This is a genomic window from Streptomyces sp. NPDC034037 (assembly GCF_055575715.1).
Window position 1 is genome coordinate 56,372 of record NZ_JBVISC010000005.1, and the last position, 112,987, is coordinate 169,358.

96 protein-coding genes, 2 tRNA genes and 3 pseudogenes (2 of these 101 cut by a window edge) are annotated in these 112,987 nt (G+C 71.9%); 38 read left to right on the forward strand and 63 right to left on the reverse strand.

Annotated elements, in window-relative coordinates:
- Positions 1–536, forward strand: the 3' portion of a protein-coding gene (locus ACZ516_RS18450) for a PH domain-containing protein (protein ID WP_467466449.1). 847 nt of this gene lie to the left of the window's left edge; the window shows 536 of its 1,383 coding nt (coding positions 848–1,383); the start codon falls outside the window, past its left edge; its stop codon occupies positions 534–536.
- Between the two features lie 118 nt (positions 537–654).
- On the opposite strand, the gene ACZ516_RS18455 is transcribed toward ACZ516_RS18450, so the two are convergent.
- The 4 genes from ACZ516_RS18455 to ACZ516_RS18470 form a co-directional block, all read right to left on the reverse strand.
- Complete coding sequence (locus tag ACZ516_RS18455; RefSeq protein WP_469011078.1) at positions 655–1,752, reverse strand: hypothetical protein; 1,098 nt, start codon at positions 1,750–1,752, stop codon at positions 655–657.
- 199 nt (positions 1,753–1,951) lie between these two features.
- The gene (locus tag ACZ516_RS18460; RefSeq protein WP_469011079.1) at positions 1,952–2,929 is read right to left on the reverse strand and encodes an ABC transporter substrate-binding protein; all 978 of its coding nucleotides are present in this window, start codon (positions 2,927–2,929) and stop codon (positions 1,952–1,954) included.
- 83 nt (positions 2,930–3,012) lie between these two features.
- Entirely contained in the window at positions 3,013–3,693 is a 681-nt protein-coding gene (locus tag ACZ516_RS18465; protein WP_469011080.1) for an ABC transporter permease, read from the reverse strand.
- A complete protein-coding gene (locus ACZ516_RS18470; RefSeq protein ID WP_358582912.1) occupies positions 3,690–4,418 on the reverse strand; it encodes an ABC transporter permease in 729 nt (242 codons plus the stop codon). Before ACZ516_RS18470 ends, ACZ516_RS18465 begins: the two co-directional genes overlap by 4 nt.
- Before the next feature lie 159 nt (positions 4,419–4,577).
- On the opposite strand from ACZ516_RS18470, the gene ACZ516_RS18475 reads away from it, so the two are divergent.
- Complete coding sequence (locus ACZ516_RS18475) at positions 4,578–5,735, forward strand: ABC transporter ATP-binding protein (protein WP_358698213.1); 1,158 nt, start codon at positions 4,578–4,580, stop codon at positions 5,733–5,735.
- A 28-nt stretch (positions 5,736–5,763) separates the two neighbouring features.
- Here the strand turns inward: ACZ516_RS18475 and ACZ516_RS18480 are convergent, their stop codons facing one another.
- On the reverse strand, positions 5,764–6,885 hold the full coding sequence (locus tag ACZ516_RS18480) for an alpha/beta hydrolase (protein ID WP_358698214.1): 1,122 nt from the start codon (positions 6,883–6,885) through the stop codon (positions 5,764–5,766).
- Positions 6,886–7,210: 325 nt separating this feature from the next.
- Here ACZ516_RS18480 and ACZ516_RS18485 point away from each other — a divergent pair, with 325 nt between their 5' ends.
- The 6 genes from ACZ516_RS18485 (at position 7,211) to ACZ516_RS18510 (ending at position 12,168) form a co-directional block, all read left to right on the forward strand.
- Entirely contained in the window at positions 7,211–9,055 is a 1,845-nt protein-coding gene (locus ACZ516_RS18485) for a phosphatidylglycerol lysyltransferase domain-containing protein (protein ID WP_361080131.1), read from the forward strand.
- Between the two features lie 30 nt (positions 9,056–9,085).
- Positions 9,086–9,955, forward strand: a complete 870-nt coding sequence (gene folP / locus ACZ516_RS18490; RefSeq protein ID WP_358582922.1) for a dihydropteroate synthase — start codon at positions 9,086–9,088, stop codon at positions 9,953–9,955.
- Positions 9,952–10,485 carry a nuclear transport factor 2 family protein gene (locus ACZ516_RS18495; RefSeq protein WP_361080128.1) on the forward strand — a complete coding sequence of 178 codons (534 nt, stop codon included), beginning with the start codon at positions 9,952–9,954 and terminating at the stop codon, positions 10,483–10,485. The genes folP and ACZ516_RS18495 overlap by 4 nt, the downstream gene beginning before the upstream one ends.
- Positions 10,486–10,650: 165 nt before the next feature.
- Entirely contained in the window at positions 10,651–11,010 is a 360-nt protein-coding gene (gene folB / locus ACZ516_RS18500; protein ID WP_469011084.1) for a dihydroneopterin aldolase, read from the forward strand.
- Positions 11,007–11,615 (forward strand): 2-amino-4-hydroxy-6-hydroxymethyldihydropteridine diphosphokinase, encoded by a 609-nt coding sequence (gene folK / locus ACZ516_RS18505; RefSeq protein ID WP_469011086.1) that lies wholly within the window; start codon positions 11,007–11,009, stop codon positions 11,613–11,615. Before folB ends, folK begins: the two co-directional genes overlap by 4 nt.
- 61 nt (positions 11,616–11,676) lie before the next feature.
- On the forward strand, positions 11,677–12,168 hold the full coding sequence (locus ACZ516_RS18510) for a DUF3180 domain-containing protein (RefSeq protein WP_358582932.1): 492 nt from the start codon (positions 11,677–11,679) through the stop codon (positions 12,166–12,168).
- Between the two features lie 37 nt (positions 12,169–12,205).
- On the opposite strand, the gene ACZ516_RS18515 is transcribed toward ACZ516_RS18510, so the two are convergent.
- From ACZ516_RS18515 to dacB, 7 genes are all read right to left on the reverse strand, one after another.
- The gene (locus tag ACZ516_RS18515) at positions 12,206–13,228 is read right to left on the reverse strand and encodes an aldo/keto reductase (RefSeq protein ID WP_361080124.1); all 1,023 of its coding nucleotides are present in this window, start codon (positions 13,226–13,228) and stop codon (positions 12,206–12,208) included.
- A gap of 101 nt (positions 13,229–13,329) precedes the next feature.
- Positions 13,330–13,935, reverse strand: coding sequence for a GTP cyclohydrolase I FolE (gene folE / locus ACZ516_RS18520; protein WP_358582934.1), 606 nt, complete (start codon positions 13,933–13,935; stop codon positions 13,330–13,332).
- A gap of 110 nt (positions 13,936–14,045) precedes the next feature.
- Positions 14,046–16,070: an ATP-dependent zinc metalloprotease FtsH gene (gene ftsH / locus ACZ516_RS18525; protein WP_358582936.1), complete on the reverse strand. Its 2,025-nt coding sequence runs from the start codon at positions 16,068–16,070 to the stop codon at positions 14,046–14,048.
- A 198-nt stretch (positions 16,071–16,268) separates the two neighbouring features.
- A complete protein-coding gene (hpt, locus tag ACZ516_RS18530; RefSeq protein ID WP_358698566.1) occupies positions 16,269–16,829 on the reverse strand; it encodes a hypoxanthine phosphoribosyltransferase in 561 nt (186 codons plus the stop codon).
- A 53-nt stretch (positions 16,830–16,882) separates the two neighbouring features.
- Positions 16,883–17,920 carry a tRNA lysidine(34) synthetase TilS gene (tilS, locus tag ACZ516_RS18535; protein ID WP_469011087.1) on the reverse strand — a complete coding sequence of 346 codons (1,038 nt, stop codon included), beginning with the start codon at positions 17,918–17,920 and terminating at the stop codon, positions 16,883–16,885.
- A gap of 237 nt (positions 17,921–18,157) precedes the next feature.
- Positions 18,158–19,288: a zinc-dependent metalloprotease gene (locus ACZ516_RS18540; RefSeq protein WP_469011089.1), complete on the reverse strand. Its 1,131-nt coding sequence runs from the start codon at positions 19,286–19,288 to the stop codon at positions 18,158–18,160.
- Positions 19,289–19,373: 85 nt separating this feature from the next.
- Complete coding sequence (gene dacB, locus ACZ516_RS18545) at positions 19,374–20,900, reverse strand: D-alanyl-D-alanine carboxypeptidase/D-alanyl-D-alanine endopeptidase (protein WP_358909354.1); 1,527 nt, start codon at positions 20,898–20,900, stop codon at positions 19,374–19,376.
- 85 nt (positions 20,901–20,985) lie between these two features.
- On the opposite strand from dacB, the gene ACZ516_RS18550 reads away from it, so the two are divergent.
- Together ACZ516_RS18550 and ACZ516_RS18555 are read left to right on the forward strand one after the other, a co-directional pair.
- The gene (locus ACZ516_RS18550) at positions 20,986–21,477 is read left to right on the forward strand and encodes an inorganic diphosphatase (protein ID WP_030785786.1); all 492 of its coding nucleotides are present in this window, start codon (positions 20,986–20,988) and stop codon (positions 21,475–21,477) included.
- A 122-nt stretch (positions 21,478–21,599) separates the two neighbouring features.
- Positions 21,600–23,285, forward strand: coding sequence for a threonine/serine exporter family protein (locus tag ACZ516_RS18555; protein WP_358697729.1), 1,686 nt, complete (start codon positions 21,600–21,602; stop codon positions 23,283–23,285).
- A gap of 21 nt (positions 23,286–23,306) precedes the next feature.
- On the opposite strand, the gene ACZ516_RS18560 is transcribed toward ACZ516_RS18555, so the two are convergent.
- The 6 genes from ACZ516_RS18560 to ACZ516_RS18585 form a co-directional block, all read right to left on the reverse strand.
- Positions 23,307–23,987 (reverse strand): DedA family protein, encoded by a 681-nt coding sequence (locus ACZ516_RS18560; protein WP_358582947.1) that lies wholly within the window; start codon positions 23,985–23,987, stop codon positions 23,307–23,309.
- Positions 23,988–24,136: 149 nt separating this feature from the next.
- A complete protein-coding gene (locus tag ACZ516_RS18565) occupies positions 24,137–24,895 on the reverse strand; it encodes a MerR family transcriptional regulator (protein WP_361080117.1) in 759 nt (252 codons plus the stop codon).
- 94 nt (positions 24,896–24,989) lie between these two features.
- Positions 24,990–25,631 (reverse strand): PadR family transcriptional regulator, encoded by a 642-nt coding sequence (locus ACZ516_RS18570; protein ID WP_358582952.1) that lies wholly within the window; start codon positions 25,629–25,631, stop codon positions 24,990–24,992.
- Positions 25,632–25,661: 30 nt separating this feature from the next.
- On the reverse strand, positions 25,662–26,213 hold the full coding sequence (locus ACZ516_RS18575) for a DinB family protein (RefSeq protein ID WP_469011091.1): 552 nt from the start codon (positions 26,211–26,213) through the stop codon (positions 25,662–25,664).
- Between the two features lie 144 nt (positions 26,214–26,357).
- Positions 26,358–27,815 (reverse strand): aldehyde dehydrogenase family protein, encoded by a 1,458-nt coding sequence (locus ACZ516_RS18580; RefSeq protein WP_469011093.1) that lies wholly within the window; start codon positions 27,813–27,815, stop codon positions 26,358–26,360.
- A gap of 84 nt (positions 27,816–27,899) precedes the next feature.
- Positions 27,900–28,763 (reverse strand): helix-turn-helix domain-containing protein, encoded by an 864-nt coding sequence (locus ACZ516_RS18585; RefSeq protein ID WP_469011095.1) that lies wholly within the window; start codon positions 28,761–28,763, stop codon positions 27,900–27,902.
- A 313-nt stretch (positions 28,764–29,076) separates the two neighbouring features.
- Between ACZ516_RS18585 and ACZ516_RS18590 the strand changes: the two genes are divergently transcribed.
- A complete protein-coding gene (locus ACZ516_RS18590) occupies positions 29,077–29,565 on the forward strand; it encodes an ATP-binding protein (RefSeq protein ID WP_358582961.1) in 489 nt (162 codons plus the stop codon).
- 48 nt (positions 29,566–29,613) lie between these two features.
- Here the strand turns inward: ACZ516_RS18590 and ACZ516_RS18595 are convergent, their stop codons facing one another.
- The 5 genes from ACZ516_RS18595 to rpmG form a co-directional block, all read right to left on the reverse strand.
- Positions 29,614–29,853 (reverse strand): DUF397 domain-containing protein, encoded by a 240-nt coding sequence (locus ACZ516_RS18595; protein ID WP_358582964.1) that lies wholly within the window; start codon positions 29,851–29,853, stop codon positions 29,614–29,616.
- A gap of 296 nt (positions 29,854–30,149) precedes the next feature.
- Positions 30,150–30,389, reverse strand: a complete 240-nt coding sequence (gene rpsR / locus ACZ516_RS18600; protein ID WP_469011097.1) for a 30S ribosomal protein S18 — start codon at positions 30,387–30,389, stop codon at positions 30,150–30,152.
- A 3-nt stretch (positions 30,390–30,392) separates the two neighbouring features.
- Entirely contained in the window at positions 30,393–31,631 is a 1,239-nt protein-coding gene (locus ACZ516_RS18605; protein ID WP_469011098.1) for a CobW family GTP-binding protein, read from the reverse strand.
- Positions 31,631–31,876, reverse strand: a complete 246-nt coding sequence (locus tag ACZ516_RS18610; RefSeq protein ID WP_358582972.1) for a type B 50S ribosomal protein L31 — start codon at positions 31,874–31,876, stop codon at positions 31,631–31,633. The genes ACZ516_RS18605 and ACZ516_RS18610 overlap by 1 nt, the downstream gene beginning before the upstream one ends.
- Positions 31,877–31,881: 5 nt before the next feature.
- Positions 31,882–32,046, reverse strand: a complete 165-nt coding sequence (gene rpmG / locus ACZ516_RS18615) for a 50S ribosomal protein L33 (protein WP_030785829.1) — start codon at positions 32,044–32,046, stop codon at positions 31,882–31,884.
- Positions 32,047–32,117: 71 nt separating this feature from the next.
- Between rpmG and rpmB the strand changes: the two genes are divergently transcribed.
- Both rpmB and rpsN read left to right on the forward strand, forming a co-directional pair.
- Positions 32,118–32,354 (forward strand): 50S ribosomal protein L28, encoded by a 237-nt coding sequence (rpmB, locus tag ACZ516_RS18620; RefSeq protein ID WP_361080105.1) that lies wholly within the window; start codon positions 32,118–32,120, stop codon positions 32,352–32,354.
- A 3-nt stretch (positions 32,355–32,357) separates the two neighbouring features.
- Positions 32,358–32,663, forward strand: a complete 306-nt coding sequence (rpsN, locus tag ACZ516_RS18625; protein WP_361080104.1) for a 30S ribosomal protein S14 — start codon at positions 32,358–32,360, stop codon at positions 32,661–32,663.
- A gap of 688 nt (positions 32,664–33,351) precedes the next feature.
- Here the strand turns inward: rpsN and ACZ516_RS18630 are convergent.
- Positions 33,352–35,577, reverse strand: a pseudogene (locus tag ACZ516_RS18630) (FUSC family protein); the annotation flags it as partial.
- Between the two features lie 275 nt (positions 35,578–35,852).
- A complete protein-coding gene (locus ACZ516_RS18635; RefSeq protein WP_469011100.1) occupies positions 35,853–37,010 on the reverse strand; it encodes a DUF2786 domain-containing protein in 1,158 nt (385 codons plus the stop codon).
- A gap of 265 nt (positions 37,011–37,275) precedes the next feature.
- Here ACZ516_RS18635 and ACZ516_RS18640 point away from each other — a divergent pair, with 265 nt between their 5' ends.
- The 3 genes from ACZ516_RS18640 to ACZ516_RS18650 all read left to right on the forward strand — a co-directional run bounded on the left by ACZ516_RS18640 (position 37,276) and on the right by ACZ516_RS18650 (position 40,061).
- Positions 37,276–37,902: an RNA polymerase sigma factor gene (locus ACZ516_RS18640; RefSeq protein ID WP_358700948.1), complete on the forward strand. Its 627-nt coding sequence runs from the start codon at positions 37,276–37,278 to the stop codon at positions 37,900–37,902.
- Complete coding sequence (locus ACZ516_RS18645; RefSeq protein WP_361080098.1) at positions 37,895–38,191, forward strand: hypothetical protein; 297 nt, start codon at positions 37,895–37,897, stop codon at positions 38,189–38,191. The genes ACZ516_RS18640 and ACZ516_RS18645 overlap by 8 nt, the downstream gene beginning before the upstream one ends.
- Before the next feature lie 160 nt (positions 38,192–38,351).
- Positions 38,352–40,061, forward strand: a complete 1,710-nt coding sequence (locus tag ACZ516_RS18650; RefSeq protein ID WP_361080096.1) for a bifunctional 3'-5' exonuclease/DNA polymerase — start codon at positions 38,352–38,354, stop codon at positions 40,059–40,061.
- 186 nt (positions 40,062–40,247) lie between these two features.
- On the opposite strand, the gene ACZ516_RS18655 is transcribed toward ACZ516_RS18650, so the two are convergent.
- Together ACZ516_RS18655 and ACZ516_RS18660 are read right to left on the reverse strand one after the other, a co-directional pair.
- Positions 40,248–44,102 (reverse strand): AfsR/SARP family transcriptional regulator, encoded by a 3,855-nt coding sequence (locus ACZ516_RS18655; RefSeq protein WP_469011102.1) that lies wholly within the window; start codon positions 44,100–44,102, stop codon positions 40,248–40,250.
- Between the two features lie 225 nt (positions 44,103–44,327).
- Positions 44,328–45,428 (reverse strand): sigma-70 family RNA polymerase sigma factor, encoded by a 1,101-nt coding sequence (locus ACZ516_RS18660; protein WP_469011103.1) that lies wholly within the window; start codon positions 45,426–45,428, stop codon positions 44,328–44,330.
- A 292-nt stretch (positions 45,429–45,720) separates the two neighbouring features.
- Between ACZ516_RS18660 and ACZ516_RS18665 the strand changes: the two genes are divergently transcribed.
- Positions 45,721–46,194, forward strand: a complete 474-nt coding sequence (locus ACZ516_RS18665; protein ID WP_358589581.1) for a carboxymuconolactone decarboxylase family protein — start codon at positions 45,721–45,723, stop codon at positions 46,192–46,194.
- A 115-nt stretch (positions 46,195–46,309) separates the two neighbouring features.
- On the opposite strand, the gene ACZ516_RS18670 is transcribed toward ACZ516_RS18665, so the two are convergent.
- On the reverse strand, positions 46,310–47,713 hold the full coding sequence (locus ACZ516_RS18670; RefSeq protein WP_469011104.1) for an aminotransferase-like domain-containing protein: 1,404 nt from the start codon (positions 47,711–47,713) through the stop codon (positions 46,310–46,312).
- A 91-nt stretch (positions 47,714–47,804) separates the two neighbouring features.
- On the opposite strand from ACZ516_RS18670, the gene ACZ516_RS18675 reads away from it, so the two are divergent.
- Positions 47,805–48,623: an alpha/beta fold hydrolase gene (locus ACZ516_RS18675; RefSeq protein WP_469011106.1), complete on the forward strand. Its 819-nt coding sequence runs from the start codon at positions 47,805–47,807 to the stop codon at positions 48,621–48,623.
- A 210-nt stretch (positions 48,624–48,833) separates the two neighbouring features.
- Here the strand turns inward: ACZ516_RS18675 and ACZ516_RS18680 are convergent, their stop codons facing one another.
- Genes ACZ516_RS18680 through ACZ516_RS18690 form a run of 3 tightly spaced genes read right to left on the reverse strand, consistent with a single transcriptional unit; the run spans position 48,834 to position 50,822 of the window.
- Positions 48,834–49,619: an SDR family NAD(P)-dependent oxidoreductase gene (locus ACZ516_RS18680; RefSeq protein WP_469011107.1), complete on the reverse strand. Its 786-nt coding sequence runs from the start codon at positions 49,617–49,619 to the stop codon at positions 48,834–48,836.
- A 9-nt stretch (positions 49,620–49,628) separates the two neighbouring features.
- Positions 49,629–50,168: a cupin domain-containing protein gene (locus ACZ516_RS18685; RefSeq protein WP_469011108.1), complete on the reverse strand. Its 540-nt coding sequence runs from the start codon at positions 50,166–50,168 to the stop codon at positions 49,629–49,631.
- 60 nt (positions 50,169–50,228) lie between these two features.
- The gene (locus tag ACZ516_RS18690) at positions 50,229–50,822 is read right to left on the reverse strand and encodes a TetR/AcrR family transcriptional regulator (protein ID WP_469011110.1); all 594 of its coding nucleotides are present in this window, start codon (positions 50,820–50,822) and stop codon (positions 50,229–50,231) included.
- Positions 50,823–51,021: 199 nt separating this feature from the next.
- Here ACZ516_RS18690 and ACZ516_RS18695 point away from each other — a divergent pair, with 199 nt between their 5' ends.
- Entirely contained in the window at positions 51,022–52,917 is a 1,896-nt protein-coding gene (locus ACZ516_RS18695; RefSeq protein ID WP_469011111.1) for a serine/threonine-protein kinase, read from the forward strand.
- 13 nt (positions 52,918–52,930) lie between these two features.
- Here the strand turns inward: ACZ516_RS18695 and ACZ516_RS18700 are convergent, their stop codons facing one another.
- Positions 52,931–53,578 carry a histone deacetylase gene (locus tag ACZ516_RS18700; protein WP_469011112.1) on the reverse strand — a complete coding sequence of 216 codons (648 nt, stop codon included), beginning with the start codon at positions 53,576–53,578 and terminating at the stop codon, positions 52,931–52,933.
- A 353-nt stretch (positions 53,579–53,931) separates the two neighbouring features.
- Between ACZ516_RS18700 and ACZ516_RS18705 the strand changes: the two genes are divergently transcribed.
- Positions 53,932–56,067: an AIPR family protein gene (locus ACZ516_RS18705; RefSeq protein WP_469011113.1), complete on the forward strand. Its 2,136-nt coding sequence runs from the start codon at positions 53,932–53,934 to the stop codon at positions 56,065–56,067.
- A 403-nt stretch (positions 56,068–56,470) separates the two neighbouring features.
- Positions 56,471–56,608, forward strand: a pseudogene (locus tag ACZ516_RS18710) (tyrosine-type recombinase/integrase); the annotation flags it as partial.
- 81 nt (positions 56,609–56,689) lie between these two features.
- Here ACZ516_RS18710 and ACZ516_RS18715 read toward each other — a convergent pair.
- From ACZ516_RS18715 to bldG, 11 genes are all read right to left on the reverse strand, one after another.
- Positions 56,690–56,763, reverse strand: a tRNA-Thr gene (locus ACZ516_RS18715).
- A gap of 89 nt (positions 56,764–56,852) precedes the next feature.
- Positions 56,853–58,442, reverse strand: a complete 1,590-nt coding sequence (locus tag ACZ516_RS18720) for an alpha/beta hydrolase (RefSeq protein WP_469011115.1) — start codon at positions 58,440–58,442, stop codon at positions 56,853–56,855.
- Between the two features lie 108 nt (positions 58,443–58,550).
- Complete coding sequence (locus tag ACZ516_RS18725; protein ID WP_358586135.1) at positions 58,551–59,756, reverse strand: DNA polymerase III subunit delta'; 1,206 nt, start codon at positions 59,754–59,756, stop codon at positions 58,551–58,553.
- A gap of 218 nt (positions 59,757–59,974) precedes the next feature.
- On the reverse strand, positions 59,975–63,259 hold the full coding sequence (tmk, locus tag ACZ516_RS18730; protein ID WP_469011116.1) for a dTMP kinase: 3,285 nt from the start codon (positions 63,257–63,259) through the stop codon (positions 59,975–59,977).
- 143 nt (positions 63,260–63,402) lie between these two features.
- A complete protein-coding gene (gene topA / locus ACZ516_RS18735) occupies positions 63,403–66,285 on the reverse strand; it encodes a type I DNA topoisomerase (RefSeq protein WP_469011118.1) in 2,883 nt (960 codons plus the stop codon).
- A 414-nt stretch (positions 66,286–66,699) separates the two neighbouring features.
- The gene (locus ACZ516_RS18740) at positions 66,700–66,897 is read right to left on the reverse strand and encodes a hypothetical protein (protein WP_361080068.1); all 198 of its coding nucleotides are present in this window, start codon (positions 66,895–66,897) and stop codon (positions 66,700–66,702) included.
- Between the two features lie 144 nt (positions 66,898–67,041).
- Positions 67,042–68,556 carry a DUF7059 domain-containing protein gene (locus tag ACZ516_RS18745; protein ID WP_469011119.1) on the reverse strand — a complete coding sequence of 505 codons (1,515 nt, stop codon included), beginning with the start codon at positions 68,554–68,556 and terminating at the stop codon, positions 67,042–67,044.
- 90 nt (positions 68,557–68,646) lie between these two features.
- Positions 68,647–69,219 (reverse strand): small secreted protein, encoded by a 573-nt coding sequence (locus ACZ516_RS18750; protein ID WP_358586145.1) that lies wholly within the window; start codon positions 69,217–69,219, stop codon positions 68,647–68,649.
- 270 nt (positions 69,220–69,489) lie between these two features.
- Positions 69,490–71,892: a sodium-translocating pyrophosphatase gene (locus ACZ516_RS18755; protein WP_469011120.1), complete on the reverse strand. Its 2,403-nt coding sequence runs from the start codon at positions 71,890–71,892 to the stop codon at positions 69,490–69,492.
- Positions 71,893–72,373: 481 nt separating this feature from the next.
- Positions 72,374–72,814 (reverse strand): ATP-binding protein, encoded by a 441-nt coding sequence (locus ACZ516_RS18760; protein ID WP_361080064.1) that lies wholly within the window; start codon positions 72,812–72,814, stop codon positions 72,374–72,376.
- 81 nt (positions 72,815–72,895) lie between these two features.
- Positions 72,896–73,237, reverse strand: a complete 342-nt coding sequence (bldG, locus tag ACZ516_RS18765; RefSeq protein WP_358586151.1) for an anti-sigma factor antagonist BldG — start codon at positions 73,235–73,237, stop codon at positions 72,896–72,898.
- 80 nt (positions 73,238–73,317) lie between these two features.
- On the opposite strand from bldG, the gene ACZ516_RS18770 reads away from it, so the two are divergent.
- Positions 73,318–75,780, forward strand: a complete 2,463-nt coding sequence (locus tag ACZ516_RS18770) for a DEAD/DEAH box helicase (RefSeq protein ID WP_469011122.1) — start codon at positions 73,318–73,320, stop codon at positions 75,778–75,780.
- Between the two features lie 99 nt (positions 75,781–75,879).
- Here ACZ516_RS18770 and ACZ516_RS18775 read toward each other — a convergent pair whose 3' ends face one another.
- The 7 genes from ACZ516_RS18775 to ssd all read right to left on the reverse strand — a co-directional run bounded on the left by ACZ516_RS18775 (position 75,880) and on the right by ssd (position 81,124).
- Positions 75,880–76,185, reverse strand: a complete 306-nt coding sequence (locus ACZ516_RS18775) for an Rv3654c family TadE-like protein (protein ID WP_358696836.1) — start codon at positions 76,183–76,185, stop codon at positions 75,880–75,882.
- Between the two features lie 248 nt (positions 76,186–76,433).
- The gene (locus ACZ516_RS18780) at positions 76,434–76,820 is read right to left on the reverse strand and encodes a TadE family type IV pilus minor pilin (protein WP_469011124.1); all 387 of its coding nucleotides are present in this window, start codon (positions 76,818–76,820) and stop codon (positions 76,434–76,436) included.
- Complete coding sequence (locus ACZ516_RS18785; protein ID WP_358696840.1) at positions 76,807–77,010, reverse strand: DUF4244 domain-containing protein; 204 nt, start codon at positions 77,008–77,010, stop codon at positions 76,807–76,809. Before ACZ516_RS18785 ends, ACZ516_RS18780 begins: the two co-directional genes overlap by 14 nt.
- A 127-nt stretch (positions 77,011–77,137) precedes the next feature.
- Positions 77,138–77,923: a type II secretion system F family protein gene (locus tag ACZ516_RS18790; protein WP_469011125.1), complete on the reverse strand. Its 786-nt coding sequence runs from the start codon at positions 77,921–77,923 to the stop codon at positions 77,138–77,140.
- Positions 77,923–78,798 (reverse strand): type II secretion system F family protein, encoded by an 876-nt coding sequence (locus tag ACZ516_RS18795; RefSeq protein ID WP_469011356.1) that lies wholly within the window; start codon positions 78,796–78,798, stop codon positions 77,923–77,925. The genes ACZ516_RS18790 and ACZ516_RS18795 overlap by 1 nt, the downstream gene beginning before the upstream one ends.
- 8 nt (positions 78,799–78,806) lie before the next feature.
- Positions 78,807–79,982 carry a TadA family conjugal transfer-associated ATPase gene (locus ACZ516_RS18800; RefSeq protein ID WP_469011127.1) on the reverse strand — a complete coding sequence of 392 codons (1,176 nt, stop codon included), beginning with the start codon at positions 79,980–79,982 and terminating at the stop codon, positions 78,807–78,809.
- Positions 79,979–81,124 carry a septum site-determining protein Ssd gene (ssd, locus tag ACZ516_RS18805; RefSeq protein ID WP_469011129.1) on the reverse strand — a complete coding sequence of 382 codons (1,146 nt, stop codon included), beginning with the start codon at positions 81,122–81,124 and terminating at the stop codon, positions 79,979–79,981. The genes ACZ516_RS18800 and ssd overlap by 4 nt, the downstream gene beginning before the upstream one ends.
- A gap of 638 nt (positions 81,125–81,762) precedes the next feature.
- Between ssd and ACZ516_RS18810 the strand changes: the two genes are divergently transcribed.
- Entirely contained in the window at positions 81,763–82,587 is an 825-nt protein-coding gene (locus tag ACZ516_RS18810) for an HAD family hydrolase (protein ID WP_358699987.1), read from the forward strand.
- A gap of 439 nt (positions 82,588–83,026) precedes the next feature.
- Here the strand turns inward: ACZ516_RS18810 and ACZ516_RS18815 are convergent, their stop codons facing one another.
- Positions 83,027–83,842 (reverse strand): Fic family protein, encoded by an 816-nt coding sequence (locus ACZ516_RS18815; protein ID WP_361080006.1) that lies wholly within the window; start codon positions 83,840–83,842, stop codon positions 83,027–83,029.
- A 101-nt stretch (positions 83,843–83,943) separates the two neighbouring features.
- Here ACZ516_RS18815 and ACZ516_RS18820 point away from each other — a divergent pair, with 101 nt between their 5' ends.
- Positions 83,944–84,924 carry an ATP-binding protein gene (locus tag ACZ516_RS18820; protein ID WP_361080004.1) on the forward strand — a complete coding sequence of 327 codons (981 nt, stop codon included), beginning with the start codon at positions 83,944–83,946 and terminating at the stop codon, positions 84,922–84,924.
- Between the two features lie 20 nt (positions 84,925–84,944).
- Here the strand turns inward: ACZ516_RS18820 and ACZ516_RS18825 are convergent, their stop codons facing one another.
- A complete protein-coding gene (locus tag ACZ516_RS18825) occupies positions 84,945–86,246 on the reverse strand; it encodes a polysaccharide deacetylase family protein (protein ID WP_358700062.1) in 1,302 nt (433 codons plus the stop codon).
- Positions 86,247–86,544: 298 nt separating this feature from the next.
- Here ACZ516_RS18825 and ACZ516_RS18830 point away from each other — a divergent pair, with 298 nt between their 5' ends.
- The 7 genes from ACZ516_RS18830 to ACZ516_RS18860 all read left to right on the forward strand — a co-directional run bounded on the left by ACZ516_RS18830 (position 86,545) and on the right by ACZ516_RS18860 (position 95,374).
- On the forward strand, positions 86,545–88,902 hold the full coding sequence (locus tag ACZ516_RS18830; protein ID WP_469011132.1) for a bifunctional SulP family inorganic anion transporter/carbonic anhydrase: 2,358 nt from the start codon (positions 86,545–86,547) through the stop codon (positions 88,900–88,902).
- 177 nt (positions 88,903–89,079) lie between these two features.
- Positions 89,080–89,664, forward strand: a complete 585-nt coding sequence (locus tag ACZ516_RS18835; RefSeq protein ID WP_469011134.1) for a DUF1707 SHOCT-like domain-containing protein — start codon at positions 89,080–89,082, stop codon at positions 89,662–89,664.
- A 181-nt stretch (positions 89,665–89,845) separates the two neighbouring features.
- Complete coding sequence (acs, locus tag ACZ516_RS18840; protein WP_361079998.1) at positions 89,846–91,807, forward strand: acetate--CoA ligase; 1,962 nt, start codon at positions 89,846–89,848, stop codon at positions 91,805–91,807.
- 281 nt (positions 91,808–92,088) lie between these two features.
- Positions 92,089–93,489, forward strand: a complete 1,401-nt coding sequence (gene nhaA, locus ACZ516_RS18845; protein ID WP_469011136.1) for a Na+/H+ antiporter NhaA — start codon at positions 92,089–92,091, stop codon at positions 93,487–93,489.
- A gap of 84 nt (positions 93,490–93,573) precedes the next feature.
- On the forward strand, positions 93,574–94,071 hold the full coding sequence (locus ACZ516_RS18850; protein WP_358581334.1) for a phage holin family protein: 498 nt from the start codon (positions 93,574–93,576) through the stop codon (positions 94,069–94,071).
- A complete protein-coding gene (locus ACZ516_RS18855) occupies positions 94,068–95,063 on the forward strand; it encodes an alpha/beta fold hydrolase (RefSeq protein WP_469011139.1) in 996 nt (331 codons plus the stop codon). The genes ACZ516_RS18850 and ACZ516_RS18855 overlap by 4 nt, the downstream gene beginning before the upstream one ends.
- Before the next feature lie 122 nt (positions 95,064–95,185).
- Complete coding sequence (locus ACZ516_RS18860) at positions 95,186–95,374, forward strand: hypothetical protein (protein WP_358581329.1); 189 nt, start codon at positions 95,186–95,188, stop codon at positions 95,372–95,374.
- A gap of 152 nt (positions 95,375–95,526) precedes the next feature.
- On the opposite strand, the gene ACZ516_RS18865 is transcribed toward ACZ516_RS18860, so the two are convergent.
- The 3 genes from ACZ516_RS18865 to nth are packed head-to-tail and all read right to left on the reverse strand — an operon-like array spanning position 95,527 to position 98,700.
- Entirely contained in the window at positions 95,527–96,732 is a 1,206-nt protein-coding gene (locus tag ACZ516_RS18865; protein ID WP_469011141.1) for a MarP family serine protease, read from the reverse strand.
- Between the two features lie 49 nt (positions 96,733–96,781).
- Positions 96,782–97,606, reverse strand: coding sequence for an NUDIX hydrolase (locus ACZ516_RS18870; protein ID WP_469011142.1), 825 nt, complete (start codon positions 97,604–97,606; stop codon positions 96,782–96,784).
- Positions 97,607–97,665: 59 nt separating this feature from the next.
- Positions 97,666–98,700, reverse strand: a complete 1,035-nt coding sequence (gene nth / locus ACZ516_RS18875; RefSeq protein ID WP_469011144.1) for an endonuclease III — start codon at positions 98,698–98,700, stop codon at positions 97,666–97,668.
- Between the two features lie 470 nt (positions 98,701–99,170).
- Here nth and ACZ516_RS18880 point away from each other — a divergent pair, with 470 nt between their 5' ends.
- Positions 99,171–99,845: a Crp/Fnr family transcriptional regulator gene (locus ACZ516_RS18880; protein ID WP_016642758.1), complete on the forward strand. Its 675-nt coding sequence runs from the start codon at positions 99,171–99,173 to the stop codon at positions 99,843–99,845.
- A gap of 80 nt (positions 99,846–99,925) precedes the next feature.
- On the opposite strand, the gene ACZ516_RS18885 is transcribed toward ACZ516_RS18880, so the two are convergent.
- The 4 genes from ACZ516_RS18885 to ACZ516_RS18900 form a co-directional block, all read right to left on the reverse strand.
- Positions 99,926–100,756: an MBL fold metallo-hydrolase gene (locus tag ACZ516_RS18885; RefSeq protein ID WP_358581322.1), complete on the reverse strand. Its 831-nt coding sequence runs from the start codon at positions 100,754–100,756 to the stop codon at positions 99,926–99,928.
- A gap of 88 nt (positions 100,757–100,844) precedes the next feature.
- Complete coding sequence (locus tag ACZ516_RS18890) at positions 100,845–101,729, reverse strand: NUDIX hydrolase (RefSeq protein ID WP_361079985.1); 885 nt, start codon at positions 101,727–101,729, stop codon at positions 100,845–100,847.
- Between the two features lie 72 nt (positions 101,730–101,801).
- On the reverse strand, positions 101,802–102,290 hold the full coding sequence (locus ACZ516_RS18895) for a RidA family protein (protein WP_358581318.1): 489 nt from the start codon (positions 102,288–102,290) through the stop codon (positions 101,802–101,804).
- Positions 102,287–102,448 (reverse strand): DUF4177 domain-containing protein, encoded by a 162-nt coding sequence (locus ACZ516_RS18900; protein WP_003975360.1) that lies wholly within the window; start codon positions 102,446–102,448, stop codon positions 102,287–102,289. The genes ACZ516_RS18895 and ACZ516_RS18900 overlap by 4 nt, the downstream gene beginning before the upstream one ends.
- Positions 102,449–102,576: 128 nt before the next feature.
- Here ACZ516_RS18900 and bagA point away from each other — a divergent pair, with 128 nt between their 5' ends.
- Together bagA and bagB are read left to right on the forward strand one after the other, a co-directional pair.
- On the forward strand, positions 102,577–103,557 hold the full coding sequence (gene bagA, locus ACZ516_RS18905; protein WP_358581316.1) for an ATPase BagA: 981 nt from the start codon (positions 102,577–102,579) through the stop codon (positions 103,555–103,557).
- Complete coding sequence (bagB, locus tag ACZ516_RS18910; protein WP_469011146.1) at positions 103,554–104,933, forward strand: ATPase BagB; 1,380 nt, start codon at positions 103,554–103,556, stop codon at positions 104,931–104,933. Before bagA ends, bagB begins: the two co-directional genes overlap by 4 nt.
- 195 nt (positions 104,934–105,128) lie before the next feature.
- On the opposite strand, the gene ACZ516_RS18915 is transcribed toward bagB, so the two are convergent.
- Positions 105,129–105,473 carry a WhiB family transcriptional regulator gene (locus tag ACZ516_RS18915; RefSeq protein ID WP_030782081.1) on the reverse strand — a complete coding sequence of 115 codons (345 nt, stop codon included), beginning with the start codon at positions 105,471–105,473 and terminating at the stop codon, positions 105,129–105,131.
- 551 nt (positions 105,474–106,024) lie between these two features.
- On the opposite strand from ACZ516_RS18915, the gene ACZ516_RS18920 reads away from it, so the two are divergent.
- Positions 106,025–108,361, forward strand: a complete 2,337-nt coding sequence (locus ACZ516_RS18920) for a transglycosylase domain-containing protein (protein WP_469011147.1) — start codon at positions 106,025–106,027, stop codon at positions 108,359–108,361.
- 487 nt (positions 108,362–108,848) lie between these two features.
- Here the strand turns inward: ACZ516_RS18920 and ACZ516_RS18925 are convergent, their stop codons facing one another.
- Positions 108,849–109,313 carry a GatB/YqeY domain-containing protein gene (locus ACZ516_RS18925; protein WP_358581308.1) on the reverse strand — a complete coding sequence of 155 codons (465 nt, stop codon included), beginning with the start codon at positions 109,311–109,313 and terminating at the stop codon, positions 108,849–108,851.
- Positions 109,314–109,430: 117 nt separating this feature from the next.
- Here ACZ516_RS18925 and ACZ516_RS18930 point away from each other — a divergent pair, with 117 nt between their 5' ends.
- From ACZ516_RS18930 to ACZ516_RS18940, 3 genes are all read left to right on the forward strand, one after another.
- Entirely contained in the window at positions 109,431–110,360 is a 930-nt protein-coding gene (locus ACZ516_RS18930) for a metallophosphoesterase (RefSeq protein ID WP_358581306.1), read from the forward strand.
- Between the two features lie 333 nt (positions 110,361–110,693).
- A complete protein-coding gene (locus tag ACZ516_RS18935; RefSeq protein WP_469011149.1) occupies positions 110,694–111,515 on the forward strand; it encodes a Pr6Pr family membrane protein in 822 nt (273 codons plus the stop codon).
- Positions 111,516–111,565: 50 nt separating this feature from the next.
- A tRNA-Pro gene (locus ACZ516_RS18940) sits at positions 111,566–111,639 on the forward strand.
- Between the two features lie 183 nt (positions 111,640–111,822).
- On the opposite strand, the pseudogene ACZ516_RS18945 reads toward ACZ516_RS18940, so the two are convergent.
- Both ACZ516_RS18945 and ACZ516_RS18950 read right to left on the reverse strand, forming a co-directional pair.
- Positions 111,823–112,284 (reverse strand): annotated as a pseudogene (locus ACZ516_RS18945) (site-specific integrase); the annotation flags it as partial.
- Positions 112,285–112,522: 238 nt separating this feature from the next.
- On the reverse strand, positions 112,523–112,987 hold the 3' portion of the coding sequence (locus tag ACZ516_RS18950) for a GntR family transcriptional regulator (protein ID WP_469011150.1). It continues 324 nt past the right edge of the window; only the last 465 of its 789 coding nucleotides appear in the window; its start codon lies off the right edge, out of view; the stop codon is at positions 112,523–112,525.

Below are 112,987 nucleotides of genomic sequence, written 5' to 3' on the forward strand. Positions count from 1 at the left end.
AGACGGTGCCGCCGGGCCGCGTGCAGACCGTGCACATCGTGCAGCCGCTGCTGTGGCGGCGGCGCGGCTGGGTGCGGGTGGAGCTGGACGTGGCGGGTTCGGCGGGCGGCGTGCTGGTGCCGGTGGCGCCGCGGGAGCACGCCGAGGCGGTCATCGGGCGGATCCTGCCGGGCACGCGCGTGCCGGACCCCGCGGAGCTGTCCCGGCCTCCCGCGCGGGCGGCGTGGTGCGTGCCGCTGTGGTGGAAGGGCTACGGCCTCGCGGTGACGGACACGGTGTTCGCGGCGCGGCACGGTCTGTTCAAGCGCCGTCTGTCGCTGGTGCCGCACGCCAAGGTACAGAGCGTACGGCTGTCCCAGGGGCCCTGGGAGCGGTTCAGGGGCGTGGCCGACGTACGCGTCGACACCGGGGCCGACAAGACGGTGACGGCCCGTCTGCGGCCCTTCGCCGAGGCGGCCGAGCTCCTCCACTCCCAGGCGGACCGCTCCCGCACGGGCCGCAAGGAGGCCCGCCCGGACCGCTGGATGACCCCCTAAGGGGCGCCTGCCTCGTGTGAAGGCCGGGCCCCGCAAGACCGACGAGGCCGGTACCCCCGACGCTGCTCGACGGATCCCTGCCCCGCCGCGAGGCGCCCCCGCACGATCAGCGAAGCGCCTACGCGCGGAGCGCCGTCCGCAGGCCCGCGACGTCGATCTGTTCCGTCTCGTCGTGCGCGGTCAGGTCGATGACCTGGCCGACGCCCCGCGCCGCGTCATCCTCGGGCGCGTCCTTGAACTCCGCCTCGGTCTGCGCCTTGTGGACCGCGAGGGCCTCCTCGCCCACCACATCGGCGAGGTCCTCGTTCTGCACCGACTCCAGCGCGGCCGGGGCCGCGCCCTTCGTGCCGAAAAAGTCGAACTCTCCCTGGGGCGCCGTGCGCCGCGCCGGTACGGGCGGCGCGACGGCGACCGCGCGCTCGTGCCCGCCGAATCCATCGGCCGCCCCGGACTTCCCCCGCGACTCGTCCTCCGCTTCCCGCCGCACCTCGGGCACCGGCGCCGCCTTGGGCGCCAGCCGGTCGAGGGCCGCGTTGGCCCGCAGGAAGAGCGACGCCGTCGGACGCGCGTCCGCCCCGGCGGCGGACGGCCCTGCGGCACGACCACTGTCATCCCGCGAGGCCGACCTGCCGGCGGCACTCGTGGCGCGCCCCGCCGGCACCGGCGCTCCCGCCCGTACGGCGGGCACCAGTTCGGACGCTCCCGTACCGCCGCCCGCTGCGGAACCCTCGTCGGACGCCGACAGTTCGGGCGTGGCCGAGGTCGCCTCGATGGCGAGCAGCCGCCGCCCCTCCAGGGCGCTGGCCCGCTCGGTCTCGGCGGTCGCGTACCGCCGCAGCAGCGCGGCGTGTTCGTTGCGCAGCGCGGCCAGCTCGGCCCGCTTGGCGCGCAGCTTGGTCTCCAGCCTGCCCCGCAGCTCGCGGGACTCCTCGAGGTCGGACTCGGCCTCGGCCAGCCGCTCCTCGTAGCGCCACTCGTCGCTCGCTCGCGCGCGCGTGAGTTCGGCGACGCGCCGTCCTGCCGCCTGGTCCCAGCGACGCATGACGACCGAACCGACGACGGCGGCGGCCGCCGCGGCCGCGACGAGCCCGCGGAGCACGACCGGTTCCGCGAACATCCAGGCGCCGCCGGCGCACAGAACGGAGACGCCTGCGACCGTCGAGGGGGGAAGCAGCCTGTGCAGGGGTGGGGAATGGCGGTGACGTCCACGTGGCATGGCCAGAAACTTACCGCGCGTAGGCGAAGTATGGTGCCCCGCCCGCCAAAAAGCAGGTCTCTCATCGGTGACTCGCCGCAACTCCCCGCCCCTTCCCCGCTTTACCGCCGTCTGATCGACTTCCTGATCCAGATCCTGATCGGGTCGCTGACCGGGTTCCTGTCCGGGTGCCTGATCAGGATCTCGACCGGGTTCCTCGTCAGCCTTCGATCAGACCCTTGGACTTCAGGTACTCCTGGGCGACATCCGCTTCCTTCTGCCGCTCCTCGTCGACCTTCCGGTTGAGTTCGACGAGGTCTTCCGTCGTGAGCGTCTTCGTCAGCTTCGCGAGCGCGGCGGCTATCTCCTTGCCGCCCGCCTCCTCGGCGTTGACCACGGGAAGGATGTTGTCCGCGTTCTGCAGCTTCTTGTCGTCCTCGAGGATCACGAGGTCGTAGTTCTTCAGCGTCGCGTCGGTCGTCGTGGTCAGCACCAGCTGGTCCGTGCCGTTCTTGACGGCCTGCTTGGACTGCGTCGTGCCGACGCCCTTGGGGTCGATTCCGGCGACATCGATCCCGTACTTCTTCTTCAGGCCGGGCGCGCAGAACGGCCGCGACTCGCATTCGTCGCCCGCCGCGATCTTGACCTTCTCGCCCGACCTGCCGAGATCCGAGAGCGTCTTGAGCTTGTGCTTGTCGGCGTATTCCTTGGAGACCGCGAACGCGTTCTGGTCGACCGCCTCGCCCGCCGGCAGGACCTTCAGCCCCTGCGGCTTCGCGAGCTTCTCCAGGGCGCTCACCGTGGCGTCGAGATCACTGGAGGCGACGGCCTCGGCCTTCGGGCCGTTCTTCTCCAGGTTGAGGAATTCCGCGAGGGTCGCCGCGTATTCGGGCGCGACGTCGATCGAGCCCTTCTTCAGTTCGGGCTTGTAGATCTCGCGGTTCTGCACGGTCTTGACCTGCGTGTCATATCCGGCGTCCGCGAGAACGCCCGCGTACAGCTCGGCGAGCACCTTCTGCTCGGTGAACCGCGCCGAACCCACCACCAGCGAGCCCTTCTTGCCCCCGCCCACCTTGTCCGCGCCCTTGCCGTCGTCCTCCAGGCGGTCCCCGCCACACGCGGCGAGCCCCGCGGTCAGCGCCACGACGACCGCGGCCGCCCCTGCCATCCGTCGCGCGCGACGCGTTGTGCTGTTCATCGGTGAACCACCATTTCGAAAAGGAGAGAAGTCGGTACTCGGGCAGTCGGAACTCGGGTAGTCGGAACTCAGGCGGACGGCACTCAGCGGGTCGCCCCGCCCGACCGCCGCATGGGGTCGAAGACGCGTCCCACCAGTGCGAGGACGCCCTCCACCAGGAGCGCGAGCAGCGCCACCAGGAAGGCACCCGCGACCACTTGCGGGGTGTCCTGGAGGTTGAACCCGGCGGTGATGATCCGGCCGAGGCCGCCCTCGCCCGCCATCGCGGCGAGCGTGGCCGTCGCGACGACCTGCACCCCCGCGGACCGCACCCCCGTCATGATCAGCGGATACGCGAGCGGCAGCTCTACCCCCACGAACAGCTGCCGGCCGCTCATGCCCATCCCGCGCGCGGCCTCCACCACCGCCCGGTCCACCTCGCGCATGCCGAGGTAGGCGTTGGTCAGCAGCGGCGGCACCGCGAAGAGGACCAGCGCGATCAGCGTCGGGGCGTCGCCGTGCTCACCGAGCGGGGTGAGCGTGAGCAGGATCAGCAGGGCCAGCGTCGGGACCGCGCGGCCGACGTTGGAGATGTTGACCGCGAGGGCACCGCCCTTGCCGATGTGCCCGAGCCACAGCGCGAGGGGCAGCGCGATCAGGCAGGCGACGGCGAGGCAGACCCCGCTGAAATAGAGGTGCTCGGCGAGGCGGTGCCACACGCCCTTCTCGCCCTGCCAGTTGGCGCCCGTGGTCAGCCAGTCGTACGCACCGGTGATCGCGTTCATGCGGGTTCAGCCACCTTGGCCGCGCCCGCGTCGCGCGCGGGGCGGTTCGTCCGTATGCGAGGGACCCGCGTCCATGGCGTCAGCCAACGCTGGAGTCCGAGCAGCAGCAGATCGGCGACGACGGCGAGGAGCACGCACAGCACGGAGGCCGTGAGCACCTGGGCCTTGAAGGTCGTGTCCAGGCCGTCGAGGATGAGGGTGCCGAGCCCGCCGTAGTCCACGATGGCGCCGACCGTGGTCAGCGCGACCGTGGAGACCGTGGTGATGCGGACGCCGGCCAGCAGCGCGGGCAGCGCGAGCGGCAGTTCCACCTCCCACAGCAGGCGCAGCGGGCCGTACCCCATCCCCCTGGCGGCGTCACGCGCCTCGTCGGGGACGGCCTCCAGGCCGGCCAGGATGTTGCGCACGAGGACCGTGAGGGAGTACAGCACCAGGCCCGTGACGACCAGCGAGGCGGAGAGGCCGAAGAACGGCAGGAGCAGCGAGAACATCGCGAGCGAGGGGACCGAGTACAGCACGGTCGTCACGCCGAGGATCGGGCCCGTCAGGAAGCGCCAGCGCCGGGCGAGCAGCGCCAGCGGCAGCGACACGGCGAGGCCGATCGCCACCGAGGCGAGCGTGATGCCCACGTGCTGCAGGGTCGCGTCGGTCAGCTCCTGGCTGCGGGTGCGCAGGTACTCCCCGCAGATCCAGTCGTTCGTCACGAGACAGTTCCGCTCGGCCACGCGCCCACACCTCCCCCGAATCCGCGAACGTATGCCGCACACACGTCCCCCCGTGTCTGGCGACCCTAACGCGCGGCACCGACAATCGCCGAGAGTCGTCGTACGGCCGCAACACCGCCGTCACGCGCAGCCCGCCGCTGCCCGCCACAATGGGGAAACATGATCCGGTTCGAGCACGTCACCAAGCGCTATGCGGACGGCACCACCGCCGTCGACGATCTGTCCTTCGAGGTCGCCGAGGGCGAACTGGTCACCCTCGTCGGCCCTTCGGGCTGCGGCAAGACGACCACCATGAAGATGGTGAACCGGCTCATCGAGCCGAGCGAGGGCCGGATATCCGTCGACGGCGACGACATATCCGCGATCGACCCCGTGCGGCTCAGGCGCCGCATCGGCTATGTCATCCAGCAGGTGGGCCTCTTCCCGCACAAGACCGTCCTGGAGAACACGGCGACCGTCCCGCACCTCCTCGGCGTCAAGCGCGGCAAGGCCCGCGAGCGCGCCGCCGAACTCCTCGACCTCGTCGGCCTCGACCCCGCCGTCTTCGGCGACCGCTACCCCGAGCAGCTCTCCGGCGGCCAGCGCCAGCGCGTCGGGGTGGCCCGCGCCCTGGCGGCCGATCCGCCGGTGCTGCTGATGGACGAGCCGTTCGGCGCGGTCGACCCGGTGGTGCGCGAGCACCTGCAGAACGAGTTCCTGCGGCTCCAGCAGGCCGTGCGCAAGACCGTGCTCTTCGTCACGCACGACATCGAGGAGGCGGTCCGCCTCGGTGACCGCATCGCCGTCTACGGCCAGGGCCGCATCGAGCAGTTCGACACCCCCTCGACGGTCCTCGGCGCCCCGGCCAACGCGTACGTGGCCGACTTCGTCGGCGCGGACCGGGGCCTGAAGCGGCTCTCCGTGACGCCCATCGAGGAGGGCGACCTGGAACAGCCCCCCGTCGTGCACCTGGACGACGCGCTGCCCAGGGAGCTCGACGCCCGCTGGGCGGTCGTCCTGGACGGTGCCGACAACCTGCACGGCTGGATCTCCGCCGAACACGCGCGTGCGGGCAAGGGCACGGTCCGCGAACACGCCCGCCGCATGGAGGCGTGGCTGCCGGTGGGCGCGAGCCTGAAGCAGGCGTTCGCGACGATGCTCCAGCACGACGCGGGCTGGATCGCGGTCATCGACAAGGACAGCGAGGGCCGCTTCCTCGGCGTGCTCACCCCGGCCCGGCTGCACGAGGCGCTGCGCCGCTCGACGGCGGCGGACGCGCGGGACATCGCGCGGGCGGAGGTGGAACTGGAGACGATCGCGGCCATCGCCGCCGACTGACCGCCGCTCACCTCGGCCGCCCGGTGCGTCAGTTGTCGTTCAGGCGCCCGCTCAGCCACTGCAGGGTGGCGGGGATCTCCCTGCGCCAGGTGTTGAAGTTGTGCCCGCCGCTGTTGAGCGTGATCGACGACACGCGCGTGGGCGCCTTCACCTTGTCGATGAACCTCAGGGTGTCGCGGTAGTTGTCCTCGCCCTTCTTGCTGCTGGTCACCAGGAGGGACGTCTTGGGCGCCGGCTTGTGGTCGAGGTACCACATGAGGTCGGCGTCGCGCTCCAACTGCTCGTCGCCGTGGAAGAGATCACCGGTGGTGACGTCGATGGGCGCCTTGTAGTACGCGGACAGGCCCGCGGCGGCGCCGTACCGGTCGGGGTGGTGGACGGCGAGCTTCAGGGCGCAGTAGCCGCCCGTGGAGTCACCGATGACGCCCCAGTTCTGGGCCTTGGTGCCCACCCTGTAGTGCTGCGAGATCGCGTCGGGCAGGTCCTTGGCGAAGAACGTCTCGGTCTGCGGGCCGCCGGGGATGTCCACGCACTCCGTGTCGCGCGGCGGTGCCACGGTGGGCCGCATCATGATCAGGATCATCGGCTGCATCCTGCCCTCGCCGGCCAGCCGGTGGGCGGTCTGGGGGTAGTGCAGCCCTTTGATGAGCGCCTCTGCGGTGCCCGGGTAGCCGGTCAGGGCCACGGTCGCGGGGAACGTGCGGTTGCGGTACTGCGGCTGGAAGTACTCGGGGGGCAGGTAGACGTAGGCGGGGCTGCCTATCTTCGACTCCCGGCCGCCCACCTCGATCTTCTGGATCTGGCCCCCGGTGACGGGCCGGTTGCCCCCGGGCACGTTCACCGTCTGGGTGTCGACGACCTTCACGGGGCCCGAACCCCCTTTGGCCGGATCGTGGTCCACCACTATCCCCGGACTCGTCTCCTGCCCGAAGAGATCGGCCCAGGTGGCGTAGAAGCCGAAGGCCTGGTTGGCCGCCAGGCCCACCGCGGCGAAGACCATGACCTGGGTGGCCAGGAGCAGGCCGACCCGACCCGTGACCGCCTTCCAGGTACGGCCGGCGAGCCGCGGCCAGAGCCAGATGGTGCCGACGAAGAGCACTACGGCCAGCAAGACCGCAAGGGCGAGGACCTTGTTGCTCGTGAGACCCATGGGGTGTTCCTGCCTGCGCTTTCTACGTGCCGTCGCCCCGGGCGGACCGCGGCGTCACTTACCGTCGCCACGGACGTGCCGCGGCGTCACCTATCATTGCCCCGGGCCTGCCGCGGCTTCTCCTCACGTTGCCCCGGGCCTGCCGTGGCGCGACCGACCGGAGCCGAGGCCTCGTCGGCACCCGCCGAAGGCCGTGCCCTACTTTTCCAGCGGTTTCCGGTCGGGAATGAACCCGTTCCCCTGAAGGACCGTCCTAGAGGGCGCAATGGTGCCGGATGCCGCTTTGGCACCGGATTCAAGCTCTCTCGCACAACTACGGGATGCGATGTCTGTCAGGATAGATGGGGAAAAGTCGGGTGGGGTTCCGGGCGGTGACACCCGCCACCGCGACGGCCGCCTCCACCGGATCACGCGCGGCCCGCGCCCCGAGGCCGTGCCGACCCTCGTCGCCAGAGCCTGCACGCTCGTAGGGCTGCTGAACGTCGCGGCGGGTGTCTTCCCGCGCTTCAGGTACAGCCGCATGCACGCCCTCGCCGAGGTGCTCCCCGGCGCGCTCGGCCCCTTCGCGGCCGCGCTCGCGCTCAGCTCCGGCATCCTGCTGCTGCTGCTCGCGCACGGCCTGCGCCGCCACAAGCGCCGCGCCTGGCGGGCCGCCGTAGTGCTGCTGCCCGCGGGCGCCGTGGCGCAGTTCGCCTACCGCCACTCGGTGATCGGTGTGGTGATCTCACTGGCGCTCCTCGCCCTGCTGCTGCGCCACCGGAGTGAGTTCACGGCCCTGCCCGACCCGCGCAGCCGCTGGCGGGCGCTCGCCAACTTCGTGCTCCTCGGCGCCGGGTCGATCCTGCTCGGCCTGGTGATCGTGAGCGCCCACCCCGGCAAGGTCATCGGGGACCCCAGCATCACGGAGCGCCTGGAGCACGTCCTGTACGGGCTCTTCGGCTTCGAGGGCCCGGTCGGCTACTACGGCAACACGTCCTGGACCGTCGGCTTCTCGCTGGGCGCCCTCGGCATGCTCACCGCCCTCACCACCATCTACCTGGCCTTCCGCCCGGAACACCCGGCCGCACGCCTCACCGAGGACGACGAGACGAAGCTGCGCGCGCTGCTCGACAAGCACGGCGCGCGCGACTCGCTCGGCCACTTCGCGCTCCGCCGCGACAAGGGCGTCGTCTTCTCCCCCAGCGGCAAGGCCGCCGTCACCTACCGCGTCGTCTCCGGGGTGATGCTCGCCAGCGGTGACCCCATCGGCGACGTCGAGGCCTGGCCCGGCGCCATCGAGCGCTTCATGGACGAGGCCAAGGCCCACTCCTGGACGCCCGCCGTCATGGGCTGCTCCGAGACGGGCGGCGAGGTCTGGACCCGCGAGACCGGACTGGACGCCCTCGAACTGGGCGACGAGGCGGTGGTGGACGTCGCGGATTTCTCCCTGTCCGGGCGTGCGATGCGCAACGTACGCCAGATGGTCAAGCGGATCGAGCGCAATGGCTACGAGACGCGCGTACGGCGCATCCGTGACCTCGGTGAGCGGGAACTCGCCAAGATCCAGCGGGCCGCCGACGACTGGCGCGGCACCGACACCGAGCGCGGCTTCTCCATGGCGCTCGGCCGCATCGGCGACCCGAACGACGGCGACTGTCTGATCGCCACCGCCCACAAGGCCGACGAGGCACCGGGGCCCTATGGAGACCTCAAGGCCGTCCTCCACTTCGTCCCCTGGGGCAAGGACGGCGTCTCCCTGGACCTCATGCGCCGCGACCGCTCCGCCGACCCCGGCATGAACGAACTGCTCATCGTGGCCGCCCTCCAGGCCGCCCCGAAACTGGGCATCACGCGCGTGTCCCTCAACTTCGCGATGTTCCGCGCGGCCCTGGCCCGCGGCGAGAAGATCGGCGCGGGGCCGGTGCTGCGCGCCTGGCGCGGCCTGCTCGTCTTCCTCTCCCGCTGGTTCCAGATCGAGTCCCTGTACAAGTTCAACGCGAAGTTCCGGCCCCGCTGGGAGCCCCGCTTCGTCGTCTACCGCTCCAGCAAGGACCTGCCCCGCATCGGCTTCGCCGCCATGCAGGCCGAGGGCTTCGTGACCCTCGCGCTGCCCCGCTTCCTGCGCCGGGGCACCCCGCAGCGCCGCCCCTGCCCGCACCAGAGCGCGGAACGCGAGATGCAGGCGGCGTAACCCGCCGCCGTACGGGCCTACGCTGGAGGCATGAGTACGTTGAGCGGGCGGGGAACGGTCCAGGGGCTTCCGGAGTGGGACCGCTGTGCGGTGATGGGCGTCGTGAACGTCACGCCCGACTCCTTCTCCGACGGCGGCCGCTGGTTCGACACCACGGCCGCCGTCAAGCACGGGGTCGACCTCGTCGCCCAGGGCGCCGACCTGGTCGACGTCGGCGGCGAGTCGACCCGCCCCGGCGCCACCCGCGTCGACGAGGACGAGGAGCTCAAGCGCGTCGTCCCCGTGGTGCGGGGCCTGGCCGCCGAGGGCGTCACCGTCTCCGTGGACACCATGCGCGCCACGGTCGCCGAGCAGGCGCTCGCCGCGGGCGCCGTGCTCGTCAACGACGTCAGCGGCGGCCTCGCCGACCCCCGCATGGTCCCCGCGGTCGCCGCCGCCGGCGCCCCCTTCGTCGTCATGCACTGGCGCGGCTTCCTCACCGACATCCACGCCGAGCCGGTGTACGAGGACGTGGTCCGCGAAGTCGTCGACGAGCTGCACGCGCGCGTGGCGGCGGCCATCGAGGGCGGCATCGCCCCCGAGCGCATCGTGGTGGACCCCGGCCTCGGCTTCTCCAAGGAGGCCGAGCACGACCTCGCGCTCCTGGCCGGCCTGGACCGGCTGCGCGGACTCGGCCACCCCGTCCTGGTCGCCGCCTCCCGCAAGAGGTTCCTCGGCCGTGTCCTCGCGGGCCCCGAGGGCGCCCCGCCACCGGCCCGCGAACGGGACGCCGCCACCGCCGCCGTCTCGGCCATCGCCGCCCACCAGGGCGCCTGGGCGGTCCGCGTGCACGAGGTGCGGGCCACGGCGGACGCCGTGCGCGTCGCCCAGGCCGTGACGGACGCCGGCGGCCACCGGTGACCGGGACGGCGCGCACCGACGTCGAGCAGGTCGAGCTGGCCAACACCGCCTTCTACGAAGCACTGGAGCGCGGTGACTTCGACAAGGTCTCCGAGCTGTGGCTGGACTCCGCGCCGGACCCCGGGAGCGAGACCCCCTCGGCCGACGACATCGCCGACGAGAGCGCGGACGACGGCGACGGGGACGCGGTCTCCTGCGTCCACCCCGGCTGGCCGGTGCTCACCGGCCGCGGCGAGGTCCTCAGGTCGTACGCGCTGATCATGGCGAACACCGAGTACATCCAGTTCTTCCTCACCGACCTCAGGGTCGGCGTGTTCGGGGACACCGCCCTGGTGACCTGCACCGAGAACATCCTGAGCGGCGGTCCGCCCCCGGCGGGCGGCGGCGAGCTGGGCCCGCTCGTGGGGCAGCTCGTGGTCGCCACGAACGTGTTCCGGCGCACCCCCGACGGCTGGAAACTGTGGTCGCACCACGCCTCGCCCGTCCTGGCCGAAACCGACGACGAGGAGAGTGACGAGACTCCCTCCTGAATGGGTAGGGGCGAGGGGAGAGCGGGGACGAGGGGGCCGGCGGGCCCCTCGCGAGGCCCCGCGGGCGGGCGCTGTCAGTGCCCGCAGGTAGATTCCATCGAGGCCGGTGTGCCGACCGCACTCGGCGCAGGCCTGCCGATACCGACGATTGCAGGAGTGATTCGCGTGGATCGTGTCGCGCTGCGCGGCCTCAAGGCCCGCGGGCACCACGGTGTCTATCCGCGGGAGCGCGAAGAGGGTCAGACCTTCATCGTGGACCTGGTTCTCGGCCTGGACACGCGAGCGGCCGCGGCCGACGACGACCTGGCGAAGACCGTGCACTACGGCATCGTGGCCGAGGAGGTCGTGGCCGTCGTCGAGGGCGAGCCCGTCGACCTCATCGAGACCCTCGCCGAGCGCATCGCCCAGACGTGTCTGAAGCACGACGGTGTCCTGGAGGTCGAGGTGTGCGTGCACAAGCCGGACGCCCCGATCACCGTGCCCTTCGACGATGTGACCGTCACCATCACCCGGAGCCGAGTATGACCGCGCCATTCACGGGTCAGAGCGACCCGACCGTCCAGCCGGTGCCCACCTCCGTGGTCGAGCAGGTGGACGCCGCGGACAGCACCCTGTCCAACCCCAAACGCGCCGTGATCGCCCTCGGCAGCAACCTCGGCAACCGCCTGGAGACCCTCCAGGGAGCCGTCGACGCCCTGGAGGACACCCCCGGCCTGCGGGTCAAGGCGGTCTCCCCGGTGTACGAGACCGAGCCGTGGGGCGTCGACCCCGGCACCCAGCCCTCGTACTTCAACGCCGTCGTCGTGGTGAAGACGACCCTGCCGCCCGCCTCCCTCCTGGAGCGCGCGCAGGCCGTCGAGGAGGCCTTCCACCGCGTCCGCGACGAGCGCTGGGGCCCGCGCACGCTCGACGTGGACATCGTGGCGTACGCCGACGTCGTCTCCGACGACCCGGCGCTCACGCTCCCCCACCCCCGCGCGCACGAGCGCGCCTTCGTCCTCGCCCCCTGGCACGACGTCGAGCCCGAGGCCCGGCTGGCCGGCCGCGGCCCGGTGGCCGAGCTGCTCGCCGCGGTCACGCGCGAGGGCGTCGCGCCGCGCGCCGACCTGGAACTCCGGCTGCCCGAATAGTCGTTAGGGTCTACAAGATCCGTACGACGATGAAGGCGCCGAAGGCAATGAAGGGTCACCCGTGAAGCAACTGCGCATCAGGACACTGGCCGGCCTCTTCGTCGTGGCCGCGGTGCTGTCCTGGTCGGGCGCCCGGCTGTGGGACTCCGTCGGCACCCTGCCCCGGGTCCCGCTGGCCGCGCCCGTCGTGCTCGCGGTGATCGCCGCGGTGCTCCTGGCGACGGCGCTCTCGCTGCGCTCGCGCCTGCGCGCCCAGCGTGAGCGCCGCCCCGGCGCGAAGGGCGTGGAGCCGCTGATGGCGGCCCGCGCCGTCGTCTTCGGCCAGGCCAGCGCCCTGGTCGCGGCGCTCGTCGCGGGGATGTACGGCGGCGTGGGGGCGTTCCTGCTGGAGTTCCTCGACCTGCCGCCCCGCCGCGACCAGGCGATCTACGCCGGGCTCTCGGTCCTGACCGGCATCGCGGTGATAGCGGCGGCCCTGTTCCTGGAGCGGGTCTGCCGACTCCCCGAGGACGACGACGAGAGCGGCGGCGGCCAGGCGGCCCCGGCGGCGTAGAGCCACCGAGGACCGCCCTGGGGGCCGTGGGCGCGGGTCAGAGCAGCGTTCCGCCCTCGACCTCGGTCTCCGAGAGGATCGCGTCCAGGCGCGCGAGGACATCGGCGTCCAGCTTCACGTGCGCCGCCGCGAGGTTCTCCTCGATGTGCTGGGGCGTACGGCTGCCCGGGATCGGCACCACGTGCGGGTCCTGGTGCAGCAGCCAGGCCAGGGCCAGCTGCGCCGGGGTGATGCCCAGCTCCTCGGCCACGCCCCGCACCGGCGCGAAGCGGTCGTTGTTCGCCTTCAGATTCGCCGCGTCGAAACGCGGCGCGTTCTGCCGGAAGTCGCCCTCCTCGACCTTGCCGACCGTGCCGGTCAGGAAGCCGGCGCCCAGCGGAGACCACGGCACGAGCCCGACGCCCAGCTCACGCGCCGCGGCGAGCAGCTGTGGCTCGGCGGGCTTCCACATCGACCACTCGATCTGCACGGCCGCCACCGGATGCACGGCGTGCGCGGCCCGCAGCTGGTCCGCCGTCACGTTGGAGAGCCCGAGGTGGCGCACAAGCCCCGCCTCGATCAGCTCGGCGACCGCGCCCACGGTGTCCTCGAAGGGCACCTGCGGGTCCGGGAAGTGCGGGTAGTACAGGTCCAGGTAATCCGTCTCCAGGCCCCGCAGGCTCGCCTCGGCGTAGCCGCGGATGTGCCGGGGGTCGCCGTTGACGGCCAGCTCCCCGAAGGCGTATCCGATCGGGAAGGGGTGCGGCTCCACGCCCTCCGGGAGCCGGAAACCGAACTTGGTGGCTATCGCGACCTGCTCCCGGCGGCCCCGCAGGGCCCTGCCGATGAGCCGTTCGTTGTGTCCGTCCGCGCCGTAGCCGTCGGAGGTGTCGATGATCGTGGCGCCCGCGTCGACCGCCGCGCGCAGCGCCCGCTCGCCCCGCTCGTCGTCGACCTCGCCGTACACGCCCGGGGAGAGCACCATCGCGCCGTAGCCGAGCGCGGAGACCTCCAGGCCGCCGAGCATGCGGGTGGGCAGCGGACGCTCGCCGGCGGGCGACTGTGTGTTCGCATTCGTCATGCGCACAGTCTTTCGGCAGGAGCCGACGGGCGTCCGGGAATTCCGCGACAACGTCCGATCACGCGGGGGAAGTTGAGAGGATCAACCGAATCCGGGGCCGTTCAGCGGGCCATGATCAGACTCATCGCCTCATTGCGGGTGGCGAGGTCCCTGAGCTGGCCGCGCACCGCCGAGGTGATCGTCTTCGCGCCGGGCTTGCGCACCCCGCGCATCGTCATGCACATGTGCTCGCACTCGACGACCACGATCACTCCGCGCGGCTCCAGTATCCGCATCAGGGAGTCCGCGATCTGCGTGGTCAGCCGCTCCTGGACCTGCGGGCGACGGGCGTAGACGTCCACGAGCCTGGCCAGCTTCGACAGGCCGGTGATCTTGCCGTCGGTGGACGGGATGTACCCGACGTGGGCGACGCCGACGAAGGGGACCAGGTGGTGCTCGCAGGAGCTCATGACCTCGATGTCCTTCACCAGGACCATCTCGTCGTGCCCCAGGTCGAAGGTCGTCGTCAGCACCTCCTCCGCCGTCTGCCGCAGCCCGGAGAATATTTCGCGGTACGCCCGCGCGACGCGTGCCGGGGTCTCCACCAGGCCTTCCCGGTCGGGGTCCTCCCCCACGGCGATCAGCAGCTCGCGCACGGCGTTCTCGGCCCGCTTCTCGTCGAACTCGCCGATCGAGTGCCCGCCGTCCAACGTCACCGGGTCGGTCATGTTGTGCCTCGTTCCTGTGCGTCCCACGCGGGAGTACGAAAGTGCCGCGCCCCCCAAGGCTAAAACCTGGGGGGCGCGGCATTCATTCCGGGCCTGACGAGGCTCGCGGATCAGCTCTCGGGGCGGTCCTCCGGGGCCACCTCGAGGGACTTCTCCGGGCCACTCGACGTCACCGAGGGGGTGGCGCCGTTCGCACCGTTCGTCAGTGACAGCTCCTTGGGGGAGAGCACCGGCGGGCGGGTCGAGGGCGTGCGCCGCGAGGAGCCGGTCCACGCCGGGCGGGCCGGGCGCTTCACGATCCCCGCGAAGACCTCGGCGATCTGCTCCTTGCCGAGGGTCTCCTTCTCCAGGAGCTGGAGCACCAGGTTGTCGAGGATGTCGCGGTTCTCGACGAGGATCTCCCACGCTTCGTTGTGCGCGGTCTCGATGAGCTTCTTGACCTCTTCGTCGACCAGCGCGGCGACCTCTTCCGAGTAGTCCCGCTGGTGCGCCATCTCGCGCCCGAGGAACGGCTCGGTGTTGTCCCCGCCGAACTTGATCGCGCCGAGCCGCTCGGTCATGCCGTACTGCGTGACCATCGCGCGAGCGGTGGCCGTGGCCTTCTCGATGTCGTTCGCCGCGCCCGTCGTCGGGTCGTGGAAGACGAGCTCCTCGGCCGCGCGCCCGCCCAGCATGTACGCCAGCTGGTCGAGCATCTCGTTGCGCGTGGTGGAGTACTTGTCCTCCTCGGGCAGGACCATGGTGTAACCCAGGGCCCGGCCGCGGGACAGGATCGTGATCTTGTGGACCGGGTCCGAGTTCGGCAAGGCCGCCGCGACCAGGGCGTGTCCGCCCTCGTGGTACGCGGTGATCTTCTTCTCCTTGTCGGACATGATCCGGGTCCGCTTCTGCGGGCCCGCCACGACGCGGTCGATCGCCTCGTCCAGCGCGTGGTTGTCGATGAGCTTCTTGTCGCCGCGCGCCGTCAGGAGCGCCGCTTCGTTCAGCACGTTCGACAGGTCGGCGCCGGTGAAGCCCGGCGTGCGACGGGCCACCGCGCCGAGGTCCACGTCCGGGGCGACCGGCTTGCCCTTCTGGTGGACCTTGAGGATCTCCAGACGGCCCTGCATGTCCGGGCGGTCGACGGCGATCTGCCGGTCGAAGCGGCCGGGGCGCAGGAGCGCGGGGTCGAGGATGTCCGGGCGGTTCGTGGCGGCGATCAGGATGACGCCGCCCTTCACGTCGAAGCCGTCCATCTCGACGAGCAGCTGGTTCAGCGTCTGCTCGCGCTCGTCGTGGCCGCCGCCGAGGCCGGCGCCGCGGTGGCGGCCGACCGCGTCGATCTCGTCCACGAAGACGATCGCCGGGGCGTTCGCCTTGGCCTGCTCGAAGAGGTCACGCACCCGGGAGGCGCCGACACCGACGAACATCTCGACGAAGTCGGAGCCGGAGATCGAGTAGAACGGCACCCCGGCCTCGCCGGCGACGGCGCGGGCCAGGAGGGTCTTGCCCGTACCGGGCGGGCCGTACAGGAGCACGCCCTTGGGGATCTTGGCGCCGACGGCCTGGAACTTCGCCGGCTCCTGGAGGAACTCCTTGATCTCGTGGAGCTCCTCGACGGCCTCGTCCGAACCGGCCACATCGGAGAACGTCGTCTTCGGGGTGTCCTTGGTGATGAGCTTGGCCTTGGACTTGCCGAAGTTCATGACCCGGGAGCCGCCGCCCTGCATCTGATTCATCAGGAACAGGAAGACGACGACGATGAGGACGAAGGGGAGGAGGGAGAGCAGGATGCCGACGAAGGGATTCTGCTTCGACGGGGAGACGGTGTACCCGTCCTTGATCTGCTTGTTCTCGAACTTGGCCTGCAACAGCTTGGCGAGGTCGACGCCCTGGTCGCCGATGTAGCTCGCCTGGATCTTGCTGCTGTCCTTGACCTTCTGGCCGTCCTTGAGCTCCACCTTGACGATCTGCTCGTCACCGGTGGTGAGCTTGGCCGATTCGACCTTGTTGTCGTTGATCGCCTGGACGACCTCGCTGGTGTCCACCGTCTTGTAGCCACCGGACGAGCCGACGACCTGCATCAACACGACCACGGCAAGGACGGCCAGCACGATCCACATGACTGGCCCACGGAAGTATCGCTTCACGTCCATCCATACGGAGCGAAGACGCCCCGTCCCTCCTGCCATAGTGAGTTTGATAAAGACTGTTCTTCGGACGGTACCCCAGCATTGTGACCCGAAGCCGCACGGGACGGCTGGCAAACCCGCCTTCGCAGTGTTCAACGCCGGGAAACGGGTGAGGGTTCCCCGGCGCCGTACGCACTCCCGCGGCCCGTGTCCCCGGCGGGGTCAGCCGCCGTAGACGTGCGGGGCCAGCGTGCCGACGAAGGGGAGGTTGCGGTACTTCTCCGCGAAGTCCAGGCCATAGCCCACGACGAACTCGTTGGGGATGTCGAAACCGATCCACTTCACGTCGATCGCGACCTTCGCCGCCTCCGGTTTGCGCAGCAGCGTGCACACCTCCAGGGAGGCGGGCTCGCGCGAGCCGAGGTTGGACAGCAGCCAGGACAGCGTCAGACCGGAGTCGATGATGTCCTCGACGATCAGGACGTGCTTGCCCTTGATGTCCGTGTCCAGGTCCTTGAGGATCCGCACCACGCCGGAGGACTGGGTGCCCGCGCCGTACGACGAGACCGCCATCCAGTCCATCGTGACGGGGGTGGACAGCGCACGCGCCAGGTCCGCCATGACCATCACGGCGCCCTTGAGCACACCGACGATCAACAGGTCCTTGCCCGCGTACTCCGTGTCGATCTTCGCGGCCAGCTCGGCCAGCTTCGCGTCGATCTCTTCCTTGGTGATGAGCACCGACTTGAGGTCGGTGCCCATGTCTTTCGCGTCCACCCGCATCACTTTCGGTCGTCCCACCGGCCGACCGGCCCGCGACGAGCACGGGCCTCCGGTCAGCCTTGCCGGATCACCAGTCTGCCACCCTGGCGCCGGGCCACGACTTTGCCCGGGAGATTGATGGCTCCCTGGCCCCGCCACCCGGTGATCAGACGGTCGACCTCTTCGATGTGCCGGGCGAAGAGCGAACCGGCGGGTGCCCCCGCCTCGATGGCGGCTCTGCGCACGACGCGGCGGCGCACGGCGGGCGGCAGGGCGTAGAGCTTGGCGCACTCCAGGCCGCCGGTCTCGTCCCGTACGGACGCCTCGGCCCGGGCTGCCCAGGCGTCCAGGGCGTCGGCGTCGTCCCGCGAGAGCTGGGCCGTGCGGGCGAGGGCTTCGACGACGCCCTTGCCCAGCGCCTTCTCCAGGGCGGGCAGCCCTTCGTGGCGCAGCCGGGAGCGGGTGTACGCCGGGTCGGCGTTGTGCGGGTCGTCCCACACGGGCAGCGACTGGACCATGCACGCCTTGCGGGCGGTCTGGCGGTCGATGTGCAGGAAGGGGCGGCGGTAACGGCCCGCGACCCCCGAGGTCGCGGCCATTCCGGACAGGGAGCGGATGCCCGAGCCGCGGGCGAGGCCCAGCAGGACGGTCTCCGCCTGGTCGTCGCGGGTGTGCCCGAGCAGGACGGCGGCCGCCGCGTGCCGTTCGGCGGCGGCGTCCAGGGCCGCGTAGCGGGCGTCACGGGCGGCGGCCTCGGGGCCTCCGTCACGGCCCACGTGCACGGTGACGGCCTCGACCGGTTCGAGGCCGAGGGCCGTCATGCGCACGGCGACCTCGGCGGCGCGCAGGTCGGAGCCGGGCTGCAGGCCGTGGTCGACGGTGACGCCGCCGGCGCGGATGCCGAGCTTGGGGGCTTCGAAGGCGAGGGCGGAGGCGAGCGCCATGGAGTCGGCGCCGCCGGAGCAGGCGACGAGCACGAGCGGCGCCGGGGGGTGCTCGCTCGCGGCACGTGGGGGGACGTGCTCGGAGCTGCGCTGTACGTCGGTCAGTACGTCATGGAGTACGCGGCGGACCGCCAGGCGTATCGCCGCGACCGCAGGATGGGGACCCATGTCCGGTTCCCTTCGTGAAATTCGGGGGGTGAGCCTCGGACCAATCACTCAGGACCCACTCCGGAGACCGGGTCCGGTCACCCGGACCCCGGAAACCCGAGCGTTCAGTCACTCAGAGTGTGTCGATGGTGACAGAGCCGAGCCGTTCCCCGAGCATTGCACGCCTACCCCTCGCCCACGGTCCCTCGGACGGGTGATTACGGGGGCGTCCTCCTGCCATCGGCCGCATCCGGACCCTCAGTCTCCCTTACGGTGCACCCTCGCGACCCAGTCCGCCGGTTTGGCGATCTCCGCCTTCGTGGGCAGGGTGTTCGGCGAAGTCCACACCCGGTTGAAGCCGTCCATCCCGACCTCCCGCACGACCGCCCGCACGAAGCGCTCGCCGTCGCGGTATTGGCGCAATTTCGCGTCGAGGCCCAGGAGCTTGCGCAGGGCCTGGTCGAGGCGGCCCGCGCCGCGCGCCCTGCGCTCGGCGAACTTCTCCCGGATCTCCGCGACGGAGGGCACCACGTCGGGGCCGACGCCGTCCATCACGAAGTCCGCGTGGCCCTCCAGGAGGGACATCACGGCCGTCAGGCGGGCGAGGATCTCGCGCTGGGCGGGCGTCTGCACCAGCTCCACGAGGGAGCGGCCCCCCTCGGCGGCCTCCTCGTCCTGCGCCTCGGAACGACCGCCGGCGAACGTCTGGGCGGCCTCCCTGACGCGCTCCAGGACCGTCATCGGATCGACCTCGGTCTCACCGAGGAACGACTGGATCTCGCCTTCGAGGTGGTCGCGCAGCCAGGGCACGGCGGTGAACTGGGTGCGGTGGGTCTCCTCGTGCAGGCAGACCCAGAGCCGGAAGTCGTGGGGGTCCACTTCCAGTTCGCGCTCGACGTGCACGATGTTCGGCGCGACGAGCAGGAGCCTGCCGCCGCCGTTCTCCCCGGCGGGCAGGTCGCGGGTGGCCGGGGCGAAGGTCTCGTACTGCCCGAGGACGCGGGAGGCGAGGAAGGACAGAAGCATCCCCAGCTCCACGCCCGTCACCTTGCCGCCGACCGCGCCGAGGACGGCGGCGCCGGGGCCGGAGCCCCGCTTGTCCTGCATCTTCTCCAGGAGGGGCTTGAGGATCTCGCGGAAGCCCGCGACGTTCGCCTTGATCCAGCCCGCTCTGTCCACGACGAGCACAGGGGTGTCGTGGGTCTGCTCCGTGCCCATCCCCGTGAAGGAACGGACGTGCTCCTGCGAGGACTTGGCATGCCGCCGCAGCTCGGCGACGACGGCGCGCGCCTCGTCCCGGCTCACCTCCGGGCCCGGCCGCACGAGCCGGGTCGCGGTCGCCACCGCGAGATTCCAGTCGACCATCTCCGCACCACCGAGGCTCGTCATGCGTCAACGGTACGTGCTCCCCCTCCCGTGCGGAGGGTGTTGACCCCCCAGATTGCCCCGGTCCGGGCCCCTAGGGGGCCGGGAGTCAGCGGCAGCCGCAGTTCGCCACCGTCGAGGCCATCTGGTCCAGGGCCTTCTGGGCCCCCTGGGCGTCCGTGGTGCCGGTGGTCATGAAGGCGAAGAGCAACAGGCGGCCGTCCGCGTCGACGACCGTGCCGGCGAGGGTGTTCACGCCGGTGAGGGTGCCCGTCTTGGCGCGTACGAGGCCGGTGCCCGGGGAGTCCTTGGGGTAGCGGTCCACGAGCGTGCCGGTGAAGCCCGCGACGGGCAGGCCCGTCACCACGGAGCGCAGCTCGGGGTGGGAGGGGTCCGCGGCGCGCTCCAGGAGGGCGGCGAGGAGTCCGGCGGAGACGCGGTCGGCGCGGTCCAGGCCGCTGCCGTCGGCGAAGCGGGTCCCCGAAAGCGGCAGTTTCAGCTTGCCGAGCCGGGCGGCGACGGCCCGTCCGGCGCCGTCGAAGCTGGCCGGCTCCTTCGCGGCGAGGGCCGTCTGGCGGGCCAGGGCCTCGGCGATGTCGTTGTCGCTGTGCGTCAGCATCCGCTCGACCAGGGCGGACAGGGGCGGCGATTCGACCTGGGCGAGGGTCCGGGCGCGCGGGGAGGCCTTGGTGGGGCCGGGGTCGGCCGCCGTGGTGATGCCGTGGTCCTTCAGGAGGTCCGCGAACTTCCTCGCCGCGTCGCCCGCCGGGTCCCCCGCGCGCGGGGCGGGGCCGCTGGTGGAGTCGTCGAGGCGGCCCTCGTCGATCATCAGGGCGCTGACCTGGGTGATGTTCTCGTTCGGGCCGATGGGGTGCTGCGGCGGCCCGGAGTACAGCGAGGTGTCGTAGGAGAGCGTCACCTTGTCGATGTCGCGGGCCTTGAGGGCCCGCGCGGTGTCGGCGGCCAGCGCGCGCAGGCCGGCGGCGGTGTCGGTGTAGCGGCCGTCCTTGCGGGCGGTCAGGGTCGGGTCGCCGCCGCCGACCAGGACGACGTCCTCGGAGTCCGGCTCGACGACCGCCCGGGTGGCGATGCGGTGGTCGGGGCCGAGCGCCGACAGCGCGGCGACGGCAGTGGCGATCTTGATCGTGGACGCCGGCGTCAGGCCGTCGCCCGCGGCCTTGCCGTAGACCCGCTCGCCGGAGGTCGCGTCGAGGACGACGGCGGAGCGCTGCGGGCCGAGGGCCGGGTCCGCGAGGAGCGGATCGAGTACGTCGGCCAGGGCGCGGTCCGTCGGTCTCGGGGCCGTCCCGGCGGGCGCGCCGAGTCCGGCGAGCACGGAAGGGGCGCTCGGGGCGGCCTCGGGGCCCTGTCCGGACGTGCGGCCGCCGTGATCTGCGCCACCTGCGGCCTCCTGGGCGGCGGCCCGGTCCCGCTCCGCCGTACGCTGACCGGAGGAGTCCCAAGGGCCGGCCGCGGCCACCGCCCCGGCCGAGATCACCAGGCCGATGGCGGCGGCACCCGCCGTGAGCTGCCAGGTCGTGAGCTTCCCCGACATCCGGGGGAGCTTGCCGGCGGAGGGCTTGGGCAGCTGTTCCCACAGCTGCCGAGGCCGCCGCCAAGGCTTGAGCTCCGGCATGACGACCAGCCCCTTTCGCGATCACACATGTGCGTGAGGGACACTTAATCACCCGAAGTATGTGCTGATCATGGAGGAGCCACCCGTGGAGTTCGACGTCACCATCGAGATTCCGAAGGGTTCGCGGAACAAGTACGAGGTGGACCACGAGACCGGTCGGATCCGTCTGGACCGTCGCCTCTTCACGTCGACCAGCTACCCCGCGGACTACGGCTTCGTCGAGAACACCCTCGGCGAGGACGGTGACCCGCTGGACGCCCTGGTCATCCTGGACGAGCCGACCTTCCCCGGCTGCCTCATCAAGTGCCGCGCGATCGGCATGTTCCGGATGACCGACGAGGCGGGCGGCGACGACAAGCTGCTGTGCGTCCCGGCGTCGGACCCGCGGGTGGAGCACCTGCGTGACATCCACCACGTCTCCGAGTTCGACCGCCTGGAGATCCAGCACTTCTTCGAGGTCTACAAGGACCTGGAGCCCGGCAAGTCCGTGGAGGGCGCCGACTGGGTCGGGCGCGCGGACGCCGAGGCCGAGATCGAGAAGTCGTACAAGCGTTTCGAGGCGCAGGGCGGCCACTGACCCTGCCGCCTTATCCGGGCCGCGCGATCCGATCACCGGGCCGCGCGGCCCGTTCGTGTATCTGTGCCCATACTGGCCATACGGGAGGGTGCGTCAGAGTCGTATGAGAAGTGAGGGCAGTAGTGGCCGAGCACGAGGCCGAGGACCAAAAGCCTCAGTCGGACGAGGCCCGCAGCGCGTTCGTGCAGCCCAGCGGGGTGGCGACGCAGCCGGTGGCGTCCGAGGAGGAGTCCCAGACCACCTCTGAGTTCGCCCTCCCGACCGGTCTGGCCGCCCCCTCGCCCTCGACGACGCAGGAGGCGGAGAGGTCGGCGAAGTCGGCCTTCACGACCCCGAACACCTACAGCGCCCGCAACGCGCCGCCGGCCTTCACGCCCGCCCAGGGCATCCCCCTGGTGAAGCTCACCAAGGAAGCGCCCTGGCAGGACCAGATGCGCACGATGCTGCGGATGCCGGTCACGGAGCGGCCCGCTCCGGAGCCCGCGCAGAAGCAGGAGGACGAGAGCGGGCCCGCCGTGCCGCGCGTCCTGGACCTGACGCTGCGTATCGGGGAGCTGCTGCTGGCCGGCGGGGAGGGCGCCGAGGACGTGGAGGCGGCGATGTTCGCCGTCTGCCGCTCCTACGGCCTCGACCGCTGCGAGCCGAACGTGACGTTCACGCTGCTGTCGATCTCCCACCAGCCCTCGCTGGTGGATGACCCGGTGACGGCCTCGCGCACCGTGCGCCGCCGGGGCACCGACTACACCCGCCTCGCGGCGGTCTTCCATCTGGTGGACGACATCAGCGACCCGGAGCTGGAGGTCTCCCTGGAGGAGGCCTACCGCCGCCTCGCGGGCATCCGGCGCAACCGCCACCCCTACCCGGGCTGGGCCCTGACGGCGGCCAGCGGGCTGCTGGCGGGCTCCGCGTCCGTCCTGGTGGGCGGCGGGGCCCTGGTCTTCGTGGTGGCCGCGGTGGGCGCGATGCTCGGCGACCGCCTGGCGTGGCTGTGCGCGGGGCGCGGGCTGCCGGAGTTCTACCAGTTCGTGGGGGCCGCGATGCCGCCGGCCGCGATGGGCGTCGCGCTGAGCTTCGCGCACACGGAGGCGACGATGGCCTCCGCGGTCATCACCGGTGGGCTCTTCGCGCTGATTCCCGGTAGAGCCCTGGTGGCGGGCGTGCAGGACGGGCTGACCGGTTACTACATCACCGCGGCCGCCCGCCTGCTGGAGGTCATGTACCTGATCGTGGGGATCGTCTGCGGTGTGCTGTTCGTGCTCTCGCTCGGCGTGATGCTGGACGCGACGAACCTGACGCCGGAGACGGCCTTCGGGGTCTCGTCCTCGCGCCCGGTCATCCAGATCCTGGCGTCGATGGCGCTCAGTCTCGCCTTCGCGATACTGCTCCAGCAGGAGCGCAACACCGTCCTGATCGTGACGCTCAACGGCGGCATCGCCTGGGTGATGTTCGGGGCCCTGGCGCACACTCCGCTGGAGCTGTCGCCGGTCGCGGCGACCGCCGTCGCCGCCGGTCTGGTCGGCCTGTTCGGGCAGCTCTTCTCGCGCTACCGCTTCGCGTCCTCGCTGCCGTACGTGACGGCCGCGATCGGGCCGCTGCTGCCCGGCAGCGCGACGTACTTCGGGCTGCTCGCGCTCGCGCAGAACGACCTGAACACCGGCATCAACTCGCTCACCAAGGCCGTCGCGACGGCGCTGGCCATCGCGATCGGCGTGAACCTGGGGAGCGAGGTGTCCCGGCTGTTCCTGAAGGTGCCCGGGGCCGCCAGCGCGGCCAACCGCCGTGCGGCGAAGCGGACCAGGGGGTTCTGACCCCGGGTCCGGCCGGTCCCGTCAGCGCTTCGCGTGCCTGCCGCGCTGAGCCGGGGGGGCGCCTTGTGCCGACGCCGCCTTCTTGGACTTGCCGCGCGCCCGCAGGAACTCGATGGCGATCGGGATCACCGAGATGAGGACGATCAGGATCAGGATCGCCTCGATGTTCTTGTGGACGACGTCGATGTTGCCCAGCCAGGCGCCGAGCAGCGTGACGCCGGCGCCCCACAGGACGCCGCCGATGATGTTGAACGTGATGAACGAGCGGTACCGCATGCCGGAGACGCCGGCGATGATCGGCGTGAACGTCCGGACGATCGGCACGAAGCGGGCCAGGACCAGGGACTTCGGGCCGTACTTCTCGAAGAAGTCGTGCGCCTTGACCACGTTCTCCTGCTTGAAGAGCTTGGAGTCCGGGCGGTTGAAGAGCGAGGGGCCGACCTTCTTGCCGAAGAGATAGCCCGCCTGGTCGCCGAGGATGGCCGCGAGGCAGATGAGCAGGCAGGCCAGCCACAGCGGGGTGTCCAGCTTGTGGGTGGTGATCAGCAGGCCCGTGGTGAACAGCAGCGAGTCGCCCGGCAGGAAGAAGCCGATGAGCAGGCCCGACTCGGCGAAGACGATCACCAGCAGGCCCCAGAGGCCGAACTGGTTGAGCAGGTGGTCCGGATCCAGCCAGCTTGGTCCGAGCGCAAGCGTCGTCACGGTTCCGGGCTCCTGAGGGTGAGGGGGGGCGGTGCGGCGGCGGGGTGCAGCCGCCCAAAGTTATCAACGCCAGGCGGCCCGGCCGGGTTCCACCGTGCGCGAAGGCACCGCGGCAAGGGGCGCTTCCCCCCGAAAGCGCCCCTTACCGGTCAGCTGTTCCGCGCCGTGTTCGCCAGGATCGCGTCCCGCATGTACACCGCGAGCCCCGGCCGGATGGCCTCGTAGAACGCCGTGAACCGCTCGTCGTCCACGTACATCCGCCCGAGGCAGGCGTGCATCTCGTGCGGGCACTCGTAGTGGTGCCGGCAGATGTGGCGGCGGTGCTCCTCGGCGCCGTCCATGGCCGCCGCGGAGTCCGCCGCGACGCCTTGGGCCAGCAGGTCCGCCAGGTGGGCGTGGACCGCCGCCAGCTCGTCGTTGATCCGCTTCCAGTCGTCCTTGGTGTACGAGGCGGACCTGCGCCGCGACTCGCGGTAGGCGTCGGTGTCGCCCCAGCGCTCCTCGACCTCCTGCGCGTACTGGTCGGGGTCGTGGTCCCCGAAGACCTCGAACTTCTCCTCGGGCGTGAGGTTGATGCCCATCTTCTTCGCCTCCATGGCGCTCTCGACGGCGGCGGCCATCTTCTGGAGCCTCTCGATGCGGGAGGTCAGCAGTTCGTGCTGACGGCGCAGGTGCGCGCGCGGGTCCGCATCCGGGTCGTCCAGGAGGGCCGCCACCTCGTCGAGGGGGAAGCCGAGCTCGCGGTAGAACAGGATCTGCTGCAACCGGTCCAGGTCCGCGTCGCCGTAGCGCCGGTGGCCCGCGTGGCTGCGCTCGCCGGGCACGAGCAGGCCGATCTCGTCGTAGTGGTGCAGCGTGCGCACCGTCACCTTGGCGAAACCGGCGACCTGTCCCACGGAGTAGCTCATGGCTGCCGCCCCTCTCTGCTCGGTACGCGGATCAGCCTGGGCCCTCACGTCGCGTGAGGTGCAAGCCCGGCTCGCCGGGAGCGCCCGCTCCCCCTCAGTCGCGGTCCCCCGCGTGCCGCTCGCCGGTCGCGTACGGGTTCTGTTCGCCGTCCGCGAGCACCGCGACGAACGGCTCGCCCTCACCGGCGAAGGTGTACGCGCCGCCCCGGATCCGCTCGATCAGGCCGCGCGTCCACTGGGCGCCGCCGTCGGCCTGGTGCACCCAGAGGTTCATGATCTCGCCGATGTGCCCGAGCTGCCCGGGGCCTCCCTCGGGCGTGTAGTACTCCGTGACGGACGCGCGCCACGCCTCGATGCGCTCCACCCGCTCCGTCAGGAGGGCGAGCGCCTCCTCGCGCGGCAGGTCGACGATGAAGCCGAGGGCGGCCGTGAGCATGTCCGGCTTCTGGCCGTGCTCGACGAGGGCGCCGCGCAGCAGCGTCAGATACTCCTCGGTGCCCTGGTCCGTCACCTCGTACTCGGTGCGGGGCGGGCCGCCCGCCGTGGACGGGGCGATCTCGTGGGCCAGCAGGAGGCCTTGCTTGGCGAGCTGCTTCAGCGCGTGGTAGATCGAGCCGGGCTTGGCGTTGGACCACTCGTGGGCGCCCCAGTACTCCAGGTCGTTGCGGACCTGGTAGCCGTGGGCGCGGCCGTGCTGGCGCACGGCCCCGAGAACCAGTAGCCGGATCGCTGACATGTACCGCGCCCTTCGCCAGTCCCCCAGTCATCAATTTTGACTAGGGTAGCCCCGTTCCTGCGCCACCAGCTCGAAAGCCGTCTTTCCGTCCAGGGACTCGCGGATGATGTCGGCGTGGCCCGCGTGCCGGGCGATCTCCTCGACCAGGTGCAGCATCAGCCAGCGCATGGACACCTCGCCGTCCTTGGGGAACCACGGCGCCTCGGGCAGCGGGAAGGTGTCGTCCAGGCTCGGCACCGCGCGCAGGAACTCCTCGGTCTCGTGGGCGACCCGGTCCCAGAAGGCCAGGGTCTCGGCGAGCGTCTCGCCCTCCACCAGCCGGAAGCTCTCCCCCCAGGTCTCCTGGGTGCGGGCCTTCTCGTTGGGCTTGCGCTGGGCCATGCGCAGCCAGTTCAGCTCCGTCTCGGCGACGTGCTTCACCAGGCCGGACAGGGACAGTTCGCTGGCGCTCGGCCGCCGGCCGGCCTGCTCGTCGGTGAGCCCGAGCACCGAACGGCGGACGCCGCCGCGCTGGGCCTCGACGAAGGCGAGGAGGGCGCCGCGCTCGTCGTCGCGGGCCTCCGAACTGACGTGGGTGACCATGTGTTCCGCCTCTCTTGGGCCTGCCGCTCGCAGGCTGCCCTCGCGGGCTCTTCCCCCGACACCTCACACGCTACGGACCCTTGCGGTCAGGTTCTGTCCGCAAGGGTCCGGGGAAGCACCGTGGAATGCGAGAGGGGCGGCGGTTCAGAACGGGAAGCGGGTGCGCCCGTGCTGCACCGAGATCCACTTCTGGGTGGTGAAGGCGTCCACCGTCGCCTCGCCGTTCAGCCGGCCGACGCCGGAGCTCTTCTCGCCGCCGAACGGCACGATCGCCTCGTCGTGCACCGTGCCGTCGTTCACGTGGATCATGCCGGTCCTGATGCGCTTGGCGATCCGCACACCGCGCTCGATGTCGCCCGTGTGCACGGCGCCGCTCAGGCCGTACGGGGTGTCGTTGGCGATGCGCACCGCCTCGTCCTCGCCGTCGAAGGGCAGCAGGAGGGCCACGGGGCCGAAGATCTCCTGGGCGAGGACCGGGGAGTCGGCCGGCAGGCCGGTCAGGACGGAGGGGGCGACGACGTTGCCCTCGGTGCGGCCGTGCAGGAGCGCCGTGGCGCCCGCGGCGACGGCCTGTTCGACGACGGCCGTCACGGCGTCCGCCTGCGAGGAGTTGATGAGCGGGCCGATGTGCGTGCCGGGCTCGGCCGGGTCGCCGACCTTGAGCGAGGCGGCCTTGGCGACGAACTTCTCGGTGAACTCCGCCTCCACCGACCGGTCGACGAGGATGCGGTTGGCGGCCATGCAGACCTGGCCCTGGTGCACGAAGCGGCTGAAGACCGCCGCGTCCACCGCGTAGTCGAGGTCGGCGTCGTCCAGGACGATCAGCGCGCTGTTGCCGCCCAGTTCCAGGATCGAGCGCTTGAAGTGCGAGGCGCAGACGGTGGCGACGTGCCGTCCGACGCGGTCCGAGCCGGTGAAGGAGATCAGGCTCGGCACCGGGTGTTCGAGCAGCGCGTCGCCGATCTCGGCTATGTCGGTGATGACGACGTTCAGCAGGCCGGCCGGGAGTCCGGCGTCCTCGAAGACCTTGGCCACCAGGCTGCCGCCGAGCACCGGCGCGTTCTGGTGGGGCTTGAGGACGACCGCGTTGCCGAGGGCGAGCGCCGGGGCGACGGACTTGATCGACAGCAGGAACGGGAAGTTGAAGGGGCTGATGACGCCGACCACGCCCACCGGGACGCGGTAGAGGCGGTTCTCCTTGCCGTCGTCCGGGGAGGGCAGGATGCGGCCCTCGGCCCGCAGCGCGAGGTGCACGGCCTCGCGCAGGAACTCCTTGGTGAGGTGCAGCTCGAAGGCCGCCTTCAGCCGGGTGCCGCCCAGTTCGGCGACGATCGCGTCGGCGATCTCCTCCTCGCGGTCCTCGATGATCCGCAGGGCGCGCTCGAAGACGGTGCGCCGGGCGTAGGGGTTGGTGTCGGCCCATTCCCGCTGGGCGCGCTCGGCGGCGCGGTAGGCCTGGTCGACCTCGTCGGCCGTGGCGACGGTGATGGACGCCAGCTTCTCGCCGTTGTACGGGTTGAAGTCGATGATGTCCCAGGAGCCCGATCCGGCCTTCCACTCCCCGTCGATGTACTGGTGAGCCAGATCAGTGAAGAAGGACATCGGACGGACCCCTTGCCGGCAGCGGACGGAAGCAGATATCCGAACGGCGTCAGACACCTGAGGTCACGTCATAGTACTTATGTTTCAGGTGAGTTGCAGGAGTCCGCGCAGCAGGTCCCGGCTGTCCGCCGGGTCCGGGCTGTCCTGGTGCAGCTGCGCGGCCACGCGCTCGTACTGCGCGACCTCCTCGGCCTTGTCGAGGTAGAGGGCGCCGGTGAGCTGCTCCACGTACACGACGTCGGAGAGGTCCGACTCCGGGAAGCTCAGCATGGTGAAGGCGCCGCTCTCGCCCGCGTGGCCGCCGAAGCTGAACGGCATGATCTGAAGCGTGACGTTGGGCCGCTCGGAGATGTCGATGAGGTGCTGGATCTGCCCGCGCATCACCTCGCGGTCGCCGTACGGGCGGCGCAGCGCGGCCTCGTCCAGGACGCAGTGGAAGCGGGGCGCGTGTTCGGAGGCGAGCAGTTTCTGGCGTTCCAGGCGCAGGGCGACGCGGCGGTCGATCTCGGCCTTGCTCGCGCCCTTCATGCCGCGCGCGACGACCGCGTGGGCGTAGTCCTCGGTCTGCAACAGGCCGTTGACGAACTGCACTTCGTAGACCCGGATGAGCGAGGCCGCGCCCTCCAGGCCGATGTAGGTCTGGAACCAGCCCGGCAGGACGTCGGAGTAACTGTGCCACCAGCCGGTGAGGTTGGCCTCCTTGGCGAGCGAGAGGAGAGCGCCGCGCTCGGCCTCGTCCGTGACGCCGTACAGCGTCAGAAGGTCCTCGATGTCCCTGGACTTGAAGCTCACCCGTCCCAACTCCATGCGGCTGATCTTCGATTCGGAGGCGCGGATCGAGTAGCCGGCCGCTTCGCGGGTGATGCCCCGGGATTCTCTGAGGCGCCTCAGCTGCGAGCCCAGCAGGATGCGCCGTACCACCGAGCCACTCGACTCCCCTGCGGTCACTTCGCTCAATCCTCCCCATCGACTGGAAGCCAGCAGTCTGCCATTAAACGCTTCGGCCCGTACACGCCCGGTTACAGAAACGGAAAGCCTCCGAAAGCTCCTCACAAGAAGTCCGGGGAAGAAATGGGCGGGAAGTGGCACGGGAAGCAACAAGTCGGTCGCGTGCACGTGCATCTGCCCTTGCATCTGCTGTGCGCATTCGGAACCATGGTCCGCGCGCCACCGCTGTACCGACCGCGTACCACCGCACCATCGGCGACCGACCGCGCCACCGCTCCATCGCTATGTACCGCGAAACCGGGGAGTGCCTCGCATGGGGACGAATGGATCGACCATGCTCGAGCCGTTGAGGCAGGGCCTTCCTCCACTCGACCCCTCGGCGGTCTCCAGCGCGGCCTCCTGCGCGCTGCCCGCCCGCTACGAAGCGGTCGGCAGCGCCCGGCAGTTCACCCGCAAGACCCTTGGGCAGTGGGATCTGGACGAGCGCTTCGACGACATCGCCCTCGTCGTCTCCGAACTCGTCACCAACGCCCTGCGGCACGCACTGCCCGCCGACACCCCGCGCGAGCGGCTCGACCCGCCCGTGCGGCTCCATCTGATGCGGTGGGCCTCGCGTCTGGTGTGCGCGGTGCGCGACCCCAGCGACGACAGTCCCGTGACGCGTGACGCCGACGACGACTTCTCCGCCGAGTCGGGCCGGGGCCTGTTCCTGGTGGAGTCCTTCAGCGACGGCTGGGGCTGGCACCCGCTGGCCGGCGCGGTGCGCGGCAAGGTGGTCTGGGCGCTGTTCCAGCTGCGCTGAGCCGGGGGCTCCGCCCGGGGCGCGGACGCGGACGGTGTGTTCGCGTACTCAACCGGCTATCAGGTGGTCGAACTCCCCGTCCTTCATCCCGAGGAGCATCGCCTCTATCTCCGCGCGGGTGTAGACGAGCGCGGGACCGTCCGGGAAACGCGAATTGCGCACGGCGACATCGCCGCCCGGAAGTTTCGCGAACTCCACGCAGTTGCCCTGCGAGTTGCTGTGTCTGCTCTTCTGCCAGACCACCCCGTGAAGCTCCGTGGCCGCCATGCCGTTAAACGCGTGGTGCACAGATCGCTCCCCGGTGGTGCAGTGCCTGTAGTGGCCCTAGAGGCGGTCGCTCTAGATGCAGTGGTCAACTGTCCCGGATCATAGCTGTGTTCACATGCAGATGCATGGGCAGATGCACGTGCACGCGCGGTGGTGCCTTGATTACAGCTCTGCCGGTCCGCCGTGTGCCAGGTCGTGCTCTTAGAACAGACGCGCACCGCGCCGGATGTGTTCCGTCCGAAAGGCGGAAAACAACCGGCGCGGTGCGGTCCGGGGAGAGGGGAGGGAGAAGTGGTGCGGTTGCGGAAGAAGAGGTTTCAGCGTCCGGCGCCGTAGGGCAGGAGCGCCATTTCGCGCGCATTCTTGATCGCCGCGGCGATCTGCCGCTGTTGCCGTGCGGTCACCCACGTGACCCGCCGGGCGCGGATCTTTCCGCGGTCCGAGAGGAATTTCCGGAGCAGATCCGTGTCCTTGTAGTCGATGTACGTGACGCCGCTTCGCTCCAGCGGGTTGGGGCGCGGTTTCGGCGCACGGGGCGGGGGCTTGCGCGGGGACAAGGGTCAGACCTCCAGGAGGGTGTCGAAGGCGGGCGGCAGATCGCGCCAGGCGGCGCGCCCGGCGGCGTACTCCTCGTCGGTCAGCAGGCAGGACTCCAGGAGCCGGCGGAGGTTCTCGCGGTCCAGGCCGGGCGAGGTGAACACCAGGTGGTTGCGGCGGTCGCCGTGCTCCGGGTGCCAGTCGAGGGCGGCGGCCGCGCGGCGCGCCGGCGGGACCAGCTCCCACGCGGCGTCCGGCAGCGCGGCGAGCCAGGGCCCGGCGCTCTCCACGCACAGCGCGCCGCCCGCCGCGTCCCAACCGAGCAGCGTGTCCGGGTGGTCGGCCAGCCAGAACCGGCCCCGGCTGCGGGCGGCCGCGCAGGTCAGGTCCTCCAGCGCGGCATGCAGCCGCTCCGGGTGGAACGGCCGCTCCCGGCGCCATACGAGGGTGGAGACACCGCACGCCTCGGCCTCCACCGGGAGCAGTGCGCAGGACGGGTGCTGGGCCGCGGCGGCGGCCTCGACGTCGAAACCGGCGAGGGCGGCGACGGCGAGGGCGCCGCCGCCCCCGGGCCTCACGGGGGTGGTGGGGTCGGTGGGATTGACGGGGCTGATGGGGCTGATGGGGCTGATGGGGCTGATGGGGATATGGCGGGCCGTCGGGTGGAGCTGGGCTAGCAGCGCGCGGTCCTCGTCGTCGGCCTCGGCGGACTCCATGACGGCGAGGACGGGCGCGTACTCCAGTTGGCGCGCCCAGGTGTCGGCGACGGTGCGCTGGTCCGTGGGGGCCGCGGCGAGGCCGGCCTCGATGAGGTCGTCGCCGTTGCCGAGGCAGGGCAGGACCAGGGCGGGGTCGACCGCCGTCACCACGCCGCCGAGTCTGACGCCCTCGCCGGCGTGCGCGACGATCACCTCGGCCATCGCCTTCGGCTCGACGGAGTCCCACAGCTCGACGACCGCGAGCCGGGTCAGGCCGGCGTCCGCGAGCCGCCGCAGCTCGGGCACCAGGTCCTCGCGGAGCGCGCAGCACGCGCAGTCGTCGACCAGGGGTGCCTCGTCCACGCAGAGCACGCCGGTGCCGTCACGCAGGATGCGTACGACCGTGCCCCGCTCGGCGCTTGACAGGTCGTGGTGGAGGGCGACGCTGCCGGGGACGGCGGCCAGGAGGTGGGCGACGGCCGCTCGGCGGGCGTCCGCGTGGAGGCCGCCGACGATCACGGTGTCCATCGGGCGGGCGGTGTGCCCGCCGTGCCGGTCGTCCATCAGCGCTTGCCGAAGCGTCGTTCGAAGCGCTCGACGCGGCCGGCGGTGTCCATGACGCGGGCGGTCCCCGTGTAGAAGGGGTGGCTCGCGGAGGAGACCTCGACGTCGATGACGGGGTACGTGCGCCCGTCCTCCCACTCGACCGTCTTCCCGCCGGTCGCGGTGGACCGGGTGAGGAAGGCGAAGCCGGCGGCCTTGTCGCGGAAGACGACGGGGGCGTACGGGGGGTGGATGTCCTTGCGCATGGGGGTCAGCGCTCCTCTCGGAAGTCGACGTGGCGGCCGGCCATCGGGTCGTACTTGCGCAGCGTCAGGCGGTCGGGGTCGTTGCGGCGGTTCTTGCGGGTCACGTACGTGTAGCCCGTTCCGGCTGTGGAGCGGAGCTTGATGATCGGGCGGAGTTCGTTGCGGGCCATGTGGGTAGTATATGAAAACGACTCCCGTTTTCAATAGGGGTCCCCCTCCGTCGACCGAGAGGTGCGTCACGATGTCCGCCCACTGCCAGCTGACCGGGGCCGTTCCCCGCTTCGGCAACCACGTCTCCCACTCCCACCGGCGGACCTCGCGCCGCTTCGACCCCAACGTCCAGCGCAAGCGGTACTGGCTGCCGAGCGAGGGGCGGTACGTCCGGCTGCGGCTCGCCGCGAAGGGGATCAAGACCGTGGACGCGCTCGGGATCGAGGCGGCCGTCGCGAGGATCCGGGCGCGCGGCGGGAAGGTCTGACCGATGGCGAAGAAGAGCAGGATCGCGAAGAACGAGCAGCGGCGCGAGATCGTCGCGCGGTACGCCGAGCGGCGGGCCGAGCTGACGCGGATCGTACGCGGGCCCGGCACCGGCGCCGCCGAACGGGCCGCCGCCCAGCGGGAGTTGGCGCGGCAGCCGCGTGACGCGAGTGCCACGCGGGTGCGGAACCGGGACAGCGTCGACGGGCGCCCGCGCGGCTATGTCGGGGCGTTCGGCCTGTCACGGGTGAAGTTGCGGGAGCAAGCGCATGCCGGATTTCTTCCCGGGGTGCGCAAGTCGTCCTGGTAGCTCGGCGCGGCTTGGCGGGAGCCCTTGGCTGTCCGGGGGGGGCGCGGTATTGGCAGCCGGCGTCGGGCCGCTCCCGCGGTTGTCAGCGGGTCGGGGGGTCTTCTTGGTCGTTCGGGGTGCTCTTGCCGTTCGGGGCGCTCTGGCCGCTCGGGGCGTGCGGGGCGCTCTGGCCACCCGGGGCGCTCGGGCCGTTCGGTCGGCTCTGGTCGCTCGGGGTGCTCGGGGTGCTCGGGGTGCTCGGGGTGCTCGGGTCAGTCGGGTCGCTCGGGGCGTTCGAGCCGCTCGGGGCGTGCGGGGCCTTCGGGTCGCTCGGGGTGCTCGGGCCAGTCGGGGCGCTCGGGCCGTGCGGGGCCTTCGGGCTGTACGGGGCCTCCAGGGCGCTCGGGCCGTTCGGGCCGTGCGGGGCCCTCGGGCTGTGCGGGGTCTCCGGGGCGCTCGGGCCGTTCGGGCCGTTCGGGCCGTTCGGGCCGTTCGGGCCGCTCGGGCCGCTCGGGCCGCTCGGGCCGCTCGGGCCGCTCGGGCCGCTCGGGCCGCTCGGGCCGCTCGGGCCGCTCGGGCCGCTCGGGCCGTGCGGGGCCCTCGGGCTGTGCGGGGCCCTCGGGCTGTGCGGGGTCTCCGGGGCGCTTGGACCGTTCGGGCCGTTCGGGGTTTGTGAGCCGTCCACGAGCATCGGGGGCGGGGTCGTGTCGAGGGCGTCGGAGAGTTCTTCGAGGGTGTCGAGGAGCAGGCCCGCGCCCCTGCGGACGACGCGGTCGGGGACGCCCTCGCCGTCCCACTCCTCCAGGGCCTCGCGGACCGCGTCCCAGCGCGGGACGCGGCGTTCGCGCATCGCCTTCGCGCCCTGTTCCGTCGACTTGCGCAGCGCCTCTGCCAGGCGGGCCGCCGCCGGGACGGGCGTTGCGTCGCGCTCCGGCAGATGCGCCTCCATCAGCATGGCGACGCGGCCCAGCTGGGCCAGGGCGTCCTCCGCGTCGGCGGCCACGGCGCGGGACAGGCCCCGGTGGCGCACCGGCTCGTTCTTCGCGCGGGCCGTCGCCTCCTGCCAGGCGACGCGCGCGTCCCGGGCCGCGAGCAGCGCCTCGCGCACGTCGGGGCAGGCCTTGCCGGCCGGATGCGCGTAATGGTCGACGACGGCGGCCGCGTACCGGCCGTCCTCGATCAGCCAGTCCGCGAGGCGGGTGCGCAGGCGCGGGGTCTCCCAGGCCGGGTACACCGCGTACGCGATCATCGCGAGGACGCCGCCGATGAGCGTCAGGACGACGCGCTCGGGGACCGTCTGCGTCCACTGCTGGCCGCCCATGCCGAGCAGGAACACGACGTACGCCGCCACGCAGGCCTGCGCGACCACGTGGCCGGTGCGCATCAGCAGGTACATCATCCCGGCGCAGAGCACGGCGAGGGCGGCGGACAGGCCGGTGCGGGGATGCACCACCTGCACCAGGCCGGTGGCGAGCGCGACACCGACGAGGGTGCCGCCGAAGCGGGCGACCGCGCGGGAGTACGTCTGGGAGAAGTCCGGGCGCATCACCATGACCGCGGCCATGGGCGCCCAGTAGCCGTGGCCGAACGGCAGCCAGGTCCCGAGCAGATAGCCGGCGGCCGCCACGCAGGTGACCCGGATCGCGTGCCGCGTGATGGGGGACTCATGCCGCAGGGCGGCGCGCATGGCACGCAGGCCGGCGGGGACGAGGGCGGGGAAGGTGGGGCGGAGGCGGGGGTTGTGGGCCGGCGCGGGTTTCCGGGACGGCTGGGGGGTTTGGGCGTCCTGGGAGTCCTGGGGGCTGCGGGAGTCCCGGGGGCTGCGGGAGTCCCGGGGGCTCTGGGAGTCCCGGGGGCTCTGGGCGTCCTGGGGGCTCTGGGCGTCCTGGGGGCTCTGGGCGTCCTGGGGGCTCTGGGAGTCGTGGGGGCTTTCGGAGTCCTGGGGGCTTTGGGGGCCGCCCGCTGTTTCCAGGACGTCTTTGAGGAGGGCGCCGAGGCGGGTGGCCGCGCGGTGGGCGGGGCCCGTCAGGATCGCGCCGGTGTCCGGGGAGCCGAGGGCCGCGAGGGCCGCCGAGGGGATCCGCACCGGCTCCCCGTGGCGGATCGCCCGCGCCGCCGCGTCGAGCACCGCGCCCGCCGCGGCGAGCAGCTCGCGCACCCGGTCGCGTTCCTCGCCCTCCGGCGGGACGCCGACCGCCGGGTCGGCCAGGGAGGCGAGGACCGGGCGGATGCGTTCGGCGATGCCCCGCGCGCCGTGCAGTTCTGCCGGACGGCGGCGGGCCTGGCGCGGAGTGATCGCCGCCGCGTCGCGGGCCGCCATCAGGGGTGAGGGGTCGAAGGGGGCGACGGGGTCGTGCCGGAGCCTGCGGGCGTAGTCCGCCTCGGCGGCCAGCGCGTCGGCGAGCGCGTCCCGGTGCGCGCCCCATCTGCGTACCGGGAGCAGGATCACCAGGCCCGCCTGGACGCAGCCGCCGACGACCATCATCGCCGCGTGGCCGGCGGCCGCGGCGACCGAACCCGGGATGGTGACCGTCACCAGCATGATCGCGACGTTCGAGGAGGCGATGATGCCGACGGTGGGGCCGGCGGCCCAGCTCAGGCCCGCCAGGAAGGTCCACAGGCACAGGAGGGCGAGGAAGAGGAGGAGATGTGAGCCGGTGAGGTAGCCGAGGAAGGTGGAGACGGCGAGGCTCGTGCCGGAGGCGAGGGCGAGCTCGGGGCGGGGGCGCCAGCTGCGCTGGAACGTGGCGATGGCCGCCTGGAAGGCGCCGAACGCGGAACTCGCGGCGACCGCGGGGCCGAAGAGGGTGAGGCTGAGACCGATCACGAGGGCCAGACCCACGGCGCCGCGGGCGGCCACCAGGGGTTCGAGGCGCTTGCGCTCGACGGTCAGGCCTGAGCGGGCTGTCTCTCTCAGCGCGCGAAGCCAGGTCACTCTGTGATGATACGGGGCATATGGGACGCCCTGGCCTCGGGGGCGGGTCGTCGGGGGGGGTACGTCCGCCGGCTCCCCGGGGGTGGACAGCGGCACGGGGCTGCCCGGCGCCCGGCGCGGGGCGTGGGGCCGTCGTACGGGGCATCGGACCAGGGCCGGACTGTCGCGGGGCGCGTCCGCCAGATCCCCCAGGGCGGACCGCGGCGGAGGTTCCGCCCGGCGGCAGGGGCGGGGCGGTCTTGGGGGGGGCGCGGGGCCGTGCGTGCGTACGTGCGTCAGGGCAGTGCCGGGCCTTGGGGGCGGGGTGGCAGGTGGGCGCGGTCGGCCGCTGCCGTGCCGTGGGTCCAGCCCTCGCCGTCCGTCGCGCCGCGCACGCGGGTCGTGGTCGTCTCCGGGAACATCCGCTCCGCCCGCTCGCCGACGGCGACCTCGCGTGCCGCGAGGACGGGGAGCAGCGAGTCCCTCGCCGCCACGCCCTGCGCCGCCGCCACGCTCACCGCGTGCTCCCCCGCCTCCGCCAGCCGCGCGCCGATCCGGTGCGCGTACGCCAGCAGGAACGTCTGCCGGAACGTCTTCGTGCGCTTGCGGCCCGCCGCCCGCTGCCCCGCCTCCGCCTTCGTCATCGCCGCCGTGCCCTGCACGAGCAGCGAGGTGTACAGCAGTTCCACGGCCTCCAGGTCGGCTGGGAAACCGACGACCGTCGAGAACCCGTACGCCTCGTTCCACACCGCGCGGCAGCGGTTCGCGGCGGCCACGGAGTCCAGCAGGATCGCCTTCGCCGTCTCGTACGGGGCGTCGACGCCGACGCGGCACGCCCCCGGGGTGTCCCGCGCGTGCGTGCGGGCGGCCAGCAGCGCCTCGTCGAGCGAGTGCCGCGCCATCAGCTCCTGCGCCTTCGCGGTGAGCGCCTCCGCCTCCTCGGGGTAGCCGGTCGCCTCGGCCTTGGCCAGCAGGGCCCTGATGCGGGTGAGCGCGCGGGGCTCGCCCTCGACCGGGCCCGGCACGGTGTCGCCGGGCGGCGGGCCCACCGGCTCGATCCGGGGCAGGCGCAGGAGCAGGCGGTACAGCTCCAGGTGGATGGTGGCGTCCGAGAAACGGTCCCGGGGACGGGGCGCGGCCGCGCCGGCCGGGGCGAGCTCGGCCAGCTGGGCCGTCCAGCGGGGCGGCAGGTGGGCGTAGCCGGCGGTCTCGGCGCGGATCAGGGAGACGGCCAGGTGGACGTGCGGCTCGTCCAGGTCGCGGCGGACAAGCCGTACGACGTCGGCGGGCTGCCAGCCGTCGCGCCAGGCCCGGCGCAGGAACTCCTCGCCCCTGCGGCGCAGCTCGGGGTCCGCGCCGGGGGCGGCCGCGAGGAGGGAGGCGCCGGTGTCCAGGCCCTCGTGGCCGTCGCCGTACAGCGCCGCCGCGAACGCCTTGTCGATCACCGAATCCATGGGGAAAGGGTATGTGCGTCGCCGAGCGGGCGGTCGGCGGGACCGCGGCACGGGTGCCCCCGGACACCCCCGGCCCACCCAGGCGAAAGCTTCCTGATCTTCGGCCGAATCCTTTGGGGCGGCCCGATCCTCTTATGTACGTGCCGTCGGACGTCGCCGGCACGGAATCTGGAGGTAGTCGTGGTCATCGGAATCGCCGGCGCGGTCGTCGTCCTGGTGCTGCTCTGCACCTGCCTGCTCCTCGTGAAGCGCAGGCGGGCCGGACGTGGCTGACTTCGCCTGGCCGGACGAGCGACTGGTCACCGCCGCGCGCGGCGGTGACCTCGACTCGATCACCGCGTTGGTGTCGGGCTCGCACCCGAACGTGCAGCGGTTCGCCCACTCCCTGTGCGCCACCCCGCAGGACGCGGAGGACGCGGCCCAGGAGGCGCTGATCATCCTGTACCGGAAGATCGGGATGCTGCGGGCCTCCGGCGCCCTGGCGTCGTGGATGTTCCGCGTCGTGCGCAACGAGTGCGTGCGGCGCGCGCGGGCCCGGCTGCGGGACCACGCCGCGCCGTTGCCGCAGGACACCCCCGTCGCCTCGGCCGAGGACGAGGTCATCCAGCGCCTGGAGGCGGGCAGGGTGGCGGCCGCGATCGCGGCGCTGCCGCCCGACCAGCGTCGCGTGCTGATCATGCGGGACATCCAGGGCCTCAGCGGCCGGATGGTCGCCGACGCGCTGGGCGTCAGTACGGCGGCGATGAAGTCCCGCCTGCACCGGGCCCGCGCCTCGGTCCAACGGGCCCTGCGGGAGGGCCCCGTACCAACCCCTGAATCAACCCCTGCATCAGCCCCTGAATCAGCCCCTGTGTCAGTTCCTGTGTCAGTTCCTGGAGGCAACGATGAGTGAGACAGGACCCCGCGCCGGCACCGCTCCCGGCGGCCCCGACTTCGCGAGCAAGTCCTTGCCCGAGCACATCGCGCGCGGGGTCGTGGGGTTCGCCTCGCTGGTCGCCTCGGTCGCCCTCATCCCGGTGGTCGGCCTGGTCAGCCTGGCGCTGCTGCCGCTCGGCCTGCTCGCCCTGCGCGGCTGCCCGACGTGCTGGGCGGTCGGCCTGACGCAGACCATCTCGCGGGGCCGCCTGCGACGCTCCTGCGAGGACGGCCGGTGCAGTCTGACCGTGGGGCCGGGCACCTGACGGCTGCTCCTCCGCGCTCGAGACGGCTGCTCCTCCGCGCTCGATACGGGTGCTCGTACGGGTGCTCGTACGGGTGAGCCGGGCAGCGCCCCCGGCCCTCGGGGCAAGGCCCCCATGGCGCCCCCGCCCGATTGTCGGTGCCGGATGCGAGACTCCCCGCATGACCGAGCGCTGGGCCATCGCCGCGGCCGAGGGGGGCGGGGCCGACCTCGTGCCCCTCGGGGGCGACGGGCTGCCCGCGGGGCCCGTCGTCCACGAGGCGGACCTGGCCGGGGCCGTGCGCCGGCGGGGGCACGTCGACCGCTGGGTGTGGCGCTCCACCCCCGACCTGTACCCCCGCCTGCTCGCCGCCGGCGCCCGCGTGGAGCGGTGCTACGACGTCGAGGCCGCCGAGCTGCTCCTCCTCGGTCACGAGGGGCGCCTCGGCGAGCCCCGCTCGGCGGCCGCCGCCCTGGCCCGGCTCCGCGACGCCCCCGTACCCCCCGATCCGCCGCCCCGCGCCGCCGAGCCCGGCTCGCAGGACTCACTCTTCGAGCCGCGTCCGGGCGGCGCCCCGGTCACGCTCGAAGAGCTGGCCGAGGTGTACGCGCGGCAGCAGCGCAGGCACGACGCCACCGCCCACCCCGGCCGCATGCGCCTTCTCACCGCGTCGGAGTCGGCGGGCATGCTGGTGGCCGCCGAGATGAACGCGGCGGGCCTGCCCTGGCGCGCCGACGTGCACCGCGCGCTCCTGACGGAGCTGCTCGGCGAGCGGTACGCGGGCGGCGGCGAGCCCCGCCGCCTGGCCGAGCTGGCCGACGAGGTGTCGGCGGCGTTCGGCCGCCGCGTCCGCCCGGACCTGGCCGCCGACGTGGTGAAGGCCTTCGCGCAGGCCGGCATCAGGGTGAAGTCGACGCGGCGCTGGGCGCTGGAGGAGATCGACCATCCGGCGGTGCGGCCCCTCATCGAGTACAAGAAGCTGTACCGGATCTGGACGGCGCACGGCTGGAGCTGGCTCCAGGCCTGGGTCCGCGACGGCCGCTTCCGGCCCGAGTACACCCCGGGCGGTTCGGTCAGCGGCCGCTGGACGACCAACGGGGGCGGGGCGCTGCAAATCCCCAAGGTGATCCGCCGGGCGGTGGTCGCCGATCCGGGGTGGCGGCTGGTGGTGGCGGACGCCGACCAGATGGAGCCGAGGGTGCTGGCCGCGATCTCCCGCGACCCGGGGCTGATGGAGGTGGCGGGCAGCGAGGAGGACCTCTACACGCGGCTTTCGGACCGCGCGTTCTCCGGCGACCGCGACCACGCCAAGCTCGCGCTGCTCGGCGCGGTGTACGGCCAGACGTCCGGCGACGGCCTGAAGAACCTGGCCGCGCTGCGGCGCCGCTTCCCGCTGGCCGTCGCCTACGTGGACGACGCGGCGAAGGCGGGCGAGGAGGGACGGCTCGTACGGACCTGGCTGGGGCGGACGAGTCCGCCGGCGGCGGGCGCCGGGGAGGACGACGAGGCGGGCATTCCCCAGGAAGACCCGGCCGCGCCGTCCGGACCGGCCGCGCCGGGCGCGGAGTTCACTCCGGGGTACGCCTCGTCGGACGCGCGGGCCCGCGGCCGCTTCACGCGGAACTTCGTGGTGCAGGGCAGCGCGGCGGACTGGGCGCTGCTGATGCTGGCCGCGCTGCGCCGCACGCTCTCCGAGGCCGGGATGCGGGCCGAGCTGGTCTTCTTCCAGCACGACGAGGTCATCGTGCACTGCCCCGCCGAGGAGGCGGAGACCGTGGCACGGGCGGTGCGCGCGGCGGGTGACCTGGCGGGGCGGCTCGCCTTCGGGGAGACGCCGGTCAGGTTCCCGTTCACGACGGCCGTGGTGGAGTGCTACGCGGACGCGAAATAGGGGAGGTCCTGAGGGTGTACCGAGGGCTGTAACGGGGCCGGGGCAAGGTCCGGGGCCGGGGCCAGGGCCAGGGCCGGGGCCAGGCCAGGGCCGGGGCCAGGCCAGGGCCGGGGCCAGGTCGGGGCCGGGGCCAGGGCCGGGGTTAGGGCCGGGGCCGGGGTTAGGGCCGGGGCCAGGTCGGGGCTTTCAGCCTGTCGGGAGCAGGGTGCGCAGTTCGTCGGCCACCTTGCTGTCGGTGCCGTCCAGGGCGTCCAGCGCCGCCCGCCACTGCTCGTACGCCTCCTCCTCGCGCCCCTCGTCGCGCAGGAGCAGCCCCCGCTGGTGACGGGCCAGGCCCGTCGTATGGGTGTCGCCGCGGTGTTCGGCGCGCTCCAGGAGGCCGGCGCACTCGCGGGTCGCGTCCTGCGCGCGGGCGAGGCCGCGCAGCGCCCGGACCAGGCCGAGGCGCGCCTGGGACTCGCCGTGCCAGTCCTCGTACTCGCCGTGGATGCGCAGGCTCTCCTCGAAGTGCGCGAGGGCAGCGGCCGGTTCGCCGAGGGTGAGGTGGGCGTAGCCGATGTTGCAGTGGGCGGACTGGCGGACGATGGCGTGCCCGAGGGCCTCGCCGATCGCGAGGCTGCGTTCGTGGTGGTCGATGGCGGCGCGGGCGTCCGTGTGTTCGTAGAGGTTGCCGAGGTGGCTGAGGGTGATGGCCTCGCTGAGCGGGTCGGCGAGGTCCTCGGCCAGCGCGAGGCTCTGCCGCAGGGTCTCGGCGGACTCCTCGTGGTGGCCGAGCCCTTCGAGGAGGAGGCCGCGGTTGTTGAGGCCGCGCCGCACGCAGGACACGAGGCCGAGGTCGCGCCAGAGGGCGAGGGCCCGGTCGTTGAGGGCGAGCGCCTCGCGGCTGCGGCCCGACATGAAGTGCATGCCGGCGAGGTCGTTGAGGGCCTGCGCCTCGGCGGCGCTGTCGCCCTCGTGGCGGGCGGCGTCCAGGGCGAGGGCGCCGAGGACGGCCAGTTCGGTGAGGCGGCCCCGGCGCTGGAGGTAGGGGAAGAGGCAGCGGACCAGTACGGGCAGCAGCTCGTGGGCGCCGCCGTGCCGCTCGGCGAGGGCGACGACGTTCGCCAACTCGGCGTCCCCCCAGGCGAAAGCGGCGTCCAGGGAGAAGGCGGTGTCCGGTGAGGGGGGCGGGGTGTGCCGGTGGGCCCGGGTAGTTCCGCGCCTGCCCGGGCGGGTCAGGCGGGACTCCACTCCCCGGAGGCGGTCCGCCCTGTCGAGGCCCTCCGGAAGGATCGCCAGCAGGGTGCGGCGGGCGGACTCCGCGTACCAGAGCAGGGCCTCTTCCACGACGTCCATGTCGTCCTCGTCCTCCGCCATGCCGTCCGTGTCGTCCGCGTCGTCCGCGTCGTCCGCATCGGCGGCAGCTGTTTCGCGGGCGAAGTCGCGTACGAGGTCGTGGGGGGTGTAGCGGCCGTAGGCCGTCTCGTCGAGGAGGGCGACGTCGACCAGGCGGTCGAGGGCCGCACCGGCGCGCAGTTCGTCGACGCCCAACAGGCGGGCCAGGAGCGGCACTCCGTACGTGGGGAGGTCGAGCGCGCCGATCCTGGCGAGGGCGCGGGCGGCGTCGCGGTCGGCGCGGCGCTCCGAGGTGCGCAGGGCCTCCAGGGCGACGGCGAGGGAGCGGCGCACGCTCAGATCGTCGTACTCCAGGTGGTGCAGCCGGCCGCCGCTGACGGTGAGGAGTTCGGCGAGGGCATCCGGGGTGAGGGCGCGGCGCGCGGCGAGGCGGGCCGCGATGATGCGCAGCGCCAGCGGGAGGCGGCCCGCCAGTTCGACCAGGGGGTGCCCGGCGTCGAGCCCGTCCCGCCCGGAGACGGCCCGCAGGAGCGCGGCGCTGTCCCCGTCGGAGAGGGGCTCCAGCGGGAAGCGGGCCGCGCCGTCGAGGGTCGTCAGCGGCGAACGGCTGGTGACGACGACCGCGCAGCCGGGGCCCGCGGGCAGCAACGGGCGCACCTGCGCGGCGGTGGCGGCGTCGTCCAGGACCATGAGGGTGCGGGTGGGCGCGAGCAGGGTGCGCAGCAGGGCGGCGGCCGCCGAGGGGTCCTCGCGGGTCCCGGGGGCGGGGCACGGTTCGGCGCCGAGGTCGCGCAGGAGCGAGGTGAGGGCCTGGCCGGGAGTGAGCGGGGTCATGCCCGGCGTGGCGCCGTGCAGGTTGACGTGCAGCTGGCCGTCCGGGAACTGCTCGCGCAGGTCGTGCGCCACGTGCAGCGCGAGGGCGCTCTTTCCGACGCCGGCCATCCCGGAGACGACGGCGACGCGGGGTCCCGCGTGCAGGGCGTCCCGCAGGGCCCGCACGGTTGCCTCCCGGCCGGTGAAGTGGGCGGGGGCGGGGGGCAATTGGGCGGGCGGGACGCCTCGCGGTCCCTTCACGGGGGCATCGTGTCCCGGGTCTCCGCAGCCACGGTCGGGGTCGGCGCCGCGGTGCCGATCCTGGGCGCCGGTCCCCTCGCTGCCATCGCCCTCGCGGCGCCGATCCCGGCCGCCGGCCCCCTCGCTGCCATCGCCCTCGCGGCGCCGATCCCGGCCGCCGGCCCCCTCGCTGCCATCGCCCTCGCGGCGCCGATCCCGGCCGCCGCTCCCCTCGCTGCCGTCACCCTCGCGGCGCCGATCCCGGCCGCCGCTCCCCTCGCTGCCGTCACCCTCGCGGCGCCGATCCCGGCCGCCGCTCCCCTCACTGCCGACGCCCTCGCGGCGCCGATCCCGGCCGCCGCTCCCCTCACTGCCGTCACCCTCGCGGCGCCGACCCTGGGCGCCGGCCCCCTCGCTGCCGACGCCCTCGCGGCGCCGATCCCGGCCGCCGGCCCCCTCGCTGCCGTCACCCTCGCGGTGCCGATCCCGGGCGCCGGCCCCCTCGCTGCCATCGCCCTCGCGGCGCCGATCCCGGCCGCCGCTCCCCTCACTGCCGACGCCCTCGCGGTGCCGATCCCGGCCGCCGGCCCCCTCGCTGCCATCGCCCTCGCGGCGCCGATCCCGGCCGCCGCTCCCCTCACTGCCGACGCCCTCGCCGTGCCGATCCTGGGCGCCGGCCACCTCGCTGCCGACGCCCTCACCGGCGCCGTACCCGTTCCGGTCCACGTCCCCGTCCCGGGCGCCGGTCCCCTCGCTGACCGGGTTTCCCCCGCTGACCCGGCGTACGTCATCGCGCCCGGAGGCCCCCGTGCCGTGAGGCTTCCGTATGGCCCCGGGACGGGCCTCGGGGCGGGCCTCGGCCTCCGGAGCCCGGAGTACTTCCTGGTGCGCATGCCGGATGGCCGTCCCCGGTTCCACGCCCAGTTCCTCGACCAGCCTGCGCCGCAGTTCCCGGTGGAGGGCGAGGGCCTCCGCCTGACGGCCCGTGCGGTGGAGCACGAGCATCAGCTGCCGGTGGAACGCCTCGCGCAGCGGATGCTCGGCGACCAGCGCCGCCAGTTCGGGGGCGAGCGCGGCGAGATCGGTGCCGAGTTCCAGTTCGGCGTCGTACCGCCACTCCAGGGCGAGCAGCCGGGCCTCTTCCAGGCGCGGTACGAGGAAATGGTCCGCCAGCGGCTCCGGAAGGCCGCTCAACGGCCTCCCGCGCCACAGCGCGAGCGCCTGTGAGGCGCAGTGGACGACCCGCGGCCAGTCCCGCTCGGCGTGCGCCGCCCGCGCCCGCGCCACCCGGCGTTCGAAGACACGGACGTCCACCTCGTCCTCGCGGGCCCGCAGCCGGTACCCCGGCGGCACCGCCCGCAGCCGCTCGGGGTCGTCGAGCAGCCGGCGCAACCGGGTCACATGGTTCTGGAGGGACGCCTGCGCCGACGGGGGCGCGGTGTCACCCCACAGCGCGTCCTTGAGGGCGTCGAGCGAGACGACCCCGTCCGGTTCCAGGAGGAGCGCGGCCAGCAGCGCACGCCCCTTGGCGCCGCGCACGGGACGCGGCTCGCCCGTGGCGTCGTACAGCGCGGGCGCCCCCAACAGCCCGAACCGCAGGCCGCCGCACGTCTCGGACCGCGGCCCCGTTCGCCGCTCGTCCCGCTCACTCAACGCCGTCTCCCCGTGCCGACCGTCGCTTATCAGCCGACCGTTGGCCATATGTTAGCGATCTGTTGGCAACGCCTGATGTGATCACTACATCGGACCTGACCCGCCGGTACTCGCGCACAGCGCGTAGCTCGGGGGAGTGTCGCCGCCGCGGTCGGGTCCGGGGGCAAAGAGAGAGCCCCGGTCGGCCGAGGTGACCGACCGGGGCTTTTGTCCTGCCCGCGCCCCTCATGCCGCAGGCAGGCCTTGCCACAGGGCCAGCTTCTCGGGGTTCCGTACCGCCCAGAGGCGGGTGATCCGGCCGCCGACGACGTGGAACGCCAGCACGGTCTGGATGACGCCACCCTGCCGCACCACCAGCCCCGGCCGGCCGTTGACCGTACGCTCCAGGATCGTCATGCCGGCCACCCTGCTCGCGACGGCGACCAGGTGGCGCGCGATCTCCTCGCTCCCGCCGGTCGGCGGACCGGCGTTGACCAGGCCGCCACCGTCGGCGAGCCCCCTGGCGTCCGGGTCGAGGATGCCCACCAGGGCGTCGATGTCCATGGCCTCCCACGCCTGCTTGAAGTCCCGGACGGCCTCGGCCCGTTGCGCGGCGGCCGATCCGTCCGTCGTACGCGTGTCCGCGCTCGTCCCCCGTCCCGCCCCCGGCCCGGGAACGTGCGACGCCCGGACCCGACGGCGGCCCGAGGAGGCGAGCTGGCGGCACGCCCCCTGGCTGCGGCCGACGACCTCGGCCACTTCCGCGAAGGAGTACCGGAAGACGTCGTGCAGGATGAACGCGACGCGCTCGGCCGGGGTCATCGACTCCAGGACGACGAGGAAGGCCATGTCGACCGACTCGTCCAGCGTGATCTGGTCGGCCGGGTCGGCCGCCTCGCCGCCCGTCCGCCCGCTCACCCACTCCGTGCGGTCGGGCAGCGGCTCCGGGAGCCACTGACCCACGTAACTCTCCCTGCGGGCCCGCGCCGAGCGGAGCAGGTCGAGGCAGATGCGGCCGGCGACGGTCGTCAGCCAGGCGCCGGGTGACGCGACGGCCCGCCGCCGCTGCGGGGACATGGCGTACCAGCGCGTGTACGTCTCCTGCACGACGTCCTCGGCGTCGGTGAGGGAGCCCATGAGCCGGTAGGCGACATTGATCAGTTGCCGCCGCTCACGCGTGATCGCGCCCGGTTCCGACCCGGCGTCCGGCCCCCGCCCCGGCCCCCGCCCCGGCCCCGACTCCGGCCCCGACTCCGGCTCCGGCTCCGGCTCCGGCTCAAGCTCCGACTCAAGCTCCGGCTCCGGTCGCCCGTCCTCCTCCGCCGCCGCCGCGCAGTGGGTGTTCATGGATTCGCTGCTCCCCCTTGGCCGTCGGCCGTCGGCCGTGTTCGACGTCACCCGTACGACGAGACGGGCCGGCCGGGATGTGACATGAGCGGCGCCGCCCCTCCGGTGCCGGGCCCTCCCCAGGCCCTTCCCAGGCCCTCCCCCGGTCCCTTCGCCGCCCGGAGTCCGGCCGCCGCCTGACATTCCGGCGGCCCGTCTCGTCGTACAGCTGAGAGGGACGCACTCGCTCTCCCACTCGAACACCGTCTGACCCAACGCTCGGACATCCGCTGATCCAACGAAGGGGATCGCCATGGAAACCCGTCTCGACTTCCACACCAACCCCGTCACCGCGAAGGTCGTGAAGGTCCTCGCCTCGGCGGCGAAGCCGATCGTGGAGTCGTCCCTCCCGGCGAAGACACGGGAGTTGGTGCTGCTCCGCTCGAGCCAGATCAACGGCTGCGGCTACTGCGTCGACATGCACACCAAAGAGGCCGTCCACGCGGGCGAGGACCAGGTCCGCCTCAACCTGGTGGCGGCCTGGCGCGAGGCCACCGTGTACACCGACGCCGAGCGGGCCGCCCTGGAGCTGGCGGAGCAGGGCGCCCGCATCGCCGACGCGGCCGGCGGCGTCCCCGACGACGTCTGGGCCAACGCGGCCAAGCACTTCGACGAGGACCAACTCGGCGCCCTGGTGGCCCTCATCGCCCTGATCAACGCCATGAACCGGCTGAACGTCATCACCCAGCGCCCGGCCGGCGACTACCAGCCCGGCCAGTTCGGGTGACGGCGTACGCGTCCCGCCACGGACATCTCCGTGGACCTCGCCACGAGAGCGCCGCGCCAGGTGCCCGCCCTGAGTGACCCGTCTCGGTGACCTCCTGCGGAGGGGCCGCCACGGGTCAGGCGCCCCGAGGCGGCCCCTCCGCCGCGATCGCGGCGAGCGTGTCCAGCGCCGCCGCGAGGACGTCCGGCGGCGGGGACGCGAGGCCGATCCGCACCGCGTCGGCCGCGCGGTACCCGCCGACGGCGAAGGCCGGGCCCGGCGTCACGGCGATGCCCCGGGCGGCGGCCGCCGCGACGAAGGTCTCGGCGCGCCAGGGCGGCGGCAGCTCCCACCAGCAGTAATAGGACCGGGGGTCGGTACGGATGCGCCCCTTGACCCCCGCCGAGGCGAGGCGCTCCCGCAGGGCCCGGACGAGCGCGTGCCGCGCGGCCGCGTCGGCCCGTTTGGCGGCGACCAGCGTCTCCACGGTCCCGTCGCCCGCCCACCGCACGGCCGCCTCCAGGCCGAAAGCCCCCGCCGCCCAGCCTCCCGACCGCAGGGCACGCGCGAGGGCGTTCCGGTGCGCGGGCGGCACGGTGAGCATGCCGAGGGTCAGCCCCGGCGCGAGACGCTTGGAGAGGCTGTCGATGAAGACGACGCGCTCGGGCAGCAGGGCGGCGAGCGGCGCGGGAGCGCCGTCGGCGAGAAACCCCCAGATGCCGTCCTCCACGGCCCAGCACCCCACTTCCCGTACGGCGTGCGCGAGTTGGGCCAGCCGCTCCGGGCCGGCTGTGACGGAGAGCGGGTTCTGCAGGGTCGGCTGTACGTAGACGGCGGCGAGGGAGGCGCGGCGGTGGGCGTCCGCCAGCGCGCCGGGCAGCATGCCCTCCTCGTCCATGGCGATCGGCACGAGCCGGATGCCGAGCTGCTCGGCGATGGCTCCCACCAGGGGGTACGTGACTTCCTCGACGCCGACGCGACCGCCCGGGCGCACCAGCGAGGAGAGCGCGGCGGCGATGGCCTGCCGGCCGTTCCCGGCGAAGAGCAACCGGTCCGGGTCCGGGCGCCAGCCACCGCGGGCGACGACCGAGGCGGCGGCTTCCCGCGCCGCGGCGGTACCGTCCGGTGCGGCCGCCCGGGTGGCCTCCAGCAACACGTCGGCCCGCGACAACGGCCCGAGCGCCCGCGCCATCAGCTCTGCCTGGCCGTCCACCACGGGGTAGTTGAGCTCAAGGTTGACGGCGGGCGGCCGGGGGACGTCGTACCCCTCCTGCGCTCCCGCCTCTCGCCGCTCCGTCAGCGCCGCGCCGCCGGCGTGCGGCGGGGCCGCCCTGACGAAGGTGCCGCGCCCGACCTCGCCGACGACCAGACCCCGTCGCGCCAGCTCCCCGTACACGCGGATGGCCGTGGAGTTGGCGATGCCCCGGCGCCGGGCGAAGGCGCGCTGGGTGGGCAGCCGTTCGCCGCCCCGCAGGGTCCCCGCCTCGATCTCCCGGGCCACCGCGTCGGCCACCCGCCGATAGTCGGTCCGTTCCACCACGCCCCACCACCCCCGCCGTCCACTCCTCGGCATTGCACCGAGAGCAAAGATCTTATTGCACCGGGGAGTTGGCCCGGCCTAGCCTCCCCTCATGGCAACCGCACAGCTCAACGGCGTCACCATCGGCTACGACGACGACACGGGCGCGGCCGACACCTCGTCCGGGTCCCGCCCCGTCCTCGTCCTGCTCCACGGCCACCCCTTCGACCGTTCCATGTGGGCCCCGCAGCGGGAGGCGTTCGCCGCGACGCACCGCGTCGTCACGCCCGACCTGCGCGGATACGGTGCTTCGAGCGTCGTCCCCGGGACCACGGACTTCGCCACGTTCGCCGAGGATCTGGCAGCGCTCATGGACCACTTGGGCGTGGGGCGATTCGCGCTGGGCGGCCTCTCCATGGGCGGGCAGATCGTGATGGAGTGCTACCGCCTCTTCCCCGAACGCCTCACGGGGCTCCTCCTCGCGGACACCTTCCCCGCGGCCGAGACCCCCGAGGGCAAGGCAGGGCGCAACGCCCTCGCGGACCGGCTCCTGGCCGAGGGCATGCAGGGGTACGCGGACGAGGTACGGGACAAGATGGTCGCCCCGTACAACAAGGAGGCGTCCGCCCAGGTGCACCGGATGATGCTCGCCGCCCCGCCCGAGGGCGCCGCGGCGGCACTACGGGGGCGGGCCGAACGGCCCGACTACCGCGCCCTGTTGACCCGGGTCTCCGTGCCGGCCCTCGTCGTCGTGGGCCGCGACGACACGTACACGCCGGTCGCCGACGCGCAGGCCATGCACGCCGCGCTCCCCGACTCCACGCTGAGCGTCATCGAAGCGGCGGCGCACCTGCCGAACGTGGAACGCCCGGCCGAGTTCAACGCGGCGCTCCGGAACTGGCTGACCCGGGTGGGCGCGGGAGGGGCGTGAACGGCGCGCCGGCGCTTCTGCGCCCGGGGAAGGCAGTTCGGGCCCCGTCGGCGCTGCCGCTTCTGCGCCCGGGGGAAGCCGTGCAGGCCACGCCCCCGCCGACGCCGGCACTCCTGCACCCGGGGAAGCCGTGCGAGCCACACCCCCGCCCCTCGGGGCCAACCGGCCACGCCCCGGCCCAGGCTGCTACCCCTACCCCTGCCCCTGCCCCTACCAAGCCGGCCCCGCTCCCACCCCGCCGTCCACCACCAGATCGGTGCCGGTGATCCAGGACGCCGCGTCGGAGGCGAGGAACACGCAGGCGTCGCCGATGTCCTCGGGCCGGCCGAGCCGGCCGAGCGGCGCCGCGCCCTGCCACCGCGCCACGCCCTCGGGCCACTCCTCGGCCAACCCCGGCCGGTCGACGAGGCCGGGCGAGACGCTGTTGACGCGGATGCCGCGCGGCCCGTACTCCAGGGCGGCCGAGCGGGCGAACATGATCAGGGCGGCCTTGGACGCGCTGTAGTGGGCGTGACCGGCGGCGGGACGCGAGCCCTCGATGGACGCGATCTGCGTGATCGTGCCACCGCCCTCCTGCCGCGCCATGAGCGTCGCGGCGGCCTGCGTACAGCTGAACGCGCTCGTGACGTTCGCCTCGGAGAGCCGCCGCCAGTCGGCGGCCGTCATCTCCGCGAGGTCCTGCACCGGCTGGATCCCGGCGCTGTTGACGAGCGCGTCCAGGCGCCCCTTCCAGTCGTACGCGGCTTCGACCAGCCGATGGCACTGCTCCTCCCGGGACAGGTCCGCCGACAGGGCGACGGCCTCGCCGCCCGCCTCCTCGATCCCCGCGACCAGCTCCCGGGCCCGCGCCTCGCCCCGCCGGAAGTGCACGACGACCGCCGCACCGGCCCGCGCGAACCGCCGCACGATCCCGGCCCCGATCCCCCCGCTCCCCCCGGCCACCAGAACCACCCGTCCCCGCAGGGACAGCACGTCCGTCCTGTTCCCGTCACTCACATCCGTCCCTCACTCCCGTCCCTCACTCCCGTCGCCCTCGGCCGGCATCCGCACCGGCTCGCCCGGCCTGCACAGCCGGCGGATGAGCCGCGCTCGTGCCGGGTGGCGCGCGGCCAGTGCGTTCGGGTCGGCGCCCTCGTAGTCCTCGGGCAGGAAACCCGGCGCCATCGTCGTGCCGAACAGCGACCACCCGTACCGGCCGCCGCTCACGACCCGCGCGCCCATCCACGTCCCGGCGGGCACGACGAATTGGACGCACCCGGCCCGCCCGAGCGCGACCAGGCGGTCCGTGCCGTCGGGGGCGAGGAGGAGCAGGTCCAGGGCGTCACCCTCGTAGAAATGCCAGACCTCGTCCGTGGGCAGCCGGTGCAGGGCGGAGAAGTCCCCGGGGGCATCCGTGAGCAGCACGATGATCGCCGATCCGGCGGGGCGGCCGTCCGCGCCCGGCGGCCCCACCCACGTCCGCCGGAACAGTCCGCCCTCCACCGGCAGCGGCCGCAGCCCGTACCGCGCGGCCACGTCCTGCGCTGTCCCGCCCGTCTCGACCATGGTTCCAACGCTCCCCGGCAAAGCCGCGTCGTAACCGCGCCGCCCGCCATCCCACCCCCGTCAGGGCGTGAGCGACCGCCAGATCCGCTCCGGCAGCACGCGTGCCGCCCGGTCGAGGTCGACGTCGTCGATGCCGGACAGGCGGCGGCGCGCGGTCGCGACGATCGGACCCATGACCAGCGCCTCGACCAGGGGCGCGTCCAGATCGGCGATCTCCCCGGACGTCACGTGCAGCCGCACCCAGGCGGTCAGCGGCGACAGCCTGGCCTCCTGCGTGTCACGCAGCTGCCTGCCGCGCGCCATGCCGAGGCGGTCGGCGTAGGAGGAGTGCAGGAGCCGGGAGGCGTCCGGGTGCTCCTGGATGAACGTGAGGTACGTCCGTACGAGCGCGCGGACCCCGCCGCGCGCGGTGCGGGAGCGCTCCACGGCGGCGGCCAGCTCGCCCAGGAGGCGGTCGAGCCAGCGCAGCAGCAGCGCGCCCATGAGGCCGTCGACGCTGCCGAAGTGGTGGTAGAGACTGCCGAGACTGACGCCGCTGCTCCTGGTGAGGGCGCTGACGGTGACGCCCTGCTCGCCGGACTCGGCGTACACCTGGAGGGCGGCGTCAAGAAGGCGCTCGACGGTTTCCGCGCCGCGTTGTTGCTTGGGGCTCATGGTGCCCACCAGCGTAAACCCACATCCGGAACCCGGGATTTCTGAAGAATGGAACGCTTTTCTAGAAAGATCTTCCAACCGGAAGGACCGATGGTCCACACTGGTCACCGGCCCGGCCGGGGCCGGTGACCGTCCGCGCGGACGGGGGTGCGCACGGAGCGGCACAGGTCCGGCCGGGAGGCCGGTGAACGGGGAGACGGTGAACGGGGCAGGCGGGCAGGGCGCGTTCGACCTCACGGGCAGCGGCGCCGAGCCGCTGCGCGAGCGGGACCCGCGGTGGATCGGGACGATCCCGCTGGTGGGCCGGCTCGGGGCGGGCGGCATGGGACGGGTGTACCTCGGAGTCGTCGAGGGACGGTACGCCGCCGTCAAGCAGATGCTGGCGTCCGTCGTCGCCGAGGACGAGGGGTTTCTGCTCCGCTTCGGCCAGGAGATGGACAACCTCGCGCGGCTGCCGGCCGAGGCGACCGCACCGCTGCTGGCCAGCGACCGGGACGCCGAACCACCGTGGTTCGCCACGGCGTACGTCCCCGGCATCACGCTCGCCGAGGCCGTCGAGCCGCACGGCGGCCCGTTGCCCGCCGACGCCCTCTGGCGGCTCCTGCGGGGAGTTGCGGGCGGGCTCGTCCCGGTCCACGCCCTCGGCATGGTGCACCGGGACCTCAAACCGTCGAACGTCATGCTGACCCTCGACGGCGTCACCCTCATCGACTTCGGCATCGCGCGCGCCGCCGAGCAGAGCCACCTGACCCAGACCGGCCTGATCGTCGGCACGCCCGCGTACATGTCGCCCGAACAGGCCTCGGGCAAACGGCGGTTGGGCAGCGCCTCCGACGTGTTCACGCTGGGGCTGCTGGTCGCCTACGGGGCGAGCGGCCGCTGGCCGTTCAAGGACGGCGCGGAGGGCAGCCCGCTCTACCGCATCGTCCACGACTTCCCCGACCTCGGCCCGCTGCGGGCCCTGGACCCGCGCCTCGCCGAGACCGTCACCGCCTGCCTGGACAAGGACCCCGAGGGCCGCCCGACGGCCGCGGAACTCTTCGACGCGGCGGCGGAGCACGCCCCCGCGCCGCCGGCCGGCCGGCAAGGCGCGGGCTGGCCGCCCCACATCACGGACCGCCTGGCGGGCCGCGCGGCCTTCGCGGCGAAGACGCCCCCGACGTTCACCCCACCCGCACCGAACCAGGCACCGACCGCGCCCGCGCCGGCGCCCGTACCGGCCACCCCCGTACCGGCCACCCCCGAGACCAGCCCCGACGCGACGTCGCGCCACCCGGAACGCCACCGCCGCACGCGCGTCCTGATGGCGGTGGTCCCGGTCGTCGTCATCGCCGCCGGAACGACGCTGGCCCTGCAGAACCTCCCGTACATCACCGACGCGGACCGCGCGACGGACACACCCCCCTCCGCCTCGGCCCCGCTCGACCCCGCCGCGTCACCGGACGCGAAAGGCACGGCGGAGGCATCGGACAAGGCGAAGAAGAAGCGGAAGAAGCAGAACGACAAAGACGACGCGAAGCCGAACAAGGACGACGACGCCCGGGACGACGCCAAGAACGGCTCCGGAACCAACGACGGCAAAGCAGACGGGAATTCATCCGGTTCCGACACCGACACCGAGGCCGATTCCGGCAAAGGCACCGGCACGGGTACGGGTACGGGCTCCGGCTCATCCGGCGACAAGGACGACGCCGGTCACGGCAACGGCGGTGACGACGACTCCCCGACGACCCCCACCACCGGCCCGTTCCGCCTGAAGAACGCCGACAACGGCTCCTGCCTGATCCAGGTCTACGGCTCCGCGGACGACGGCTCGTGCGGCGACCCCAGCGCCTCCTGGAAGACGGTGAGCGCCGAGAACAACAGCTTCAAGGTCGTCAACAAGCAGTCCGGCTCCTGCCTGGTCGCCAACATGCTCGGCCAGGCGGTCTTCGTGGGCGACTGCACCCAGGGCGCCGCCCGCCTCTGGCGCTGGGGCCCGAACGCCACCCTGAAGAGCACGTCGAACGGCGGCTGCCTGGACCTGGCCTACGGCGGAGGAGTGGCCGCCGCCACCTGCCAGCCCGGCAAGGCCTCCCAGAAGTGGACCCGATGAAAGGCTCGCCGCCTCACCCCGTGACGTCGCCCAGCAATGCGGCGATGTCTCGCGCCGACCAGTGGCCATCGGCCCCCGGACACGCGGCGACGTAGGACGAGACCGCTTGGGCATCCCACACCCCGGCGGAAAGCAGCCCGTTGGCCAGGAAGCGTACGTAGGCCGGGGACGGCGGAACCCAACGCACCTCGTGCATTCCCCAAGGGGCCGTGAAGGTGAGTACGGGCAAACCTTCGACGCGGCCGGCACAGATCAACGTCTCGTAGCGCCCTCTCCCCAGCACGGCCCGCCCGTACGTGAGCACCTCGCTCAGGTCGAGGTCGGCGCCCGGCTCCTTGTACATCTCCTGAGCCGCGATGTCCGCGAACTGCTGCGCGGTCACCAGATGCGCCCTGGCCATGACGCGCCCCGGCGCCAGCGGATCGTAGAAGGCCCGCCCTCCTCCCCACACCGGCGACTCAGTCGCGAAGTACATCGCCCCCGCGAGCTCCACCGGAATGGACCGAGCAGGCATAGCGGTATCGCGACACCCCGGATACACCTTCGCCGCACCGGACGGACACCCACCCCGGATATACGCGGCGAGCCGCTCCACATGCATGTTCGACCCGTACGACGTATACCAAACCCGCTCGGGACGCATCTCATCCGGCAGAGACATGACGATCTCCCGCCACCAAGGCCGTATCCGACAAGAACAAAAGCCCCAGGTACGCATTACGAGGGCTTACAACGTAGTGACGGGTCAGGACGGAGGATGCCACCAAGGCCCCTTCCCCAGGTCGGACGAGCGCGTTCAAGTCCTTCGTGCTGCCGAGTCCCCTCCTGTACCAGCCTGTCAGCGCACGCATCGCTCACGCGTCAGCAACGGTATCTGCGACGGCAACCAGCGGAAGGATCCTGTGTCAAACAACCGGAGCTCAGGACGCACCATGGGGACGATCAGCCCCCAACTTCCCAACTCTGTCCCTAGACTGTGCCAGGTAGACGCAACGCGGGTCACTGGGGGAAGACGTGGGAGAGACAGAGCTCAGGGCTGCAACGACCCCCATCCGTAGGCATCAAATCCGCACTGCGCTTCTGCAGCAGTACCAGGGCCTGATCTACGACGAAGACCTCAAAGGGTATGACCAGCAAGGCTACGAACAGCGTTTCCTGTCCCGCGCGTTGACTGCTGCTGCAGTACGCGTAGTGACGGGCTGTGATCACAAGGCAGCCGGCGCGTCCGTCATCGATGGTGAGGATGACCAAGGCATCGACGGCGTCGCCGTCACCGAGGGCACACAAGAGGTCTGGCTCGTCCAAGCCAAGTGGAGTGATGACGGCAAGGGCAAGCTCGACACCAATGGGGCGCACAAACTCATCGCTGGTCTCCGACTCATCGAGCAACGGAGTTTCGACCGCTTCAACGACCGCTTGGAGCCAATCGCTGCTCGAGTCAACGCCGCGATGCACGATGCCCGGCTGAAAGTGACCCTCGTAATCGCTCTCATGGGTGTGGGGAACCTCAGCAAGGAGACCACGACCATCCTCGAGGATGCCCGGAACGAGTTCAACGGCCTCGGTCCGGTGCTCGAGCACAGGGTGGTCCACGCTGCCGACATCCTGCAGCAGATCCAGGAAGATCTGACTCCCGAACCTGTGCGGGTGACCGTTCGAATGACGAACTGGCTCAGGCGGAACACTCCACTCACCGCTTACCAGGGCACCGTTCCGGCCAGCAACATCGCCGAGTGGTACCAGGAGCACGAAAACCGGCTCTACGAGCAGAACCTACGTCAGTCCCTCGGTACCACCCGAGTCAATTCCGGCATGCTCGGCACCCTGGTGGACGAGCCGGAGAACTTCTGGCTCTTCAACAACGGAGTGACCGTCCTGTGCGATGAGTTAGAGGAGGATTGGCCGGGGCGTCGACGTCCGGACGAGCCCGTGCACCTGCGCCTCACAGGGGTCAGTGTCGTTAACGGCGCGCAGACCGTCGCAGCGGCCCATCGCGCCACGAAGGCCGCCCCGGAGGCGGTCGAGGACGCCGAGGTCACGGTCAAGGTGATTGTCGTCGACAAGGACATGCCGGACCTCGCGCAACGCATCACTGAGACAACCAATACGCAGAACCATGTGGAGCAGCGCGACTTCATCGCCCTCGATGAGGTGCAGGCGATGATCCGCGAGGACTTCATGCTGTCCCTGCAGAAGTCCTACGTGTTCAAGCGTGGCGAGCCCGATCCAGCGCCAGACGAGGGGTGCTCTGTGGTGCACGCCGCTATTGCCTTGGCTTGTGCGCACCGCAGTACCGAACTCGCCGTGCGTGCCAAGCGGGACACGGACCTTCTCTGGGAGCGTGGCAGCGGAGGCGCCTACCCTCGTCTTTTCGGGGAGCGTCCGGGGGCCTTCCAAATCTGGCGCTCCGTACTCGTGCACCGCGCTGTCGGTACCGCCCTGAACGAGGAACGCAAGCAGTTTCAAAAGCGTGCCGCAGACGTGAGCCAGCGAGGTGACCTGCTCGTCACTCACCTCGTATTTCAGCTTCTCGATCAGGACCGTATCGACGATCCCGAGTACGACTGGAACACTGTGCTGCGCGAAGTTCCCGCACTCACCAATCGCGTTCTTTCCTGGTTGATCCACCACATTGACGCCGAGTACGGACAGACCTCGTTCCTCAGTGGAACACTCACTGACGCCGGACGGTGTAAGCGGCTCGCAGAGCTTGTGCTGCGTGACGCCGAGCGGGAAGGAGTCATTCCAGACCTGCCGGCCATCTACAAGGCTGCAAAGGATGGCAAGCGCAGGCCACGCCGACCCAACGCCGTTCCCACCCTCGTAGACCACGGAAAGATCAAGAACGGGACACCCGTCCACTTGCGCCTGTGGAACAAACCCGAGATCGATGCACTCACCCCGTGGCTCGCCGAAGACCCACGGCGAGGTGAGGCAACCTGGGTCAACGAGAGGACGCGATGCCTCGTTTGGGCGGTCGACGGGCACGCCTACTCGCCGACGCGCCTCGTCCTGAACCTGTACGAACTTGCAGGCTGGGAGGAAGCCCCCGTAGCAGTCCAGGGTCCTGCGCGGTGGGCACTGGACAGTGGCGAAACCCTCTCGGATCTAGCGAGGACATTGCTTGACGACCAGTCCGAGCGGGAATAGGGACTATTAATATCCTGGCCTACCAGCCGGTTGACCACTAAAGGACCCTCTCCCGTAGGCCGCGGAGTTACTTAAGACGCACGGAGCATCTCAAGGCCATCACGCCAGTCGTACACCTTTACTCCAGGTCTGTCTCCTGCAGCTTGGATCGGAGCCAACCGCTTCACCACTGCGGCAATTTGCCGCTGTTTCTCGATGTCAGGCTTCCCTCAGAATCAACCGGTACCTCGACGGTTATCTGGGCCACACGCTTCGTGTTCCAGTCCATGCCCCCGTCGCGCGTCGTGAAGGTGCACCGCATCCTCTCGCGCCCTGAAGATCACCGACCGCCGCCGCATGATCAGCGAGAGCGTCGACACCCTCGTGGACCCGCCCAGCGTCGTATGTCGACCTGGAAGCAGAGCTTGCCGAGGCCGGGATCGAAGACCGCCGCCTCTACGACGGAAGCCGTCACACCGCCGGCACGGTCCTGAACGAGCTGGGCGTCGACATGCCCACCATCATGGAGATCTTGCGGCACACCCAGATCAGCCAGACCCGCGGCCCGCTCACGTCGCCGACGCCGTATTCGGTAAAAGCAAAAGCCCCAGGTCACGGCGAGTGAGTCCTGAGGCTTCGGCAGAGCCGCCTTCGGGATTCGAACCCGAGACCTACGCATTACGAGTGCGTTGCTCTGGCCATCTGAGCTAAGGCGGCGCGCTGTCCGCACCATCGTGCGATCAGCAACGCGGCCAAGTCTACACAGGTTCCGGGGGTGCTCCGCACACCCCTCCGGAGGCGGGGGCTCAGCCCTGCGAGCAGCGCTTTCCGTTCGGTGGCGCCTTGCCCTCCAGGAGGTACGCGTTGATCGTCGCGTCGACGCAGCCGCTGCCCCTGCCATACGCCGTGTGCCCGTCGCCCTCGTAGGTGAGGAGGCGACCGGAGGAGAGCTGGGAGGCCAGGGCCCGCGCCCAGCGGTAGGGGGTGGCGGGGTCGCGGGTCGTGCCCACGACCACGATGGGCGCCGCGCCCCTCGCCTCGATGCGGTGCGGCTTCCCCGTGGCCTTCACCGGCCAGTACGCGCAGTTCAGCGAGGACCAGGCGAGGCCCTCGCCGAAGACGGGGGACGCCTTCTCGAAGTCCGGGACGGCCTTCTCGACCTCCGCCGGGGACGTGAAGGCGGGCGGCAGGTCCAGGCAGTTCACGGCGGCGTTGGCGAACATCAGATTCGCGTACGAGCCGTCGGAGTCCCGCTCGTAGTAACTGTCGGAGAGCGCGAGCAGCGCCGAGCCGTCCTTGTTCCTCATCGCCGAGGTCAGCGCGTCCCGCAGCTGGGCCCAGGCCCCCTCGTCGTACATCGCGGCGATCACGCCGGTCGTCGCGAGGGCCTCGCCGAGTCTGCGGCCGGAGGTGTCGCCGGCCGGCAGCGGCGTGCGGTCCAGCTCCTCGAAGAACGCCTTCAGGCGCCTGCCCGCCGCGGCGGGGGTCCCGGAGCCGAGCGGGCACTCCGCCCCGAGCGCCACGCAGTCCTTCGCGAACGACTGGAACGCCGTCTCGAAGCCCGCCGTCTGGTCGCGGTTCATGCGACGCGCCGGCAAGGAGGGGTCCATCGCACCGTCCAGCACCAGGCGCCCCACGCGCTTCGGGTAGAGGTCGGCGTACGTCGCGCCGAGGAACGTCCCATACGACGCGCCCACGTACGACAGCTTGTCGTCGCCCAGCGTGGCCCGCACGACGTCCATGTCGCGCGCCGCCTCCACGGTCGAGACATGCGGCAGGACGGCCGCCGACCGCTTCTCGCAGCCGGCCGCGAACTCCTCGAAGGAGGTGCGCAGCCGCTCGGTCTCCCGCCTGTCGTCGGGGGTGACGTCGGTCTGCGTGTATGCGTCCATGCTCTTGCCGTCGAGGCAGGTGACGGGCTCGCTGCGGGCCACGCCGCGCGGGTCGACGGCGACCATGTCGTAGTGGGCGCGGACCTCCTCGGGGTAGCCGAGTGCCGCGTACGACTGGAGATAGCCGATCGCCGAGCCGCCGGGCCCGCCCGGGTTCACCAGGAGGGAGCCGAGCCGTCCGCTCCTCTTGGTCGCCTTCTTGCGGGCCACCGCCAGCTTGATGTCGCCCGCCGCGGGCTTGTCGTAGTCGAGCGGGACCTTCAGCGAGGCGCACTCGAAGCCGGCGACACCGCACTCGCGCCAGCCGAGCTTCTGGTCGTAGTAGGGGGCCAGCCCCGCGGGCGTCGAACTGGCCAGCGCGGCCATGGAGGTGTCCGCCGTCGAACTTCCCGACGAGCACCCGGAGACGAGCAGCCCGGTGATCACGAGCAGCGTGCCGCACGTACGGAAGGGGAGCGGGCGGCCGCGGCTGGGTCCGGGGCGGCCGTGACGGCTGATGTCCATCACGCGAGCCTAACTCTCCGAGAGCGGACGATCACATGCCGTACTCGGCCCTTACTCGTACGGGTGACACCGCCCCTCGGCCGACAGCTCGCTGGGCTCCCGTCGCCGTCAGCCCGCCCGGAGCGCCACCGTCATCGCCTCGACCGCGAGCAGCGGCGCCACATTGCGGTCGAGGGCCGTGCGGCAGGCGCCGATCGCCTCGATGCGGCGCAGCGTGGACTCGGGCGAGGACGCCAGGGCCAGGCGCTCCAGCATGTCCTGCACCTCGGTGTTGGCGATGGCCACGCGGGAGCCCAGCTGCAGGGCGAGGACATCGCGGTAGACCCCTATGAGGTCGATGAGCGCGAGGTCCAGGCTGTCGCGCTGCGTACGTGTCTTGCGGCGCTTCTGCCGGTCCTCCAGCTCCTTCATCACGCCCGCGGTGCCGCGCGGCATCCGGCCGCCCTGCGACGCGCCGAGCGCGTTCTTCAGGTCCTCGGTCTCCTTGGTGTCGACGTCCTCCGCGACCTGCTTCGCGTCGTCGGACGCGGTGTCGATCAACTCCTGCGCCGCCTTGAGGCAGCCGCCGATGTCCTGCACCCGCAGCGGCAGCTTCAGGACCGCGGCCCTGCGCTCACGCGCGCGTGGATCGGTGGCGAGCCGCCGGGCGCGGCCGATGTGCCCCTGCGTGGCGCGCGCGACCGCCGCCGCGACGTCCGGCGCGATGCCGTCCCGTCGTACGAGCACGTCGGCGACGGCCTCCACCGGCGGTGTACGCAAGGTCAGGTGCCGGCAGCGGGAACGGATCGTCGGCAGCACGTCCTCCAGGGAGGGCGCGCAGAGCAGCCACACGGTCCGGGGGGCGGGCTCCTCCACGGCCTTCAGCAGGACGTTGCCCGCGCCTTCGGTGAGGCGGTCGGCGTCCTCCAGGACGATCACCTGCCAGCGGCCCACGGCGGGCGACAACTGCGCCCGGCGCACCAGCTCGCGGGTCTCCTTCACGCCGATGGACAGCAGGTCCGTACGGACCACTTCCACGTCCGCGTGCGTGCCGATGAGGCTGGTGTGGCAGCCGTCGCAGAACCCGCACCCGGGGACCCCGCCGAGGGCGCGGTCCGGACTGGTGCACTGCAGGGCGGCGGCGAAGGCCCGCGCCGCGGTGGACCGCCCGGAGCCCGGCGGGCCCGTGAACAGCCAGGCATGCGTCATCTTCGACGAGTCCGGCACGGGGGTGTGGTCGGCGACCGCGGTCACCTGCGCGTCGGCGTCCCGGGCGGCGGCGCTCAGCTGCTCGCCCACCTTCTCCTGGCCCACCAGGTCGTCCCAGACGCTCACGAGGCCACCACCGAGTCGTCCCACACACTCATGGGGTCCACCGCCTTACGCCGCGCGCTGCTCCGCGCCGCTCTGTTCCGCTCTGCCTGCTCTTGCCGGATCGTCTGATCCCCGGATTGCCCATTGTGGGACACGCCACTGACAATCCGGGCCGGCCGCCTTCCGGACCGCCCGCTTCCGGGCGGTCCTCGTCGTGCTCCTCGCGGCTGCCTGCGCGATCAACGCCGACGGCCGCCGCGACGCCCGCGCCCGCCTTCGCCACCGGCGCCACCGGCGTCTCCCGGGTGGCCCTCGGCGTCCTCGGCGTCCTCGTGCGAGCCGAGCAGTTCGTCGGCCAGGGTCGGCAGGTCGTCCGGCGTCTCCTCGGGCCAGTGGGACCCCGAGCGCCGCGGCGTGCCCCGCTCGTCGATCTGGGGCAGCTCACGGGTGCGTTCGTTGTCCCCCTCGGGAGCGGGGGCCGGGGCGGGGGCCGCCGGACGCTCGTCCCTGAAGTAGCCCGGCGGCACCTTGTCCTCGGTGATGGCGGGCAGCACGGCCGTCTCGTCGGCGGCACCCGGGCCCGGAGGACACTGCGGCAGCACCGCGGTGTCCTCCGGGCCCGGCCCGTCGGGCCGCACCTGCGGCAGTACGGCGGTCTCGTCGGCCGCCCCTGGAGGCGTCACGACGGGAGTCGGCACGGTCGTCTCGTTGTCCGGCACGGACGGGGTGGACGGGGCGGAACGCTTCGCCGACCCGGCGCCCCCAGAAGGCCCGGCACCCCCAGAAGGCCTGGCACCCCCAGAAGGCCTGGCCGCCCCGGAGGACTTGGCCGCCCCGGACGACTTGGCCGCCCCCGCGGACTTCGCGGGCGCGGAGGGCCTTACCTGCGCAGACGTAGAGGCCGACGTGGACGCCGCCTCCGCCGCAGCCGCCGCCGCGGAAGCCGCCGACGCCGCCGCGAGCCGCCGCGCCTCCTCGGCCCGCAGCAACGCCTCCTCGGCCTTGCGCTGCTTCTCCCGCCGCCGCTCCTCCGCCTCGGCGCGCAGCCTGGCCTCTTCCTCGGCCTCCCGGCGGCGCCGGGCCTCCTCGGCGGCCCTGAGCTGCTCCTCGGCGAGCAGCCTGGCCTTCTCCTCCTCGGCCTTGCGGCGCGCCTCCTCGGCGCGCTTGCGGGCTTCCTCGGCCTGCCGCTCGGCCTCGCGGCGCTGGGCCTCCTCCAGCTCGCGCCGCTTGCGCTCCTCCTCCTCGGCCCGGAGCTTGGCGAGCTGCGCCTGGCGCTCGCGCTCCAGGCGCTCCTCCTCGGCCTTGCGCGCGGCCTCTTCCTCGGCCTTGCGCCGCGCCTCCTCCTCGGCGGCCTTGCGGGCCTCCTCCTGCGCCTTCACCTCGGCCTCGGAGAGCGGCAGGACCACGTCGAGCCGGTGCCGGATCACGGTCGTGACGGCCTCGGGCTCCTGGGAGGCGTCGACGACGAGGTAGCGGCCGGGGTCGGCCGCGGCGAGCGTGAGGAAACCGGACCGCACGCGCGCGTGGAACTCGGCGGGCTCCGACTCGAGCCGGTCGGGCGCCTCCGTGAACCGCTCGCGGGCGGCCTCGGGCGCCAGGTCGAGCAGGCACGTCAGGTTCGGTACGAGGCCACCGGTGGCCCAGCGGTTGATGCGGGCGACCTCGGTCGGCGACAGGTCGCGGCCCGCGCCCTGGTAGGCGACGGACGAGTCGATGTACCGGTCGGAGATGACGACGGCGCCGCGCTCCAGGGCGGGCCGTACGACGGTGTCGACGTGCTCCGCGCGGTCGGCGGCGTACAGCAGGGCCTCGGCGCGGTGCGAGAGACCGGCCGACGACACGTCGAGCAGGATCGACCGCAGCCGCTTGCCGACGGGCGTCGCGCCCGGCTCGCGGGTGACGACGACCTCGTGCCCCTTGGCGCGGATCCACTCGGCGAGCGCCTCGGCCTGGGTGGACTTGCCGGCGCCGTCGCCGCCCTCCAGGGCGATGAAGAAGCCGGTGGCGCAGGGCGCCTGCGCGGGGTCGTCGCCGCCGCGCAGGGCGTCCCGCAGGTCGTGCCGCAGGGGGACGCCCTGCCGGTCGTCGGCCTTGGCGAGGACCAGCGCGGCCACGGGCAGGAGCAGCGCGCCGACGAGCATCAGGGTGAAGGCGGCGCCTCCGTGGTCGAAGACGAACTTGCCGTTGACCATGCGGTGCGGGCCGATGACGGCGGCGAGCGCGGGGGCCGCCAGCGCGCCCAGCGCGACGCTCAGCCGGGCGACGGCCTGGAGGTGCTCCGCGGTGCGCGTCCTGCGGTAGTCCTCGACCTCCTGGTCGAGCAGGGCGTGCCCGATGTTCGCGGCGACGCCCGCGCCGACCCCGGCGAGGGCCAGGAGCAGCAGCACGGTCGTCACGTCCGGCACGAGGCCCGCGGCGAGCAGCGCGACGCCGGTGAGGGCGATCGCCAGGGCGAGCAGCCGGCGGCGCGAGAGCGACGTCAGCAGGGAGGGCGCGGTACGGATGCCGGCCACGGAGCCGCCGGTCAGCGCGAGGACGATCAGGCCGTACGTGGCGGGCCCGCCGCCCAGGTCCTTGGCGTGCAGCAGGGCGACGGCGACGGCCGCGGCGATGGCGGCCGCGACGGCGGCGCAGGCGGCGACGAACAGCGGGATCGCGCCCGTGCGGCCCTTGTCGGCGCCGCTGCCGGTGCGCGGCCTGCGCAGCCCTTCGAGCGGGCTCCGCGCGCGGGGCGTCTGCGCGGCGGGCAGTTCGAGGAGGTAGACGATGGAGAGCGACGCGGCGAACAGCCCGGCCGCGAGGAACGAGGCGAGCCCCGCCTGGTGGAACTGGAACCAGTCGAGGCCGGCGCCCAGAAGGTTGCTGACGAGCGTGATGCCGACGAGCGCGGCGGCCGCGAGGGGCAGCGCCACGAATCCCGTACGGAGCGACAGGCGCCGCAGCGCGTCCATGTGGTCCGGCAGCGGCCGTACGGTCGCCCCCTCCAGGGGCGGCGCGGGCAGCAGCGCGGGCGCCGCGCTCTCCCGGGCGACCGTCCAGAACCGCTCGGCGACGCCGACCACGAAGGACGTCACCAGGATCACCGCGAGGGCGTTGTCCGGGGTCCAGTCGATCCACAACGGGGCGACGATCAGCAGCGCGGCGCGCACGCCGTCGGCGCCGACCATGGTCCAGCGCCGGTCGAGCGGTCCGCCCGGTGAGGTGAGGGAGGTGAGGGGGCCCAGGAGCACCGCTCCGAAGAGCAGCGTCGCGAGGACGCGTGCTCCGAAGACCGCGGTGATGGCGAAGGCCACGCCGCGGTAGCCGCCTCCGAAGGCGCCTTCCGCGATGGCCGACTGGAGCGCGAGAATCACCAGCACGAGAAGGGCGAGCGCGTCGCCGACACTGCCGACGAGTTGCGCGCTCCACAACCGCTTCAGCTGCGGTACGCGCAGCAGAGCGCGGACCGCACGCTCTCGGGAATCTGCGACCAGGGCGTCGTCGGGGGCCGGAATTCCGGCCGTTGGCTGCTCGGCACGCGTCATCCGTCCAGCCTATCTGGACGCGCCGCTTCCCCGTATGCCCACCCGAACATGCGCGCGGCCCGCCCCTGCCCGGGACCAAAAGCCCGCTCAGGACGTGCCGGTGCCGGGTGCCTCGTCATGGGGCACCCGGCGCGGGCGGGAGGTCACTCCTCCGAGGAAGCCGCCTTGCTGGAAGCCGCCGTCTTCTTGGCGGCGGTCTTCGTAGCAGTGCTCTTCGTAGCAGTGCTCTTCGTAGCAGTGGTCTTCGTGGCGGCCGTCTTCTTGGCCGTGGTCTTCTTGGCCGTCGTTTTCTTAACGGTCGTCTTCTTGGCGGCGGTCTTCTTTGCGGGCGCCTTCTTGGCGGGGGCCTTCTTCGCCGTCTTCTTGGCCGGCCCCTTCGCCCGCTTCTCCGCGAGCAGCTCGTAGCCCCGCTCGGGGGTGATGTCCTCGACGGAGTCGGCCGCCCGCAGCGTCGCGTTGGTCTCGCCGTCGGTCACGTACGCCCCGAAGCGGCCGTCCTTGACGACGACCGGCTTTCCGCTGACCGGGTCCTCGCCCAGCTCCTTGAGCGGCGGCTTCGCGGCCGCACGGCCCCGCTGCTTGGGCTGGGAGTAGATCGCCAGGGCCTCTTCGAGCGTGATCGTGAAGAGCTGCTCCTCGCTCTCGATGGAGCGCGAGTCGGTGCCCTTCTTCAGATACGGGCCGTACCGGCCGTTCTGGGCGGTGATCTCGACGCCCTCGGCGTCCGTGCCGACCACGCGCGGCAGCGACATCAGCTTCAGCGCGTCCTGGAGGGTGACCGTGTCCAGCGACATGGACTTGAAGAGCGAGGCGGTGCGCGGCTTGACCGCGTTCTTGCCGGTCTTCGGGGTGCCTTCGGGCAATACCTCGGTGACGTAGGGGCCGTAGCGCCCGTCCTTGGCGATGATCTGGCGGCCGGTCTCCGGGTCCGCGCCCAGCTCGAAGTCGCCGCTCGGCTTGGCGAGCAGTTCCTCCGCGTACTCGACGGTCAGCTCGTCGGGCGCCAGGTCGTCGGGGACGTCCGCGCGCTGGTGGTTCTCGGAGTCGCGCTCGCCGCGCTCGATGTAGGGGCCGTAGCGCCCCACGCGCAGCATGATGCCGTCGCCGACCGGGAAGGACGACACCTCGCGGGCGTCGATCGCGCCGAGGTCGGTGACGAGTTCCTTGAGGCCGCCGAGGTGGTCGCCGTCGCCGTTGCCCGCGTCGGCCGCGGCGCCGGCGGCCTCGCCCCCGCCCTCGCCGAAGTAGAAGCGCCGCAGCCACGGCACGGCCTGCGCCTCACCGCGCGCGATGCGGTCGAGGTCGTCCTCCATCCTGGCGGTGAAGTCGTAGTCGACGAGTCGCCCGAAGTGCTTCTCCAGGAGATTGACGACGGCGAACGACAGGAAGGAGGGGACGAGCGCCGTCCCCTTCTTGAAGACGTATCCGCGGTCGAGGATCGTGCCGAGGATCGACGCGTACGTCGACGGGCGGCCGATCTCGCGCTCTTCGAGCTCCTTGACCAGCGAGGCCTCGGTGTAGCGGGCCGGGGGCTTGGTGGCGTGGCCGTCGACCGACAGCTCGTCGGCGGTCAGCGCGTCGCCCTCGGCGACCTGCGGGAGCCTGCGCTCACGGTCGTCCAGCTCGGCGTTGGGGTCGTCGGCGCCTTCGACGTACGCCTTGAGGAAGCCGTGGAAGGTGATGGTCTTGCCGGACGCGCTGAACTCGGCGTCGCGGCCGTCGGCGGCACGGCCACCGATCTTGACCGTGACGGAGTTGCCGGTCGCGTCCTTCATCTGGGAGGCGACGGTCCGCTTCCAGATCAGCTCGTAGAGCCGGAACTGATCACCGGTCAGGCCGGTCTCGGCGGGCGTGCGGAAACGATCACCCGAGGGACGGATCGCCTCGTGCGCCTCCTGCGCGTTCTTGACCTTCCCGGCGTACGTGCGCGGCTTGTCCGGCAGGTAGTCGCCGCCGTAGAGCTGGGTGACCTGGGCACGGGCGGCGGTGACCGCCGTGTCGGACAGGGTCGTGGAGTCCGTACGCATGTAGGTGATGAAGCCGTTCTCGTACAGCTTCTGGGCCACCTGCATGGTCGCCTTCGCGCCGAAGCCGAGCTTGCGCGAGGCCTCCTGCTGCAGCGTCGTCGTACGGAACGGGGCGTAGGGAGAGCGGCGGTAGGGCTTGGACTCGACCGACCGTACGGAGAAGGCCGTCTCCTGGAGGGCGGCGGCAAGCGCGCGGGCGCCCGCCTCGTCCAGGTGCAGGGTGTCGGACTTGAGCCGGCCGACGGAGTTGAAGTCACGGCCCTGTGCGACGCGCTTGCCGTCGACCGCGGCGAGCCGGGCGACCAGCTGCGAGGGGTCGGAGGCGTCACCGGCGCGGCCGGTGCCGAACGTGCCGGTCAGGTCCCAGTACTCGGCGGAGCGGAAGGCGATGCGCTCGCGCTCCCGCTCGACGACGAGGCGGGTGGCCACCGACTGGACGCGGCCGGCCGACAGGCGCGGCATGACCTTCTTCCACAGGACCGGCGAGACCTCGTAGCCGTAGAGGCGGTCGAGGATGCGGCGGGTCTCCTGGGCGTCGACCATGCGCTTGTTGAGCTCGCGCGGGTTGGCGACGGCGCTGCGGATCGCGTCCTTGGTGATCTCGTGGAAGACCATCCGGTGGACGGGGACCTTGGGCTTGAGGACTTCGAGGAGGTGCCACGCGATGGCTTCGCCCTCGCGGTCCTCATCGGTGGCGAGGAAGAGTTCGTCGGAGTCCTTCAGCAGGTCCTTGAGCTTCTTGACCTGGGCCTTCTTGTCGGCGTTGACGACATAGATGGGCGCGAAGTCATGCTCGACGTCCACGCCGAGGCGGCGCACCTCGCCGGTGTACTGGTCGGGTACCTCCGCGGCACCGTTGGGGAGGTCGCGGATGTGCCCGACGCTGGCCTCGACTACGTAGCCGGGGCCGAGGTAGCTCTTGATCGTCTTCGCCTTGGCAGGCGACTCGACGATGACGAGTCGGCGGCCGCCCTGTGCGGTCTCGCTGGTCGGGGACAACTTCGCTCTTCTCTCCGGTCGACGCTCGGTGGCAGTGCGCGGTGGCACCGCTCGGTCGCGGTGCTCGTGACGGTGCGGTGGCAGTGCCCGCATGGCTTGCGTTGCGCTGTCGCTGCGGAGTGTGACGGTACATCCCGCCCCCGTGTCAAACGGGAAAAGCCCGCAACGGCCACTCGAACGGTAACCCGACTACCGCCATTCCTGCCGCCCGGAGTGGCGACCCGCTGTTTCGGTGCCCGGCGCGGCCGTGGCGCGGGACGCGGCACGGCGCCGTCCCCGCGATCACCGGAGCGATCCCTTCCGGTCCACCGGATCACGACCGTCCGGCCGCCCCGGCGCGGCGCCCCGGCCCTGCTGGAACCCGAGGTTCCGGCCCACCGGAAGGAAGGGGTCCGCGGCTGCGGTCCGGCGGTTTCACAGCCGCGTGAAACACCACACGCCGAGCAACAGGGCGACGAGGCCCACGAGCGCGGCGAGCGTCGCCGATGCGACGGGGCTCACACCCTGGGCGACCGGCGCGCGGTGCGCGACCCGCGCCCCGGTCCACAGCAGCAGTCCGGTGCCGAACAGCGCGAACACCGTCCCCGCGAAGATCGCTGGTGCGCTCTCCATAGTCTTTGCCTCCCCGTACAGCCTCGCCCGGCGCTTGTGGTGCGGCCGTGCGCGTGCTGGTGCGCGGCCGTGGCCTGGAGGCTGGCACGCGCGGGAATCGGGAGCGCGAAATCGGGGTGAACGACGGAGGGCCGCCGCGCGCCCCTACCCCTGGACCGGCAGCAGGAAGCCCTGCTCCACCAGGAGCCTGATCTGCGCGGGCGTGCGGTCGCGCAGCAACACCGGGTCCTCGCCGACCAGTTGGGCGATGGCATCCAGGATCCGGCCGGCGCTCAGCGATCCGTCGCACACGCCGGCGAACCCGGCGCCGACCGTGTCCACCTTGGTGGCCCGGCGCATGCCCCGGTGCTGGCGCAGCACGACGTGCTCGGGGTCCTCGGCGCCCGGCAGCCCGACCTGCTCCTGCACGACCTCGTCGGCGAGCTTGAAGTGCGCGGCGAGCAGGGCGGCGTCGTCGTGGGCGCGCAGGTAGTCCTGGCGGTCGAAGAACTCCCGCACCGTCTCGCCGAGCGGCTGCTCGACGGGGTGCGGCCACTCCTCGATGGTCACGCTCGGCTCGGCCGCCCCGGTCTTGCGCAGCGTGATCCAGCCGAACCCGACGGCCCGCGTCCGGCGCGCCTCGAACTCGCCCAGCCACGCCTCGTACCGCCGCGCGTACGACGTGGGGTCCTGGCGGTGGTCCCCCGCGTCCCGCAGCCACAGCTCGGCGTACTGCGTGATGTCCTGCACCTCGCGCTGCACGATCCAGGCGTCGCAGTCGCGCGGCACCCAGGAGCGCAGCCGGTCCTGCCACTCCTCGCCGTCCACGTGCTGCCAGTTGGCCAGGAAGTGCGCGTACCCCCCTTCGTTCAGCCGCTCCCCCGCCTCCTGAACGAGCGACCGGCACAGATCGTCCCCGCCCATCCCGCCGTCCCGGTAGGTGAGCCGGGCGCCGGGCGAGATCACGAAGGGCGGGTTCGACACGATCAGGTCGTACGTCTCCTCGCCCACCGGCTCGAAGAGCGAGCCCTCCCGCAGATCTGCCTCCGGGGCGGCGGAGAGCGCCAGCGTGAGCCGGGTGAACCGCAGGGCCCGGGGATTGAGGTCGGTCGCCGTCACGCGCGTGGCGTGCTGCGCGGCGTGCAGCGCCTGGATGCCGGAGCCGGTGCCGAGGTCGAGCGCGCTGTCGACCGGTGTCCGCACGGTGATCCCGGCGAGCGTGGTGGAGGCGCCGCCGACGCCGAGGACGACGCCCTCGTCGTGGTTGCCGATGCCGCCGGCGCCGCCGACCGCGCAGCCCAGGTCGGAGACGATGAACCAGTCCTCGCCGCCGGGCCCGCCATAGGGCCGTACGTCCACCGTCGCCCGCAGCCCCGCGTCCTGCCCGGCCAGCCAACCGCTGTCCAGGAGGACGTCGACGGGCAGAACGTCGGCCACGCGCGCGTGCGGGACGGTTTCCTGGAGCAGGAACAGGCGTACGAGAGCGGCGAGGGCGCCGTCCGCGCGCGTGGCCCGCAGGGCGGGCACGGTCTCGCCGCGGGCCAGCGCGGTGTAGGCGGGCGCGCCGAGTAGTTCGAGCAGCCCGTCGGCGGTGAAGTCGGCGGCGAGCAGGGCCTTCCGCAGGGAGGCGGCTGCGTCGGCGCGGTCGGGCGAGGGCAGGGGGAGGCTGGCGTTACTCACTCCCCCATTGTGGCCCGCGGGGGGACACCGGCGCCCTCGGCGCCGCCATGGACACCGAGGGCGTGGCGAAGAACGTACGGCCGGCAGGGGTCAGTTCTTGGCCGACGGCGTGGCGGACGCGCTCTTGCAGCTGTCCTGCTTGCCCATCGCCTCGCCGACCTCCCCCTCCTGGAGCTTCTCCAGTGCTTCGTTGCCGCTCTTGCTGAGCTTGTCCAGCTCGCCCGCGACGTCCTTGAGGCCGTCGGCGAAGTCCGCCTGGTTCTTGGTGTCCAGGCCGTCGACCTGCTTCTTCAGGCCGTCGTACGACTTGGAGATGGCGTTGAGCTCCTTGACGGCGTCGTCCGTCTTCTTCTTGCCGTCGTCGACCGGCGGGGCGCCCGCGCCCTTCACGGAGTCGCCCATCGCCTTGTAGGCGTCGGACATGTCCTGGAACGCCTTGGAGTCGGTCTTCTGGACGGCGGACGGGGAGCTGTTGTCGGAGGTCTCCTTCTGGATCGCGGCGTTGGCGGCCGCGATCTTCTTCGACTGCGGCTGGACGCCGTCACAGACCTTCTTGGCCCAGCCGTCCAGTTCCTCGTTGCCGTCGTCGCTGCTGCTGCACCCTGAGATCGCGAGTACCAGTACCGCACCGCCGGACAGTGCGGCTGCAAGCTTCTTGTTCACCGGATTGGTCCCTTCCGTGGCTCTCGGCCCCGGAACTTACACGCCAAACGAGCGACAAACGCATGTCCGGGGTCCGACGCATCCCCTATTGCAGCCATTTGCACCAAGGAGAGCGCGGGAACCGGGAGAGAAGGCTCACGGACTGTCCGGATCCGCTGACCGGCGGCAGGGGCCCGCACGCCGACGGGCGGACGACGCATCAGAATGCGCCGCCCGCCCGCGTGTTGGACGCGTCCTTCCCGCGTTACGAACCCGCGTTACGAACCCGCGTTACGAAACGACCGCCGGATCGGCCGACTTGGCCGCCCGTCCGGCGTTGCCCTCGTCCCCGACGGCGATGCCCCGCCGCTTGGAGACGTAGACCGCGCCGATGATGACCGCGATGGAGAGCACCGCGATCAGTACCCGCATGCCGACGCTGGCGTCGTCCCCGTAGCTGAACTTGATGACGGCGGGCGCGATGAGCAGCGCCACCAGGTTCATCACCTTCAGCAGCGGGTTGATCGCCGGGCCTGCGGTGTCCTTGAACGGGTCGCCCACGGTGTCGCCGATGACGACCGCGGCGTGGGCCTCGCTGCCCTTGCCGCCGTGGTGGCCGTCCTCGACGAGCTTCTTCGCGTTGTCCCAGGCGCCGCCGGAGTTGGCGAGGAAGACCGCCATCAGCGTGCCCGTGCCGATCGCGCCGGCGAGGAACGAGCCGAGCGCGCCGACACCGAGCGAGAAGCCGACCGCGATGGGTGTGAGCACGGCGAGCAGACCCGGTGTGGCCAGCTCGCGCAGCGCGTCCTTGGTGCAGATGTCGACGACGCGCCCGTACTCCGGCTGCTCGGTGTAGTCCATGATCCCGGGGTGCTCGCGGAACTGCCGCCGCACCTCGTAGACCACGGCCCCGGCCGACCGCGACACCGCGTTGATCGCCAGCCCCGAGAAGAGGAAGACGACCGCGGCGCCGAGGACCAGGCCCACCAGGTTGTTGGGCTGTGAGATGTCCATCACCAGGTTCATCGGGGCGCCGTCGCCGAGCTTCTCGCCGACGTCCTTGGCCGCGGTCGCGATGGCGTCGCGATACGACCCGAAGAGCGCCGACGCCGCGAGGACCGCGGTGGCGATGGCGATGCCCTTGGTGATGGCCTTGGTGGTGTTGCCGACGGCGTCCAGGTCGGTGAGCACCTGCGCGCCCGCGCCCTCGACGTCACCGGACATCTCGGCGATGCCCTGCGCGTTGTCGGAGACGGGGCCGAAGGTGTCCATGGCGACGATGACGCCGACCGTGGTCAGCAGGCCCGTTCCGGCCAGGGCGACCGCGAAGAGGGCGAGCATGATCGACGTACCGCCGAGCAGGAACGCCCCGTACACGCCGAGCCCGATCAGCAGCGCGGTGTAGACGGCCGATTCCAGGCCGAGCGAGATGCCGGCCAGGACGACGGTCGCCGGGCCCGTCAGCGAGGTCTTGCCGATGTCCCTGACGGGGCGCCGGTTGGTCTCGGTGAAGTAGCCGGTGAGCTGCTGGATGAGGGCGGCCAGGACGATGCCGATGGCCACGGCGACAAGGGCGAGGACCCGTGGGTCACCGCCGTGGCCGGCGATCGCCGTGTCCGTGACGCCTTCCAGCTCCGCGTACGAGGACGGGAGGTAGACGTACACGGCCGCGGCGACGAGCAGCAGCGAGATCACCGCGGAGATGAAGAAGCCGCGGTTGATGGCGCTCATGCCGCTGCGGTCGGCGCGCCGCGGTGCCACCGCGAAGATGCCGATCATCGCCGCCACGACGCCGATGGCCGGAACGATCAGCGGGAAGGCGAGCCCGGAGTCGCCGAACGCCACCTTGCCGAGGATCAGCGCGGCGACGAGCGTGACGGCGTACGACTCGAAGAGGTCGGCGGCCATGCCGGCGCAGTCGCCGACGTTGTCGCCCACGTTGTCGGCGATGGTCGCGGCATTGCGCGGATCGTCCTCCGGAATGCCCTGCTCGACCTTGCCGACCAGGTCGGCGCCGACGTCGGCGGCCTTGGTGAAGATGCCGCCGCCGACGCGCATGAACATCGCGATCAGCGCGGCACCGAGTCCGAATCCTTCGAGCACCTTCGGCGCGTCGGCCGCGTAGACGAGCACCACACAGGAGGCGCCCAGCAGACCGAGCCCCACCGTGAACATGCCGACGACGCCGCCCGTGCGGAAAGCGATCTTCATGGCTTTGTGCGAGACGGCGGTGAGATCCTTTTCCGGCTCGCCTTCTGCCGGGGTGGCCTCTCGGGCCGCGGCCGCCACGCGCACATTGCTGCGCACCGCGAGCCACATACCGATATAGCCGGTGGTCGCCGAGAACGCCGCTCCGATCAAGAAGAAGATCGATCGTCCGGCGCGCTGATTCCAGTCGTCCGCGGGCAACAGCATGAGCAGGAAGAACACGACGACGGCGAATACGCCGAGCGTGCGGAGCTGGCGGCCCAGATAGGCATTCGCGCCTTCCTGGATCGCCCGGGCGATCTTCTTCATGCTGTCGGTGCCCTCGCCGGCCGCGAGCACCTGGCGCACCAGGACCCCGGCGACGACGAGCGCCGCGAGCGCGACGGCCGCGATGACCATCACGATAAGACGATTGCCGTCCGTCAGGACTGCGGCTGCGAAGGTTGAGGGGTGGTCAAACTGATGAGGGGTAGAAAGCCCCGCCATTCGTCCTCCTTGACGCTGGGGCTGAGCTCAAGATGTGGACGGATTGTAGGGAGCGGAACCTGATCAAAACAGAGGACCACTAGCGCAATTGGCCTGAGATTGCTTCTCAGCAAATGATCGCGGCCAAAGTTTGGCCCCAAAAGCAGTAATGCCTCAAAACCGTTGACGGCGGATCATTGATCTAGAACGATAAATGATCAGAATAAGAAAAGGCCCTGTTCACCGTGGTGGTGACAGGGCCTGTCGGGGTCCGCCGGAGCCTGCCGGGGCGGCCCGCGCGGCGCGGGAGCGGTACGGGAGCGCTCCGGGCGCGGCCGAGAGGCGGGCGGAACCACGCCGCGAGCGGCGACGACACGATCCGGTCACGGGCGGCGCCGGCGACATGGGCGGAATCACGTCATGCGTGGCGCGGGCGGCGCGGGGGCAGGCTCGGGGCGTGAGCGGCGCCGGCGGGGCCGAGGCACGAACGGCGGCAACGGGATCAGGGAACGAGTGGCGCGGGGGTCGTGGGCCAGCTCATGCGGATCAGGCCGCCGGATTCGCCCGCGGTGACCTCGACGTCGTCCACGAGGCCGCTGATGACGGCGAGGCCCATCTCGTCCTCGCCCTCGGCCTCCAGCTCGTCGCCCCGGCCGGGCCGCCCGCCGGGCGCCCGGTCACCGGGTGCCGAACGGGGCGCCTCGTCACCGACCTCGATGGAGAACTGCTTCTCGTCCTCGGTCAGCGCGACCCGTACCGGCGCCGTGACGCCATTGCTCTGGTGCAGCCCGACCGCGCGCGTGCAGGCCTCGCCGACGGCGAGCCGGACCTCGTCGAGAACGGCCTCGTCCACTCCGGCCCTGCGCGCGACCGCGGCCGCCACCAGGCGGGCCGTCCTGACGTGCTCGGGCAGCGCGCTGAAACGAAGCTCAACGGTGGCCATGCATCCCCCTCGGACGTACGCGCGTGCTGTCAGGGGACCGGGCCGCAGGCCCGATCCCCTGCTGTACTGCCACCTGAGGCGTCAGTCGGTGGCGGTGACTGCTTCCTCGACCGAGGTGTGAATGGGGAACACCTTGGTCAGGCCGGTGATGCGGAAGATCTTGAGAATGCGCTCCTGGTTGCAGACCAGGCGCAGCGAGCCCTCATGGGCACGCACGCGCTTCAGGCCGCCGACCAGCACGCCGAGCCCGGTGGAGTCGAGGAAGTCCACGCCCTCCATGTCGACGACAAGGTGGAAGCTGCCGTCGTTCACCAACTCGACCAACTGCTCGCGCAACTTGGGCGCGGTATATACATCGATTTCGCCACCGACCTCGACGACCGTACGATCGCCGACGGTACGGGTCGACAGGGACAGGTCCACGGATCCTCCAGCACCTTGCTATCGAGCGGTCATCCCTCGGGACACCTCGGCAGAGCCCCCAGGTCGGATCGCCAGCCGCGATGGCATTCAATCACTTACCGGCAGGCGTGCACGACGCCTTCGGACCATTGTCCATCCCGCCAGTGACACACTCGATGCCGATGGCCGAAATTTCTTCCTCCGGAGGGCCCTTTGCGGGCGCCCCGGCACAGACGTCCCCGCAGGTGGTCCTCGACCGGCTCACCGCGGGGCCGAGCCGTGCGTCGCGCGTCACTCATACGGAGCACTTGCCCCCACGTGCGGCTCGGTATGCAGTGTGGCCCGACCGCATCCGTCCGGAGGTCATATCCGCCGTTCGGGCGGCGGGCATCGAGCGGCCCTGGGCCCATCAGGCGCTGGCGGCGGAGCACGCGCTGGACGGCGAGTCCGTGGTCGTCGCCACCGGAACCGCGTCCGGCAAGTCCCTGGCCTACCTCGCGCCCGTCCTCTCCGCGCTCGTCGACGGCTCCGAGGCACCGAACGGGCGGGGCGCCACCGCCCTGTACCTGGCCCCCACCAAGGCCCTGGCGGCCGACCAGCGCCGCGCCGTGCGGGAGCTCGCCGCCCCTCTCGGCAACGCCGTACGCCCCGCCGTGTACGACGGCGACACCCCCTTCGAAGAGCGCGAATGGGTGCGTCAGTACGCCAACTACGTCCTGACCAACCCCGACATGCTGCACCGCGGGATCCTCCCCTCGCATCCCCGCTGGTCCTCCTTCCTGCGCGCCCTGCGCTACGTCGTCATCGACGAGTGCCACACCTACCGCGGCGTCTTCGGCTCGCACGTCGCCCAGGTGCTGCGCCGGCTGCGCCGCCTCTGTGCCCGCTACGGCTCCGAGCCCGTCTTCCTGCTGGCCTCCGCCACCTCCGCCGAACCCGCCGTCTCCGCGGAGCGCCTCATCGGGCTGCCCGTGAAGGAGGTCGCCGACGACGCCTCGCCGCGCGGCGACCTCGTCTTCGCCCTGTGGGAGCCGCCGCTCACCGACCTGCACGGCGAGAAGGGCGCTCCCGTGCGCCGCACCGCCACCGCCGAGACCGCGGACCTCCTCACCGACCTGACCGTCCAGGGCGTCCGCTCGGTGGCCTTCGTGCGCTCCCGGCGCGGCGCCGAGCTGATCGCGGTGATCGCGCAGGAACGTCTCGCCGAGGTCGACCGCTCCCTGGTCCGCCGTGTCGCGGCCTATCGCGGCGGCTACCTGCCCGAGGAGCGCCGCGCCCTGGAGCGCGCCCTGCACTCCGGCGAACTCCTCGGCCTCGCCGCCACCACCGCCCTGGAACTCGGCGTGGACGTGTCGGGTCTGGACGCCGTCGTCATCGCGGGCTATCCCGGCACCCGGGCCTCCCTGTGGCAGCAGGCGGGGCGTGCGGGGCGCTCCGGGCAGGGCGCCCTGGCCGTGCTGGTCGCCCGGGACGACCCGCTGGACACGTATCTCGTCCACCACCCCGAGGCGCTGTTCCAGCAGCCCGTCGAGTCCACCGTCCTCGACCCCGACAATCCGTACGTCCTCGCCCCCCACCTGTGCGCCGCCGCCTCGGAACTGCCGCTCGTCGACGACGACTTGGCTCTCTTCGGTCCGGCCGCCGAGGAGCTGCTTCCACAGCTGGAGGCCGCGAAGCTGCTGCGCCGCCGGGCGCGGGCCTGGCACTGGACCCGCCGGGAGCGGGCCGCCGACCTGACCGACATCCGCGGCGAGGGCGGCAGGCCCGTCCAGATCGTCGAGGAGGGCACGGGACGGCTCCTGGGCACCGTCGACGCGTCCGCCGCGCACACCACCGTGCACGAGGGCGCCGTCCACCTCCATCAGGGCCTCACGTATCTCGTGCGCCACCTCGACCTGGAGGACTCCGTCGCCCTGGTCGAGGAGGCCGCGCCGCCGTACTCCACGACCGCGCGCGACACCACGGCGATCTCCATCCTGGAGACGGATGTGGAGGTCCCCTGGGGCGAGGGCCGCCTGTGCTACGGCTCCGTCGAGGTGACCAATCAGGTCGTCTCCTTCCTGCGCAGGAAGCTCATCACAGGCGAGGTCCTCGGCGAGACCAAGCTGGAACTCCCTCCTCGTACGCTGCGCACGCGCGCCGTCTGGTGGACGGTCACCGAGGACCAGCTGGACGCCGCCCGCGTCCATCCCGAGATCCTCGGCGGCGCCCTGCACGCCGCCGAGCACGCCTCCATCGGCATGCTGCCGCTGTTCGCCACGTGCGACCGCTGGGACATCGGCGGCGTCTCCGTGCCGCTGCATCCGGACACTCTCCTTCCCACGGTGTTCGTGTACGACGGTCATCCGGGCGGGGCGGGGTTCGCCGAGCGGGCCTTCCACACGGCGCGGGAGTGGCTGACGGCGACACGGCAGGCGATCGCGTCCTGCGAGTGCGAGGCCGGATGCCCCTCGTGCATCCAGTCACCCAAGTGCGGCAACGGCAACGAGCCGTTGCACAAGCGGGGGGCTGTTCGGCTGCTTTCCGTGTTGCTGCGCGATGCGGGGGCGGGCACCGGGGCCTAGGGCGGCCCTTCGGTCCCGGACGCGGGTCGGGGTGGGCCCGGGGGCTGGGGCTGGTCGTTCCCGGGGGTGTCATCGGGGGCGTCATCGGGGTGTGGCTGCTCACCGCAGTGGACCCGCTGGGCCCGCGCGGGAGCGGGCGTGGGTCGAGAAGGGGCCGACGGAGGCGCCCGCCGTGACGTGGGAGACAGCGCCCCGCACAGCGCAGTGCAGGAGGCGCGCACCCTGCGCGGCGGCCACCCGGTCGGCCGCCGCGCAGGCCACCGAGGGGCCCGCCGCCCAGTGGTCCGCCGCCGCCAGCGCCGCGAGGTCCGCCGCACCGCCCGCCCGGTGCCGGGCCACGACCGCCTGACCCATCGCGAACACGCCGCCGCAGAGCACACAGAGCGCCGCCAGCACCACCGTCACCCACACCGTGGCCGCCCCACGGTCGCGCGCCGCGCCCCGCCAGGGCCCGCCTCCGAGGTGCCGTCCCCACGGGAGCCTGCGCCCGCGGCGCCTGCCCCGCGTAAATCCACCCATCGGGGGCCCGCCCAACGAGGGGCCACCCCGCATGCGCCCGTCCCGCATAGGGCCACCCCGCATGGGGCCACCCCACATGCGCCCGCCCCGCTTAGGGCCGCCCCGCGCGAACCCGCCCCACACGCACCCGCCCCTCATACGCCCACCCCCACCATCTCCTCCGCCAACGCCACCGCCTCGGCCCGCAAGCGCAGACCGAGGTCCAGCGCCTCGGGCCCCGGCGCGGCGGCGACCACCTCGACCCGCACCAGGTCACCGTCGCGCCGCACGGTCACCCGCGCTCCGCGCGGCGCCGCCTGCCGGGCTGCCGCCACGGCCACTGCCTCGGGGTCCTGCCGTGCCGCGGCGCGAGCCCCGGCCCGCGCCGCGTCCACGCACTGGATCTGCGCGCACACCGCCAGCAGCGTCCACACCAGCACCATGGTGAACAGCACCAGCGTCGGCAGCACCACCGCCGCCTCCGCCGTCACGAACCCCTGGTCCCTCGCGCGCGGTTCCCGCCTCCGATCAGAACGGCGCATCGAGTGCCTTCCCCACCAGCGCCTGCAAGGCCGCCCTGACCTGGTCGCTCGTCACCACCTTGTAGAGCAGCCCGGCGAATCCCACCGCCGCGATCAGCCCCATCGCGTACTCGGACGTCACCATGCCCGCGTCCTTGCCGGCCGCCCGGGCTCGCCGCAGCAGCGCCCGCGCGTAGTCGTGTCCACGCATCTCAACCCCCGTGAGTGTTCCGTTCGGCGCCTCGGCCCTGTTGTGGCCGGGGCAGTCGTCGTCGTGTCCGTCTTTCCAGTGCGCCGCTTCTTCCCGGCGCTCGCTCCGGTGTCTTCCCGGCGCTGGTTCAGTTCGCTTTCAGCAGTCCCTCCGCGAGGCCGATCACCACCGGCAGCACCCCGACCGCGATGAACGCCGGGAGGAAGCACAGGCCCACGGGCATCGTCATCAGGACCGCCGCCCTGCGCGCCGTCGACAGGGCTGCCCGGCCTCGCGCGGCCCTGGCCTCCGCCGCGAGGCGGGCCACCGGCTCGGCGGCCGGCGCTCCCGACTCGTCGGCGCGCTCCAGCAGCCGGGCCAGGGGAGCAGCGCCCGGTATCGCCGTCAAGTGGCTCCAGGCGTCCGCCGGTTCGCCGCCCAGGCGCACCTCGGCCGCTCCCCGTGCGAGCCGCTCGCCCACCGGACCTCGCAGCGAGTCCCCGACGGCTCCGGCGGCCGCGACAGGGCTCGCGCCCGCGGCGACGCAGGCCGCCAAGAGATCAGCGGCCAGCGGGAGTTGGCGTGTGCCCTCAGCGGTGTCGTCGGCGTCTTCCTGGTCCGGGGGCGGGGCGTGGGACCGCAGACGACGCCATGTGCCGTAGCCGACGGCCACTCCCGCCAGGAGGCCGAGCGCGCCGCCAATCAGCGCGTAGGCCGCGCTCGCCGCCCCGGCCACGGTGCCCCAGAGACGTACTCGCGGCCGAAGGCCCGGCCACCGCCCCTGAAGCCGCGCAGCCGGCGTCTCGGCACCCAGCGCCGTCCGGGCCCGCCGCCGCACCGTCCTTTCCCACCGTGCGGCCAGCACCGTCAGCGCCAGCCACAGCACCGCCGCGCCTGCCCATACCGCCGTCCCCAGCCCGTGGACAGAACTCATCACCCCTCCGCCCTTCGTACGATCCGCAGCGCCCACCACGCCCCGACGCCCTCGAGCACCCCGCCCACCGCCAGGCAGCCGAGCCCCGCCCCGGTGTGCAGCAGCACCCGCAGCGGCTCGGCTCCCAGCGCGCCGCCCATCAGCAGCCCCAGCACCGGCAGGCCCGCCAGCATCACGGCGGTCGACCGTGCGCCGGCCAGCTGTGCCCGCAGGTCCGCCCGTTGGTCGCGCTCGGCACGCAGCGCGCCCTCCAGGCGCTCCAGCCCCGTCGCGAGCCCCGCACCCCGGTCCACGGCGACCCGCCAGCACGCCGCGAGGCCCAGCAAGCCCTCCGCGCCCGGCTCCCGCGCCGCCTCGCCCAGCGCTCCCGGCACGTCCCCGCCGAACCGCGCCGCCGCCAAGACCGCGCTCCGACCCGCCCCGGCCCCATCGGCCGACCCGCCACAAGCACCGGCAGCCCTCTCGCGGGAGCCGGCCTCGCCGAGTGCCGATCGCAACGCCTCCCCCGGCTGGCGCCCCGCCCGCACCTCGCCGGCGAGCGCCCCGCACAGCGCGATCACCGCGTCACCGCGCCGCTCCCTCTCCCGGCGCGCATCCCGGGCCCGCCTCGCCCGCCCCGCCAGCGGTACTCCCGCCGCGCCCGCGACCAGCGGCAGCAAGGAGGCCCCCAGGAGCCCGACCACCGCCCCGGCCGCCAGGCACCACCACTCATGCCGCACCCGCCCCCGCCCCGCGGCGACAGCCCGCCGCCAGGACCAACCGCCTGCCCCCTCGGGCGCATCGGGGGCGAGCACCGCCCGGACCCGCTGAGCCGTGCGGTCCTTGCCGCCCAGCAGGCAGGCCGCGCCACCCGCGCACACGGCCGCCGTCCACATCGACGTACTCACACCGAATCACCCCGCTCGTCGCCGGCCAGCAGGGCGTGCAGCCGCTCCCAGCCGGGCCCTTCGATGAACGCCTCTTCGCCCCATCGCAGCGCGGGCACCGTCACGACCAGGCCGGACGCGGCCCGCTCCAGGACATGCACCTCGGCGACGCGGCGGCGGCCGGTCCGGTCGCGGACGAGATGGATCACCACCGACAGGGCGGCCGCCAACTGGCTGTGCAGGGCGGCCCGGTCGAGCCCCGCGGCCGTCCCCAGGGCCTCCAGGCGGGCGGGCACGTCCGCGGCGGCGTTGGCATGGACCGTGCCGCAGCCTCCCTCGTGCCCCGTGTTCAGCGCGGCCAGCAGGTGAAGCACCTCGGCGCCCCGCACCTCGCCGACGACCAGCCGGTCCGGCCGCATCCGCAGCGCCTGGCGAACCAGGTCGTCCAGACCGACGAGGCCGGCCCCCTCCTGGTTCGCGGGCCGGGACTCCAGGTGCACCACATGGGGGTGTTCGGGCCGCAACTCCGCCGAGTCCTCGGCCAGCACGATCCGCTCCCTGGGCCCGACCAGGCCCAGCAGCGCGCTCAGCAACGTCGTCTTGCCGCTGCCCGTGCCCCCGCTGATCAGGAAGGAGAGGCGGGCGTCCAGGAGGGCCCGCAGTACCCGGTCGCCGCCGGGCGGCACCGTCCCCGCGGCGACCAGTTCCGCCAGAGTGAAGGCGCGGGGCCGCACGACCCGCAGCGAGAGGCAGGTCGATCCGACGGCGACGGGCGGCAGCACGGCGTGCAGCCGGGTGCCGTCCGGGAGGCGGGCGTCCACCCAAGGCCTGGCGTCGTCCAGACGCCGCCCCGCCACGGCCGCGAGGCGCTGTGCGAGGCGCCGCAGCGCCGCCGCGTCCCGGAAGGTGACCCCGGTGAGCTCCAGACCGCCGCCCCGGTCCACCCACACCCGGTCGGGCGCGCAGACCAGCACATCGGTCACCGAGGGGTCCGCGAGCAACGGCTCCAAGGGCCCCGCGCCGACCAGCTCCGACCGCAACTGCGCGGCGGCGCCGAGCACTTCGGCGTCCCCGAGGACCCGCCCCTGGGCCCGCAGCGCCTCGGCGACGCGGGCCGGCGTCGGTTCCGTGCCGCTCTCCGCGAGCCACTGGCGCACCCCGTCCAGCATGCGGGCCCCGACGACCGCGCTCATACGCCCCCTCCCGGGACATCGGCGGGCACCCGGTCCCAGAAGGCGGCGCAGAACCTCGCCAGCGGGCCGCGCGCGGCGCCGCCGGGCGGCACCCCGGCCGCCTGGGCCGCCGACAGCCCCGCTTCCCAGGGCAGCACGCCGGCGAGCGGCAGTCCGAGCAGCCCGGCGACCTCCTCGGGGTCGAGTACTCCTGCACCGGGTGGTGCCGCGCCGGTGGGAACCACCACCCGAAGGTCGCGCTGCACCATCCCCGCCGCCGACGCCACCCGGCGCGCTCCCGCCACCGCGCGCAGCTCGGGCGGCACGACCAGCAGCCCGAGATCCACCTGCGCCAGTGCCTCGGCGACCGTCTCGTCCACCCGGCGGGGCAGATCCACGACGACCACGCCACCGCGCCTGCGGGCCGCGGAGACGACCGCCCGCACCGCCTCCGGAGCCACCGCCACCGCCTCACCCCGGTCCCAGCTCAGCACCCGCAGCGCGTGCAGCTCGGGAAGCGACTCCTCCAGTGCCTCCCCGCCGACCCTGCCCCGCGAGTCCGCGAAGGCCGGCCAGCGCAGCCCCTCGGCCGTCTCGCCCCCGAGCAGGACGTCAAGGCCGCCGCCCAGCGGGTCGGCGTCGACGAGCATGGTGCGCCGCCCTTCGCGGGCCGCGGTGACCGCGAGGGCGCAGGCCAGCGTGGAGGCCCCCGCACCACCGCGCCCGCCGATCACCCCGACGGTGAGCGCCGACCGCCCCACGCCCTCGGCGACGTCCGCGATCCTGTCCACCAGCCACTGCTCGCCGTCCGGCAGGAGCAGCACATGCTCGGCACCGATCTCCACGGCCCGCCGCCAGACCCCGGAATCGTCCTGATCCCGCCCGACCAGCACCACTCCGCGCCTATGGGTGGCGCCACGGACCCGGTCCGCCGCGTCGTCCCCGACCAGGACGAGCGGGGCCGAGTCCCAGCCCTGCTCGCGCTCGGGCCCGCCGTGGTGCACCTCGGGCCTGGCCCCGGCCGCGGCGCACAGCCTCAGCAGGTCGTCGAGGAGCTCCACGTCCTCCGTGAGGATCAGCGGGCCGCCCCGGCCGCCCTCGGGCGGCGCGGTCCCACCCCATGAAATGACTGCACCCACGATCTCCGTCCCCCTCTCGCACATCCCTCTGTGAATGCCGCGCTCCACTCGGGCGAAGAACCGGGCAGAGCAATCCGGCCATGAACTTCGCGAGCGGAACGAACGGAATCAGCGTGCAGCGATCCGGGAAATCGTGTGGATCTTGGTCAATAACTGTGGACAAGGCGATACCTGTGAATATTCGCGTCACCCGAACCGGTGACATCGCCCTCGACCTCACGTCGGCTTCACGCCATGCTCCGGCCCCTTCTGGGGCACTTCTGGTCCGCTTCTGAGCCGCTTCCGGGCTTCTTCCGCGCTTCTTCCGGGCTTCTCCCCATCGACTTCCCGGCCGCTTCCCGGCGCGTTCTCGGGGCCTTCCACAGAGCAGCACGACGACTACACGCAGTGACGAATTCTGGGCAAGCCTCAAGAACGTCGAAGGGACGCAGAGGGGGCCGAGAGGGTCGGAAGATGATCGACGGCGGGCCCAAAAACCCATCCGGACATGCGACGACCCCCGCCGGGGGGGAGAGCGGGGGTCGTCCCCACGGTCCGACTCGGGGGGGGAGGAGCCAGACCGGGTTAGCACGGTCGCGAACGATCCGTGACTTCCATGGTGTACCCGAGAGCCTTCTCAGGCAAACCCACGCGCCTCAGCTTACGCCGAATGGTGGGCGCCTATGCTCGGGCTCGTGGAAAACCACTCCCTGCCCCGCGCGGCCGCCTTCTTTGACCTGGACAAGACGGTCATTGCGAAGTCGAGCACGCTCACGTTCAGCAAGTCGTTCTACCAAGGCGGCCTGATCAACCGCAGGGCGGTCCTGCGCACCGCGTACGCGCAGTTCGTCTTCCTCGCGGGTGGCGCCGACCATGACCAGATGGAGCGGATGCGCGAGTACCTGTCCGCCCTGTGCCGCGGCTGGAACGTGCGACAGGTCAAGGAAATCGTCGCCGAGACCCTGCACGACCTGATCGACCCGATCATCTACGACGAGGCGGCCTCCCTCATCGAGGAGCACCACACGGCGGGCCGCGACGTCGTCATCGTCTCCACCTCGGGCGCCGAGGTCGTCGAGCCGATCGGTGAACTGCTGGGCGCGGACCGGGTGGTGGCCACCCGCATGGTGGTCGGTGAGGACGGCTGCTTCACGGGCGAGGTGGAGTACTACGCGTACGGCCCCACCAAAGCGGAGGCGATCAAGGAGCTGGCCCGGTCCGAGGGGTACGACCTCGACCGCTGCTACGCCTACAGCGACTCGGCGACCGACCTGCCCATGCTCGGGTCGGTCGGGCACCCCTGTGCCGTCAACCCCGATCGCGCCCTGCGCCGCGAGGCCCTCGCGCGCGGGTGGCCGATCCTCGACTTCCACCGGCCGGTGCGCCTCAAGCAGCGCCTGCCCGCCCCACCGAGGCCCGCGCTCGTGGCGGCGGCCGCCGTGGGCGCGGCGGCGGCCACCGCAGGGCTCGTCTGGTTCGCCAGCCGCCGCCGTACGACCGTCGGCTGACCGGTTCGGGCGGCGTCGGAACCGCAGAAGAGCCATGGCGGAACCGCAGAAGAACCACGGCGGGACCGCATCGAAATGCACGCCCGATTCACACCTGTTTGAACCTAAAAGTAAAGAAGTACGGCCAGGACTACCGCTCACCACAGGACTGGAGTACAAAGGAGTCAACGGCCCGCGAGACCAAGGACATCCGAGAGGATCACCTTAAAACGCATTCACGGCCCCACGGACCGAAGCATGAACACCGGGCACCCACGCGACGTCGACCCGTCGATTACGGGCCAGCCGCACCAGGTGACGGGCGAAGTCCCCGACCTGATGGGCAACTTTCGAGGACGCTTGGTAACCCGGTGGACATGCCAGCGGCGGTACGGATTCCCGTACCGCCGCAACCCTGTTGTCACCACGCTCCTGTGCGGTCCCCCTGGGGCGGCCCGCCCTACGCCGCTCCGCGCTGAAGCGCCTCGCAGACGGCGGTCGACTCCCTGACGCCGAGTTCAACGGCCTTGCCGCAGTGGGCGATCCAGGCCGCCATCCCGTCCGGCGTCCCGGACGCGTAACCGTCCAGCGCCGCCATGTAGGCCGCCCGGCCCAGTTCCGCGTGGCCCGCCTCCGCGGGGCAGATCGACTTCGGGTCGAGGCCACTGCCCACCAGGACGATGCGCTCGGCGGCCCGCGCGACCAGGCCGTTGCACGAGCCGAACGGCCGCAGGCTGAGCAGCTCACCGTGGACCACGGCGGCCATCACGAGGGCCGGCGCAGAGCTGCCCGCGATAATCAGCTGCGACAGTCCCTCCAGGCGCCCCGCCACCTCGTCGGCGTCGGGCACGGGGAGCTCGACGAGCGGCTCATCGACCGCCTCGCCCGCCAGCCGGGGCCGCCCCGCCCCCTCCGCCGAGTCAGCGGCGGCGACCAGGTGCAGCCGCGCGAGGACACGCAGCGGCGACTGGCGCCAGATGGACAGGAGCTGGCCCGCCTCGGCGGTGAGCCGCAGGGCCCCACCGACCGTGCGCGCCTGCGCGTCGCCGCTGAAGTCGCTGCGCCGGCGCACCTCCTCAAGGGCCCATTCGGCCCCGGAGAGCGCGGCGGAACCCCGGGCTCCGCGCAAGGCGGCCTCGGAGGTGATCTCGTTGCTGCGGCGCCGCATGATCCGGTGCCCGTAGACCCGGTCCACGGCCTTGCGCACGGAATCCACGGAGTCGGCCACGCCGGGAAGTGCCCCCAGGGCGGCGATCGGATCGGGTGTCGTACTCATGAGTACGACCCTACGTACTCCAGGCGCCCGCTCCACGAAGGAGTGGTCTTCTTCACCCACGTCCCGCACCTTCCGTGAGCGAGCCACTACGCTTGGTGGTCATGAAAATCGCTTTCGTGGGGAAGGGCGGCAGTGGCAAGACCACGCTGTCCTCGCTCTTCATCCGCCACCTCGCCGCCGGCGGCGCGCCCGTCATCGCGATGGACGCCGACATCAACCAGCACCTGGGCCCGGCCCTCGGCCTCGACGAGGCGGATGCCGCCCGGCTGCCCGCCCTGGGGGCGCACCTGCCCCTGATCAAGGACTATCTGCGCGGCTCCAACCCGCGGATCGCCTCCACCGACACGATGATCAAGACGACGCCGCCGGGTGAGGGCTCACGGCTGCTGCGGGTGCGCGAGGACAACCCCGTGTACGACGCGTGCGCCCGCCCCGTGGAACTCGACGACGCCACCGTGCGTTTGATGGTCACCGGGCCGTTCACCGAAGCCGACCTCGGTGTCGCCTGCTACCACTCCAAGACCGGAGCGGTGGAGCTGTGCCTGAACCACCTGGTCGACGGCCGCGACGAGTACGCGGTCGTGGACATGACCGCGGGCTCGGACTCCTTCGCCTCCGGCATGTTCACCCGCTTCGACATGACGTTCCTGGTGGCCGAGCCGACGAGGAAGGGGGTCTCCGTCTATCGCCAGTACAAGGAGTACGCACGCGACTTCGGCGTCGACCTCAAGGTCGTCGGCAACAAGGTGCAGGGCCAGGACGACATCGACTTCCTGCGCGAGCAGGTCGGCGAGGACCTCCTGGTGACCGTCGGGCACTCGGACTGGGTGCGTGCCATGGAGAAGGGCCGCCCGCCCCGCTTCGAGCACCTGGAAGAGGCCAACCGCCGTTCCCTGGAGACGCTTCGGGCCACCGTCGACGCCTCGTACGAGCGACGGGACTGGGAGCGCTACACCCGCCAGATGGTGCACTTCCACCTGAAGAACGCGCGGAGTTGGGGCAACGAGCGGACGGGGGTCGACCTGGCCGCCCAGGTCGACCCCGGCTTCGTCCTGCGCGAGCAGGCCGTCACCGCCGCCTGACCGCCCGCGCCTGCCGGGAGCTACGGCTTGACGGCCGGGGCTCCCGGCACGCCCTTCGGGGCGGGCGCGGGCGAGGCGGACAGGAACGCGTCCCAGCCCTCCTTCGGCGCCTTGCCGACCCGCAGCTTCGTCAGCCGCGCCAGCACCTTCGGGTCCTGCGCGTCGAGCCAGTCGGCGAGCTGCCGGAAGGACACGCAGCGCACCTCCGGCTTGGTGCAGACCGCCTCGATCGTCTCCTCGATGGCGCGCATGTACGTGCCGCCGTTCCACGACTCGAAGTGATTGCCGATGATCAGCGGCGCGCGGTTGCCCTTGTACGCGCGCCGGAAGCCCTGGAGCAGCCCGTCCCGCATCTGGTCGCCCCAGTACTCGTGCTTGGCGGGGTCGCCGTTCGACGTGGAGCCGGACTGGTTGACCATGAAGTTGTAGTCCATGGTGAGCGTCTCGAAGCCACGGCCGGGGACCGGGACGAGCTGCATGGACAGGTCCCAGAGGCCTTCCTTCTTCTTGGGCCAGACCTGGTCGTTGACGCCGCTGGTGTCATAGCGGAAGCCCAGCTGCCGCGCCGCCCGCATGAAGTTCTTCTGGCCTTCCAGGCAGGGGGTGCGGGCGCCGATCAGTTCCTTGTCGTAGTCGAAGGGCAGGGGCTGCGCCTTCTTCATGCCGGTGTTGGTCTTCCAGGCCTTCACGAAGGACTTGGCCTGGCGGATCTCGCTCTTCCAGTCCGCGACGGACCACTCACCGACCCCGCGGCCCGCGCCGCAGAAGTGGCCGTTGAAGTGGGTGCCGATCTCGTTGCCCTCCAGCCAGGCGCCGCGGAGCTGCTCCACGGTGTTCTTGATGCCCTTGCGGTCGTTGAAGCCGATGTCCGAGCTGCCGGCCAGGTGCTGCGGCGGCTTGTAGAGGCCGCGCTTGCCCTCGGGGAGCATGTACACGCCGCTGAGGAAGTACGTCATCGTGGCGTCGTTGCGCTTGGCCACCTTGCGGAAGTGGGAGAACAGCTTCTGGCCGTCCTCGCCGGCGCCGTCCCAGGAGAAGACCACGAACTGCGGCGGCTTCTGGCCCGGCTTCAGGCGGGCCGGTCTCGGCAGGTTCGGCTGCTTGCCCGTGAACGCCGTCGAGCCGTCCCCGATCAGCCGGACGGGGCTCTTGGGAGCCGGGGCCCCGGGCGCTTTCTTCGCGCCGGGGGCGCCTTCCTTCGTACCGGAGTCCGCGCCGTTGTCGCCGCCCGCGCAGCCGGCCAGCGCCGCAGCGCAGGCCGCGAAGGCGGTGAGGCTCGCGGTGATCCTCCGGGTGGCGGTGATCCTCGGGGTGGCGGCCATCTTCCGCCCACCTCTTTCCGTGCAAGTCGGGACATGTCGGTCAGCAACTTCGCACAGGTGTCGGAATGGTCCGGTATGACAAGCCGACAAATATTTTTATTCATTCGTCCGGGTGATTGGTTGCCCCATTTGCCCGAAAAGTCCATCGAAAGTCTTTACTCTGCATTACTGTTCGTTTACCGAGAGTTGAGATCTCCCGCCGCTGCACGCCGTGACCCACGGCCGCGACCCGCTTTCCGAAGGCTTTTCGGAGGCCCCCATGTCCCGCGACCGCGCTGCCCCGGAGGAGACGGGAAAAATGTCTGCCTGCGTCCCCACTCACCCCACCGACTCGGCCCCCACGCCCGAAGCCCACAAGCCGCCCGCCCCGCCGCCCCGCAAGGGGTTCCGCATCGCGGGCGCCGACGTCTCGGCGTCGGTGGCCGTGTTCCTGATCGCGCTGCCGCTGTCCCTCGGCATCGCCCTGGCCACCGGGGCACCGCTCCAGGCGGGCCTCGTCGCGGCGGCCGTCGGCGGCATCGTCGTCGGACGGCTCGGCGGATCACCGCTTCAGGTCAGCGGCCCCGCCGCCGGGCTCACCGTCGTCACCGCCGACCTCATCCACCGGTACGGCTGGCGCACCACCTGCGCCATCACCGTCCTGGCCGGCGTCGCCCAACTGGGCCTGGGCTGCCTGCGTGTGGCCCGCAGCGCGCTCGCCGTCAGCCCCGCCGTGGTGCACGGCATGCTGGCCGGCATCGGCGTGACCATCGCCGTCGCCCAGCTGCACATCGTGCTCGGCGGCACACCGCAGAGCGCCGTGCTCGCCAATCTCCGCGCGCTGCCCGCCCAGTTGGCCGACCTGCATCCGGCCGCCCTGTCGATCAGCCTGCTCACCCTGGCCGTCCTGCTGCTCTGGCCGCGCATCCCGGGCCGGGCCGGTCGCATGGCCCGCGCCGTGCCCGCGGCCCTGGTCTCGGTGGCCCTCGCGACGGGCGTGGCGGCGGCGGCACATCTGCGGCTCGACAAGGTCGAACTGCCCTCGTGGCGCAGCCACGCGCTGGCCGGCCTGCCGGAGGGGCCGGCGCTCGGGCTGGTCGCCGCCGTCCTCACCATCACGCTGGTGTGCAGCGTGCAGTCACTGCTGGGCGCGGTGGCCGTCGACAAGCTCGTCGCCAAGCAGCGCGACCTGCATACGGGCGTGCGCCGCTCCGACCTCAACCGCGAGCTGCTCGGCCAGGGCAGCGCCAACATCGTCTCGGGCGCGCTCGGCGGCCTGCCCGTCGCCGGGGTCGCCGTGCGCACGGTGGCCAATGTGCGCGCGGGCGCCGTCAGTGGGAACTCCACGACGCTGCACGGCGTTTGGGTGGTAGTGGCCGCGCTGCTCCTGGTCCCCGTCCTGGAGCTGATCCCCCTCGCGGCTCTCGCCGCCCTCGTCATGGCCGTCGGCATCCAGATGGTCAGCCTGAACCACATCCGTACGATCACCCGCCACCGCGAGATCGTCGTCTACGCCGTGACGACCGTCGGCGTGGTCTTCCTCAACGTCCTCCAGGGCGTCGTGCTCGGCATCGCCGTGGCCGTGGCCGTGTCACTGCACCGCCTGGCCCGCACCCGGATCACGCACGAGGTGCGGGACGGCGTGCACCATGTGCGCGCACGCGGGCAGTTGACGTTCCTCGCGGTACCGAGGCTCAGCAGGACGCTGCACCTCGTGCCCCACGGCGAGGACGTCATCGTGGAGCTGGACGGCTCCTTCATGGATCACGCGGCGTACGAATCACTGCAGTGCTGGCAGGACGAGCACACCGCGCACGGCGCCCGCGTCGAGATCACCGGGCGCGCCGGGACCCGCATCGCCGAGCCCGCGAGCGCCTCGCACTCCTGTTGCCGGCCGTGGACGCCGTGGCGCAATCACCACTGCGACCGGCCGCAGGAGGAGCAGGGGGCCGGGAGGCCCCGGGTCCACCAACTGGCCAGTGGCATCAGCGCGTTCCAGCGGAACACCGCGCCGCATGTGCGGGAGGAGCTGGCCCGGCTCGCCCGCGAGGGACAGCGGCCCTCGCAGCTGTTCCTGACGTGTGCGGACTCCCGGGTCGTCACGTCGATGATCACCTCCAGTGGACCCGGTGACCTGTTCGTCGTACGCAATGTCGGCAATCTGGTGCCGTTGCCGGGCGCCGAGAGCGGCGACGACTCGGTGGCAGCCGCGATCGAGTACGCGGTCGAGGTGCTCAAGGTGCGGTCGATCACCGTGTGCGGGCACTCCGGGTGCGGTGCGATGCAGGCACTGCTCAACACCCCGCCGGGAGGCGCCCAGACGCCGCTGCGGCGCTGGCTGCGGCACGGTCTGCCGAGCCTTGAGCGGTTGGGCGCGCAGGACAGGGCGTGGGCGCGGCTCTCCGGGGGAGCGCCGGCCGACGCGGTCGAGCAGCTCTGTCTCACCAACGTGGTCCAGCAGTTGGAGCACCTGAAGGCCCACGAAGTGGTGGCCCGCCGCCTCGCCGAGGGTGAGCTCGAACTGCACGGCATGTACTTCCATGTCGGTGAGGCGCAGGCCTATCTCCTGACGGAGGGCAGCGGTGCCGAGCACCTTCCCGACGAGGTCTTCGACCAGGTGGTGCCCACCGCGCTGGTCAAGGTGGAAGGGGCCGGGACGCGAGGGGCGAGCGCGTGATCCCGTGTTCCCCACGGCGCCGACATGCCCCGGCACTACAGTGAAACGGTGACTTCTCCGCCGGAAGACCCGCTGTCACCGACCCGGCAAGAGACGGCCTCGCCGCCCCGAGACGTGCGCGCACCTTTTCCAGGCGCGCGCCCGTCCTCCCCAGGCGCGCACCCCTCGCCCCGAGCCATGGACCCGCCGATCCCGGACGCGGACCCGCCGATCCCGGACGCGGACCGGTCGGTCCAAGACGTGGACCCGCCCGTCCGGGAAGGCGAGCGGGACACGGCCTTGCAGCAACTGAAGGACGCGTACGCCGAAGGCCACCTCTCGCACGAGGAGATGGACGCCCGCCTCGACCGGGTGCTCACGGCCGACACGCGCAGCCGGCTCGTGTCGGCCCTGGCCTCGCTCCCGGCGATGAGCGCGGGGACCACGTCCACCATCACCGCCGCCAGTGGGCGGATCCGGCGGCGCGGGGCGTGGCGGGTGCCCCGCAGCCTCAAGGTCGAGTCCGCCTTCGCCGCCGTGCGCCTCGACCTCTCGCGGGTGGTGATCGAGCACGCCGTGACGGACATCGAGCTGCGACTGGGCACCGGCACGGCGAAGATCATCGTGCCGCGTGACGCACTGGTGGACATCGACGGGCTGCACACCGGGTGGAAGGACTCGCCCTACAACGCCCCGCGACGGGCCCGCCCCGGTGGCCCCCGGATCCGTATCTCCGGAAGCATGGGTTTCGGCCGGTTGAAGATCCGCCACGCGCGGCGCTGACGTCCGGCCGCCGGCGGTCCGCGACGCACCGCGGCGGACGCCCCTGTATTTGGCGACCGCCGAGTGCCAGGATCAGAGGGGGGTTGACCTACTCCCGCAGGGCTTGAAGAATCCGACCGATCACGTTATTGGTCTAAACCACGCCGGGCCGGTGTGTCGTCCGCATGTTGGGAGCTTGCACATGAGCGAACGTCCGTCCATCGCCAACATGTTGAAGGAGGAGCGTCGCTTCGCGCCGCCGGCGGAGCTGGCGTCCCACGCCAACGTCACCGCCGAGGCGTACGAACGGGCCGAGGCCGACCGGCTCGGCTTCTGGGCCGAGCAGGCCCGTCGGCTGACCTGGGCCACGGAGCCGACCGAGACGCTCGACTGGTCCAACCCGCCCTTCGCCAAGTGGTTCGCCGACGGCAAGCTCAACGTCGCGTACAACTGCGTCGACCGCCACGTCGAGGCCGGCAACGGCGAGCGCGTCGCGATCCACTTCGAGGGAGAGCCCGGCGACAGCAGGGCCCTCACCTATGCCGAGCTGAAGGACGAGGTCAGCCGGGCGGCGAACGCCCTGGTCGAGCTGGGTGTGCAGAAGGGCGACCGGGTCGCCGTCTACCTGCCGATGATTCCCGAGGCCGTCATCGCGATGCTGGCGTGCGCCCGCATCGGCGCCACGCACTCCGTGGTCTTCGGCGGCTTCTCCGCCGACGCCATCGCCACCCGTATCCAGGACGCCGACGCCAAGGTCGTCATCACCGCCGACGGCGGCTACCGCCGGGGCAAGCCGTCCGCGCTCAAGCCCGCCGTGGACGAGGCCGTCGGCCGCGTCGAGGGCGTGCGCAGCGTCCTGGTGGTGCGCCGCACCGGGCAGGACGTGGCGTGGAGCGAGGGCCGTGACGTGTGGTGGCACGAGATCACGGGGAGGCAGTCGGCCGAGCACACCCCCGAGGCCTTCGACGCCGAGCACCCGCTGTTCATCCTCTACACCTCGGGCACCACGGGTAAGCCCAAGGGCATCCTGCACACCTCCGGCGGCTACCTCACGCAGACGGCGTACACCCACCACGCCGTCTTCGACCTCAAGCCGGAAAGCGACGTCTACTGGTGTACGGCCGACATCGGCTGGGTCACCGGCCACTCGTACATCACCTACGGGCCGCTGGCGAACGGCGCGACGCAGGTGATGTACGAGGGCACCCCCGACACCCCCCACCAGGGCCGCTTCTGGGAGATCGTCCAGAAGTACGGGGTCACGATCCTCTACACCGCGCCGACGGCGATCCGTACGTTCATGAAGTGGGGCGACGACATCCCCGCGAAGTTCGACCTGAGCAGCCTGCGGGTCCTGGGTTCGGTCGGTGAGCCGATCAACCCCGAGGCGTGGATGTGGTACCGGAAGAACATCGGCGCCGACCAGTGCCCCATCGTGGACACCTGGTGGCAGACCGAGACCGGCGCCATGATGATCTCGCCGCTGCCGGGGGTGACCGAGACCAAGCCCGGCAGCGCCCAGCGCGCCCTGCCCGGCATCTCGGCGACCGTCGTCGACGACGAGGCGAACGAAGTGCCGGACGGCGGCGGTGGCTACCTCGTCCTGACCGAGCCCTGGCCGGCGATGCTGCGCACGATCTGGGGCGACGACCAGCGGTTCCTCGACACGTACTGGTCGCGTTTCCAGGACCGGTACTTCGCCGGCGACGGCGCCAAGAAGGACGAGGACGGCGACATCTGGCTGCTGGGCCGCGTGGACGACGTGATGCTCGTGTCCGGGCACAACATCTCCACCACCGAGGTCGAATCCGCACTCGTCTCGCACCCCTCGGTCGCCGAGGCGGCGGTCGTGGGCGCCGCCGACGAGACGACCGGGCAGGCCATCGTCGCCTTCGTCATCCTGCGCGGCACGGCGAACGCCGAGGACGAGAACCTGGTGGCCGACCTGCGCAACCACGTCGGCGCCACACTCGGCCCCATCGCCAAACCCAAGCGGATCCTGCCCGTGGCCGAACTCCCGAAGACACGCTCCGGCAAGATCATGCGCCGCCTCCTGCGCGACGTCGCCGAGAACCGCGAACTGGGCGACGTCACCACACTCACGGACTCCTCCGTGATGGACCTCATCCAGTCGCGGCTCCCGGCCACGCCGAGCGAGGACTGACAGCCACCCCCACAGGGGCGCGTAGAGAAGTACGTACAGAAGTACGGGGAGGGCACCCGGCGACACGCCGGGTGCCCTCCCCGTATGCCGGGTGCCCTCCCGCGTCCATATCCGGAGCGCAGACCTCCGGATGCGCCCGCGCGTACGTTGGGTACGCTGAAAACCGCGTCAACATCGCGACAAGAAGTACGCCGCGACGCCGCGACGAGATGTACCAAGGTGCGCCGGGAAGTCTGGTCGGCAAGTGCTCAGTCCTGCCCACCAACCGGAGGTCGACTCACGTGACCGCGCCCGCCCCCGAGCCCCGCCGCAAAGTCCTCGGCCGCCTCTCCCTGCCCGAGCGGAACTTCGTCGCCGAGGCACTGCGCGCCGAGACGGTCGGCGGAGTACTGCTGCTCCTCGCCGCCGTCACCGCACTGATCTGGGCGAACACCGCCGGCGGCGCATACGAGTCCCTACGCGGGTTCCACCTCGGCCCGGCCTCGCTGGGGCTCGACCTGTCCATCCAGCACTGGGCGGCCGACGGACTGCTCGCCGTCTTCTTCTTCGTGGCGGGCATCGAACTCAAGCGCGAACTGGTCGCGGGCGACCTGCGCGACCCCAAGGCCGCCGCGCTGCCCGTCGTCGCGGCGCTCTGCGGCATGGCCGTACCCTCGCTCGTCTACGTCCTGTCCAACACCCTCGGCGGCGGCTCGCTGGACGGCTGGGCCGTGCCGACCGCCACCGACATCGCCTTCGCGCTCGCGGTCCTCGCGGTCATCGGCACCTCGCTGCCGTCCGCGCTGCGCGCCTTCCTGCTCACCCTCGCGGTCGTCGACGACCTCTTCGCGATCCTGATCATCGCGGTCTTCTTCACCAGCGACCTGAACTTCGCCGCGCTCGGCGGCGCGGTGCTCGGCCTCGCCGTCTTCTGGCTGCTGCTGAGGAAGCGGGTGCGCGGCTGGTACCTCTACGTCCCGCTGGCGCTCGTCATCTGGGGCCTGATGTACAACAGCGGCGTCCACGCCACCATCGCCGGTGTCGCCATGGGCCTGATGCTGCGCTGCCACAAGGAGGACGACAGCGAGCGGCACTCCCCCGGCGAGCACATCGAACACCTCGTGCGCCCGCTCTCGGCGGGCCTGGCCGTGCCGCTGTTCGCCCTGTTCAGCGCCGGTGTCTCCGTCTCGGGCGGCGTGCTCGGCGACGTCTTCACCACGCCGGAGACGCTCGGTGTGGTGCTCGGCCTCGTGATCGGCAAGGCGGTCGGCATCTTCGGCGGCACCTGGCTCGCGGCCCGCTTCACCAAGGCGGAGCTCAACGACGACCTGGCCTGGCCCGACGTGTTCGCGGTGGCCTCGCTGGCCGGCATCGGCTTCACCGTCTCCCTGCTGATCGGCGAACTCGCCTTCACCGAGGACCCGCTGCTCACCGACGAGGTCAAGGCCGCCGTCCTGACGGGCTCGCTCATCGCGGCCGTGCTCTCCGGAATCCTGCTGAAGATACGGAACGCCAAGTACCGCAGGCTGTGGGAGGAGGAGGAACGCGACGACGACCTCAGCGGCGTACCCGACATCTACGAGATGGACGACCCGGAGTACCACCTCCGGATGGCCGCCATCTACGAGAAGAAAGCGGCCGCGCACCGCAGGCTTGCCGAAGTGTCGGGTGGGGAACGCGAGGATGGCAACGGTCCGGCATGATCTGAGCAGACATGATCTGAGCAGACCCATCTCAGAAGAGATCAGATCCACCAAGAGATCAGAAGAGAAGAAGGGGAGAACGCGATGAGCTCACCCGACGGCCCCGTCGGTGCCGAACGCAGCCTCGGCCAGCTGGTCGCCTCGGCGACCGGTGAGATGTCCGCGCTGGTGCACGACGAGATCGCACTGGCCAAGGCCCAGCTGCGCCAGGACGTCAAGCGCGGCGCGATCGGCGGTGGCGCGTTCGCCGCGGCCGGAGCGGTCCTCATCTTCTCGCTGCCGATGCTGAGCTTCGCGCTCGCCTACGGCATCCGCACCTGGAGCGGCTGGAACCTCGCCGTCTGCTTCCTGCTGTCCTTCGCCGCCAATGTCCTGGTGGCCGGAGCGCTCGCGCTGATCGGCGTCGTCTTCGCCAAGAAGGCGAAGAAGGGCAAGGGCCCCCAGAAGGTCGCCGCCTCGGCCAAGCAGACGGCCGCCGTACTGGGGAACGTCAAGCCGCACCCCCGCGCGGTGCAGCCCGCCGGCACCGTTGACGTCCGAATCGGTGAGACGGGGGCCACTGTGGCACGCTCGTCCTCATGACGGACCCCGACCATCAGGACCACGCCCTCACCGGCGCCACGCCCCACGGCCCCACGCTCGGTGCCACCGCCCATTCGGCGCAACCGGCCTCGGCCGTACGCGTCGAGGGGCCGTGGACCCACCGGGACGTGGCCGCCAACGGCGCGCGCTTCCACATCGCCGAGATGGGCGATGGGCCGCTGGTCCTGCTCCTGCACGGCTTCCCGCAGTTCTGGTGGACGTGGCGGCACCAGCTGGTGGCGCTCGCCGACGCCGGTTTCCGGGCCGTCGCGATGGACCTGCGGGGCGTGGGCGGCAGCGACCGCACACCGCGCGGCTACGACCCGGCGAACCTCGCGCTCGACATCACCGGTGTCGTGCGCTCGCTCGGCGAGCCCGACGCCGCGCTCGTCGGGCACGACCTGGGCGGATATCTCGCGTGGACGGCGGCCGTGATGCGGCCCAAGCTGGTGCGCCGGCTCGCGGTGTCCTCGATGCCCCATCCGCGGCGCTGGCGCTCGGCGATGCTGTCCGACAGGAAGCAGACCGCCGCGGGCTCCTACGTCTGGGGTTTCCAGCGGCCGTGGCTGCCGGAGCGTCAGCTGGTGGCCGACGACGGCGCCCTGGTCGGCCGGCTGGTCCGGGACTGGTCGGGGCCCCGGCTGCCGGAGGACGAGGCGGTGGAGATGTATCAGCGGGCCATGTGCATCCCCTCGACGGCCCACTGCTCGATCGAGCCGTACCGCTGGATGGTCCGGTCGCTGGCACGCCCCGACGGCATCCAGTTCAACCGCCGGATGAAGCGGCCGGTGCGGGTGCCGACACTGCATCTGCACGGCTCCCTGGACCCCGTGATGCGCACCAGGAGCGCGGCCGGGTCCGGTGAGTACGTCGAAGCCCCCTACCGCTGGCGGCTGTTCGACGGCCTCGGGCACTTCCCGCACGAGGAGGACCCGACGGCGTTCTCCACGGAGTTGGTGAACTGGCTGAAGGACCCCGAACCGGACCGCTGAACCGCGCCCGGTCACCACCGCCGGGGAACACCTGTCCTACGAACGCCAATTGCCCGGCGCATAGGCCAATTGGGGCCCTTGGGCGCGATTACCGACCATGAGGCCCGGGCAAACGTCGGGGTATGGGCTGGACGCACGACTACAGTGACGTAGCACGCAATCGCCGCTCGGCCGCAGCGCTGAACAGCCACGAGAGGGGCGGGGCACAGAAGTCGGGCCGACACGGCCCTCCTCAGGGCATGGGCATCCCCCGCATCCTCCGCCGCAGGGCCCGCTGGGTCTCCGCGCGACTGCGGCACACCCGCCACTGACCCGGCTCCCCCTCGGCCTCCCGACCCGCGAGACGCCCACCGGGCCCCGCGAGAGCCCCGTAAGGCCCCCGCGAGGCCCCGTCGGCCTGCCCGCCGCCCCGCTCGGAGCCTTCGGAGCGCCTTCGGGTCGGCTTCGAGCGCCTTCGGATCGGCTAGAGCGCGCAGCCCTGGCTGTCGACCTCCTGGTTGGCGGTGCGGCCCCGCTCGATGTCCTCGCGCACCTCGTCCACCGTCAGGGCGTATCCCGTCTCCGGGTTGTCCAGGGACTTGGCGAAGACCACGCCGTAGACCTCGCCGCCGGGCGTCAGCAGCGGGCCGCCGGAGTTGCCCTGGCGGACGGTCGCGAAGAGCGAGTAGACGTCACGGCGCACGGTGCCGCGGTGGTAGATGTCCGGCCCCTTGGCCGTGATGCGGCCGCGCACGCGCGCGGGGCGGACGTCGTAGGGCCCGTCCTCGGGGAAGCCGGCGACGATGGCGCCCTCACCGCTGGTCGCGTCCTTGGACGTGAACTTCAACGGCGGTGCCTTCAGCATGGGCGCGTCCAGGACGGCGATGTCCCGCTCCCAGTCGTAGAGGACGACCTTCGCGTCGTACGTCTGGTTCTGACCGCCTATCTGGACGGTCGGGTCGTCCACGCCGCCGACCACGTGCGCGTTGGTCATCACCCGGCGGTCGGCGAAGACGAAGCCGGTGCCTTCGAGGACCTTGCCGCAGCCGCGGGCCTCGCCGCGCACCTTCACGATGGAGCGCTTGGCGGTCGTGGCGACCTTGCTCCTGGCGAGCTTGGGGTCGGGCGGCCGGACCTCCGTGATCGGCTCGTTCGCGAACGGACTGAAGACCTGCGGGAAGCCGTTCTGCGCGAGGACCGAGGAGAAGTCGTCGAACCACGTGTCGGCCTGGCCCGGCAGCGCCCGTGAGACACCGAGGAGCACCTTGGAGTTGCGCACCTCCTTGCCGACCGTGGGCAGCGTCGTGCCCGCGAGGAGGGAGCCGATCATCCAGGCGACGAGGAGCATCGCCACCACGTTCACCAGCGCGCCGCCCGTCGCGTCCAGGGCGCGGGCGGGCTGCCAGGTGATGTATCTGCGCAGCTTGTTGCCCAGGTGGGTGGTGAAGGCCTGGCCGATCGAGGCGCAGACGATCACGATGACGACGGCGACCACCGCGGCGGTCGTACTCACCGTGGCCGCGTCGTCCTTCGTCACGGCGTTCCAGATCACCGGCAGCAGATAGACGGCGACGAGACCGCCGCCGAGGAACCCGATCACCGAGAGGATGCCGACCACGAAGCCCTGGCGGTAGCCCACCACCGCGAACCACACGGCGGCGAGCAGCAGCAGGACGTCCAGCACGTTCACCGATTCAATCCTCGCCTCGCATCGCGGCCGCCACGTCCCCGCAACCTTGTCATGCGCGCCAATCGAGCGGGACCTGCCTCTCGCGGTCCCAGGGGCGCTCCCAGCCCGCGAAGTGCAGCACTCTATCGATGACTCCGGCGGTAAAACCCCAGACCAGCGCGGATTCCACGAGGAAGGCGGGGCCGCGGTGGCCGCTCGGGTGGACCGCAGTCGCCCGATTCGCCGGGTCCGTGAGATCGGCCACGGGGACCGTGAAGACCCGGGCCGTCTCGTTCGGATCGACGACGCCGACGGGGGTCGGGGTGCGCCACCAGCCGAGCACGGGCGTCACGACGAAGTCGCTCACCGGGATGAACAGGCGCGGCAGCACGCCGAAGAGCTGGACGCCCCGCGGGTCGAGGCCGGTCTCCTCCTCGGCCTCGCGCAGGGCGGCGCGCAGCGGTCCGTCCGTCTTCGGGTCGCCGTCCCCCGGATCGAGGGCGCCGCCCGGGAAGGACGGCTGCCCCGCGTGGGACCGCAGGGAGCCCGCGCGCTCCATCAGGAGCAGCTCGGGGCCTCGCTCGCCCTCGCCGAAGAGGACGAGGACCGCGGACTGGCGTCCCGTGCCGTTCTCCGGAGGGAGGAAGCGGCTCAGCTGGAGCGGCTGGATGGTCCTCGCGGCGCGGGCGACGGGCGCCAGCCAGGCGGGCAGGCCCTCGGAGCTGAGCAGGGGGTGCGCCCCGGACGGCGGCCGGGCACCGCTGCCCGCCGGGTCGGCCGCGCCCTCCGTGCCGACGCCGGCCCTGCCGTGCGTCCTGCTCGCCGTGCCGGCCGTCTCAGTCGTGCCGGTCGTGTCAGTCGTCTCGGTCGTGTCGCTCGCGTGCCTCATCTGCACCCCCGTCCGTCCCTGGACAACGCTCTTTGCCCCCGCGTTCGTTCCGTCCTGCTTCCGGTTCACCCCGCGGCCAGCGGCGGCGCGGGCTTCCCGGGGTAGTCCGCCGGGGGCTTGAGGCGCTGGCCCGGGAAGCCGCCCATCTCGTACTTCAGGAGCTTCTTCGCCTTCTCCGGGTCCGTCTCGCCTTCTCCGTACGAGGGGCAGAGCGGGGCGATGGGGCAGGCACCGCAGGCGGGCTTGCGGGAGTGGCAGATGCGGCGGCCGTGGAAGATCACGCGGTGCGACAGCATCGTCCACTCGCTCTTCGGGAACAGCTCGGCGACGGCCGCCTCGACCTTCACCGGATCGGTCTCCTCCGTCCACTTCCAGCGGCGGACGAGCCGGCCGAAGTGGGTGTCCACCGTGATGCCGGGCACCCCGAAGGCGTTGCCGAGGACGACGAACGCGGTCTTGCGGCCCACGCCGGGCAGCTTGACCAGGTCGTCGAGGCGTCCGGGCACCTCGCCTCCGAAGTCGTCCCGCAGGGCCTTGGCCAGGCCCATGATCGACTTCGTCTTGGCGCGGAAGAACCCGGTCGGCCTGATCAGCTCCTCGACCTCCTCGGGGACGGCCGCGGCCAGGTCCTCCGGGGTCGGGTACGCGGCGAACAGCCTCGGCGTCGTCTGGTTCACCCGCAGGTCGGTGGTCTGCGCGGAGAGCACCGTGGCGACCAGCAGCTCGAAGGGGTTCTCGAAGTCCAGCTCGGGGTGGGCGTACGAATACACCTCGGCCAGCTCGCGGTTGATCCGCCGGGCCCGGCGGACGAGGGCGGCGCGGGACTCCTGCGGGGGGACGACCGGCGCCTTGACGGCGCCGGGCGCGGCCTCCTTGGCGGGAGCCTTCTTGGCGGTGGCCTTCTTGGCGGTGGCCTTCTTGGCTGCAGGCTCCTTGGCGGTGGCCTTTTTGACCGCGGCCTTCTTCGCGGGGGCCTTCTCGGCGTCGGCCGCCTTGGCGCTGGGGGCCTTGGCGCTGGGGGCCGCCTTCTTCGCCGCGGACTTCTCGGCACCGGGCGCGGTCTTCTTGGCCGCACTCGCCGCCGGCGTTGTCTTCTTCACTGGAGGTGCCTTCTTCGGGGAGTTCGGTTGCCTCGCGGGTGCCGTTCGCTTCTTTTGGTGCCGCTCACTTTTCGGGGGGTCCACTGCACGGGGGCGTCCGTTTCTAGGGGATGCCTGCCCTACCGCAGCTGCCCGCTCCGGCGGGGGTGTACCCACCGAACGGGCCACGCCTGCCCGATTTGCCGGATTATCCGACCCCCCGGACGTCTGTTCGCCCACAGCGGAATCGGGGGGTGCGGCCACCTTCCCGGCCCCCTTGGCCTGTGAGTTCACCGGCTTTTTGGATACCCGGTCAGCCTAGAGGCCGACACCGACATCCGTCGTCGGCCCCGAGGATCGGCCCCCAATTGGCCCCCTCCCGCACAGCACGCCACGCCGGTGCGGCAGACTTGTGACTGATCACACTGTTTGGACCGTCCGGCAAACTGGGGAACACGGTCCCCTGATGCAGGTCGACAAGGAGAGAACTCGTGGACGACGTTCTGCGGCGCGCCCCGCTCTTCGCGGCGCTCGATGACGAGCAGGCCGCGGAGCTCCGCGCCTCCATGAGTGAGGTGACGCTCGCGCGCGGGGATGCGCTTTTCCATGAGGGCGACCCCGGAGACCGCTTGTACGTGGTCACCGAGGGCAAGGTGAAGCTCCACCGCACCTCGCCCGACGGCCGCGAGAACATGCTCGCGGTGCTCGGCCCCGGTGAGCTGATCGGTGAGCTGTCGCTCTTCGACCCGGGTCCGCGGACGGCCACGGCCTCCGCCCTCACCGAGGTGAAGCTGCTCGGCCTCGGCCACGGCGACCTCCAGCCCTGGCTGAACGCCCGGCCCGAGGTGGCCGCCGCGCTGCTGCGGGCCGTCGCCCGGCGCCTGCGCAAGACCAACGACCAGATGTCCGACCTGGTCTTCTCCGACGTGCCGGGCCGCGTGGCCCGCGCGCTCCTCGACCTGTCGCGCCGCTTCGGCGTGCAGTCCGAGGAGGGCATCCACGTCGTGCACGACCTCACGCAGGAGGAGCTGGCCCAGCTGGTCGGCGCCTCCCGAGAGACGGTCAACAAGGCGCTGGCGGACTTCGCGGGCCGCGGCTGGCTGCGCCTGGAGGCCCGCGCGGTCATCCTGCTGGACGTGGAGCGGCTCGCCAAGCGCTCGCGCTGACACCCGAGTCCGTACGCCGATGGGCCCCGCCTCTCAGGAGGCGGGGCCCATCGGCGTACCCGGCGGCGTGCGGACCACCGTCAGATCAGGCCGTGTTCCCGCAGGTAGTCCAGCTGTGCCCGGACCGAGAGCTCCGCGGCCGGCCACAGGGAGCGGTCCACGTCCGCGTAGACGTGCGCCACGACCTCCGCCGCCTCGACGTGGCCGTTCTCCACGGCCGTCTCGACCTGGGCCAGACGGTTCGCCCGGTGCGCGAGGTAGAACTCGACGGCTCCCTGGGCGTCGTCCAGGACCGGCCCGTGGCCCGGCAGGACCGTGTGGACGCCGTCGTCGACCGTCAGGGAGCGCAGCCGGCGCAGGGAGTCGAGGTAGTCGCCCAGGCGCCCGTCCGGGTGCGCCACGACCGTCGTGCCGCGCCCCAGGACCGTGTCCCCCGTCAGCACCGCCCGGTCGGCGGGCAGATGGAAGCAGAGCGAGTCCGCGGTGTGCCCGGGCGTGGCGACCACCCGCAGCTCCAGGCCGCCGGTGGTGATGACGTCGCCGGGGCCGAGACCCTCGTCGCCCAGGCGCAGGGCGGGGTCGAGGGCGCGTACGTGAGTCCGGGTCAGCTCGGCGAAGCGGGCGGCGCCCTCCGCGTGGTCGGGGTGGCCGTGGGTCAGGAGGGTCAGGGCCACGCGCTTGCCCATCTTCCCGGCCGTCTCGACGACACGGCTCAGATGGGCGTCGTCGAGCGGACCCGGGTCGATGACCACCGCGAGGGGCGAGTCCGGCTCCGAGACGATCCAGGTGTTGGTGCCGTCCAGCGTCATGGCGGACGGATTGGGCGCGAGGACGTTGACCGCGCGGGCGGTGGCGGGGCCGCTCAGGACCGCGCCACGGGGCTGGCCCGGGAGGGCTGCGGCTTCGGTCATACGGGGGTGACTCCCGTCGGGATCGGGGTGGGCGCGGAACTCTTGGGCAACGGGGCGCGTCCGGGACGCGCACGGGGTCGGGCCGGGGTCATGGCGCGGCGTCCGGGGTGATCCGTTTGGTGAACTCGCCGTGGCCCGGCCAGGAGAGCACCAGTTCGCCGCCCTCCAGGCGCGCCTGAGCGAGCACCGGGGCCATGTCCTGCCCCGCGGCCGCGTCGAGCGCCTCGGAGGGCGACACATAGGCGCTCAGCGCCCGCAGCGTCGCGATCGTCGGCGGCATCATCAGCAGCTCGCCCTTGTCGTAGCGGGCGGCAGCCTCCGCGGGGCGGATCCAGACGGTGCGGTCCGCCTCCGTGGAGGCGTTGCGCGTGCGCTGCCCCTCGGGGAGCGCCGCCACGAAGAAGAACGTGTCGTAGCGCTTGGGCTCGAACTCCGGAGTGATCCACCGCGCCCAGGCGGCGAGCAGGTCGCTGCGCAGGAAGAGCCCCCTGCGGTCCAGGAAGTCCGCGAAGGACAGGTCGCGGGCGACCAGGGCCGCGCGGTCCGCCTCCCAGTCCTCCCCCGTGGTGTCGCCGACGACGCTCTCCGTGGAGGGTCCGGCGAGCAGCACGCCCGCCTCCTCGTACGTCTCGCGGACCGCCGCGCAGACGATCGCCTGGGCGGTGGCCTCGTCGTCGACGCCGAGCCGGGCGGCCCAAGACGCGCGCGTGGGGCCCGCCCAGCGCACCAGGTGGTCGTCGTCGCGCGGGTCGACGCCGCCGCCCGGATACGCGTACGCGCCTCCGGCGAAGGCCATGGAGGCGCGTCTGCGCAGCATGTGTACTTCAGGCGCCCCGCCGGCCGCCGCACCCCGCCCGTCCCTGAGCAGCATGACGGTGGCGGCACGGCGCGGGGTCGCCGGAGTCAGCTCACCGCTCGCGAGGGCGCGGATGCGGTCGGGCCACTCCGGGGGGTACCACTGCCCATTTGCCATGGGCGGAGGCTATCCCCTGGTGAGCGGATGTTCGAGAGGCAGTGATCGGGTCCGGCGGGACCCCGCCACGGCTCAGGCCTCGGTCAGCTCCACCTGGAACTCGACCTCCACCGGAGCGTCCAGCGGGAGCACGGCCACGCCGACGGCACTGCGCGCGTGCACGCCCTTGTCGCCGAGCACCTCGCCGAGCAGTTCGCTCGCGCCGTTGATCACGCCGGGCTGGCCCGTGAAGTCCGGGGCGGACGCCACGAAGCCGACGACCTTCACCACGCGCGCGATGCGGTCGAGGTCACCGGCGACGGACTTCACCGCGGCCAGGCCGTTCAGCGCGCAGGTGCGGGCCAGGTCCTTGGCCTCCTCCGGGGTGACCTCGGCGCCGACCTTGCCGGTCACCGCGAGCTTGCCCTCCACCATGGGGAGCTGCCCCGCGGTGTAGACATACACGCCGGACTGGACGGCCGGCTGGTACGAGGCCAGCGGCGGCACGACCTCCGGGAGCGTCAGGCCCAGCTCGGCGAGGCGGGCCTCGACGGCCGAGCCGCTTCGCGCCGCCCCGCTCATGCCTGCTTCTCGCGCTTCAGGTAGGCCACCAGCTGCTCGGGGTTGTTCGGCCCGGGCACGACCTGGACCAGCTCCCAGCCGTCCTCGCCCCAGGTGTCCAGAATCTGCTTCGTGGCATGGACGAGCAGAGGCACGGTTGCGTATTCCCACTTGGTCATGTGGCCGACTGTAGTCGGTGTCAGGGGATGCTCAGGCGGGGCATGGGGGAAGGCTCGGGGTGGGGATCGGGGAACGCTCAGGGTGGGCTCCTGCGTAGGCGGGGCGGCGACTGGTTAGGCTCAATGGCGTGAGCAGGCTCCAGGTCGTCAGTGGCAAGGGCGGTACCGGCAAGACCACGGTGGCCGCCGCCCTCGCGCTCGCCCTCGCGACGGAGGGGCGACGCACCCTCCTCGTGGAGGTCGAGGGCAGGCAGGGCATCGCGCAGCTCTTCGAGACGGAGGCGCTGCCTTATGAGGAGCGGAAGATCGCCGTCGCTCCCGGGGGCGGGGAGGTGTACGCCCTCGCCATCGACCCCGAGCTGGCACTGCTCGACTACCTCCAGATGTTCTACAAACTGGGGGGCGCGGGCCGGGCCCTGAAGAAGCTCGGCGCCATCGACTTCGCGACCACCATCGCGCCGGGCCTGCGGGACGTCCTGCTGACCGGCAAGGCCTGCGAGGCGGTGCGCAGGAAGGACAAGAGCGGCCGGTTCGCCTACGACTGCGTGGTGATGGACGCCCCGCCGACGGGCCGCATCACCCGCTTCCTGAACGTGAACGACGAGGTGGCGGGCCTCGCGAAGATCGGCCCGATACACAATCAGGCGCAGGCCGTGATGCGGGTCCTCAAGTCGTCCGAGACGGCGGTGCACCTGGTGACCCTCCTCGAGGAGATGCCCGTGCAGGAGACCGCGGACGGCATCGCCGAGCTGCGGGCCGCGGGGCTGCCGGTCGGGCGCGTCATCGTGAACATGGTGCGCTCGGCCCTGCTGGACGACGCCGAGCTGGAGCTGGGCCTCAAGCAGGCGCCTCGTACGGCCATCGCCAAGTCGCTCTCGGCGGCGGGGCTGGGCGGCGCGCGGCGCGGCGGCAGCGCCGAGCGGCTGGTGGACCCGCTCCTCGAGCAGGCCGCGGAGTACGCCGAGCGGCACGCCCTGGAGCGTGATCAGCGCTCCGTCCTCGCGGAGTTCGGCCGGCCGCTGCACGAACTCCCGCTGCTGGCGGGCGGGATGGACCTCGCGGGCCTGTACGAGCTCGCCACGGCACTGCGGAAGCAAGGGATCGCATGACCCCGGAACCGGCACGGACCTCGGCCCCGGCGCGGCCCCTGGACGCCGCCCGCGCGCTGGACGTCGACGCCCTGATCGACGACCCGAAGACCCGCATCGTGGTGTGCTGCGGCTCCGGGGGCGTGGGCAAGACGACCACGGCGGCCGCCATAGGCCTGCGCGCGGCCGAGCGGGGCCGCAAGGTCGTCGTGCTCACCATCGACCCGGCGCGCAGGCTCGCCCAGTCCATGGGCATCGACCGGCTCGACAACGTACCGCGGCGGGTCAAGGACATCGACGGGGAGGGCGACGGCGAGCTGCACGCGATGATGCTCGACATGAAGCGGACCTTCGACGAGATCGTCGAGGCGCACGCGGACAAGGAGCGGGCCGCCGCGATCCTCGCCAACCCCTTCTACCAGTCGCTCTCGGCGGGCTTCGCGGGCACGCAGGAGTACATGGCGATGGAGAAGCTGGGCCAGCTGCGCTCGCGGGAGGAGTGGGACCTCATCGTCGTCGACACCCCGCCCTCGCGTTCGGCGCTGGACTTCCTGGACGCGCCCAAGCGCCTCGGGTCCTTCCTGGACGGGAAGTTGATCCGGCTGCTCATGGCGCCGGCGAAGGTGGGCGGCCGGGCCGGGATGAAGTTCCTGAACGTCGGCATGTCGATGATGACGGGGGCGCTGGGCAAGCTGCTCGGCGGGCCGCTGCTGCGCGACGTCCAGACGTTCGTGGCGGCGATGGACACCATGTTCGGCGGATTCCGTACGCGGGCGGACGCCACGTACCGGCTGTTGCAGGCGCCCGGCACGGCGTTCCTCGTGGTGGCCTCGCCGGAGCGGGACGCGCTGCGGGAGGCCGCGTACTTCGTGGAGCGCCTCGCCGCCGACGACATGCCGCTGGCGGGTCTGGTGCTGAACCGCGTGCACGGCAGCGGGGCCGCCCAGTTGTCCGCCGAGCGGGCGCTCGCCGCCGCGGAAAATCTTGAGGAGAGCGGCATTGTGGATCAGGGGGACGGGAAGGTTGCTGATCGTAACTCCCCTGTGAACAGAGCGACTTCGGAGCCGGGCGCGGCGCACGCGCCCACAACCGACCAGCCGGTGACCGATCCGCCCGAGACCGACCCCTCCGGAACCAACCCACCCGAGGCCGACCACTCCCTGACCGACCCCGAGTCCGACGACCCCGAGTCCGCCGACCCCTCGGTGGAGAAGTTGACCGTTGGACTTTTGCGTCTGCATGCCGAACGTATGCAGCTGCTCGCGCGTGAGCAGCGCACGCGGGACCGCTTCACGGCGCGCCACCCGGAAGTGGCAGTGGCCGAAGTGGCCGCGCTGCCCGGCGATGTGCACGACCTCTCGGGGCTCCGGGCCATCGGTGACCGCCTGGCGAGCTGAGCGATCGGCGAAATGACCGCCTGGCGGGTTCAGCGGTCGATGAGGACCGCTCGGCAGGTCCAGCGGTCGGCGTACTGACCGCTCGACAGATCCAGCGGTCGGCGAAATGACCGCTCGGCGAGTCGAGGCGCCGACGGGCCGACTCCGCAGGAGCCAGTAGTGCGCGTGGGCCGGACGTGCGTCGCCTCAGGGGCGCTACCCCACCGCGGCGTAGCTCTCGTACGTCTCCTCGTCCTCCAAGTCCACGGGCAGCAGGCCCGCGCCGCGCTCGTATTCGGAGCGCGCCGTCTCCAGGAGCCTGCGCCATGAGGTGACGGTGGGACGCCTGCGCAGCAACGCGCGGCGCTCACGCTCCGTCATGCCACCCCACACGCCGAACTCGACGCGGTTGTCGAGCGCGTCGGCCAGGCATTCGGTCCGCACCGGGCATCCGGTGCACACCGCCTTGGCCCTGTTCTGCGCTGCTCCTTGAACGAACAGTTCATCTGGATCGGTAGTGCGGCAGGCCGCCTGCGCACTCCAGTCGGTTACCCAGCCCATACCGGCGCCGTCCTCTCCCGAATCGAGGCTCCCCCACGGCGGCAGCGGCATATTCACCGCCGCCAGTTGAGGACGTTACGGAAGGTGGGCACAGCGCAACACCCCCTTCGGGCCCAATCTTGAATGGCCCGAACGGACTATGGGTAAGCGGCAGATCACCCGACGGAGTGAGCGGACGACATATGGGGGGAACCCGGCACATCGGGAGAGTTCAGTTGTGTCACGGCGGGCACTCGACGCCACGTAAGGGAAAGTCGGGCAGGAATCCGTCGGATTCGGGAGGGACGGAGGCTTGTTGCCGCACCGCACTGCTGTGACAGTTGAGAACAGCTTAGGCCAAGGCATTCGCCGCTGTCCGGCGATTGGAGACCTCCGTGGAGCGGCGGCCCGATCGCCCCTGGCGACGGGGGCGGCGACGGGGCGGGCGACAGGGGCCCGCGACGGGGGTCCGCGACGGGGCGGGCCGCCCGGATGTCACGATCCGGCACTCGAACATCCCGAGGAACACTTGCTCCCTCGGAACGCCGTTGCGTACGGATTAGGCTGCCCCCATGGGAAAGAAGCGCTCCGGCGGTGGTCTGTCACCAATTCAACAGGCCGCGAAGTTCCTCGGTGTCAGCGTGCTGGCGGGTGCGGTGCTGGCCGGGATCGCCCTGCCCGCGGCCGGAGCGCTGGGCCTGGCGGCCAAGGGTTCCGTCGAGGGATTCGACGAGATCCCCGCCAACCTGAAGCAGCCGCCGCTCAGCCAGCGCACCAGCATCCTGGACAGCAAGGGCGGCCACATCGCCACGGTCTACTCGCGTGACCGCACGGTGGTGCCGCTCAAGGACATCTCGCCGTACATGCAGAAGGCGATCGTCGCGATCGAGGACTCCCGGTTCTACGAACACGGCGCGGTCGACCTCAAGGGCATCCTGCGCGCGCTCAACCAGAACGCGCAGAGCGGCGGCGTGTCGCAGGGCGCCTCGACGCTCACCCAGCAGTACGTGAAGAACGTCTTCGTCGAGGAGGCGGGCGACGACCCGACGAAGGTCGCCGAGGCCACGCAGCAGACCCTCGGCCGCAAGATCCGCGAGCTGAAGTACGCGATCCAGGTCGAGGAGAAGCTGGGCAAGAAGCGCATCCTCAAGAACTATCTGAACATCACCTACTTCGGTCAGCAGGCCTACGGCATCGAGGCCGCCTCGCAGCGCTACTTCTCCAAGCCCGCCAAGGAGCTGAAGCTCCAGGAGGCCGCGCTCCTGGCCGGCATCGTGCAGTCGCCCAGCCGGTACGACCCGGTCAACGACGCCACGGAGGCCACCCAGCGGCGCAATGTCGTGCTGCAGCGCATGGCCGACACGCACGACATCTCGCAGCAGGAGGCCGACAAGGCCAAGAAGGCGAAGCTGGGCCTGAAGGTGAGCCGCCCCAAGAACGGCTGCATCACCGCCGTCAGCGGCGCCGGTTTCTTCTGCGACTACGTGCGCGAGATCTTCCTCAACGACCCGGTCTTCGGCAAGACGAAGGAAGAGCGGGCCAAGATCTGGAACCGCGGCGGCCTGAAGATCCGTACGACGCTGGACCCGAAGGCGCAGGAGTCGGTGCAGGCGTCCATCAAGGAGCACGTGAACAAGGGCGACGACGTGGCGACCGCCGCCACCCTCGTCGAGCCGGGCACGGGCAAGATCGTCGGCATGGGCCAGTCGCGGCCCTACGGCTTCCGCAAGGACGAGACGACGATCAACCTCTCCGTCGACAGCGACATGGGAGGCGGCGCGGGCTACCAGCCCGGTTCGACGTTCAAGCCGATCGTCGCGGCGGCGGCCCTGGAGGGCGGCAAGTCCGCCGGGCAGACCTATCCGTCGCCGTACGAGATGCCGTATCCGGAGCGGGTCACGACCTGTAGCGGCAAGGACTGGGTGAACCTCAACAACGAGAAGCTCAGCAACGAGAACGAGTCCGAGGTCGGCCCGTACGGCATGCGGGAGGCGACCGCCAAGTCGGTCAACACCTACTACGTGCAGCTGATCGGCGACGTCGGCATCTGCCCCGTGACGAAGCTGGCCGCCAAGATGGGCGTCGAGCGGGCCGACGGCAAGGAGCTGGCGCAGGCGCCGTCGATCGCCCTCGGCACGCAGGAGATGTCGCCGCTGACGATGGCGAGCGCGTACGCGACCTTCGCCTCGCGCGGCACGTACTGCTCGCCGGTGGCCATCGAGTCGATCACCACGCTCGCCGGCAAGTCGCTGCCGGTCCCGAAGACGACGTGCTCGCGCGCGATGTCGGAGAAGACCGCCGACACGATCAACACCCTCCTGAAGGGCGTGGTCGAGGACGGCACCGGTCAGAAGGCGGGGCTCGGCTCCCGGGCGAGCGCGGGCAAGACGGGTACGACGGACTTCCGTTACGCCGCCTGGTTCGTGGGCTACACCCCGAACATGTCGGGCGCGGTCTGGGTCGGCGACCCGCAGCACAAGCGGCAGATGGTCGACATCACCATCGGCGGAGTCCCGTACGACAAGGTCTTCGGCGGCGAGGTGCCGGGCCCGATCTGGCGCGACGCGATGAGCGGCGCGCTGGCGGACAAGCCGGCGCCGAACTTCAGCTCCGTGCGGCTTCCCGGGAGCGACAAGGGCCGCGACAGGGGTGGTGACGGTTCCGGCGACGGCGCGGGTACCGACCCTGGTGCCGGTACCGGTACCGACCCCGGTACCGGCGGCGAGGGTGATGGCGGTGGCGATGTCGGAGGTGGCGACGGCAAGCCGGGCACCGGCGGCGGTGGCGACGGCGACCCGTGGCCGGGTATCTCGATCCCGCCGGACATGCTTGGTGGCCTCGGGAACGGCGGGGGTCATGGTGGGGGTCACGGCAATGGGGGCGGGAACGGTGGGGGCTGGCGGCGGTAGTGGTAGCGGTGGCGGTAGTGGTAGCGGTAGCCGCTGGCGGTAGGTGAGTAGTACGAAGATGAGGGCGCCCCCTGGTGCAGGGGGCGCCCTCATCGGCGTACGGGTGCCGGGATCGGGGTCGGCGTACGGCTGGAGGCGGAGCCGGGTCGGGGGTGCGGCTGGAGGCGGGACCCGGTCGCGGGTGCTGCTGGAGTCGGAACCGGGTCGCTGGTGTTGTTGGAGTCGGAACCGGGTCGCTGGTGTTGTTGGAGTCGGAACCGGGTCGCTGGTGTTGTTGGAGTCGGAACCGGGTCGCGGGTGCTGCTGGAGTCGGAAGCGCCGCTGGAGTCGGGAGCGCTGCCGGAATCGGAGGCCGACAGGGCGACGGCGGGAGCCGGCGAACCGGAGCCGGAGTCGGCAGGCCGAAGGCGGCGAACGGGGAGCGGTGGGGCGGCGGGGCGGCGGGCGGCGAGCGGTGGGGCGGTGGACGGGGAGCCGGGGGGCGGGGTCAGCCCGCGAGGAGCTTCTTGACCGTGGCGGCGACGCGGCCGCCCTCGGCGAGCCCCGCGACCTTCGGGTTCACGATCTTCATGACCTGGCCCATGGCGCGCGGCCCCTCCGCCCCGGCGGCCCTGGCCTCCTCGACGGCCTGCGCGACGATCGCCTGGAGCTCGTCGTCGGAGAGCTGCTTGGGGAGGTACTCGGCGAGGACCTCGCCCTCCGCCTTCTCCCGCTCCGCCTGCTCGGTGCGCCCGGCCTGCCCGAACGCGTCCGCGGCCTCCCGGCGCTTCTTCGCCTCGCGGGCGATCACCTTCCGCACGTCGTCGTCGGAGAGTTCGCGCGCCTGCGTACCTGCGACCTCTTCCTTCGTGACGGCGGTGAGGGTCAGCCGGAGCGTCGAGGAGCGCAGCTCGTCGCGCCCCCGGATCGCGGCGGTGAGGTCTTCCTGCAGCTTCGACTTGAGCGTGGTCATGGGGTGATTGTGGCAGGTGCGGGGCGTTTCCTGCCCGCTGATTTCCTCGGGGCACGGGCAGGTTGGCCCCCGGCGCCCTCGCGTCGGGGGCCCGTCGGCATCTGACACGATGGGAGGATGCGCGCGCGATACGCAGTACCCCTGGGCATTACGGCGACGGCCGCGGCCGGTCTCGCCTACTCCGTGGGCTTCGAAGCCCGTTCGTTCCGGCTGCGGCGGATCACGATCCCCGTCCTGCCGGCGGGGATGCGCCCCTTGCGGGTCCTCCAGGTCTCCGACATCCACATGGTGTCCGGGCAGCGCAAGAAGCAGCGGTGGCTGCGCTCGCTCGCGGGCCTGCGCCCCGACTTCGTGATCAACACGGGCGACAACCTCTCCGACCCGGAGGGCGTTCCGGAGACGCTGGACGCGCTGGGCCCGCTGATGGAGTTCCCCGGGGCGTACGTCTTCGGGTCGAACGACTACTACGGGCCGAAGCCGCGCAACCCCGCCCGCTATCTCGTAGAGAAGGTCCAGGGCAAGCACGGCCTGAACGGCAACGCGCCCGCCGTCGGCGTCATCCACAACCCCTGGGAAGGCCTGCGCGACGGTTTCGACGAGGCGGGCTGGGTGAACCTCACGAACACCCGCGGCTCGCTGAAGGTCGACGGCTATGAGATCGGCCTCACCGGCGTGGATGACCCGCACATCAAACGCGACCGGTACGCGCGCGTGGCGGGCGGTCCGGACGCGGCGGCCGACTTCTCGATCGGCATCGTGCACGCGCCGTACCTGCGGTCCCTCGACGCGTTCACGGCGGACGGCTACCCGCTGATCCTCGCCGGCCACACCCACGGCGGCCAGGTCTGCATCCCCTTCTACGGAGCCCTGGTCACCAACTGCGACCTGGACACGGACCGCGTGAAGGGCCTCTCCACGCATACGGCGCAGGGCCGGACGTCGTTCATGCATGTGTCCGCGGGCTGCGGGGCGAACCGGTACACGCCGATGCGGTTCGCCTGCCCTCCGGAGGCGTCGTTGCTGACGTTGGTGGAGCGGCGGGGGTAGCGGGGGCGGGCTTTGGGCCTCGGGGGGACTCGGGGGTTCAGGTCTCGCGGGTCTCGGGGGTCTCGGGGGTTCGGGGCCCGGGTCCCGAAGATCCGGAGCCCCGGGGTCTCGCAGTTCCCGTAGGTCTCGCAGGTCCCCGAGGGGGTACTGCAGGTCTCGCAGGTCCGGGGGGCTCTGCCGGTCCCGGAGGTCTCGCAGGTCCGGGGGGTCCTGCCGGTCCCGGAGGCCTCGGGAGCCTCCTAAAGGGCGGCCCGTGCGGATCACCCGCATACGCGTCCACCGCCCAGCACCCACCGCCCACCGCCCACCGCCACCACCCCTACGGTGGAACGCATGACCACACCGACCCCCTCGGGCCGCTCGGGCTACTCGGGCCGCTCGTCCCCCACGAGCCGCTCGGGCCGCTCGGGCCGCACGGCCACCGCGCTCGCGACCGGCGCCGCGGGTGTCCCCGCGGAGGCGGTCGTGCCACCCGTACGCCGCCCCCGCGTGGCCGCCCTGCGCGCCCTGATCGCGCTGGCGGCGGTGACCGGAGTGGTGATCGACTTGGTCACCGGCAGCCCCTTCCGCGTCCTCAGCTACTTCACCGTCCAGAGCAATGTGCTGGTGGCGGTGGTCCTCGGCCTCTCCGCATGGCGGGCGTGGCGGGCCAGGCGCCCTCTCCCGCCATGGCTGACCGGGGCCACGGTCTTCTTCATCGCCATCACGGGCCTCGTCTACCACCTGGTCCTGGCGAACGGCTCCAGCGGCTTCTCCATGACGGAGGAGGGGCCGCCGTCCAACTGGCACGCCCTCGCCAACCACCTCCTGCACACCGTGACCCCGCTCGGCGTGGCCCTCGACTGGCTGCTGCTCACGAGGCCGGGCGGCCTGCGCCCCCGCCACGCGGCCCTCTGGCTGCTCTATCCGTTGGCGTACCTGGCCTTCGCCCTGACCCGCGGCGCCCTGCTGCCACCGGGCTCACCGGCCCGCTACCCCTACCCGTTCCTGGACGTGGCCGCCCACGGCTACGCCGGCATCCTCGGCAACGCGATCATCTTCGGCTCGGCCTTCTACGCACTGGCCCTGCTGACCGTCACCCTGGACCGCTTCCGCCCCGGCCCACGAGCCCCGAAGAACCGGATTTCGCCTCAGGCCGCCGGTCCGCTAAAGTAATCGATGTCGCCACGGGCCTGCAGCAATGCGGGGCGGTGGAGCAACGACATCGGGGTGTAGCGCAGCTTGGCAGCGCGCTTCGTTCGGGACGAAGAGGTCGTGGGTTCAAATCCCGCCACCCCGACAGCCAAATAGCAGTTCAGAGGGCCCTTACCGAGTCGGTAAGGGCCCTCTGGCGTTGCTCCGTGTCTATCTGCGTGACTAGCGCTTCCTGAGTGCTTACGGCTTCCTCGGATCACCTCCGAAGATGCCGTCCATAACGACGGCTCCAGTCTGGATCACGGGGCGGATCTGCTTCCGGTAGACCGTCCCGCGCCATGGCCCGCTGGACCGAGCGGTTCAGGCAGGAGTGAAGGCCCTGGAGGGTACGCGTACTGAGCGTCTTCGCCTTGGTGGCCAGCCAGCGGTCTACGTCCTCCGCGCTGAGGTCGCGGAGCTTGCGAGCGCCGAGCGACGGAATGACGTGCTTCTCGCTCAGGAGCGTTGTGGTCTCAACGGTTCTGGGGTCGAGGCCGGCCAGCCCGTAGGTGAGCCAGTCCATCACCGCGTCTTTGACCGTGTAGTTGGTGGGTGCGATAGCGAGGCCGTCTTCGTGGTCCCGCAACACCTCCTTGAGCCTGTTCTTCGCATCAGTCTTGGTCTTGCCACTCCCCCGCTTCACGATCCGCTTGCCGCTCGGGGCGAAGCCGAGGTTCGCCGTGGCGATCCAACGCTGTCTCTTCTCGTCCCAGTGCAGGCCGCCGTCACCGCGACTACGACGCTTCGTCATCAGGGCCGCCTACGGTCACGGACCTTGGGCTCGGGAGCCTCGGTCAGCAGGATCGTCGCGGCCGAGGTCTAGGGACTTCCCCTATCTACTCGTCTATACGTGTAGCGTCCTGCGAGCCCAATACCGGGAACGCGTGGACCACTATGCAACACAACTTGCCCAATCGTCTATATGAGCAGCCGTGTTGGGGTGTACGAGTCTGGGAATCGCCCCCGCGCACCACCGCAAACCATGACGATCAGGTCGCAGGAAGCTGGTACGACAGCACGTATGCGTCAGCAGCCATGACCGTGTCGCAGACCTCAACGGCCCGTCCCTCGGTGTCGAAGGCGGTCCGGATGAGGTGGACGACCGGGACGCCGGAGGCCAGCCGGAGCGTCTTCACCTCGACCGGAGAGGGCATCCGCGCCCGAATCTCCTCCTCGAAGTGGTCGAGGCGGTGGCCCAGTTCTTCGAGGCGGGCGTAGATGCCGCCGGGTCCGGGGTTGGGTTCGGCGATCTGCGTGCCGCGCGCGATGTCGAGGGGCAGGAAGGAGGTGGCGAACTCGACCGGCCGCCCGTCCAGCAGATAGCGCCGACGACGGGCCAGCACACGCCGCACGGAGCCGAGTCGAGCGGAGACGTCGGGACTGGCCTTCTCTTCCTTGACTTCCAGGCTGTCGACCTGGGGGTGACTGCCGACGGCGTCGGCCTCGACGATGAA

Excerpts from the sequence above, each read along its gene's own strand:
- tmk (WP_469011116.1), bottom strand. The coding sequence starts at position 63,259 with ATGACGCGTGCCGAGCAGCCAACGGCCGGAATTCCGGCCCCCGACGAC.
- ACZ516_RS18890 (WP_361079985.1), bottom strand. The coding sequence starts at position 101,729 with ATGGCAAATGGGCAGTGGTACCCCCCGGAGTGGCCCGACCGCATCCGC.
- dacB (WP_358909354.1), bottom strand. The coding sequence starts at position 20,900 with ATGCCGGAGCTCAAGCCTTGGCGGCGGCCTCGGCAGCTGTGGGAACAG.
- ACZ516_RS18820 (WP_361080004.1), top strand. The coding sequence starts at position 83,944 with ATGAAAATCGCTTTCGTGGGGAAGGGCGGCAGTGGCAAGACCACGCTG.
- ACZ516_RS18900 (WP_003975360.1), bottom strand. The coding sequence starts at position 102,448 with ATGACCAAGTGGGAATACGCAACCGTGCCTCTGCTCGTCCATGCCACG.
- ACZ516_RS18915 (WP_030782081.1), bottom strand. The coding sequence starts at position 105,473 with ATGGGCTGGGTAACCGACTGGAGTGCGCAGGCGGCCTGCCGCACTACC.
- folP (WP_358582922.1), top strand. The coding sequence starts at position 9,086 with ATGAGTACGTTGAGCGGGCGGGGAACGGTCCAGGGGCTTCCGGAGTGG.
- ACZ516_RS18800 (WP_469011127.1), bottom strand. The coding sequence starts at position 79,982 with ATGAGCGCGGTCGTCGGGGCCCGCATGCTGGACGGGGTGCGCCAGTGG.
- ACZ516_RS18580 (WP_469011093.1), bottom strand. The coding sequence starts at position 27,815 with ATGTCCTTCTTCACTGATCTGGCTCACCAGTACATCGACGGGGAGTGG.
- ACZ516_RS18885 (WP_358581322.1), bottom strand. The coding sequence starts at position 100,756 with ATGACCGAAGCCGCAGCCCTCCCGGGCCAGCCCCGTGGCGCGGTCCTG.
- ACZ516_RS18675 (WP_469011106.1), top strand. The coding sequence starts at position 47,805 with ATGGCAACCGCACAGCTCAACGGCGTCACCATCGGCTACGACGACGAC.
- ACZ516_RS18720 (WP_469011115.1), bottom strand. The coding sequence starts at position 58,442 with ATGGACATCAGCCGTCACGGCCGCCCCGGACCCAGCCGCGGCCGCCCG.
- ACZ516_RS18935 (WP_469011149.1), top strand. The coding sequence starts at position 110,694 with ATGACCACACCGACCCCCTCGGGCCGCTCGGGCTACTCGGGCCGCTCG.
- ACZ516_RS18605 (WP_469011098.1), bottom strand. The coding sequence starts at position 31,631 with ATGGACGACCGGCACGGCGGGCACACCGCCCGCCCGATGGACACCGTG.
- ACZ516_RS18835 (WP_469011134.1), top strand. The coding sequence starts at position 89,080 with ATGGACCCGCCGATCCCGGACGCGGACCCGCCGATCCCGGACGCGGAC.
- ACZ516_RS18855 (WP_469011139.1), top strand. The coding sequence starts at position 94,068 with ATGACGGACCCCGACCATCAGGACCACGCCCTCACCGGCGCCACGCCC.
- acs (WP_361079998.1), top strand. The coding sequence starts at position 89,846 with ATGAGCGAACGTCCGTCCATCGCCAACATGTTGAAGGAGGAGCGTCGC.
- ACZ516_RS18540 (WP_469011089.1), bottom strand. The coding sequence starts at position 19,288 with ATGACGAGCCTCGGTGGTGCGGAGATGGTCGACTGGAATCTCGCGGTG.
- ACZ516_RS18685 (WP_469011108.1), bottom strand. The coding sequence starts at position 50,168 with ATGGTCGAGACGGGCGGGACAGCGCAGGACGTGGCCGCGCGGTACGGG.
- folE (WP_358582934.1), bottom strand. The coding sequence starts at position 13,935 with ATGACCGACCCGGTGACGTTGGACGGCGGGCACTCGATCGGCGAGTTC.
- ACZ516_RS18830 (WP_469011132.1), top strand. The coding sequence starts at position 86,545 with ATGTCTGCCTGCGTCCCCACTCACCCCACCGACTCGGCCCCCACGCCC.
- hpt (WP_358698566.1), bottom strand. The coding sequence starts at position 16,829 with ATGCGGGTGGACGCGAAAGACATGGGCACCGACCTCAAGTCGGTGCTC.
- rpmB (WP_361080105.1), top strand. The coding sequence starts at position 32,118 with ATGTCCGCCCACTGCCAGCTGACCGGGGCCGTTCCCCGCTTCGGCAAC.
- ftsH (WP_358582936.1), bottom strand. The coding sequence starts at position 16,070 with ATGGACGTGAAGCGATACTTCCGTGGGCCAGTCATGTGGATCGTGCTG.
- ACZ516_RS18575 (WP_469011091.1), bottom strand. The coding sequence starts at position 26,213 with ATGGTCACCCACGTCAGTTCGGAGGCCCGCGACGACGAGCGCGGCGCC.
- ACZ516_RS18700 (WP_469011112.1), bottom strand. The coding sequence starts at position 53,578 with ATGTCTCTGCCGGATGAGATGCGTCCCGAGCGGGTTTGGTATACGTCG.
- ACZ516_RS18895 (WP_358581318.1), bottom strand. The coding sequence starts at position 102,290 with ATGAGCGGGGCGGCGCGAAGCGGCTCGGCCGTCGAGGCCCGCCTCGCC.
- ACZ516_RS18755 (WP_469011120.1), bottom strand. The coding sequence starts at position 71,892 with ATGGCGGGGCTTTCTACCCCTCATCAGTTTGACCACCCCTCAACCTTC.
- ACZ516_RS18825 (WP_358700062.1), bottom strand. The coding sequence starts at position 86,246 with ATGGCCGCCACCCCGAGGATCACCGCCACCCGGAGGATCACCGCGAGC.
- rpsN (WP_361080104.1), top strand. The coding sequence starts at position 32,358 with ATGGCGAAGAAGAGCAGGATCGCGAAGAACGAGCAGCGGCGCGAGATC.
- ACZ516_RS18660 (WP_469011103.1), bottom strand. The coding sequence starts at position 45,428 with ATGAACACCCACTGCGCGGCGGCGGCGGAGGAGGACGGGCGACCGGAG.
- ACZ516_RS18760 (WP_361080064.1), bottom strand. The coding sequence starts at position 72,814 with ATGGCCACCGTTGAGCTTCGTTTCAGCGCGCTGCCCGAGCACGTCAGG.
- ACZ516_RS18925 (WP_358581308.1), bottom strand. The coding sequence starts at position 109,313 with ATGACCACGCTCAAGTCGAAGCTGCAGGAAGACCTCACCGCCGCGATC.
- ACZ516_RS18790 (WP_469011125.1), bottom strand. The coding sequence starts at position 77,923 with ATGAGTTCTGTCCACGGGCTGGGGACGGCGGTATGGGCAGGCGCGGCG.
- tilS (WP_469011087.1), bottom strand. The coding sequence starts at position 17,920 with ATGGGTCCCCATCCTGCGGTCGCGGCGATACGCCTGGCGGTCCGCCGC.
- ACZ516_RS18920 (WP_469011147.1), top strand. The coding sequence starts at position 106,025 with ATGGGAAAGAAGCGCTCCGGCGGTGGTCTGTCACCAATTCAACAGGCC.
- ACZ516_RS18635 (WP_469011100.1), bottom strand. The coding sequence starts at position 37,010 with ATGGATTCGGTGATCGACAAGGCGTTCGCGGCGGCGCTGTACGGCGAC.
- ACZ516_RS18485 (WP_361080131.1), top strand. The coding sequence starts at position 7,211 with ATGTCTGTCAGGATAGATGGGGAAAAGTCGGGTGGGGTTCCGGGCGGT.
- folK (WP_469011086.1), top strand. The coding sequence starts at position 11,007 with ATGACCGCGCCATTCACGGGTCAGAGCGACCCGACCGTCCAGCCGGTG.
- ACZ516_RS18645 (WP_361080098.1), top strand. The coding sequence starts at position 37,895 with ATGAGTGAGACAGGACCCCGCGCCGGCACCGCTCCCGGCGGCCCCGAC.
- ACZ516_RS18810 (WP_358699987.1), top strand. The coding sequence starts at position 81,763 with ATGCTCGGGCTCGTGGAAAACCACTCCCTGCCCCGCGCGGCCGCCTTC.
- ACZ516_RS18650 (WP_361080096.1), top strand. The coding sequence starts at position 38,352 with ATGACCGAGCGCTGGGCCATCGCCGCGGCCGAGGGGGGCGGGGCCGAC.
- ACZ516_RS18610 (WP_358582972.1), bottom strand. The coding sequence starts at position 31,876 with ATGCGCAAGGACATCCACCCCCCGTACGCCCCCGTCGTCTTCCGCGAC.
- ACZ516_RS18460 (WP_469011079.1), bottom strand. The coding sequence starts at position 2,929 with ATGAACAGCACAACGCGTCGCGCGCGACGGATGGCAGGGGCGGCCGCG.
- ACZ516_RS18815 (WP_361080006.1), bottom strand. The coding sequence starts at position 83,842 with ATGAGTACGACACCCGATCCGATCGCCGCCCTGGGGGCACTTCCCGGC.
- ACZ516_RS18455 (WP_469011078.1), bottom strand. The coding sequence starts at position 1,752 with ATGCCACGTGGACGTCACCGCCATTCCCCACCCCTGCACAGGCTGCTT.
- ACZ516_RS18740 (WP_361080068.1), bottom strand. The coding sequence starts at position 66,897 with ATGGAGAGCGCACCAGCGATCTTCGCGGGGACGGTGTTCGCGCTGTTC.
- ACZ516_RS18770 (WP_469011122.1), top strand. The coding sequence starts at position 73,318 with ATGGCATTCAATCACTTACCGGCAGGCGTGCACGACGCCTTCGGACCA.
- ACZ516_RS18565 (WP_361080117.1), bottom strand. The coding sequence starts at position 24,895 with ATGAGCTACTCCGTGGGACAGGTCGCCGGTTTCGCCAAGGTGACGGTG.
- ACZ516_RS18480 (WP_358698214.1), bottom strand. The coding sequence starts at position 6,885 with ATGGGTCTCACGAGCAACAAGGTCCTCGCCCTTGCGGTCTTGCTGGCC.
- ACZ516_RS18665 (WP_358589581.1), top strand. The coding sequence starts at position 45,721 with ATGGAAACCCGTCTCGACTTCCACACCAACCCCGTCACCGCGAAGGTC.
- rpmG (WP_030785829.1), bottom strand. The coding sequence starts at position 32,046 with ATGGCCCGCAACGAACTCCGCCCGATCATCAAGCTCCGCTCCACAGCC.
- ACZ516_RS18795 (WP_469011356.1), bottom strand. The coding sequence starts at position 78,798 with ATGTGGACGGCGGCCGTGTGCGCGGGTGGCGCGGCCTGCCTGCTGGGC.
- ACZ516_RS18930 (WP_358581306.1), top strand. The coding sequence starts at position 109,431 with ATGCGCGCGCGATACGCAGTACCCCTGGGCATTACGGCGACGGCCGCG.
- ACZ516_RS18780 (WP_469011124.1), bottom strand. The coding sequence starts at position 76,820 with ATGCGCCGTTCTGATCGGAGGCGGGAACCGCGCGCGAGGGACCAGGGG.
- bagB (WP_469011146.1), top strand. The coding sequence starts at position 103,554 with ATGACCCCGGAACCGGCACGGACCTCGGCCCCGGCGCGGCCCCTGGAC.
- ACZ516_RS18690 (WP_469011110.1), bottom strand. The coding sequence starts at position 50,822 with ATGAGCCCCAAGCAACAACGCGGCGCGGAAACCGTCGAGCGCCTTCTT.
- ACZ516_RS18475 (WP_358698213.1), top strand. The coding sequence starts at position 4,578 with ATGATCCGGTTCGAGCACGTCACCAAGCGCTATGCGGACGGCACCACC.
- ACZ516_RS18850 (WP_358581334.1), top strand. The coding sequence starts at position 93,574 with ATGAGCTCACCCGACGGCCCCGTCGGTGCCGAACGCAGCCTCGGCCAG.
- ACZ516_RS18590 (WP_358582961.1), top strand. The coding sequence starts at position 29,077 with ATGGGGACGAATGGATCGACCATGCTCGAGCCGTTGAGGCAGGGCCTT.
- ssd (WP_469011129.1), bottom strand. The coding sequence starts at position 81,124 with ATGTGCGAGAGGGGGACGGAGATCGTGGGTGCAGTCATTTCATGGGGT.
- ACZ516_RS18570 (WP_358582952.1), bottom strand. The coding sequence starts at position 25,631 with ATGTCAGCGATCCGGCTACTGGTTCTCGGGGCCGTGCGCCAGCACGGC.
- ACZ516_RS18785 (WP_358696840.1), bottom strand. The coding sequence starts at position 77,010 with ATGCGTGGACACGACTACGCGCGGGCGCTGCTGCGGCGAGCCCGGGCG.
- ACZ516_RS18860 (WP_358581329.1), top strand. The coding sequence starts at position 95,186 with ATGGGCTGGACGCACGACTACAGTGACGTAGCACGCAATCGCCGCTCG.
- ACZ516_RS18515 (WP_361080124.1), bottom strand. The coding sequence starts at position 13,228 with ATGACGAATGCGAACACACAGTCGCCCGCCGGCGAGCGTCCGCTGCCC.
- ACZ516_RS18465 (WP_469011080.1), bottom strand. The coding sequence starts at position 3,693 with ATGAACGCGATCACCGGTGCGTACGACTGGCTGACCACGGGCGCCAAC.